Source organism: Candidatus Thiothrix putei (assembly GCA_029972225.1).
GTDB lineage: Bacteria > Pseudomonadota > Gammaproteobacteria > Thiotrichales > Thiotrichaceae > Thiothrix > Thiothrix putei.
On the sequence record CP124756.1, the window covers coordinates 739,963 to 845,000 of the forward strand.

Below are 105,038 nucleotides of genomic sequence, written 5' to 3' on the forward strand. Positions count from 1 at the left end.
CCGGCTCGCCGCTTCCGCCGCCCGCGCCCGCGCTTCATCGGTATCCTTACCCCGCGCTAACGCCACACCCATGCGGCGACGTTCAAACGACACCGGCTTGCCGAACAGGCGGATGTCGCTTTCCGGCACTTGCAGCGCGTGTTCCACGCCTTCAAATGCGATGCCTTCCGCCTCAATGCCGCCGTAAATCACCGCACTTGCGCCCGTAGAATGCAGCGCCGTATTCACCGGCAAGCCCAATATCGCACGGGCATGTAGCTCGAATTCGTTCTGGAATTGTGTTGCCATCGTCACCATGCCGGTGTCGTGTGGGCGTGGGCTGACTTCGGAGAACCACACGTCATCATCCTTGACGAATAATTCCACCCCAAACAAACCGCGTCCGCCCAGATTGTCAGTCACTTTCGCGGCAATGTCTTGCGCTTTGGCAAGGGCGGTAGCGGTCATCGGCTGCGCTTGCCAGCTTTCGACGTAATCGCCTTTGACTTGGCGATGCCCGATGGGGGCGCAGAAATGCGTTTCGATCTCGCCGTTTGCGCCCAAGGCACGCACCGTCAGCAGGGTGATTTCGTAATCGAAATGGATGCATTGTTCCACGATCACCCGCCCGTGATTGACGCGCCCGGCGGAAAGGGCGTATTCCCAAGCGGCTGCCACCTCGTCCGCGCTTTTCAGCATGGATTGGCCTTTGCCGGAAGACGACATCACCGGCTTGACGAAACACGGGTAGCCCACGTCATCCGCCGCCGCCTGCATCTCGGCAAGGCTGGAGGCGAAGTGGTAACGCGAGGTTGGTACGCCGAGTTCTTCCGCAGCCAAACGGCGGATGCCTTCGCGGTTCATGGTCAGTTGCGTGGTGCGGGCGGTGGGGATGACTTCCGCCAGCCCCGCAGCTTCAATAGCAGCCAGTTCGTCGGTGGCAATCGCTTCAATTTCCGGCACAATCAAGTGCGGTTTCTCGGCTTCCACCAAGGCGCGTAAGGCTACCGGGTCTGCCATATTGATGCTGTGGAAACGGTGTGCGACTTGATGCCCCGGTGCGTTTGGGTAACGGTCAACGGCAATCACTTCCACCCCTAGGCGTTGCAGGGCAATGATGACTTCTTTGCCGAGTTCGCCGCTGCCAAGCAGCATGACGCGGGTGGCTGAGGGGGAAAGCGGGGTTCCGATGCGCATGGGGGTCTCCGGGGCAACAAGTGGTGGAAAATTCTGGAGAATAGCACAAGCAGCAGCGGCAGGTTAAAATCGGGCAATTTGATTATTCAATGGATCAGGCGATGACTTTCAAAGTGACGGTGCAACCTTCTGGGCATACTTTTTGGGCAGAGGCGAATGAAACGGTGTTAGAGGCGGGTTTGCGCCAAGGCGTGGCGTTGCCGTATGGCTGTCGGGGCGGGGTATGCGGTTCGTGCGCTGCAACGGTGCTGAGCGGTCAGGTGCATTACCCGTTTGGTGAACCGCAAGGGCTTGCGCCTTATGATGAAGAGCGCGGTAAAGCCTTTTTGTGCATGGCGGGGGCGTTGAGCGATCTGGAAATTGATTCCCCGCGTGTGGGTAGCGAACCGGATATTGAAATCAAAGCCCTGCCGGTACGGGTTGAGAAGATGCGCAAGCTGGCGGCTGATGTGATGGAGTTGACCCTGAAGTTGCCTGCATCGGAACGGTTGCGCTTCCTTGCCGGGCAATACATCGACATTTTGTTGAAAGAGGGCAAACGCCGGGGTTTTTCGTTGGCGAATGCGCCGTTTAATGATCAGTTTTTGGAGTTGCATATCCGTCACGTACCGGGTGGGCAATTTACTGACCATGTGTTCAATGAGATGAAAGAAAAAGCGTTATTGCGGATTGAGGGGCCGTTGGGGAGTTTCTACCTGCGCGAATCGGAACGTCCGTTGATCCTGATGGGCGGCGGCACCGGTTTTGCGCCACTCAAGGGGATGCTGGAGCAGATGATGGCGCAAGGGCTGGATAAGCCGGTGCATTTGTATTGGGGCGTGCGTGCCAAGGCAGATTTGTACATGGATAGCGTGGTGCGCAGTTGGGTGTCGCGTCACCCGCAACTGACTTATGTGCCGGTGCTTTCCGATCCGCAGCCACACGATCAGTGGCAAGGGCGCACGGGGTGGGTGCATGAGGCGGTGGCTGCTGATTTCACGGATTTGTCCACTCATGATGTGTACCTGAGTGGCCCACCGCCGATGGTGAATGCGGCGAAAACTGCGTTTTTGGCGCAAGGCTTGCCAGAGGCGCAGTTGTATTACGATTCCTTTGAGTACAGCCTCGATACCCTCAAAGCCATGCAGGAAAAGCAGCCATGAGTGAACCTGAAGTGGATTTCAACCTCCACCCACAATTAGCCCAAGACACGCACTTCGTCACCGATTTGCCGTTGTGCCGGGTATTGTTGATGGATGAAGCGCGTTACCCGTGGTTTATTCTTGTGCCACGCCGCGCGGGGATTCGTGAAATCCATGAGTTAACGCCAGCAGAACGCCAGCAGTTGTGGGCAGAATCCGATCAGATCAGCAGGGCGCTGATGGCACTGTTCCAGCCTGACAAGCTGAATATTGCGGCATTAGGCAATGTTGTGCCGCAATTACACCTTCATCACATTGCGCGTTTTCAGACGGATGCCGCATGGCCTGCGCCCGTGTGGGGGAAGTTTGTGCCAGAGTCTTACACCGCCGAATTTGCCATTTCACGTTGTGAAACCTTACGCGTAATACTCTAACATCCCTCTTGTCCCCTTCACCCCTTGCGGGGGAAGGGTTAGGGATGGGGGGTACTCTTTACGCCTTACCCTTTGCTTCAATCATGTCGTGGATGATCGGGTTCAGGATCAGCTCCATCGCCAGTACCATCTTGCCACCTGGCACCACGATGCTGTTGCGGCGTGACATGAAGGAGTCATGGATCATGGATAGCAGGAACGGGAAGTCCACGTTGAAGCGTTTCGGGTCAGCGAAACGGATGATCACGAAGCTTTCATCAGCGGTGGGAATATCACGCGCAATGAACGGGTTGGACGTATCCACAGTCGGCACACGCTGGAAGTTGATGTTGGTGCGCGAGAATTGCGGGGTGATGTGGTTAATATAATCCGGCATCCGGCGCATGATGGTGTCAACAGTCGCTTCCGGTGAATAGCCGCGCTCAGCGTGGTCACGGGAAATCTTCTGAATCCACTCCAGGTTCACGCTGGGTACAACCCCGATCCCTAGATCCACGTATTTAGCCACGTCATAGCCACCGTATTTCTTGTCGGGGCTGGTGTCTTGTACCAGACCGTGCAGCCCTTCGTAGAACAGAATGTCGGTATTGGCTTCGGTGTCTTCCCACGGGGTGAATTCACCAGAGCCTGCGGTGCAGGTAATGCCCATGCCAGTCAGGCGCTTCTGGTGATGCGCAGCTTCAGCATCGTTGTGCAGGTAGTAACGCTTTTTACCGCTGCCGGTTTCGCCATAGCTTTTGAACAGGGCTTCTAATGCATGGAAATCGTTAGCTTCAGGGCCAAAATGGCTGAAGTTGGTTTCAACCGCAGAACGCTGTTTAAATTCAGCACGGGTAACACTGTGGAAGCTATCGCCTTCGATGACGGCTGCTGTAATCTTTTCGCGGAAGAAAATGTGCTCAAAAGCACGCTTGACGAAGGTAGTACCTGCACCAGAGGAACCTGTTACAGCGATAACTGGGTGTTTTTGGGACATTAGAGCTTCTCCTCTCAGAACTGTGAATGCGCAATCGACCAACATTCTAACCAAAGAGGCCGTGTGTCTGTATATGCCTTTCGATAGGGATACGCGAAATCGGTCTGTCACATAATCTTAATATTAGCTTAATCAGGTGTTTAGGTGGGTTATCCCCATATCCTGTGGATAAGTATGTGGACTGTTTTGTGGATAGTGTCCGGCAAGGCTTGTTTTATAAAGGTTCTTGCCAGATTGATTAAAAAATAACCTATTATTTTATTTTTTAAAATCAATGTCTTGTGTTTATTGTGAGGCTCTGTTTGATTATTGTTGATAAACGTAGTTATGTGTTTTGCTGCACTTGTACTGTGTGCATAACTCCAGCGCTATCACTAAAAAGCCTTGACACAAGATGTAGTGTTTTGCGGGATTTTGCTGATACAGCAGCATAATGTGTCGGGATCAGCTATCATTACCCGCTTTCCAATCACTTACCCGTTATTTGTTATGAAACAAGCTCAACCCCGTGTCGGTTTCGTTAGTCTCGGTTGCCCCAAGGCATTGGTCGATTCCGAGCGTATCCTTACCCAATTACGTGCTGAGGGTTACGAAATTAGTGGCAGTTACGATGACGCTGACCTAGTGGTGGTGAACACTTGTGGTTTCATTGATTCGGCGGTGGAAGAATCTTTGGAAGCCATTGGGGAGGCATTGGATGAAAACGGCAAAGTGATTGTCACCGGTTGTCTGGGGGCAAATGCAGGCACGGTATTAGACGCTTACCCGAATGTACTTGCCGTTACGGGGCCTCATGCGTATGAGGCTGTTATGCAATCGGTGCATCAGCATTTACCGCCTTTGCATGATCCCTATACGCATTTGATTCCGCCGCAGGGAATTCGCCTCACCCCGCGTCATTATGCTTACCTGAAAATTTCGGAAGGCTGTAATCACCGTTGTTCTTTCTGCATTATTCCTTCGCTACGTGGAGATTTAATCTCGCGCCCGATTGGTGATGTGTTGCAAGAGGCAGAAAACTTGGTGAATGCAGGCGTGAAAGAATTGCTGGTGATTTCGCAAGATACCAGTGCTTACGGTATCGACGTGAAATACCGCACGGGTTTCTGGCAAGGTCGCCCGATTAAAACCCATTCGCAGCAACTGGCTGAGGCGTTGGGGGAAATGGGGGTGTGGGTGCGCTTGCATTATGTCTACCCTTATCCGCACGTGGATAACCTGTTGCCGTTGATGGCAGACGGCAAAATCCTGCCATATCTGGATATTCCTTTCCAACATGCAAGCCCTACGGTATTAAAGGCTATGCGCCGCCCCGCCCATGCCGAAAAAGTATTGGGGCGTTTGGCTAAGTGGCGTGAAACCTGCCCGGATATAGCGGTGCGCAGTACTTTCATTGTCGGTTTTCCCGGTGAAACCGACGATGATTTTGAAATCTTGTTGGACTTTTTGCAGGAAGCGCAACTCGACCGCGTAGGTGCGTTCACGTATTCTCCTGTTCAGGGTGCAGAAGCGAATGCGCTTGACGGTGCTGTGCCTGAAGCGGTTAAAGAGGAACGCCTCGAACGTTTTATGGACGTACAGGCTGACATCAGTGCAGCCAAACTCAGCCGTTTAATCGGTAAAACCATGACCGTGTTAGTGGATGAGGCGGGAGAGGGTCAAAGTATTGCTCGCACTCACCGTGATGCACCTGAAATCGACGGACAAGTGATTATCGAAGGTGTTGAGTTACCGGTCGGGGAGTTTGCTCAAGTGCGTATTACTCATGCAGATGAACATGATCTTTGGGGTGAAATTTAATCCTTCCTTATAAAATAATTTAGCTTGCTCAAGTCGTTTGTTTTATTTATGTTAATCGAGAGATCTTTTTGTGAAGATTTGATTAAAAATAAAATAATTAAATGATGGCAATAAATTAAATAGGTTGTTTGTATCAAATGTTGAGTATGGTTACTGTACTATGTAGCCAACATCCATTAATATAGATTATAGCTATTTAATTATAATGCCTAAGTAAGGGCTAATAAAGATGATAAAATTTTTCAAACAGTTGCCTAGCGCCATCTTGGCGAATTTGCACGATGCTTTGCCTATTCTGCTTATTGTTTTGTTTTATCAGATGACGATTCTTGAGATCCCGCTCCCTGAAATTGTGGGCATGGTGGGATGGATTGTATTCGTCGCTTTTGGTTTAACTATGATTCTGTGAAAGACAAAAAAACCCGCGTTAGCGGGTTTTTTATAGGGCTAGAGACGTAACGCGTTACTGCGCACTGGCAACATTGTTTTGAGCGCCGTAATAGACCCATTCAACAAGATCATCGTGTGCTTCTTTGGCTGTCGCCCGGATACTAGCGTCATTGTGCAAGAGCGCTACCACATAGGTTTGCCCATTGGCTGCGGTTAAATAGCCAGCGAGTGCACGTACATCACGCAACGTGCCGGTTTTAAACTTGCCACGTCCTGCAAGATTTTTCAGGCGACTTTTTACAGTACCATCCACTCCCAAAATCGCCATCGAACGCATCAGTTCGTCACGGTAAGGGCTGTTATACGCATCGACAAGCATTTCACCCATTTCACGGGTTGAAATCCGCTCTACCCGGCTTAGACCGGAACCATTTTCAATTTTGAGGTTGGAGAAGCGTAAGCCCCTGCTTTCCATAAATTGCCCAACAGCACCAGCACCTTTTTGGGTTGTACCGGGTGCGCCGAATTGTTTCGCGCCCATGGATAACAGGACTTGGCGAGCTTTGACGTTGTTGCTGTCTTTGTTGATTTCAACCAATACGTCACGCAACGGTGCTGATTGGTGAGTGCTGGCTAATTGTGCACCAGCCGGAACAGCTTGTACCTGAAGCCCACCGTTGAGGTGCCCGCCCATTTCGCCAACCCATATTTTCCAGAAATCACCGAATAGATTGGCGTTTAGATCATTGCCATTGCGTGGCGCAATCGGGCAAATACGCTGGATTTGTCCTGCTTTATTGCGCATTTCATAGCAACTGCCACGTTCGTTATAGAGCAGGGCTTCGGGTTGGGCGTTGTAACTGGCTCCATCCTTGCCGTCAATTGCTGCTTGGTAGGGGACATTGAAATAGGTTTTATCAACCACAAAGTTACCCGCGATATTACGGATACCCCGCGCACGCAGCCCTTGTAATAATTGACGGAAATCAGCTTCACGGAAATCTGGGTTGCCGTAGCCTTTAATGATGACATCCCCTTGCAAGGTATCGCCAGCGATATTACCGGTGGTGTAAATTTCGGTTGGCCAACGGTAATCAGGCCCCAGTACCCCTAAAGCAGCATAGCTGGTGACCAGTTTCATCGTCGAGGCTGGGTTACGTGGGGTATCGGCATAAGCCACTAGCAAGGGTTGACCGCCATTCACTGGGCGTACATAAGCGCCAAGATTTTGCTCCGACAGGCCACGTAAACGTAGGCTGCTGGCAATGTTGTCAGGTAAACGGTTGAGTTTGCCCGAACCCCGATAAGTCTTATCACCACCAGCGGAACTTAATAGCGTTGGTTGTAACTTGGCAGCAGGCGTTGGGCTTTCTACGTGGTTGGCAGCACGTGTTTGCCATTGTTCCGGCTGTTTTGGTATTGCTGGTTGTACGGAAGACTGTGACGGGGTATCCCCAAACAATTCCGCTTGTGTGAGGGTAGCGCCAGCATTCGCGACAGCCGTACCCGGTTGGACATTTTGTGAACTGCACGCTACCAGCGATACTGAAAGCATCAGTAATGTGCCCAGATGCAAAATTCGCATAGATTCCCCGTTCTTCATGTTTCCGTACCCAATGATTTTAGCGCCCCGTCTGAAAACAGGTGAGATGAAAAATAAATATTGTAAGCCCTGTTGCCCGATAAGTCTTTCATGACTTGCATAAATAGAGACTTAATCAGGCTCAAAAGTTCCCTGTGCGGCTAAACAGCCCCATGAAAAAAGCCTACCTTCTCAATCTAAAGGTAGGCTGGGTTGGTGGTATTTCGCTCTACGAAACAAATTGATCATAAACCGATCAATTCGGCATGGTAGCCTCGTTGCTGCACAGTCTTCAATATGTCATAAGAATAAGCCTGCTCAGGATCATAATCCACCACCATTAAGTGGCGGGTACGTTCATTCATACACGCGGAAAGAATGCCGGGGGAAAAAGATAGGTCATATTCCAGTGTGTGAATTTCGGTATCGGAAAGCTCTTCGTCGATATGCATAACGACGGCTACATCATATTTATTCATAAGTCAGCTCCTGGATATTGTCTTTAGGTTCACCGTCCGAATCGGCGTGAATTGCCGGACAGCTTGCTGGATGCGCTTCTGGGATAGAAACGAAAGGAAAAATCGCTTGTGTAGCATAACCTCCTGCATTAGGTTACATCACTTAACGCTAAGTCAGATTTTAGCGCTTGTCAAAAGCAACTACATTTCATGTATGAATCATCACAAGGTGATGGAGAAACTTGCCGGTGTTGTGCAGGGTTTGAGAATGTCCGGCAGCATGTTATGCTTTCATTCGACTCAACTTTTTAGTCGGAGGAAATTTAAAATAATGAAAATATTAAAACAATCGTTATGGACAGGATGGACGCGCCGTATCGGTGTGAGCATCACTGCCTTAACCCTTGCTGCTACGTTTAGCTTGCCTACCGCAGCCATGGCCAAAGAGAAAAAAGCTGCCAGTAAAGTGAGTGCTCAGCAGAAGTCGAGCAAGAAAGTCAGTCACAACAAGGCAAGTAAAAAGGTTCATAAAACCAAAATACGTGCCAAGCACACCAAAGCAGCAAAAAGTCGTGTGCTTAGTAAACAACGAAGTAAGTCCACGAATGAATCGCAGCAATGGGTGTGGAACCCTTCTCAAGAACCTAAGCAGGCTTATTACACCATACCTGCATCCGTTGCCGGTGTAGCCGGAAGCCCGCCGAGCCAGCCCGCCTTTTTACCCCCCGAAGCCCCTATCCCCGCCAAACCGGTGGCTGAATCAGGCAAAGCCCATCAGGTAGGTACAGCCTCTTTCTACAGTGACAAATTCAATGGTCGTAAGACGGCGAGTGGTGAACGGTTCGACCAGAATGATTTGACCTGTGCGCATGGTAGCCTACCCTTTGGTTGCCGCATCCGTGTGACCAACTTGCGTAATAACAAAGCGGTGGAAGTGAAAGTCAACGACCGGGGCGGCTTTAGTAACCACGGGCGGGTGATTGACTTGTCAAAAGCCGCTGCCAAAGAAATCGGCATGGTTGCTACGGGTACTGCCAAAGTCAAAGTTGAGGTATTGGAATAAAGCATTCCTCCCGTTTACCTGTGCATAACAGCACGGTTGCCGGTGGGTTAACCGTGCTGTTTGTAGTGTTGACGTTGCTTACCGTGTATTACGCAGTACGTCAAAGTGCAGAGCAGCGTTTGCAGCAAGAAACCAGCGCCCTCTCACAGCAATTGGTAGGGCAATTAACGGCTGAATTAGAAAAACACCGCTACTTGCCGGAGCTACTGGCACAATCCACAGAGGCTCGCTCGCTACTCAGCTCTCCCACCCCTGATCCAACCGCCTTAGCAGCATTTAACCAGACGCTGGAAAAAGTGAACCGCATTGCTGGCACTGCTGATATTTACCTGATGAGTATTGACGGTTTGACCATCGCTGCCAGTAATTGGAATACCCGTGCTTCTTTTGTCGGCAAAAATTTCGCGTTTCGGCAGTATTTCCAGCAAGCGATACAAGGACAGTTAGGACGCTATTATGCTTTAGGCACGACATCAAAAAAGCGTGGTTATTACTTTGCCCATGCAGTGCATGATCGTGACGGTAAGGTGATTGGTGTGATGGTGGTGAAAGTCGATATTGATCTGCAAGAAGAACGCTGGAAACAAACAACGGCTGATTTCATGGTGGCGGATCGTGACAGCGTGGTGTTCATGTCCAGCCGTGACGAATGGCGTCTACGTTCTTTACACGTTTTATCCGCAGCCACTCAGGCAGCATTACACAAAAACCAGCGTTACGATCAACAAGCCATTGAACGTTTGCCTAGCAACTGGCGTATTAACCCGGCATTAGAATGGCAACGTGTCAGCACCGCTCAGCAACAGTATTTGGTACATAAACGCCCGATGGATTTCATCGACTGGGATGTGTATATCCTAACGGACTGGAGCAGTGTCACCCGTGCAGTAGTCACCATGGTGCTGATGACAGCGTTTATGTTATTGCTAACGTTGTTGTTATTGTACGTATTGTGGAAAAATCAGCGCCAACGCCGTGAATACGAGCAAAAAGCCCGCGAAGATTTGGAAGCCAAGGTCGCAGAACGCACGCAAGAATTGCACCGTACCCAAGAGGAATTGGTACAGGCGGCAAAAATGGCAGCCTTGGGGCAGCTTTCCGCCGGAATCAACCACGAACTCAACAACCCGCTGACGGCGATTCGTGCTTATGCTGACAATGCCGCGCAATTTCTTGAAATTGGCAAGCCCGATATTGCCCGCAACAACCTGACTGAAATCGTGGGGTTAACTGAGCGCATGGCGACGATTACCCGCCAACTCAAAACGTTTTCACGCAAAAGTGCCGGGCAAATTGAAACCTGTGATTTGCATTGGGCGTTGGATTCAGCGCTAAGTATTGTCCAGCCCAAGCTGACACAAACGCACGTCGTGTTGGAGCAGCAACGGGGCGAACAGACCCGTTATGTACAAGCGGATCTGGTGTGGTTGGAACAGATTCTGGTCAACTTATTGAGCAATGCTGCCGAAGCGGTGCAAGAGCAAAACGAGCAGCGCTTGTGGGTGGTGCTGCAAGCACGTGATGGGCAAGTACAGGTGAGTGTACGTGACAATGGCACGGGGATCAGTGAATCAGCGATGCCCCATGTTTTTGAAGCCTTTTTTACCACTAAAACCATTGGTAAAGGCTTGGGCTTGGGGCTGTCGATTTCCTATCGCCTTGCACGTGAGATGAATGGTGATTTACGTGCCACCAATGCCCCACAAGGTGGCGCAGTATTTACGCTCACATTGCAAGCAGCGACTCACGGAGATTCCCCATGATTGCCCCTAATATCCTGTTGATTGATGATGAAAAGACAGTCCGGGATGCTACCGCGCAATCCCTCCTGTTAGCCGGATACACGGTGGAAACCTTTAGCCGTGCGGCTGATGCCTTGCAAAAACTAACGGCTGAATTCGAGGGCGTGATTATTTCTGACATCCGAATGCCGGAAATGGATGGTTTGGAGTTTCTTCAGCGGGTACTGCGTATTGATCGTGATCTGCCGGTCATTTTGATCAGCGGACATGCGGATGTGGCGACGGCAGTGAGCGCGATCCGCAATGGCGGTTATGACTTGCTGGAAAAACCCTTTTCCAATACACAATTGGTGGAAGTGGTGAAACGCGCCAGCGACAAACGCCGTTTGACCCTAGAAAACCGTGCCTTGAAAGAAGCACTGGCAAACCAAACGCGCCCCGGCCCCCGGATTATTGGGCAAACCCCCGCTATCATGATGTTACGCAAAATGATTACGCGCATTGCCAACGTCAATGCCGATGTGTTGGTGATGGGGGAAACCGGCACGGGCAAGGAGTTGGTCGCCCGTTCTATCCACGAACAAAGCCAGCGACGCGATCATAATTATGTGGCAATTAACTGTGCGGCGATTCCCGCCAGTTTGCTCGATAGTGAGCTATTTGGGCATGAGGCGGGGGCATTTACTGGGGCAAAAGGCAAACGCATTGGCAAGTTTGAACATGCAAACGGTGGCACGCTATTTCTGGATGAAATCGAGGGAATGCCACTGACCACGCAAGCCCCCTTATTGCGGGTACTGCAAGAGCGCAAGATTGAGCGGCTTGGGTCTAATAAGCTGATTCCACTGGATATTCGGGTGATTGCTGCCACTAAAGTCGATTTGAAAGATGCAGCAGAACGGGCTGAGTTTCGACGGGATTTGTACTACCGCTTAAATGTGGTGACGTTGGAAATTCCTCCGTTGCGAGCGCGGCGTGAAGATATACCGTTGCTGTTTCAGCATTTTGTGTTGATTGCGGCAGCCCGTTGCGAAACCGAAGTGCCGCCGCTCAATAGCCAAGCCTTGCACGTGCTGATGGGGCATGACTGGCCGGGCAATATCCGTGAATTACGCAATATTGCCGAGCGTTATGTGTTGCTGGGGGAGGCATACAATTTCGATCTGGCGACCCTGATGAATGCGGGGGATAAATTGGAAGGGTTTGAAACAGTTACCATAAAATCTATCTAAATCTATTCAAACTTTATCATTTTGGTTAGGTTTATAAAAGCGTAGTGCCGTTTATCCGTAAAAGATAGCAGCAAAAGCACGGATGACTAGACAACTATCACACCGTGCTGCATTCTGTTTGCCATGATCATCAGCCACAAAATCCGCCTTGACCCCAACCATAAGCAAGCGACGTACTTGGCGAAAGCCGCTGGTACAGCACGGTTCGCCTACAACTGGGCGTTGGCAGAATGGCAAACCCAATACGCCGCATGGAAAGACGATAACACCCAGCCAAAACCCAACCAAATGGGCTTGCGCCGCCAATTGAACGCCATCAAACGCGAACAATTCCCCTGGATGCTGGAAGTCACCAAAAACGCCCCGCAAATGGCGATTATCCAACTCGGTGCAGCTTTCAAGAACTTCTTTGCGGGGCGAGCCAAGTACCCGCAATTCAAAAAGAAAGGCAAAAGCCGCGACAGTTTCACCCTCACCAACGACCAGTTCAGCCTTGACGGTTGCCGCATCCGCATTCCCAACCTTGGGGTAGTACGGATGCGGGAAACGTTACGCTTTTCCGGCAAAATCCTCTCTGCCACGGTTTCCCGCACCGCTGACCAGTGGTTCGCCAGCATCACCGTGGATACCGACCAACATCATCTCCCGCCTGCCAAAAACCAAGGCACGGTAGGGGTGGATTTGGGCGTATCTGCACTGGCAACCCTATCAACGGGGGAAAAAGTGGTTGGGGCAAAGCCGCATAAAGCCTTGCTTTCCCGCCTAAAACGGCTCTCGCGCAGCCTGTCCCGCAAGGTCAAAGGCAGTGCCAACCGTCACAAGGCGAAGCAGAAGCTGGCAACACTTCACGCACGTATTGCCAACATTCGCCAAGACAGTTTGCACCAACTCACTACGGATTTAACCCGCCGTTTTCACACCATCGGCATTGAAGATTTGAACGTGTCGGGTATGGTGAAAAACCGTCATTTATCCCGTGCCATCAGTGACATGGGATTCTTCGAGTTCCGGCGGCAACTGGAATACAAGGCGGAAATGCGGGGTGCGGTGGTCGTGGTGGCTGATCGGTTTTTTGCCTCCAGCAAAACCTGTTCTGCTGCTGGCTGTGGGCATAAAGTGGAGAAGCTGCCACTGTCGGTACGTGAATGGACTTGCCCCGTTTGCGGTGCAGTCCATGACCGTGACATAAATGCCGCCAAGAATTTAGAAGAATACGCCGTGAGTTACACGGTGTCTGCCTGTGGAGGGGAAGGCTCTGGTCTTGGGCGCAAGCCGAAGACGAAACCAGCCCCCGTGAAGCAGGAATTCAACACCATGACTACTTTTAGTTAGCTATAGGTAGATTTGGGTAGGTTTGAAATAACGGTTGTCATTGACTGAACAAGTGGCATGTTTTGAGAAAACTTTGATTGTGCAGGCGTTAAATCACCACCAAGGCAATACACGAGCGGTGATGGAGGCATTGGATTTGCCCCGTAAAACCTTGACGGACAAAATGAAAAAGTACGGTTTGGACAGGGAGCAGTTTCGCGATTGATGCGGATGAATACGCGCTAAATGCGACGATTCCGCAGTAATTTGCGAAATAGTCTTGACGATTCCGCAAATTACTGCGAAATTGCCGGTATGAAACGATTGCAACAAGCCCTTATCAGCAACGATTTACGCCGTAAAATGGTATTCCTGACTGGCCCGCGTCAAGTGGGGAAGACCAGTATCGCGAAGGCTATTGCGGCAGAAACGTCATCGGCAGTGTACCTCAACTACGACAGTTTTGCCGACCGCGCTATTATCCATGCTCAAGCGTGGCTGCCGTCCACGCATCTGTTGATTCTGGATGAGTTGCACAAAATGGCGGAGTGGAAAAACTACCTTAAGGGTTTGTATGACACCAAGCCGGAACACTTGCAAATTCTGGTGACGGGCAGTGCGCGGCTGGAAACATTTCGTCAAAGTGGAGATTCACTGGCAGGGCGTTTTTTCCGGCATCGCCTCAATCCTTTGTCCTTGGTGGAAATTCCTGATGCGGATGAGGCAGCTCTTGAAAGACTCATGGAGCGGGGTGGTTTTCCTGAGCCTTATCTGGCTGAAGCGCTGGCAGATGCCAACCGTTGGCGTTTGCAATACATTGACGGGCTGATCCGCACCGATATTCTCGATTTTGAAAAAGTACATGATTTCAAAGCGATTCAGCTTACTCTGACCTTATTGCAACAGCGTGTTGGGTCGCCACTTTCCTACACGTCGCTGGCGCAGGATGTTGGTGTATCGCCTAACACGATCAAGCGTTACATCGAAATTTTTGAAGCCCTGTACATCATTTTCAGGGTCACGCCTTGCCACCGCAATATTGCCCGTTCCTTGCAGAAAGACGCGAAAATCTATTTTTATGACACGGGTCTGGTTAAAGGTGACAACGGTATCCGCTTTGAAAATCTGGTGGCGGTCAGCTTATTGAAGCACCTGAATGCGATTGAAGATTACCAGGGCAAACCGACTAGCCTCAGCATGTTTCGCACCAAAGAACAAAAGGAAGTCGATTTTGTGCTGCTGGTCGATGATGAACCGGTGCAAATGGTGGAGGTGAAATTATCCGACCCTGCGGTTAGTCCGAACTTGCGCTATTTCTACGAAAAATACGGCGTTCCGGCGGTGCAGCTTGTGAAAAACCTGCGCCAAGAACGCATGGATAAAGGCATTGAAGTGCGGCGGGCGTTGGATTATTTGAAGCAGTTAGCGCTTTAAACGTATCGCTATCTTGGGTTTCCGCGCCCGTATTGTTAAGCTGGATAAAAGCACCTAACCCAAAGCAGTAGCCAAATGGATCACAAGCAAGAGTTCCGTACAAAGTTAGCCACGTTCGTTGGCAGTATCCAGCAATATGTCAGTACCGATGATGGGCAGTGGACAGTCAAGGGTTTCATCGACGTGTTTCAGAGCGTTTACACAATTTCATCCGATACCAAGATCGTTTCTAAGATATTGGAAATTCACTTGTTTCCGAAAATCCTCCAGTTTGCGCAAGACAACGGCTATCGTGTGGTGTTGGCTGACCATCAGAACTACTACCCAGATATATCTTTTGTCAAAGAAGATGATGAAAGCGTAAAATTTGCCGTTGATTTCAAGACAACCTACCGTAATCCCAGAAAGCCGCACTTGTGCAACGGTTTCACTTTGGGTTCGCACGGGACTTACTTCGAGAATCGCCAAAGCACCAAAAACATCCAGTTTCCCTATGCCACGTATGCGGGGCATTTTTGCCTTGGCATCATTTATGACCGTGCAGAGGGGGCAACGATAGACGAAACCCGTTCCCATCGGCTGGATGAATTGCAGTCCATCGCTTCAGTGATCAAAAATTTCCAGTTTTTCGTGGTGGAAAAATGGCAAATCGCCAGTGACAAGGGCGGCAGCGGCAATACCGCCAACATCGGTAGCATCAACAATATCGACGACATTATTAACGGACGCGGCATGTTTTCCCGCTTGGGAGAAAGTTGGTTCGACGATTATTGGATGAACTATTGCAAAATCATTGTGCAAGACGAGCAAGGTGTTACCAACAAAATTTCGACGCTGAAAGCCTTTGTTGCCTATCGCGGTGGTGATGTTTCATTAGTGGTCGATAAACAGAATAGTGGGGAATGATACCAATGAAAGTCAGCGTTCCCCCGATTAAATCTCAAGGCATCAAAACCAAACTTGTGCCGTGGATCAAAAACATTATTCCCGCTAATTTTGATGGGCGGTGGGTTGAGCCATTCATGGGGACTGGCGTTGTGGCTTTTAACCTTGCCCCGCAACAGGCTTTGCTATGCGATACCAATCCGCATTTGGTTCACTTTTATTCTTGCCTTGCTAAAGGTGTGATTACGCCTGAAAGTGTTCGCGCTTATTTGAATAGGGAAGGGGCTTTGCTACTGGAAAAGGGCGAAGTACATTACTACGAAATCCGTGAGCGATTTAATAAATACCATGCACCCTTGGATTTTTTGTTTCTAAATCGAGCCGGATTTAACGGCATGATTCGTTTCAATCGGAAGGGTGGGTTCAATATTCCGTTTTGTCGTAAACCGCAGCGGTTTGCTCAGGCTTATGTGACCAAAATCGTGAATCAGGTCGATGCCGTCGCTAAAATCCTGCACACCAAACAGTTTGAGTTTAAATGTCAGGATTTCACCAAAACACTCCAAGAAATTTCGGCGGATGACATTGTGTATTGTGATCCGCCGTATATTGACCGCCATGTAGATTATTACAACGGTTGGGATGAGCTTCAGGAGCATCGCCTCCATGCTGCGCTGGAAAAGCTGGAGGGTAAATTCATTCTTTCCACTTGGCATCACAATGATTTTCGGGAGAACACCTACATCAAGTCATTGTGGGACAGGTTTAACGTGCTGACACGGGAGCATTTCTACCATGTCGGCGCGAGTGAAGATAACCGCAATCCGATGGTTGAGGCATTAGTGACAAACTACAATCTGCCAACCGATGATAAAAAGGTAGAGGCATTCCAGCAATTTGCGTTGTTGGGTTAAACTTTAACGCTCTGCAACCACATCTCCAACGCTGCCATGTGCCACAGCTTACTCCCTTGAATCCGCGTCAAATGCGTTTCGGGGGAAACCAGCACTTTGTCGATATAGCTACGCCGATACAAGCCCCGTTCCCGACACGCTTGCGAATCCAGCAAATCGCGCATCATGTCCAGAAACTCACCGCGCACAAATTTAAGCGCAGGCACAGGGAAATACCCCTTGGGGCGGTCGATCACGCTATCCGGCACTAGCCCCCGCGCAATTTGTTTCAGCACGTATTTACCGCCGTCACGCAATTTCAATTCGGTCGGCATTTGCGCTGCCAGTTCCACCAATTCGTGATCGAGGAACGGCACACGCGCTTCCAGCCCCCACGCCATCGTCATATTATCCACGCGCTTGACTGGATCGTCGACGATGAAAGTGGTGGTATCAGCCCGCAATACCGCATCCAGCGTTTCTTCCGCATCGGTTGATTCCAGCAATTCGCGCACCAATTCGCCCGTGTAATCGCGGGTTTGGAACGGGGTTTGCAACATCTCCGCCATTTCGCTGTGGTCGCGGTCGAAATAATACGGCGCGAGGCGTTGCAGCATGTCGGGGTTTTTGTCGGCGTGCGCTTGCGGATACCAGAAATAGCCGCCGAACACTTCATCCGCGCCTTGCCCGGATTGCACCACTTTCACATGCTTGGAGACCTGTTCGGAGAGCAGGTAAAAGCCAATCGCATCTTGCCCAAACATCGGTTCTGCCATGTTTGCCACCGCTTCTGGCAGGCGTGACAGGGTGTGTTCGTTGGGGATGTGGAACTTGTGGTGCGTGGGGCGGAAGCGTTCCACCACTGCGTCGGAGTATTCGTATTCGCTGCCTTTTTCCTCCGGCTGGTCGTCGAAACCGATGGTGAAGGTGCGGATGTCTTGTATGCCAATTTCAGACAGCAAACCGACCAGCAGGCTCGAATCTAGCCCGCCGGAAAGCAGCACGCCCACGGGTACGTCGGCGATATTGTTACGGCGACGCACGGCGGTTTTCAGCGACTCATGCACCGCGTCGATCCACTCCTGTTCGGAACGTGGCTCGCGTGGGCGACGTGCCACCAGATTCCAGTAACGTTTCAGCTCTTGCCGTCCGTCAGCGTGGATGGTGAGGCTGTGTGCGGGTTGTAGTTTGCGGATGCCGTTCAATACGGTGCGTGGCGCAGGCACAACGGCGTGCAGCGAAAACAGGTTGTGGATTGCGAGCGGGTCGAGGCTGGTATCAATCCCCGGTGTGGTCAGCAAGGCTTGGGTATTGGAGGCAAAGCGGAAACTTTTACCGTCAGCGGCGTAGTACAGCGGCTTGATGCCCATGCGGTCACGCGCCACGAACAGCACTTTTCGGCGCATGTCCCAGATGGCGAAGGCGAACATGCCGAGCAAATGCTTGGGCGCGTCTTCGCCCCATTCGGCGTAGGCTTTGAGGATGACTTCGGTATCGCCTTCGGAGAAGAAATGATGCCCGCGAGCCTTCAATTCCGCCCGCAATTCGGGGTGGTTGTAGATCGTGCCGTTGAACACCAGTGCTAAGCCGGATTCGATGTCGACCATCGGCTGGCTGGATTTGTACGACAGGTCGATGATGGCAAGGCGGCGATGCCCAAACATCAAGCCACCGTCGGAAAAGCTGCCCGCGTGGTCGGGGCCGCGCTTTTCCAGCTTCGCCATCATGCTGTTGAGGTATTTCAGTTCGGGGAGTTGCCCGTCGAGGCGTAGTTCACCGCAAATGCCGCACATGGGAGTTCCTTGTTATGTTCTTCAATGGGCATAGTTTGCCACATTGCTTGCTGATGTGTATTTCAACTTGTGTTGCTTGGGTCTATCATTTATATTTTATGTACACAATCACGTACAGGTTCCAGCCATGAATGCCATTTCCTACACCGCTGTGCGAGCGGATCTCGCCAAAACGATGGATCGGGTCTGCGAAGATCATGAACCCATCATCATTACCCGTAACCGCGAGCAAGCCGTGGTGATGATTTCGCTGGAAGATTACAAGGCGATGGAAGAAACTGCCTATTTATTGCGTAGCCCTGCCAATGCCAGCCGCTTGCTGGAATCCATTGCAGAATTGGAACGTGGTCAGGGGCAAGTGCGTGAGTTGATCGAATGCGTATAATCTTTTCATCCAAAGCGTGGGAGGATTACGTGCATTGGCAACAAGCCGACAAGAAAATCCTCAAACGTATCAACGATTTGATCAAAGCGATTTCGCGTGATCCGTTTGACGGTATCGGCAAGCCCGAACCGTTGCGGCACGGGCTTTCTGGCTATTGGTCACGCCGAATCAATGATGAACATCGGCTGATCTACAAAGTAGAAGGCGAGGACTTCCTGATAGCGATGTGTCGGTATCACTACCAATAAGTGCAAATCCTAGTTCGTTAAACGTTTCTGCAATTCTTCCTGCAATTTTTGCATGATCATTTCTTCAACGCTGGGTTGTGGTGGTTGTAACGGCGGGGTATCCGCAGGTGGTGTGGCGGCTTGCCCGTTCACGCCACGAATGTTGAAGGTGTGCGTCAGCGTTTGCCCCGCTTGCACGGTCAGGGATTTGTAGCCTTGAAACCCTTGGTATTCAAAGCTTACGACAAATTCTTGTGCAGGCAAGGTGAGTTCGGTGAGGGAAACGTTATTCGCACGTTCTACCACTGTGCCATCTAAGCGGGCGATGGTGAAATTGACCGGTAACGGGCTGCCATCATCCGCCGCGAGTGCCACGACCCTGAGTTTACCGCTAGGTGTTGCAGGTGGGGCTTGGGTAACAGGTGCGGGTACAGGTTGGCGTGGCGGCTGTGCCACTGGTGCGGGTGCAGCAGCAAGGGCAGGCAATGGAAAAATTTCATTGACCACAGCACCATCAGGCACGCTGATTGTGCGTGACAGGCTGGCGTAACCTTCGGCGCGTACCGTAATTTTGTATTTACCGGGTTTGAGCGTGAAAGCGGCTTTATTGGTGTACATGGCTTTGTCCAGATTCACGCCGTTGGCTTGCTGCACGTAGACATTGGCTTTGATGGGGTTGCCGGTTTCGGTTTGCGCCACAATTTCCAGCGTACCGGTTTTGCCGATGACAGGGGGCGCAGGCGTTGGTGTCGGGGGCGTGGGCAAGCTGGTGGTGACTTCATCAGCGGGTAAGTCGTCATCCGGCGTTGTGGCAACCGGAGCGGGGGTGATGGGTTTGGGTGGTGCGGTGGGAACCGTTTCTGTGGTGTCTTCTTTGTCTTCTGGTTCGCCTACCAGCTCGATGGTGTTGTCTTCCGTTTCCAGAGGTTTGTCATTCAGGGGCTTGGTGAAAATGGATTTGTCGCCAATCGCATCAGGGGAGGGCAGGTTGGCATTGGGCATGACCAGCGGCTGTTCCCAGCCGGAGGCACTGGGCGGGGCTTCTGCCGGATTGGGGGTAAACAGGCTTTTGATGCCAATCAGGGCGAAGATGACCAGCACTGCGCCGATGATCCATTTGGTGATTCCGCTCATGTCGAAGTCTCGTTAAGTCGTGTGATGTGTGGAGAATAGCAGAAAGTTGCGGTTTGCCCATTCCATTGATCGGGCGAAAGGTATTTTACCACCGCTGGGTTTCCGTGTTACACCTGCTTTTTTAAATGACGGATCGGTATTTTGTTACAAGCCAGCCACCTTCATTACGCTTACCCCGAAGCAGGTTGTGAACACACCGTGTTGCGCGATGTCAGCCTGAGCTTGCAAGCGGGCGAACACGTTGCGCTGGTGGGCAGCAGCGGTTCGGGTAAGTCTACGCTGTTGAACCTGTTGGGGGGAATTGATGTTCCCGCCAGCGGGGAAATTCAACTGGCGGGCAAAGTCTTATCACGCTTACGTGAGCCGGAACTGACGCTGTTTCGCCGTCAACACATTGGGTTCATTTACCAGCAATTTAACCTGATTCCCACGTTGACGGTGGCGGAAAATATCTTGTTGCCGTTGATGTTGCTGGGGGTTGAAGCGGCGGATCAGCAACGCCGTTTGCAACAGTGGTTGGAGGCGGTGCAATTGCCGACACGCGGCGCGGCGTTTCCCGATCAATTATCCGGCGGGGAACAGCAGCGCGTGGCGATTGCGCGTGCCTTGATTCATCAACCGGCGTTGGTGCTGGCGGATGAACCCACGGGCAATCTGGATGCGAAAACCGGCGCGTTGGTGCTGGATTTGCTGTTTTCACTGGCAGATGCGGCGCAACAAACCTTGCTGGTGGTGACGCACAGCCGCGCAGTGGCAGAAAGGGCGGGGCGTATTTTGGTCATGGTGGATGGTGGCATTAACGAGGGTATTTATGGCGAAATCACTACAACATTCGATTAATTCACACCGTGCCTTGCTCACGGATTTGTTAGGCAATGCGCTCAATGAATACGCAGGCAGAATCTTGCCGCAAATGGATGAGGTCGAGCGGCTGGATGAATGTATGCGGCGGGTATTCAGCGCACTGGATTATTGCAAATACGTGTACGTGCTGGATGCGAACGGGGTGCAAATCAGCTCCACGGTGAACCGTTACGGCGCTGACCCGGAAGGGCGCGGGCGTGACCGTTCCGAGCGCCCGTACATGAAGCACATGCAGGATGCCAGCATCGACTTTAACCTGTCGGAAGCTTACATCAGCCGCAATAAAAAGCGCCCGTCGATTACGGCGATTCAAAGCATTCGGGATGCCAACGGGCAGCGTGTCGGCTTTTTGGGGGTGGATTACGACTTGCGCGAATTGCCACATTCGGACGTGATTTACGAAGAGCCGAGTCAGTGGCGGCAAATCAAGGGCGACCCGGCAATCCGCAGCGGTTTGTTTGCGCAACAGCGGGTGGAGAGTGTGATGGATCGGCACATTGATGTGGTGCTGTCGGTGCATGAGGCGCTGATTCTTGATCAGGGGGTGCACCATTTTCAAATTCACTTTTCCAGCAGTCGTACCACAATTTGGCATCGGGATGACCCGTATGTGTACCGCATTCTCACCAATGAAGAGCTGATTGACCCGAATATTTGCTTGGCTTACCCGCGTCGCCCGTATTTTGAGCGGGCGATTGTGCCACCTGCGGATGTGGGCAGGGTATTGAAGCAGTTAAAAGCCTTGCGGTTTGCGGATGAAACCATTTATTTGCGTTCGGCGTCGCTGAATATTGTGAATGGCACGGTGGGGCTGAATTTCTCGTGTGACGGGTCGCATTATTTGAGTTATGACGAATTTCTTTCTAAGGGTTTGGATTTTTGGCTCGGGGATGACAGCAGCATTGCCTCGGAAGTGGCGTGTGCGGTGCAAGCACTCGATACGCAACGGTTGGATGCAGAGGTGGATGCGTTGGCAAGCATGGGCTGTATTCAAGTCAATAAGTTGTTGTATGCCCTAGAAAAAGGCGATGTGCCAGAGCGGGTCGCCGCTTTCAATGCTGATGAGCGCGATTACCTTTACCGCGAATTGAAGGCGGTGATGGATGTGTACGAGGGCGGTATATGCGGGTTGTAAGGTGAGCAATACCTTGCTGGTACGTTCCAGTTGGCGCTTTTTCACGCGGCATCCTTGGCAGTTGTGGCTGACGCTGTTGAGCATTGCGCTGGGTACGGCGGTGATTATTGCGGTGGATTTGGCGAATCAGAGCGCGGGGCAATCGTTTCGGGCGTCGGTAAATGCGCTGTCGGGGACGATGACACATGAAATCACTGCTGTGCGAGGCAACGTTCCTGATGAATTTTACCGGCAGTTGCGGGTGGAATGGGGGTATCGGGAATCCGCGCCAGTGGTGGAGGTGGCGATTGAGCAGGAGGGTTTGCAGGCTACTTTGCTGGGGATTGATCCGTTTGCAGCGCCGTTGCAGCAGGCAGCGGGAGTGAATATTGATGCTGATGAAGTGCGGCGTTTGCTGACTGAGCCGGGGGCGCGGGTGCGAGTCAGTGATGAATTGTGGGTGGCGGATATTGCGACGGTGCAAGGGAGAAAATCCCCCCTAACCCCCCTTTTGCAAAGGGGGGAATCAGATGGTGGCGCTGTTTCTTGCCTCCCCCTTTGCAAAAGGGGGACTGAGGGGGATTTTCTTCCTGGCCTTACCAAAATCCAACTCAAGTTAACGGAGGCGCAAGCCGCTGAACTTCAAGCCCGCCTGCCGCCTTCTCTCAAGCTCGAATCGTTCGCATCCCGCCAACAAGTGTTCACCCAGATGACACAAGCGTTTAGCACCAACTTGCTGGCAATGAGTTTGCTGGCGATGCTGGTGGGGGCGTTTCTGGTTTATAACACCATGACGTTTTCGGTGTTGCAGCGGCGGCAGGCGTTTGCGATTGGGCGCATGGTGGGGGTAACGGGTGGGCAGTTGTTCCGCCATTTGTTGCTGGAAGCCTTGGTATTGGGCGTGGTCGGTAGCGTGTTGGGAGTCTTGCTCGGTGTGTTGTTGGGGCAGGGTTTGCTGGTGTTGGTAACGCAAACGATCAGCGATTTGTACGTGAGTGTGCGGGCGACGGATTTGCTGCTGACTCCGGTGGTATTGCTGAAAGGCGTGGGCGTTACCTTGCTGGCGGTATTGGTGGCAACGTTAGCGCCTGCGTGGGAGGCAGCGCAGGTGTCGCCGGTGCAAGTGCAACGGCAATCGACGTTGGAGCAGGGCAATCAGCGCAGAGGTGCGGGCTTGGCGGTGGCTGGTGTGGTGCTGATGTTGGCGAGTGCGGGGTTGATTGGCTATTCCGGTAAGCAGTTGGTAACGGGATTTATCGGGCTGTTTTTGCTGATTGTGGGGTATAGCTTGTGCGTGCCGCTGGTATTGCGCGTGGCGTTGCACGGTTTGCAACGGTTGCGGTTGAGTTTGTTGCCGCGCATGGCGATACGCGGGGTGCAGGCGAGTTTGAGCCGTACCAGTTTGGCGATTATTGCGCTGACCGTGGCGGTGTCGGCAACGGTGGGCGTAAGCATTATGATCGGCTCGTTTCGGGCGAGTGTGGCGGAATGGCTGGAAATGACGCTTGCCAGTGATGTGTATGTGTCGGCAACGTCGCAGGAAGCGTCGCGGGTGGATGGTTCATTGCATCCCGATTGGATGCGGCGGGTGCAAGGGTTGGCTGGTGTTGAGGCGGTAAGTACGGGGCGCACGGCGCGGTTGACGGTGGAGGATTTTCCGCTGCCTGCGTTGGTGTTGCAGCCGAGTGGTCATAGCGGGCGCGGGTTTGCATTTTTGGAAGGGGATGCGGCGGCGATTTGGCAGCGGTTTCTGGCAGGCGAAGGGCTGCTGGTGTCTGAGCCGTTTGCGTATCATCGGGGCAAGCGGCGCGGTGATACGGTGCTAGTGACGACGGAATTGGCGGGTAAGGTTGGCTTGCCGGTGTTGGGGGTGTTTCGCGATTACAGTGCAACGCAGGGCATGGTGGTGTTGCCGCGTGGGTTGTACGAGCGTTATTGGGCGGATCGGGGAATTTCGTCGCTTGGGATACAAGCGGCAGCGGGGGCGGATGTGGCGGCGCTGAAGCGGCAGTTGCAAACCTGGGCGGGGGAATTGCAGCAGGCAGGGCAGCCGTTGGTGGTGCGTTCCAATCAGGATATTCGGGAATTTTCGTTGCAGGTGTTTGACCGGACGTTTGCGATTACCAATGTGTTGCGCTTGCTGGTGATTATTGTGGCATTCGTGGGCGTGTTCAGTGCGTTGATGGCGTTGTTTTTGGAAAAAGGGCGTGAGTTTGCGATTTTGCGGGCGACGGGGTTTACGCCGCAGCAATTACAGCGGCTGGTGTTGGGGCAGGCGGCGTTGATTGGATTGCTGGCGGGGTTGTTGTCGCTGCCCTTGGGGTGGTTGCTGTCGGTGGTGTTGATCGAGATCATTAACCAGCGTTCGTTTGGGTGGACGATGCAAACGCATGTGTTCGCGTTGGTGCCGTTGCAGGCGGTTGCGCTGGCGTTGGTGGCGGCGTTGCTGGCAAGTCTTTATCCGGTGCGGCGCATGGGGCGAGCCTCGGTGCGGGAGGGATTGAATGCGCGGTAATGGGTGGCTGATTGTATTGTTGCTGGTATTGGTGGGGTGTAGCAAAGCGCCAGAGCCGGATGCGTTTGATTTGAATACGGCATTGGGCGGGGTGGCGGATGCGCGGTTTAGCCGTGCGCTTGCGCCTCGCGCTTTTCAGTTTCCGCAAGATCACGCGGCGCATCCCGATTTCCGTAACGAATGGTGGTATGTGACGGGCAATGTGCAAACCGATGACGGGCGGCAGTTTGGCTATCAGGTGACGTGGTTTCGGATTGCATTAACACCGGATAAGCCGGTGAGTGCTTCACTCTGGGCAACGAATCAGGTGTGGATGGCGCATGTGGCGTTGACCGATGTGCAGTCCGGCGAACATTTACATGATCAGCGCTTGGCACGCGGGGCTGCGGGATTGGCGGGGCAATCCGTGCAACCTTTCCGTGTGTGGTTGGAAGATTGGCAGATGGTCGGCGATGGGGCGGGGGAATTTCCGTGGGCGATTGCGGTAAAAGCCAAGGATTTTACCCTGAATTTGCAATTGCGCCCGCAAAAGCCGCCGGTGTTGCAGGGTGATCAGGGGTTGAGCCAGAAAAGCAGTGAGGCGGGCAATGCCTCGTATTATTACTCGCTGACGCGCTTGCAGACGCTGGGGGAAATTTACCGTGATGGGCAGCGTTTCACCGTGACGGGTGAATCCTGGCTGGATCGGGAATGGAGTACCAGTGCGCTGGGGGCGGATCAGGCGGGGTGGGATTGGTTTTCGCTGCAATTGCGCGATGGGCATGAGCTGATGTTTTACCGTTTGCGCAAAAAGTCGGGGGAAACGGATACGCACAGTGCGGGTAAGTGGGTGTTGCCGGAGGGTACGGCGCAAACCTTGCGTCGGGATGATGTGGAGTTGAAGCCGTTGCGTTACTGGCAATCAGCAAGCGGAGCGCGTTATCCGGTGGCGTGGGAGATGTCTTTGCCGAAGCAGCAGCGGCATTGGCGGATTGAGGCGCTGGTGGATGATCAGTTGATGCAGACGGGGATTACGTACTGGGAAGGCGCGGTGCGCGTGGTGGATGTGGCGAGTGGCGAGGTGCTGGGGCGGGGGTATTTGGAGATGTCGGGGTATGATTAATTAGCCTGTAAACCAAAATTAATTACTATTTTTCATTGTTTTTCATAAAAAAATCTCATGATATAAGTCAATAAAATACTCAGAAAAATCAGTATTTGAGTGATCTTTAGGCTATACACTTAAGATGACTAGCCAATCACGATAGCGGGGTGAAAGTGATGAAAAAGAGTGCAATCTTGGCCTGTGCCTGTGCTGCTGTATTCCTTGCCGGTTGTTCTGTGTTTGAACAATCTGCTGAGCCACCTGATAAGGATAAAACGCCTCCTGTGGCAAACACGGGAGCTGGATCTTCTAAACCTGTACCTCCGGCAATCAAACCGGATCCTAAACCCAAGCCTTCGCCCGCAGTACCCGCACCCGGAACCCCGGATGAATATTTCCGCGAATGGATTAAACAGGATGGCAATAAGGCTGTTTTGCAAGCTTGGTTAAACAAGAAACCCAACGCACCTAAAGATATTGATAAGTTTCTGAGCGAAGCCAACTATAAAGACTTGCGTTATGAAGCTTATGCGGACTTGAAATCTTCCAAATAAGCGGGGTGAACCATGGATAAGGCAATTTTTTACAACGCAGTGCGTAATGCACCGTTTGATGGGGTGCTGGCTAAAAGCCAAGTGGAAGGGATGGAGGCGATTCTTGATGAATGGGATAAGCGCAATTTAACCGATGTCCGTTGGTTGGCTTACATCTTAGCGACCACCTACCATGAAACCGCCCGTACCATGCAGCCGATTGAAGAGTATGGCAAAGGGGCTGGGAAGGTATACGGCAATACCCCTTATTATGGGCGTGGCTTCGTGCAGCTCACTTGGGATTACAATTACCGGAAGATGGGCGATCGGCTGAGGGTGGATTTACTGAAGTATCCTGACAAAGCGCTGGATATGGATATTGCTACCCAAATCCTGTTTGAAGGCATGATCCACGGCATGTTTACCGGCGTGGGCTTGGGCAAATATTTCCATGAAGACAGTGACTGGTACAACGCCCGCAAGATCGTTAACGGGCTGGATCGGGCGGAACTGATTGCCCGCTACGGGCGTGCTTTCTTTTTTGCGGTGGATATTGCGCTCAAAGGTGAGCAGACCGGCAAATCCATGCAAGATCAGCTCAGCGATCTGATAAAAGAACCTGTGGAAGGTGAAATCAGGGAAATATACCGCGAATTTGGGTATGGTTCCTTGTTTATGTAAGAGGTAAACAGTAGGCAACAAAGAAGGGGGTAATAAATGGCTGTTTATGGCTTGCTGGTTGGCATTAACCATTATCAGAGTTCACAGGCTAGAACGCTGTATGGCTGTGAAAATGATGTCTACTTGTTTTCCAATACCTTGCAGAAGAAGTTTGGTATCCCCCCGGAAAATATTGACGTGCTGTTGAGTGCGCAGGCAACCCGGCAAAACATTATCGGGCATTTCCAGCAGCATTTGCTGGGGCGTGACTGGCAGGCAGAGGATAGTGCCGTTTTCTACTTTTCCGGTCATGGGGCGCAGACGCTTGCACCGGAGATTTTCTGGGATATGGAACCTGACCATTTGAATGAGTCACTGGTTTGCCATGATAGCCGTACCGCCGGTATTCCCGATTTGCGCGACAAGGAATTGCGTTACCTGATTGCGCAACTGGCAGCAAACCACTGCCAACACATCGTTGTCTTGCTGGATTGTTGTCATGGCGGGCATGGCACGCGGGTATTGGGTGACAAGGAAGAGGAATGGCGGCTTGCCCCGGTTGATACGGCTGAATACCCACTCGATAGTTTCATTTTCTGGCAGCAGGCAGGCAAAACACTGGATCAGGCGCAACTCAAAAGCCTGATCCCGGCATCGGGCAAACACATTTTGCTGTCGGGCTGTCAGGACTTTCAGGTGTCGATTGAGAAAGCACAAGGTTCGGTGTCCTCTGGATTCCAGAAACACGGTCTGTTTACGTTTGCCTTGTGCGAAACCCTGTCTGCTTTGCAATACCCGATCAGTTATCAGGAATTGCGCAACCACATCCATTTGCGCCTGCAAAGCAAAAACTTCAGTCAGGTTCCGCAAATTGAGGCGGTGGCCGGGGCGGATGTCACCCAAGTGGTGTTGGGGGTGGAACGTCTGTCGTTAAGGATTCTGGTTTCACAGGAAGCGGGGGAATGGAAACTGGATGCGGGCATGATGCACGGTTTGCATTCAGGGGATGAGTTGGCGTTGTTTGGCAAAGACGCTGCTATTGGCAAACCGGATACTTGCCTGACGACGGCACGCATCCAGCAGGTTGGCAGTTTCAACAGCACCTTGCTGGTTAACGATGCTGCTGTGTTGAAGGTGGCTGATCAGCCCTATACCGCTATTATTACCCGCCAGCATTTTGCCAAAACAGCCATACGTTTGCAGGGTGATGCCAGCAGTCTTCAGGAGGCACGTGCCATTCTGCAAGCAGGGGAATCCCCGGCTGATCCCGGTTGTTTTCTCAAGGAGGAGGAGCAACTAGGTGAAGCGCATTATATTGTCCATGCGCAGGCGGGCGCGTATTACCTGACCCAAACCAGCGATACCCGCCCGCTGTTTAAAAAGGCGGATGATGCCTTGAAGGTGTTGGAACAGGCAGCGTCGCTGGCGCGTTGGCAGCAAAAACGGGATTTACACAATCCGCAAACCCGGTTGGGTGATCCGGTTGAGATGGTGGTGACTTACGACGCTCAGGAATACATTAATGAGGATGTCACTTTAAAGTACACGTTTAACGGTTCACAATGGGAGCAACCCCGTTTTCATCTGGAACTGCGCCTTAAGCCTAACCAGCCCCCGTTGTATTATGCCTTGCTGTATTTCGATGGCAGCACCGGGGAGGTTTCCAATGTGTTGGCGAGTGGTGGTTGGCTTAGCCATGAAGGTTCCGATCAGGAAAACCAGCTCAAAGCTCAGCCCAAAGTCAAAGCCCGCGAAGGTAAAGTCATCCCCCTCAAAATCAAGGATGAATTGCTGACACAAGGCATTACCCGTATTCAGGATTCCCTTAAACTGATTGTTTGTGAAAGCATTTTTGATTCCAGTCTGTTAAACCAGCCGGGTTTGCAATTGTATGACGGCAAAGCGGCGGGTACACGCTCCTTGATGAACAGTTTGGAACAACTGGCGTTTGACTCCCACTTTCGTTCATTAGGTGACGAGGTTTCCGCAGCACCCACGGATTGGACGAGCAAAGTCATCAATCTGACGGTGATCCGCCCACAGGAAAGCAAGGCTGTCCCGGAACAGGATGCCGAACTGTTGCTGCAAGTTGGCAATCACGCGGTATACATTGAGCCACATCCTGCCTTCCGGGGGATGGTGCGCCTGACAGCGGCACATCAGGAAAATAGCCGGGGCATGGCACAAACCGTCTACGAACCAAGCGTACTCAGCGCTGATGCCAGTGTGTTTACGTTTAGCGATGGGCGCGGCGCGGATTTGGGGCTGGATGCGCTGGATATTTATCTCACCCGTGATGCGGCGGCTGTTTCCCCAGCGAATCCACTCACACTTTCTATTAACCAGCCTCTGGCTGCGGGTGAGCAGATCATCCCCTATGTTTATGACAGTGCAAGCCAGTTCTTTTTGCCACTGGGTTATGCCACAACAGGGGAGGATGGGCGTACTTTTATCCGTATCGAAAGCCTGCCAGAAGCAGCAGCAACCACCCCGGATGATGGCACCAAAAGCCTTGGCAGCGCTCTGAAAGTCTTGTTCCGCAAACTGGTTTACCGTGACTTGTTACGGATTGATGAGGAAATTCACGTGCTGGGGACACCGCGTTTTGCCCCCAATGACCCCGCCAGACTAGAGGGCTATACCCACGATAAACCCACGGTGGTCGCCAAAGCCAAGGATGCCCAACGCATCCTATTGCTGATTCACGGCATTATCGGTCACAGCAGCGCTATGGTGGGTTGCGTCAATCTTGTCCACAGTGCGGGGCAAGCGCCGTTGGGCGCAGCGTATGACCTGATCCTGACCTTTGATTACGAAAACCTCAATACCCGTATTCAAGACGTTGCCAAAGCTTTGAAAGCCCAGTTGGAACAGGCCGGGATTACGCCAGAGGGAGGCAAACGCATCGACATCCTCGCCCATTCGATGGGGGGGCTGGTGGCACGTTGGTTTATCGAACGCGAGGGTGGTGATCAGCTCGTCAATACGCTGGTGATGGTCGGCACGCCCAATGGGGGTTCGCCGCTGGCGTCTTTCAAAGAGCACGGTTATGCCGTCCTTAAAACCTGGGCGTACAGCAATCTGGTCGCTATTTTAAATGGTCTGACCACAGTAGCGGTGGGTGGTGTGGTGGTAGCGGCACTGATGAAATTACTGGATGCCGTCGATAACACCCTTGATCAACTCGCGCCGGATAGTGATTTCATCCATGAACTGGCAAATGCTGCGGAACCCGCCAATGTGCGTTACCGGGTGGTGGCAGGGGATACCAGTGGGCAAATGATTGCCCCCGGCAGGCATATGGCACGGCTTAGCACATTGCTGGCTTACTTGGGGCAGCGTACCAAACTCGCTGCTTACGACTTGCTGACAGAAAAGCTGTTTAAGGAAGCCAATGACATGGCGGTGGGGCATGGCAGCATGGTGCAGTTCAACCCGGTATGGCAGGCGGCAGTCACGGTTGAGCCGGTGCAGTGTGACCACCTGTCCTATTTTGCTGACCCGGCGGCGGTGCAGAAGATTGCCCAGCAATTGCGTGCGTAATGTTTTCAGGAGAATGCGGCATGAACACGACGGTTACGTTTACTGAACTGGAACACCTGATCAACAACCTTGCGGGTACGAACGGTGCGGCGCTGCGGGATTATGTGGAGCTTGACCCAACTTCGCCCGTCATCAAGTTGCGCATCAAGCCGGAAGTGGCGGTGGAGGGTTTGCCACCCGGTTATGACGTTGACCAACGCTTGAATGAAGCCTTGCAGGATTTGCTGCTGGTCAATCCGCAGGGTGATACTGCACAGATTCCAGAGGACGGGGACGATCCTACCAATCTGGTGTTGCTGCCGGGCGATGCGCTGGATACGCCCAAATCACTGGATGCCATTCGGGTGTTGGTGGAGGGGGATTCGTGGTGTCGCTTACCGGAAATTCCGGGCATTTTTCTGCTGCCGCGACTGTTTCCTAAGGCGATTGGCACACAGCTCCAGCACCGCCCCGGTCTGGAGGTGAAGAATATTGCGCATTGGGGGGACACCTTGGGGCAGATTTACCAGCGCAAGGAATACCTGACGGTTATTGACAGCTTTCAGCCGCAGTATTTTTTGCTGAGTGCGGGGGGGAATGATTTGCAGGTCAATTTGCGCAATATTGTCCACCCTTACCACCCCAGTCGGGCGGTCAATGATTACCTGAGCCCGGCGGGGCATAACTTGCTGGTCTGGATTCGGGATACTTATGCCGCGCTGATCCGGGAGGTTTTGGCACGCAAGCCGGATGTGAAAATTCTGGTGTATGGCTACGACTACCCTAAACCCACCGAGGAAAGCCAGTATATCGGGCAGCATTTGACCGCCAAGCATATTCCTGAGGAGAGGATGCGGGGCATTCTTAGCCCGATGATGGATTTGTTGAACCAGCGGATTCAGGAGGCTGCTGTCCAGTTTCCGCAAGTGACATTTATCAATTGCCGTGGTTTGACGCAAGATGGGCACTGGTTTGATGATATGCATCCGAATACGGCGGGGTATACGAGGATTGTGGATGCGTTTGTGGCGGGGATTCGCTAAGCCCTATGAATTTATTAAAAGCAAAAACAAAAATTTTACTATTGGCTGCTAATCCGGCAGATACGACTGTGCTTAAGCTTGGTGAAGAGTTTCGTGATATTAAAGAGAGCTTGCAACTTGGAAACTATCGCCACAACTTTGAGGTGAGACAAGGAGAGGCTGTTCGGCCAAAAGATTTTTTACGTTTAATACTTCACGAAAACCCGCATATCATTCATTTTAGTGGCCACGCTAAAGTGGGGGGTATTCTTTTAGAAAGTGAAGATGGCGTTATGCAGTTGGTATCAGGGGATATTTTAGCTGCTTTATTAAAAGAATCCAAGAACTTACAGTGTGTAATATTGAATGCGTGCTATTCTGTTGATCAAGCTGGAAAGTTGAGGGATGTTGTTCCTTTCGTGATAGGCATGACAGAATCATTAGCTGATGAATCAGCAATACGTTTTTCGTTGGGCTTTTATAGTGCCTTGGCTGAAAATAATAGCATAGAAGCATCATTTGCTTATGGTGTTACTTCAATTAGCTTGGGAGGCAGAAGAGGTATTTTTTCTCGATCATTAGATGTAGAAGAAAAACTTGGTGTTTATCCTAATATAAATAAGCCGATCTTGTTAAAGAATGAAACACTAGAAAAACGCTTTAATGAGCAGTGGTCAGTTTATATTTATCTGATAATAATAATACTTACTCTTTCTTTTGGATATGTTCCGTATTCGTGGAGGGAGAAGGATAAAACCAGTTCGATTGCTCAGGAAGAAGCACAGCTTATTGAGCCTGATTACATATCTATAGAAGGTCGGGTTTACAGTGAAACTGAATTTGAGCAAAAACCCTTGTCTGGTGTGCGTGTGGTTTTTCCTAAACTTCATCAATCAGAAACAACTTTGGCTAACGGTGAGTTTAATATTCACTATGCCAATATTGAAAAGCTTAAAAAAACTGACAGGGTAAGAGTAACTGTTATTCAAGATGGTTATTTACCTTACGACATGCTTTTATCAGTCGGTTTTTATATGGATATAGCCTTAATCCCCGTGGAAGTGAGATAGTGTTATGAGTGGTTTTGTTTTTGTGAAAGTTTATGTCAGAAGCGGCGATGGTTTTAAAAAAAGGAATCTTACTATAGTGGCTACATTTATTGAGTGTAGAATCACAACATCTGTCAAGCAAGAACCCAAGTTAATTGATAACTGTCATTTAGAGGTCGGTGGTTTTGTGCGAGCTGAAAAGCCTAATGGTTTTAAAATTTTAAATGGTGAGACTCAAAAGCTAAAAAAATCGGATGATAATGACGTTTTTTATTTTGAGATCAAATTAGAACGAGAGGCAGAAGTGAGACCTTTTGGTGCACACAGATCCTTACGGCACGTCATACGTAACGTATCATTAAGCGATGATTATGAGGATTTATTAAGGTATCCTAATGGATTTGATGATTTTTATAAAGATATTGCCAGTGAATACCATCTTGATGTACAAGAAGTTGAAAGCCTTTTGAAAAGTCAAGCATCAAGAACTTTGGCGAGACCAAAAGGCGTTTCATATAGGGAAAAAGTTGTTAGTTGTTTGATTTTGAATGAAAAAGATTCTGCTACTGATATTGTTTTGAATAAAAATTATGTAATAAATCAAGAGTTAAAAAAGCGGATAAGAGAACCTAAAAAAATCAGGCTGGAAAAGGAGCTTCAGGGAAATGTTACGCTGTTAAACTTTATTAGAAATTGAACGGTCATACTCCCCCTAAGCAGTGACACACAGCCCCATTCTCAACTATGCTACCCTAGTAGGCCGTCGTACTTCCCGTCCCAGATCACCCTGAAGGATACAACCATGCCGGATTCAACCGACAATCTGCTCAAGCAAATCGCTCTTGGCGAAAATTCCGTGCTTGATGCGTCGGCTGTCCCGCAGGCGACGCTGGATGACCTGAAAGCACCGCTATGGCGACGTTTCCGTTCACTGCTTTCACCCAAGGATGACCGCGAATTCCTCTCCAAACTGAAACTCATCACCTGCGACGAAGATGGCAACTGGTCTCCCACCGTCAGTGGGGTGCTGATGGCGACGGAACGCCCGGCAGATTTCATTACCAATGCCTACATACAGGCCGTGGTGTACCGTGGCACAGAACGCAATGCCGCCTACCAACTGGAGCCAAGGATATTCACGGCCCGCTGGATGAACAAATCCGCGACGCCTGCAAATTCGTCGAGCGCAATACGCGGGTGTCTGCGGTGAAAAACCCCAACCGCATTGAAACGCCGCAATTCTCCCTCAATGCCGTGTTTGAGGCGGTGGTGAACGCGGTTGCCCATCGGGATTATTCCATTTACGGCTCAAAAATCCGCTTGCACCTGTTTGCCGATCGGCTGGAACTGTTTTCACCGGGAGCCATCCCCAACACCATGACGGTGGACAGCCTGCCCGAACGGCAATCAGCGCGGAATGAACTGCTGTGTTCCTTGCTGGCGAAATGTCCGATGAATGTGGACGCGATTGGCTCGCAGCGCAATTTCATCATGGATAAGCGCGGCGAAGGTGTGCCGATTATCCTCTCAGAAAGTGAACAGTTGGCGGGCAAACGTCCGGTTTACCGGCTGATTGATGATGCGGAACTGTTACTGACGATTTTTGCTGCGCCATCGCCGCATGGGGATTAGGCAGCACTGCTTTAATCAACTTCCCCTTACAACACCGCCCTGTTCTTGTCGGTCACAGTGATGTAAAGAGCCTCCATTACCCCAATAAACGAGCTGTCCCGCTCCCAGAATGCCGGGTAATCCCCACCTTTTTTGACCAGGACTGCCGGGGTTGCCGCTTTGCCGCTGGCATTGACCAACGGCAAGGGGGCTGATCCCTGCCAAAACGCTTTCAGGCCAGTGGCTGCCAAGGGTTGCCGGGGTGGGTCAGGATAGCGGTGAGTCTGGTATTCCAGTGCTTGCTTACCCTCGCCGCGCTGTTCCAGCAAGGCTTTGCCCAAGGGGGAGGCCGCCAGCTTTTCCTGTAGCCTGACAGGATCCATCCCACGTAGCTGGAACAGCAGCAGCGGGTCACGGTCAAGCAACGAGGCCAGCTTGTAATAAACACCTGCCACATGCTTGCAGGGCGAGGCGTAATCGGGGCATGAACACTGGCTAATCAGGTCAGTGCTGCGTTGGGGTAACAGGTGCAGGTTTTGTTGGGCAAACACGTTTTCAATCGCCGTGGGCATTTCATTCAGCAGCAACTGTGACAAACACGCCGCATTCTGGCTGATGGCGTCAATCAGCTTGTCCCAGTCTTGGGCGGAAAACGGTTTCAGCTTTACCTCAACCTGATAACGCGGTTCCTTGTAGACCCCAAAATACGGGTTGACGTTGCCGCGCACCGTGGCCTTGGCAACCGCGCCATTGATGGCGAACGTGAGTAGCCGGTTGGGGCCGGAATAAGCCCTGCCGCGCCCCAGCCGCCCGCTGTCCATGCTGATGGCAAGCACGTTGAGGAATTTCTCCCCCCACCAAGTACGGGTGAGTTTAGCCATGTTTAAGCCTCCATAATGGTGCTGCGGTTTAGCTGGATGAGCTGCCGGAAAGCGGCATTGTCCATTTCGGTCAGCCAGTTCTCATCCGTGCCGATAATGCTGTTTGCCAGCGCTTGTTTGTCTTCAAGCATCTTGTCGATGCGTTCTTCCAGTGTGCCCAGTGTCACCATTTTATGGGCAAACACGGTCTTTTGCTGACCGATACGGTAAGCACGGTCAGTGGCTTGGTTTTCAACCGCAGGGTTCCACCAGCGGTCAAAATGGAATACATGGTTTGCCCGTGTCAGGGTGATACCGACACCCCCGGCTTTCAGGGACAGGATGAAGATGCCCGCCGGGGTGTCGGGATCTTGAAAACTCCCGATCATCTGTTCACGGCGTTGGCGGCTGGTGCCACCGTGCAGGTAGTAAACGGGGCAGCTATGTTTCTCACGCAACAGTTTTTCCAGTTGGCTGCCGACTTCAGTAAATTGGGTAAAGAGCAGCAAACTGTCGGCTTCCTCCAGTGCTTCCTCGACCATTTCACTCAGGCGGGCCAGCTTGTGTGAACGGGTTTCAGTGAAGGCACTGCCGTCCTGCAAGAACTGGGCGGGATGGTTACAAATCTGCTTGAGTTTCATCAGCGTTGACAGGATCAAGCCTTTACGCTGGATGCCCTCGGCATCCTCAAGCTGTTGCTGCACATCATCCACCACCGCTTGGTACAGGGAAGCCTGTTCCTTGGTCAGGTTGCAGTAGACCTTTTGTTCAACCTTGTCGGGCAGGTCATCAATAATCGACTTGTCGGTTTTCAGGCGGCGCAAAATGAACGGCTGGATCAGGCGCTGTAATTGGCTGGAACGCTGCGCGTCACCCTCGCGCTGGATCGGGGTTTCATACGCCCGTTTGAACTGGGTGGCGTTGCCCAGGTAGCCGGGGTTGAGGAAGTGGAACAACGACCACATGTCCATCAGGCGGTTTTCTATCGGTGTGCCGGTCATGGCAATGCGGTGCGGGGCATCCAGTGCATAAATGGCCTTGGCTTGGGCGGACTTGGGGTTTTTGATGTTCTGGGCTTCGTCCACCACGATACGCTGCCAGTGTTGTTGTTTGAGCAAGGCGCTGTCCTTGCGGGCGATGGTGAAGGAGGTGATTACCACGTCATGGGCGGCAGCGCCTTCCTTGAAGGGTTTGGGCTTGTCAGCGCGGTCACTGCCATGATGGATCAGGCTGCGCAGTGACGGGGCAAACTTTTCCATTTCCTTTTGCCAGTTGCTTAACACCGAGGTTGGCGCAATCAGCAAGGTAGGCGGCAAGCTTGCCTGCTGTTCGGGGGTTAGCTGGTTGCGTTCGTGCAGCAATAACGCGATGACCTGAATCGTTTTACCCAGACCCATGTCGTCCGCCAAACAAGGGTTAAGCCCCAAGGCTTCCTGCGCTGCCAGCCATGACAAGCCCTGTTTTTGGTAAGCCCTTAACTGGCCTTGCAAACCAGCGGGATTATCCAGCAACTCAATGCCGCGTTGCTGTTGCAGCCGCCCCAGCAGGTCGTCCAGCACCTCATCAAAAGCAAATTCAGTGGTATGGTCATCGGCTTCAGCGATCTGTTTGAGCAAGTCACTGATTGAGGCCGCACTGCCGCCATCCTGTTCCTGTTGTTGCCATAAGGCCAACAGTTGTTCCATCTGGGCGCTATCCAGCTCCATCCATTCACCACGGAACTGCACCAACGGGGTTTTGGCATTCACCAGTGCTTGCCATTCCTGCGCTGTGACAGTTTCACCACCGACGGACAGTTCGTACTGGTATTGCACCAGTGAAGGCAGGGAAAAGTAACCCGTGCCGCTGTCCTTGGCCTGTGAAGGTGCTGACTTGCCGGAAGCCTTGATGCGGATACGCGCCCGTTTGCGGCCTTGCGGTGTCCACCAGCTTGGCAAGGCAATCTTGAACCCGGCAGATTCCAGCACGGCGGCATCGTTTTTCAGGAACTCGTAGGCGGTCTGCAAGTCAAGGCTCAGGCCGGTGGGCTGGGGGGATTCCATGCCTTGCCATAGTAAGGGGCACATCCGTGCGGCGTGTCCCAGGTTGACCAGCAGGTTACGCTCAAACTGTTGCCCAAAATGTTGCTGCCATTGTTTTTGCTTGGCACTGGATAAGGCCCACCACTCGGACAGTTCCATTTTCAGGGAAGGGTCGTGGCTGGACTCGACAAAGAAACCCAGCCACCACGCTGCATTTGCACCGCTGTCGGCTGGATGTAAACGCAAACCCAGCACAAAACCGGCATCCTGTGTTTGCCCCACGATACCGCGTTGCCAGGCGTACCATTGCTGCCATTGTTCAGCCGTCAGGCCACTATCAGCACCCACCATTTTGCGGATGCCGCTGACGGTATAGCCTGCTGCGTCCAGTAACCAGCTATCCCCCAGTTGTTGCAGTACCTGTTTGGTGATGCTGGTGCTTGCCACCAGCTCTTCCAGTTGCTGTTCGGAAAAATGCCGGAGTAATGCCACCGCTTCCCAACCGGACGGTTGGTTGGCGGGTGTTGCCTGTGTGGGGGCTTGGCTACTGACCGTTGTGCAAATACCGGGCATGGCGGCAGCAAACTCCTGTAGGCCACGTTCATACAGGCTGCCTACGGGCGACCACCCGGTATCAATGCTTAAATGCGCCTTTTTGCCCGCAGGTTGGTGGCATTTCATCACCGGCAAGAATTGGTGTTGGCGGATCACGTTGCGCAACTGCTGGGCGTATTGCATCCAGAACAGCAAATCACTGCCCAAGCGAAAACCGGGTTGTTTCGTGCTGGCAATAAACTGTAATTCGCGCAGGAACAGCAACGGTTTGCCGATGGCCTTACCGTTGATAGCCCAGGTCTGCCAGGTGTACTCATCCGGTGGGTATTCACCGGTCAGTTGCGCCATTTCCATGCTGGGCAAGGGCTGCCCTTCATGAGTGGGTAAAGTGGTATGGAACGTGGCGGATTTTGGCTGGAGAGCCAGCAGCGTGGCCTTATTGAGCGACAAAGCCGAGGTCAGGAAATCTCCTAAGGCAGCGTCTTTGGATAGGTGGTTAGGGTGAATGCCTTCCTTGATTTTGCTGCGGGGTTGAGCGGGTGTCTCAACCCAGAAAATGAACTGACCGTGATTGTTGAAATCACTATCGCTGGCGGGAACCCATGTTCCATGACAAACATCCATAAACTACCTTGTTCTCCAGAATTTCATGATGGTTTTCACACACCCAACCTACACTGCCAGCCAAGTTTAGCACAAGGCAGGGGTTTGAAACAGTTGCCATAAAATCTATCTAAATCTATTCAAGCTTTATCATTTTGGTTAGGTTTATAAAAGCGTAGTGCCGTTTATCCGTAAAAGATAGCAGCAAAAGCACGGATGACTAGACAACTATCACACCGTGCTGCATTCTGTTTGCCATGATCATCAGCCACAAAATCCGCCTTGACCCCAACCATAAGCAAGCGACGTACTTGGCGAAAGCCGCTGGTACAGCACGGTTCGCCTACAACTGGGCGTTGGCAGAATGGCAAACCCAATACGCCGCATGGAAAGACGATAACACCCAGCCAAAACCCAACCAAATGGGCTTGCGCCGCCAATTGAACGCCATCAAACGCGAACAATTCCCCTGGATGCTGGAAGTCACCAAAAACGCCCCGCAAATGGCGATTATCCAACTCGGTGCAGCTTTCAAGAACTTCTTTGCGGGGCGAGCCAAGTACCCGCAATTCAAAAAGAAAGGCAAAAGCCGCGACAGTTTCACCCTCACCAATGACCAGTTTGCCATCGACGCTTGCCGCATCCGCATTCCCAACCTTGGGTTAGTGCGGATGCGGGAAACGTTACGCTTTTCCGGTAAAATTCTCTCTGCCACGGTTTCCCGCACCGCTGACCAGTGGTTCGCCAGCATCACCGTGGATACCACCTCAAACCACCTCCCGCCTGCTGAAAACCAAGGCGCAGTGGGGGTAGATTTGGGTGTATCCGCACTGGCAACGCTGTCAACGGGGGAAAAAGTGGTCGGGGCGAAGCCGCATAAAGCCTTGCTTTCCCGCCTAAAACGGCTTTCGCGCAGCCTGTCCCGTAAGGTCAAAGGCAGTGCCAACCGTCACAAGGCGAAGCAGAAGCTGGCAAAACTTCACGCACGTATCGCCAATATCCGCCAAAACAGTTTGCACCAACTCACCACGGATTTGACCCGCCGTTTTCACACCATCGGCATTGAAAACTTGAACGTATCGGGCATGGTGAAAAACCGTCATTTATCCCGTGCCATCAGTGACATGGGATTCTTCGAGTTCCGGCGGCAACTGGAATACAAGGCAGGAATGCGGGGTGCGGTGGTCGTGGTGGCTGATCGGTTTTTTGCTTCGAGCAAGACGTGTTCTGCTTCTGGCTGTGGGCATAAAGTGGAAAAGCTACCGCTGTCGGTGCGTGAATGGACTTGCCCTGACTGTCGTGCAGTTCATGACCGTGACATCAATGCCGCCAAAAATTTGAAAAAATATGCCGTGAGTTACACGGTGTCTGCCTGTGGAGGGGAAGGCTCTGGTCTTGGGCGCAAGCCGAAGACGAAACCAGCCCCCGTGAAGCAGGAATTCAACACCATGACTACTTTTAGTTAGCTATAGGTAGATTTGGGTAGGTTTGAAATAACGGTTAGCTGATGTTTAGGGGCTTTGTTGATTTAAATCCAGTCAAGCGTAAATTATCATGGCTATAATCCACGTATATCTCCAAGTGATGAAGGGCTTGTCATGCAGTCAGCACACCTCCCCATTGTGTTATTGCTGGGTGCAAAAAGTACCCTCAAGCCGCTTGCCTCCATACCCGCCGAACTTAGCACCCTCAAAGCCCTGTTGGAAGCGCGGCAGACGGACATTGCCCCGTTCGCCATCCAGTACGAACCGTATTTCACCCAAGAACAGCTCAAAACCACGCTTGACCAACTTGCCGGGCGGGTTGCCATCCTGCACTTCGCCGGGCATAGCGATGGCGGGGCATTGCTGTCCGACGACAAGGCGGTCTACGCGCAACACCTTGCCACCCATATCAGCACCTGGTCACGCCCACCTGACCTGATTTTCCTCAACGGTTGCCACAATGCCGCACAGGTGGAAGGATTCCATGCGGCGGGTGTGCCGGTGGTGATTGCCACCCACCGCGCCATTGATGACGGACAGGCGGCAGGTTTTGCGCGGGAATTCTACGCGGCACTGCTGGCGGATGGCGGGCAAGTGGCGTTGCAGGCAGCCTTTACACGGGCAGGTTCCAAGGTGCTGCTGTCCGAAGCGCGGCAGGCGCGTTCGCTGGACATCGACGCCTTCAAACAGGACGGTGAACAGGCGTGGGACTGGGGCTTGTTCCCGCGCCAGCCGCAGCAAGCGGAATGGACGTTGCGCCAGTTGCTGACCCAGGAACGCCCGCGTTTCGATGCCAACGGCGTGCTGCTCAACCCCTGCCGGGGGCTGGAAGCGTTCCGCGAGGAAGACCGGGCGTATTTCTTCGGGCGCGAAGCCCTAACCGGCGAACTGTGCGAGAAAATCCCCGCCACCCGCCTGTTTGCGTTGTGGGGGGCAAGCGGTAGCGGCAAATCCTCGCTGGTCAGTGCGGGGGTGATCCCGCGTTTGCGCGAAACCGGCGACTGGCTGATCCTCAAGACCCGCCCCGGCAATGCACCGTTCGGCGAACTCGCCAGCCTGTTTGCCGCCATCCTCCACCCCGACCCGCAACAGGCGGTGGAACGGCTGCAACGGCGCAAGGCACTGGAAAGCGCGTTTCGTGAACAGCAACTCAGCCTGGCAGAATTGCTGCAAGCCGTGTGGGGCAGCAGCGGGCAGGCGCGGGCGCTGCTGTGCATTGACCAGTTTGAGGAACTGTTCACCCATTCCGACCCCGCCACCGTGCGGGCGTATGAAAGCCAGTTGATCCGGCTGGTGGAAGCCGACCTCAAGGGTTGCACCCTGCTGTTGGTGATGCGGGCGGATTTCCTCGCCGCCGCGCTGGCAAACGAAGCCTTCACCCGCCTGCTCAACCAGCACAGCACCGAACTGCTGCCACCGATGGGGTCAGCGGAACTGCGTGCCGCCATCGAACAGCCCGCCCGTAAGCAGCGCGTCAGCGTCGAGCCAGCCCTGACCGAAGCCCTGCTGGATGCGGTCGAAAACCAGCCCGGCAGTTTGCCGCTGCTGCAATACGTCCTCAGCCTGCTGTGGGAACAGCGCGACGGCGACGGCCTGCGGCTCGACACTTACAACCAGTTCGGCGGGCTGGAAAAGGCACTCGAAATCCGCGCCAACAGCATCCTCGCCGGATTCTCTGACCCCGAACAGGAACAAGCCAAGCACATCTTCCTGCGCCTGATCCAGCCCGGCGAAGGCAGCGAAGACACCCGCCGCCGTGCCGACCTGCGCGAATTCGGCGACGACCCCGCCGCCCGCCACATTATCCAGGCACTGGCAGACGCCCGCCTGATCACCACCCAGCAAACCGACGGCAACGAAGCTGCCTTCGCCGAAGTCTCGCACGAAGCCCTGATCCGCCACTGGGGCAAACTGCGCGAGTGGATTGCTGACAACCGCGATGCGCTGCGCACCCAGCACCAGATCAGCAAAGGCGCGAAGGATTGGGAGGATGGTGGGCGTGATGCTGCGTGGTTGCTGACAGGCTCGCGGTTGGCGGTGGCGCAGGAGTGGTTGAAAGGGAATGCAGGGCGGGCGTCAGTGCTGGAGGCGGAATTCATCGAAGCTAGCATCCATGAGCGGGATCGGTTGAAGGAGGAAAAGGAACAACAACGCCAACGCGAACTGGCCTTGCAGGAAGAAAAGCGGGTGTTGGCTGAGCAGAAGGCTGAGGAACAGCGCAAATCATTGAAGAAAACTCGGCGATTGTCGTGGGTGATGGCGATGATTGCGCTGGTGATGGTTGTGGCGGCAGGGTTTGCCTGGCATTTTGCCAATGAATCCCAAATGGCAACACAAAAGGCAGAAGCATCAGCGGAAGAATCCAGACAGCGCGAATTAGAGGCCAACTACAACTTGAGCAAGGTGTTTGAGGAAAAGGCATTGTCACTCATCCCGGACAAGGTGATCAGCGGTGAAGAACTTGCCCATCCACTGCAAATACGTACTGCTTGGTTGTATGGGCTGGATGCTGCCGCACAGAAAGTGCCGGAGGGCAAGGAGGCAGTATTGCCAACCACTTTGGGGCGATTGAGTGCCATCCGCGAACAGGATTTGTCAAGCGAACGCAAACAAATTCGTGAGTCCACTATCGGCAGCATTCGTGCAGTAGCATATAGCCCAGATGGTGAGGTTATCGCTATCGGTTCGGATGACAACATAGTGCGGTTGTGGGATGCGAAGACAGGTGAGATGCTAGATAGACTGATTGGTCACGGTGCGGGTATATTTGCATTAGTGTTTAGTCCAGATGGCAAAGTAATCGCTACCGGTTCAGGTGATAATACAGTGAAGCTGTGGGATGTATACAGCGGTAATCTCCTGAAAACGCTACAAGCTCATACCAACTGGGTACGTTCAGTCGCATATAGCCCGGATGGCAAGGTAATTGCCTCCAGTTCTGATGACAACACCGTTCGACTATGGAACACGCACAACTTTACACTCCTGAAAACCTTACAAGGTCATACAGAATCTGTTTGGTCGGTTGTGTTCAGCCCCGATGGTAAAGTAATCGCCACAGGTTCGACTGATAACACGGTTTGTCTGTGGGATGTGGACACGGGCAAAATTCTGAAAAACCTGCAAGCTCATACCAACCGGGTACGTTCAGTTATGTATAGCCCAGATGGCAAAGTAATCGCCACAGGTTCAGATGACAACATGGTGCGACTATGGAACGCACATAACTTCACACTCCTGAAAACCCTACTTGGTCATACAGAATCTGTTTGGTCGGTTGTGTTTAGCCCAGATGGGAAAATCATTGCGACGAGTTCGTATGACAACACCGTGAGACTGTGGGATATACACAGTGGTAAATGTATCCAAATCCTGCAAGGTCATACTTCCCTCATTTGGTCAGTAGCATTTAGCCCAGATGGCAAGACAATTGCTACTGGTTCGGATGACGGAACAGTACGGCTGTGGGATATGTATCACGATGTAAACCGGTCAATCCTGCAAGGTCATACCGATTCTGTCAATACAGTAACCTACAGCTCAGATGGAAAGCTGATTGCAACAGGATCAATGGATAATACCGTGAAGCTGTGGGATACACGTAACGGTGCACTCCTGAAAACGTTGCAAGGTCATATCGTTTCGGGCTGGGATGCGACTTTCGTATCAGTAGCGTTCAGCCCAGATAGCAAGGTAGTCGCTGCGGGTCCGTCCGATAACACTGTGCGGCTGTGGGATGTACGCAGCGGTGAACTCTTGCAAACTTTGCAGGGTCATACCGGGTGGGTGAGTTCTGTAGCATTCAGCCCAGATGGTAACGTGATTGCTACTGGCTCGGTTGACAATACGGTACGACTATGGGATGTGAACAAAGGTATTTCCTTACAAACTCTACAAGGTCATACCAGTGCTGTTCGGTCGGTAGATTACAGCCCTGACGGCAAGATGATTGCTACTGGCTCAGATGACAACACTGTGCGACTGTGGGATACACAAAGCAGCGCTCTCCTTAAAACTCTGCAAGGACATACCAACCCAATTTATGCAGTGAAGCACAGCCCAGACGGCAAGGTAATTGCCACTGGCTCCGGCAATTTGATACGGCTGTGGGATGTAAATAGCGGTACACTCCTGCAAACCTTGCAAGGTCATACCAGTTGGGTCAGCTCAGTGGCATTTAGTTGCAATGGTAAGATAATTGCCACCGGTTCGGATGACAATACAATACGATTGTGGGACACACAAAGCGGCATATCTCTGAAAACCCTACAAGGTCATGTTGAAGGGGTACTTGCACTGACGTTCAGCCCAGACAACAAGGTAATAGCTACTGGTTCGGAAGATAGAACAGTACGGCTATGGGACGTAAGTAGTCCAGTTTTTCGCCTAATTTATGATTTTGAACCAGCAGAGGTATCTGCTGCCTTGCGGTTCATTTGGGAAATGGATAGGGATGAATGGCAGATTCGCCAGAAACCACATTTCTCATCCTTTAAAACCCGTCGTTTCCATCCACTGCTGGATGTGCCGAGTCCTGACGAAACCAAACTGGCTCAGGTTGTCCGTTTCCTCGAAGCCGAATGCGCCTACAAAGACCCCAAGCAAAAGGCGGACTGTGAGGCGAAAAAGTCATGAATCGCCTGATACGCAGCACCCCACACCGAACAACCCTCGGAGCCTCCCCTATGCCCGGAATCACGTGCCCGAATCAAGCAGCATCTGCCAAAGTCACGAATGCCTGTGTGACAGAGAGTAAACGTGTTGTCCGTGGTGGCCTGTGGAGCGATAGCGCCCAGAATGTACGCACAGTCTATCGTTCGAGTGAAGAGCAGGATAAAAGTGGTAGCCACATTGGTTTCCGGCTTGCTCTGGATTTCTAAGCCATCACCGATCAGTAAAAATCTTCATAATTCATCCCCCGAACACAGGCTTATTGCACCACACGCCCCAAATGCCCTATCTTACGCCCTGACCATAAATCCTAACGACTAGAGGAGTAACGACCCATGGCTCATACCCTGCCAGAACTGCCTTTCGCGAAAGACGCACTTGCCCCACACATGTCAGCCGAAACGCTGGAATTCCACCACGACAAGCACCACAACGCTTACGTGACTAACCTGAACAACCTGATTCCCGGTACTCAGTTTGAAAGCATGAGTCTGGAAGACATCGTGAAATCCGCACCGGCTGGCGGCGTTTACAACAATGCAGCGCAAGTGTGGAACCACACCTTCTTCTGGAACTGCCTGAAGCCAAATGGCGGCGGCGCACCGACTGGCGCATTGGCTGCTGCCATTGATGCGAAATGGGGTTCTTTTGACGCATTCAAAACCGCCTTCACCGCTTCTGCTGTGGGCAATTTCGGTTCTGCGTGGACTTGGTTGGTCAAGAAAGCTGACGGTTCAGTAGATATCGTGAACATGGGTGCGGCTGGCACGCCGTTGACTACTGGCGATACAGCCCTGCTGTGCGTGGACGTGTGGGAACATGCGTACTACATCGACTATCGCAACCTGCGTCCTAAATTCGTTGAGACCTTCCTGAACTCGCTGGCGAACTGGGAGTTTGCTGAGAAGAATTTCGCAGCGTAAGCCTTAGCGTTTTACCTGAATGCAAAAAGCCGAGCCAGTCTCGGCTTTTTGCGTTGGAGAAGCCAACCGCTACGTAGAAATACGTAGCCATGCGCGTAATTTCCCGAATTCCTCGCGCCGCGTCATTTCGTCATACTCTGAGGGTCAAGTACAAAACAAGAGATTAGCAATGGTGACATCAGGCGACAGCCGTGGTTTAACCCCCAGAAAAACCAAGCTTTCAGTGCGCATGAAAGTTTTATTGCTGGCCATAGTCCCCTTGCTATTGCTGGCAACCGTGATTCTCCTCGCCAGCCAACAACTGGAACGTGATGCCATCGCGCAACGGCAATCCGTGGAACAGAGCTTGCTGACGAGCAAGGAAAAAGAATTGACGTTTTTGCTGGACTTAGCCTTTGCCGCCATAGAACCCATTATGCAGGATGCCCGGTTAAGCGAAACCGAGAAGCAAACAGCGGTGAAACGTTTATTCAATGAGAAACTGTTTTTTGGGGAAGATGGTTATTTTTACGTGTATGACCTCCAAGGGGTGAATCTCGTTCACCCTGTTAAGCCCGATTTTGTTGGGAAAAACAAGCTCGATTTGCCTGTCGTACCAGCGTTATTGCAGCAAGCACAGCGGCAAGACGGCGTGGTGGCGTACCGCTGGGAACGCCCGTCGACCGGGCTTTATGAACAAAAAATCGGCTATGCCCGTGTTCTTGAACCTTGGCAGTGGGTTGTCGGAACCGGGTTGTATGACGTGGGGGCGGAAGTCGAAACCCATCTCCAGCAGGTCAGTACCCGCATTGATAACACCTTTCGCTACATGTTGCTGTTGTTGGTGGGGGCGATAGTCAGCCTCGTGTTGTTGGTGTTTTGGGTGAATTGGCATGAAAATCGGCTGGCTGATGATCACTTACGGCAACTGGTACACCATTTCGTGCGGCTCCAGATTGAGGAACGGCGTGGGTTTGCGCGTGAATTGCACGATGGCATTAATCAGCTCTTGGTGGCGGTGCGGTTTCGTATTGAGCTGGCACAACGCCAACTAGTTAAAGGGGATGCCAGTTACCGCGATAGTTTGGCAGTTGCTTTGGAAACGTTGGATACCACGATTAAGGAAGTCCGGCAGGTGTCGCACAGTTTGCGCCCCGCCTTGCTGGATGAAATGGGTCTGGAAGTGGCTTTGGAGAGTTTGACCAAGCAATTTCAGGAACGTACCGGTATCCGGGTTATCCGTTATTGGCAAATTATACCGCATGAGTTGAGTGAAGAAGTGGCAATTATGGTGTATCGCGTGGTGCAAGAAGCCTTTTCCAATATTGAGCGCCATGCCCAAGCCACTCAGGTGCACCTTGAAGTTCGGCAAGCGCCGGAACAGTTGTTGCTGACCTTGCGGGATGATGGCAAAGGTTTTGACCCCGAACATTTACAGGCGGGGCGCGGTTTGGGATTGTTGCACATGCGTGAGCGGGTGGAATTATTGGGTGGGCAGTTTCAATTGCACAGTTCACCACAGCAAGGCACACGCATTACTGCGCAATTACCGTTACTATTTATGGATGGGAGGAAGTGATGGAAAATACGGGTTTACGTTTATTGATTGTGGACGACCATCCCATTGTTCGTGATGGTTTTGCGGCAGTATTACGGGATGCAGGAATGCAGATTGTGGGGATGGCGGGGAATGGGCGAGACGCTTTGGCACTGGCTGCGGAGTTACTTCCTGATGTGATTTTAATGGATATTCACATGCCGGTAATGGATGGGTTAAGGGCAACGCAAGCGTTAGCCCAGCAATTGCCGCAAATCAAAGTGCTGATGTTAACGCTGGAAGATTCCCCTGAATACGCAGCTAAAGCGATGCAGGCAGGGGCAAAGGGGTATATGGCAAAGAACAATTGTGATACGGATCGATTGTTACACGCCATTGATACTGTGCAGCGTGGTATGTTCGTCTCGCCGTATCCGCCAACAACGGTATCATCAAGCAGCCCCCTGACATCCCGCGAAACGGAAGTGTTGATATTGGTGGCAAAGGGCAAGCAAAGTGGTGAAATTGCCCGAATACTGAAGATCGAAACCCGCACGGTGGAAACCCATCGCCAAAACATTCGCGATAAATTAGGGCTACGCTCGGTGGCTGAACTCACACGCTATGCGCTGGATCATGGTTTAATTTAATACTTGGCAAGGTGAATAAAATTTACTGCTTATGCGCTACACTCTGATGCGAGGTAAAATTTCGGCATATTAGCGGGAGTATCGTATGTTGAGTGTCAAAGCGCTTGCTTGGGGGTTGCTAGGTTTGTTGCTCGTGGGTTCTGTAGCCGCAGAATCTGAACCGGTTCCGGTGGTGTTTGGTTACGCGACCGATGCTTCGCCGATCAGTTATGGAAAAATGGATCGTAATGGCGCGACTGCTGATGGTTTCTGCGGTAGTTTATTGGCCTTTTTAAAAAGTAGTGGTCACGACATTCCTGTTGAAAACCAATACCAAATTTCTAATGCTGCACAACGGTTTGAAAACTTTCATAAATATTTAGGCAGTAATCGTATTGGAATTCAATGTGGCTCTGATTCATTAACTCAGGAACGTATTACTACACAAGCAGGGTTGAAGGGGGAGTTTTCTGTGCCTTTTTTTGTGGCACGCGCCCGCCTATTAATTCGGCGCAATAAGATTCAAATACTCTATACTAACCCCAATAGTTTAAAGATAGGCATACAAAAAGGCTCTGATAAATCACCGATTTCTACTATGGTCGCTGTTAATGCATTTTTTCCTACCGCTCAGCCACCAACGGAGTTTGTTGAGCGTACTGATGCGATTGCTAATTTGTTATCAGACGATGAGAACAGTATTGATGCTTATATTGGTGATGATATTGTTTTGTTAGATATTTTTAATACAGAAATAGCCCAAGCAAAGAAACAGGATTCGTATAGTATAGAATCTCCTATGCAAGGCTATTCCCGCGAGGAGTTCGCAGTTGTTATTTATAATGCTCCGCGTGAAAAAGATGGATCGTCAGCGTTAAAAAAGAAAATTGATAAATGGATTCAGGCTGAAAGTGGCGGTAGACAGGCAATTATTGACGCATTGGGTAAAAAAGGCATCCCGCGTCACATGTTGGCATTAAAAGACAATATGTCGATTGCTGAAGCCTTACCCTATAAAGCCGCAGAATATGGTGTTAATAGTCATACTGTCAGTGCTTTATTGGGACTGTTGGCTGAGGCAGATGAAACTCGTTTCAAAGAAAGTTTAGCTTTAATGGAAAAGAGCTTAACGGCTTCAGATGTTGATGATGGATTTTGGAAGTCATTACTGCTCGCTGAATCATTATCATGGCAGCGTTTATTATTTTGGGGGTTGGTGCTATGCAGTATGGTGCTCATGGTCGGTATACTCATGTGGTTCTACTTTATGAGGCAGCGCGTAGTGGCATTGCCACAAACCTTGTTACCTGAACAGCCTGCTCCAGACGTAACCTATCCTGACCCCGATCCCGATATGATGGCAAAGCTTAAAAAGGTTAAGAGGGAATTGCATGATAAAATTAAGCAGGATCTAGTGGGTACAAGAATGTTTGCTGAGTTGGCGTTGAAGAATGTGCATACCAGTTCGGCAAAAAGTGAAGAGTATTTGCAAAAAGTTATGGCGACTATCAATACGAGTATTGCAGACATGCGTGATATTTCTCATGTTATTGATGCCTGTATTGAGAATAAGGAAGAGAATGCTCATCCGTATGACTTGCTAGAGTTTCTGGATAATGTCGAAGTAAGATTTGAAGCCAAAGGGATCAAAATTATTCGTGATATTGAGTTGGATTTTTTTGCATTACCCACAACAGTTGCTGAAATGTTTTTTCTTATTGTTAGGGAAACAATAGAAAATGTTGAAAACCATGCTCATGGTGTGTCGCGGGTATTGATTCGCTTGCAACAGAAAGACGGTATGTTTGATTTAACTATCCAGGATGATGGACAAGGTTTTGATGATGAAACTTTTAAGCGTTCTGAAGGGATTGGTATTAAAAATATGCGCGAACGTGTTGCCAGTCAAGGCGGAACATTTGAGATTAATGGGAAAATGGGCGTGACGATTCGCGTTAGAATTCCAGAAAAATAACACTAGCTACTACCTAACGATCAAGCCCAGCTTATGCTGGGTTTTTTGTGTCGATAATTTAGTGGCACTACGTAGTTTTACTTAGTGCCTCAGTATTTATTAGCAGCATTGTCGTATTTTTGCTTAGTTATCTTAGGTAATCATACACGGCAAAATGCGTAATAGCGTCAATTTTTGTCTTGGCTTACTTCATTCAACATAAAGGCATTCTGGCAACGGGCTAGAACGAATTAAGAATGCGATGAATGCAGGGAGTGACATAAGATGAAAATGATGCGAGTTTTGTTGACCAGCTTGTTATTACCGTTGATGTACGTTAATGGTTTTGCTACGGAATTAGAGACACGCAGTGTAAACCGTTATGAAGGTGCTGCTTCGCCTGTTTCCTGCAAACCTTCAGATGCATCTGTTGACGCGGCGCATAACCCGAAGGATTGTGCTACGCCTGAAATGCCAGAGCGCAACTCACCGGCGGCTCCCGATAAGCTTGGCGATGCTGAACCCATGCTCTACGGTATGGTTTCTACCGTTCGGGTCTTGCCTTGAGCAGTGCGCATGTAGGTGATGTTATTTTGCATACATGCGCTACACTCTTTTGAAACCCCTTTGCCACAACACAACCTAGAGAAGGAGCACATTTACGATAAGTCTGAATCATTTATCTGTTTAGTGAGAGGTGCGGCGTCATGGAATATAACGATACAATTATTTTGTCTCAGAAAGGTTTTCATATTGATAAACACCTGATGTTGCCGATTGGCATTCGTTCGGGGTATCGTTTTTGGGGCGTATACGAACACGCCAATAAATCCAATCTAATCTTGTCCTCCTTGCCCCATGCAGCGTGGGGAGGGTTGCTTAGATTACGTATACGCCTAAAATACGCTGATATTAGATCAATTGTGCAGGAAGTTTCGGAAATATTTAAGACTGTTTTTTGTGAAGAAAATGCAGAGGATTGTGATAGTTTTATTAATCATATTAAGTACTTAGGCATAAGTTACTCGGAACTTTGCAATCGTAACCGATTGATTTGTAAGGGGTGGTTTTTCCGAAAAACTTTTGCATAAGTACTTACAAAGTTTTTGTTTCACTGCGCAGAAGTTTTAAAAGTGAACGTTGGAAGTTTATTGAAGATACATTGGCTGAATACGGTCTTGTAGCCATTTCTACGGATGACAGCGCTGAATCCAGTATTACGGAGCGAGTTATTGAAGACATGAAAAAATCGGCTGCGTGTATTCAAATTTATTCGATCGGGCGGGATTCAGTCAACAAGATGACTGAGAATGATCGGTATTTTTCCACAGACTTGTTGAATGCGGAGTGGTTGCTGTTTGAAGCAGGCATTACTCGCGGTTTGGATCTTAAACCGTTAATTAGAATGGTTGATACCACGCATGTGTCCAAATACAATTGGGAGAAGTGTTTGCGTATCCAACGCGATGCTTTTTTGCAAACCTTTCAAACTTATTCCGTTTCTACCGAAGGCGATCACTTTTGCAATGTGTTTAGAAAAGTTGTTGCCGAAATAGCGGGGAAAGTTCATAAAAATCAATAGCTTTTGTTTTTTAATGATGCCGGGGTAACTGCCTCGACTTTTTTTATCCCCATCAAAAAATCTTGTGAGTCCATCCCAAGGAATGCGCGTAACATGCTTGCGGCAGTTGAGGTTTTAACCCCTTTTTACCTCACAGGACGTATACCCTATGCATAACGACGACAACACTTTGAAAGCGTATGAGCAGCAGTTGTTTCAGCGTTTTTGCCAGAAAGAGCGCCAAGCGGACGCAGAGATGCAGCGCACCTTCGGGCAACGCTTATGGCGCTATATTCGCCGCAGCTTGATTTTTAATGACATTGAGGCGGCGGAGAATTGCCTGCAAGATACTTGGTTAATCTTAATTGATGAATATTGTGGAAAAGCCTTGCCGGATTCCGGCTTGTGGTCAGTGTTGCATACAGTGGCATTGCGACAGGCGCGGGATACGGTTCGCCAGCAGAATAGCCAAAAGCGTAAGCCAAGCGGTGGCTTTGTGAGTTTTGCGGCTGATCCAGATGAGACGCATGACAACGCAATTTGGTCAGCACACCCTGATGTGGATTTGTTGTATCAACAAAGCACACCGGAAGCTGAGTATTTAGGTGCGGAAGAGGATTTAAAAAAACAAGAGCGCTTGACGTTATTTAAACAAGCCGTGGCGCAATTGTCTGAGAAACAGCAGCTTGCGTTACACTTAAAATATACAAAAGAGTTATCGGTCAAAGAAATTGCCGCGCTTACCGGGGAAAAGTATGAAACAGTGCGTAACCATTTACGGTTGGCAAAAGAACACTTGAAAGCGCGTTTAGGTTAAACCCTCACGGGGAAGGTAAGGAGCAAATAAAATGCAGCATGAATCCGATGGTAGAGATGAGGACGATGATGACACTGATCCAGTCATGGAGCGTGAATTAAAGGCACTTTACCAAGCCGCATTATTGGATGAGGATTTTCAGCAACAAGTGCATGACAATGTGCAGGCGTTAAGCGATGCAGAGCGCCAAAAACTGAGTAAACAGCCCTCCATACAGCCCTTTTTGCATGATGAGTTGATGCCAGCACCTTTACAAGCGCGGTTACGGGCGCTGCAAGCAGAGAAAAAAAAACCCTGGTGGAAAACCTTATGGTCGCCAGAGGGGTGGGTATTATTACCATTGCCGGGTCCGGCGTTTAGTTTGCCTGCGGTATTGGTCATTGGCGGGTTATTAGGGGTGTTGCTGACCCCAACGTTGTTGACACCGCAGGTGACACCGGAGGAATGGCAGTTGCGCAGCACGACGGCGGCAGATGATGCAACGGGTGCTTGTGAATTCAGTGAGGCGCTACGGGGTGATCCTGACACGTGGTGGGCAGCAATCCAACAGTGTGAGCAGCAGGCGCAGCAGCAAGTGCAGCGCGAAACCATGGCGTTGCAGCAACGTTACCCCAATTTTCAGCCATCCAATCCATAAAGTTGAAATGCGCCCCAGTAAAATGGGTGGGCGTGCTCAGCATTTTTTTGCAAGGTGTGTTGCATTGCGTGCTGTAACGCGCTTGCCCAGTGGGTGGACGTGGTTGGTAATGCGGTGAACAGTGCTTGCATCAAGGTTTGGGTGGTGGGGGAGTCAATGTCCCAAGCGGTGGCGAGCACTTGCCGCGAACCGGCACTGAAAAAAGCTTTGACCAGTGATGACATGCCTTGTGTGGTGTCACTGATACTGCCGGTGCTGCACGCAGACAACAGCACTATATCGGCATCAAGTGTTAACGCCATAATTTCACTGGCGGTGACACGCCCGTCTTCATCCTTGGTTTTTCCCAGTTCCAGAAAGGCTTCGGTATTGTCCTGTGTGTTGTGGGGGGCTGCATGGGTGGCAAAACTGATGATTTGAAAGGTGGTTTCTGGCTTTTGGGGATCGATTAACTGTTTCAACGCTTGTTCTGTGGCGTCTTTAGCGGTTAATACGCGGCAATCGGTGTTGGCATGGTGCGCTGTACACAGCAGTTGATGCTGATGTTCCAGCTCTGCTTTCGCCCCTGATAACGCTCTCCCCAGTGGTGCGCCGATGCCTAGAAAACGTTTGCGCGGATCCGGTGAGGGTGGTGAGGGTAATTCACGCAAGCTCTTGAGGGCATTGACAGCGGGCAGGTAGTTGAAGGTGTATTGCTGCATGAGCCAGGCGGCTTGCTGATAATCGCGTGAGGTCGGGGCTTGGGTCACCAGCAGATGCAAGGGCAGGTGTTGTAATTCGTCGTCTGTTACCACAATCAGGTGCTGGATTTCCTGCAAATCGTCGACGACTGGGGCAAATAACGTTTGGTACAAACGGTGTGCGGTTTGCAAATCAAAATCGGGTAGCGTTGACGTTTGCGGGGTCATGGCTTGCCGCAGGCGCATGATGTCTTGCTGAAAATCAGGCGTTAACGTTAAGGCGTGTAATTTGGCAGGGCGCTGGTGGGCGGCAACGAAGACATAAGCGAGTTGTTCCTTCGTCTGCGGGTCACGCTCAAACACCCACGCCAGCAACGCCTCGCCTTTACGTAGGTTACTCAGGGTGTTATCAGGGTTTAAAGCCAGTGGTTTGGCTTGCGCCAGTTGGCGGTAAGCTGGCAAGGTTTTTTGCAGTTGCTGCTCAGCTTCATTGAGTGCTTGCTGTAAACGTTGTGACTCGGCTGCCTGATGCGTGCTTGCTTGGTATTGCGCATTGTCTTCCAGCATTTTGTAGGTTTTCCATAAGTCACTGATGCTTTGCCGATGTTCGGGGTTTTGGATGCTTAAGCGCATCAGGGCTTGTTGTAAGCCTTGCAGCCGTTCCAGGCCGTGCAATTGCTGGATAGCCCAAAATGCAGCCGGTAAGGTGCTTGAGGTGAGTCTGCTGGTTGCTGGGTGACTGCTAAAACGCAGTTGCAAACGGGCAAAACGTTGGCGGTCTTGCAAATCGTCTTGGGCGGCAATCAGTGTGCCGTGGTTGAGCTTGGTGGTGTTGGTGTTGAGGTAAAACTGTGCGGCGTGCTCAATAGCCGTGTGTGCTTGGGCGTAGCGTTGTTGTTGCAGGTGGGTTTCTGCCAGACCAAGTTGGATGCGGGCAATGGCTTTGTCACGGTGCAGTGTGGGCGGGAACGTTTGATAACGCTGTAAACTGTCTTGGTAAGCCGGTTCCGCCTGTGAATAGTGGTGTTGTTTGCGGTGATTCTCAGCCTGTTTGTAGCGGTTGAGGGTGTAGGCTTCGGTGTTTTGTTGCTTGGTGCTCGCCAGTAGGTTTGCTACTTGTGTTAAGTGAGCGGCTTCCTGCTGATAGTCTTCCTGTAAGCGGTAGGTATTGGCGAGATTGCTGTGTGTGATGGCGGTTTCAGCAGGGGGTTGTTGGTGTTTTAGAGCGCTTTGATAGTGGTGTTGGGCGGTGTTGATGTGGGCGGCACGCTGTAAGGGGGTATTGAGCGCTGCATAGTAATGCGCATCAGCTAGGAGCATGAGCGCTTCTGCATGGCGAGCCTCGCCACGTAGTGTTGTTTCAATCTCGGTTAGGGCGCTGATGAGGTTGTCCCACGCTTTTGGCGTTGCCCAAGGTTTTTGCCAGTCCAGTTCCAAACGTAAGCGGTTAAGTTTAGCAATGGCAATAGTCGGGTCGTGTGGGGCTAAGTGTTGTTGGGCGCTTGCCAGACTGCGGTCAAAGGCTTGTTTGGCTCGGTCGTAATCGAGTAAGCATTGGTCGTAATAGCGTCCGAGTGCCGATTGGTGGTTCATATCGTCTGGTTGAGCGGGTGGCGGCGGCGGTTGACTGCAATCCAAATCACTGGCGTATGACACGCTATTTGTGCTGACAATACTCAACAGTAAGCTGATGATGAATGGCATCCAAGCACGGGCTATTGGCAACATCACGACATCTCAGGGTGGCTAGGGTGACAGCAAATTATCACAATTAACCCTATTTTTAATAGAACGCGTATGAATATATGAGTGAATGAGTAAATTAATGGAGGCAATACGTCTTAATCTTAGTTGATGCCATAGGAATAAGGAGTTCTTTATGAAAAAACTAGACCCTATCGAATATTTATTAAGTGGGATATTGTTACTATTTGTTTTGTTGTAACTACTCAGTCTATCCAAAAACCGCTCTGAGAGACTCAAACGGATTTCGCCCCTGAATCTTGTCGGTTTCCCACACGGAACGGATAACACAAAAAGCCTCCGCACCGCCCATTGCGCGGAATCCACCCGCCACCTTGAGTTTAACTTTGACGGGTCGAACGGCTCGTTCAGCCAGATTGTTGTCAAACGGTACATCAAACCGCTGAATGAACTGCAACACCGAATCCTTGAAGTCACGTAGACGGCATAACAAGTTTCTGGCGGGGTCTTGTTTGGCTTTGCCTTGTTTAGGGTTGATTTTAGGTTGTTCAGGGAAAATCAACAGTCCGTGATTCACCCATTGGTCATAACGTTGCTTGAGTTCAGTCATTTGCTCCAGCGACAATGCCGTTTGTTGCGCGTCTTTTGCTTCAGCCACTGCGGTCTTAGCATCAATCAAGACCTGTTTGAGTTGTGCAGGCCATTGATGTTTGAGGGTTTCATCAAAGTAGTTCAACTCCCGCAGCAGATGCGCCCCACAAAGGCTGTGTACCACCTGATCAAAGCGGAAATACGGTTTCCAATGGTCATGAACCGCAACGCCTTGGAATACCGGCAGGATTCCCGCCGCTGTCATGGCCTCGTATCCGCGCCGTGCATGGGCAGTGTAGTAAACGGCTTCGGGTGTTGCGGCTACATGCAACCATTGGGTTTTGCCTTGCGCCCGCATTCCGCTTTCATCAAAGTGAGCCACGTCGCTGCTACTAATGGTGTTCTGAATAGCTGTATAAGTGGCCGTCAGGTTTTCACTCGCCTGACCGATCCAGTGCTGCACACTGCCATCGGAAGGCTTAACACCGTATTGGTCGAATACAATCTCGCTTGCCCGTGACAGCGAAATGAAATGACCTTGTACCAAACCCACCGTATAGGCCTTTAAACGTGCGCCGTAACTGATGTAAGGGGCGAGTGTTGCCGGGAATTCGCCTTTATGAACCTTGCCACAACCACACGTGCAAATCAGTTGGCGGTGTTCCGTGACCACGATTTGGGGTTCGGGAATGTCCCACTGTTGCCGACATTCACCTGTCTCAATCAGGGCTTCGGTTAGCGGCAAACCACAGTCGCAATGCCCGGCAACACCGTAATATTCCACGTGATCGGGTGATGGGTGCATCACGAGGCTATGCCCTTTATGACCTGGCTGGCCACCTTTTGGGCGTTGTCCAAGCTGACGCGGCTGTGCGGGTTGGCGTTTCAGTCCATCCGATGACGGGGGCTTGTGTGAATTTTTACTGTTTTTGTTGAGCTGTGCTTCCAGCTCATTCACGCGGGCGGTCAACTGATCAATACGGTCAAACAGCGTCAACACTAACTCCACCAATTCGGCGTGGCTTAACTGCTGGAGACTTTCTCGTGTTGGGCGGGGTAGCTGGTTCATATCGATAGTGTAGCTGATTTTTTAGGAGACTGAGTAGTTACAAAATAATTATTAAAATTTCCCCCCTTGTTGTGATACATGACGTATTTCCTGGCAGTTACTTCATTAACTGGCGAGGAAGTGTCATGAAATACCCCGTTTTATTTTCTATCAGCACCTTATTACTGATTGGCAGTTTGAGTGTTTTGCCGATCTATGCCGCTGACATCACCCAAGTCGATGGTTTGGAACAGGCCGATTTGCCCTCGAATGAGGCCGCTGCGGCATGGGAGGTTCCGGCTACCTTGCGTTTAGACCCCACTGATTTTCCAAAACGTGCAGGGCGCGGGGCGCTCGTGCCACAAGACATTGTGTTGCCACCACTGAGCGCAGCGGAGTTACAACAATGGCAACAAACTGCGGATGAACCGCAGCAACGCCGCACGCGGATTGGGATGAGTCGTGCCGTTCCCAATACGCTAGGTGAGCCGGATACCTGGCAGTGGTTAGCGGTTGAGGGTGGGCAGGTTGCACATTTGGGGTGGCGTTCCCCGGATGCTAAACGGATTCGTGGGCAGTTTGTATTGGGAAACTTGCCTGCGGGGGTGGAGTTGCGGTTTTACGCACCACACGACCCGCAGCAGGTGTATGCCTATACCCATGACACGCTAAAACCGCAAATCATTCAGCAGGCGGGGGAGGCAACGTTCTGGTCGCCATCGTTAGCAGGCGATACCTTACGTGTGGAAGTCTTTGTGCCGGAGGGCATTGCACCGGATGCCTTGGCGTTGCGGGTTGTCAAGCTGTCCCACTCGGTATTAGACCCACTGACAGGGGCGGTACAACGGGGTACGTTAGAAGACAATGCGGTGGCTTGTTTTGTGGATATGGCGTGTGCCACACCCGAATGGCAGTTGCGGGGGAGTTCTACCGCGCTTTTCTTGGTTGTGAACGAAGACATCGAGTACTTTTGTACCGGCGAGTTACTCAACAATACCCGTGCGGATGGCAAGCCGTATTTTTTGACCGCAAACCATTGTGTGGATAGCGCCGCCGTTGCCACTACCTTGAATTCCTTTTGGTTTTATGAGAACTCGAGCTGTGGGGGCAGTGATGCTCGGGATAAGGTGCTGCGGGCTGATGGCGGTGCAACGCTGTTGGTGACGGACAAAACCTTGGATACCACGCTGTTAAGTCTCAATAAAATTCCAGCGCAAGGGGTGTTGTTTGCGGGGTGGTCTAATCGCGCGTTGCCGTCGGGTCAGGCCATTGCGGGGATTCATCATGCCCTGACACTGCCTAAGCAATTTGCACTGGGTACGTTTGTGGATTACGGCACGTTCGCGGCGAGTGGGTTAGTGCGTGATCCCCAAGGTGAGTTTGCGGTGGTGCGTTGGCTCAATGGTACGACGGATAAAGGGGCAAGTGGTTCTGGGCTGTGGTTTGAGGAGCAAGGAAAGTATTACGTGAATGGTGTGTTGTCACGCGGCACAAGTTCGAGTTCTTGCGAGCGCCCTGATGGGATTGCCCTATACGGGCGGTTTGATCAGGCGTATCCGTTATTGAAACCATGGCTAAGCCCATAAAAATAATCCCATATCAATGTTTATTTGATGTTAACCCCATACAAATGAAAACGACGTATTGCTTCAGTGTATTTTGTAATAATTGGGAGATGCGAGATGAAAATGAAACAGTGGACAACCGTGTTATTGGTGAGCAGTGCCTTGGCGGCTTGTGGCGGCGGCAGTAGTGTTGGTAGCACCGCCGCGCCCAGTAATTCGATGGGGCCGTTAAGCTTGTTGGAAGCGAAAGGGGATGGTGGCGGTGGCTATAATAATTATGTGTCTGCATCAGGCGCTACGCAGATGGCACAGCTTACTGCGATTAATCATACAGCCTTTGTCGAATTGTTGCTGTTTTCCATTTTTGAGTCTGACGATAAAGGGGATGGTTATGTGTTTCGTTCGGATACCGACTTAACTGCGCCAGAAAAACCAACCACTAGTTTAATGCCTGATGCGGTGAAAGATGAAATTGTGCAGTTGATGGAGCAATACGTAGCACAGCAACGCACGCAGGCTCGCCCTGTGAATTCTGGAACTATTGCTTGTCCTTATGGTGGTTACTTCGTGGTTTCAGGTGATTTGAATGACAGTACCAATACCGGTACGCTCAATGTCAATTATACAAATTGTGAGACATATCTCTATCTGAAAAATGGGTTGAGCACATTAACGTTGAATAAATTAGAACCAACCAATAATGTCTTTCTGGATTATGCGATTGCTTACAAAGATCTAAGCGTGGATACCGCATGGAATGCGTTTGTTTATACGGGTTCTCAGTTTGTGGTAAAAACCATGACGAATAATCGGGTGACTAAAATCGTTACCTCCTCTAATTTGCAGCGTAAAGACCAAAAAGCGGGGGATGCCGTCAGTATTGATTTGACCGTTAATAGCAGAGATCAGACGGCTCAGGCGATTACGGGCAAATTATGCCACGGTGTTTATGGTTGCGTTGATGTTTCGACCCGCATTGGTTTTAGTAACCGTTTGCAACAGGGTGAAATTAATTTAGTGGGTGCAGGGGGGAGCACTATTCAGCTTTATTATTCAGGCGGAAAATTGCATACCCGACTGGATGGTAATGGTACAGGTAATTACGGAGCGCCTTATTTAGTGACGTTGTGACACCCATAAAAATAAAGTGTGTCTAACCACTCTATGTGCATAAGATTACATAGAGTGGTTGTCTCCATGTAATATCGACGTTTCACCAACGTTTTGTATTTCTAGGAATAGCCCCATGATCAGCGCAGAAAAAAAGCCAGCACAATGGGAATTCTGGGTAGACCGTGGCGGTACATTCACCGACATCGTAGCCCGCACCCCTGACGGTCAATTCAAAACCCATAAAATCCTCTCGGAAAACCCCGGGCGTTACCGCGATGCAGCGGTGCAAGGTATCCGCGAACTGTTGGGCTTGCAACGCGGCGAACCCTTGCCCCCGCATACCATCAAAGCGGTGAAAATGGGGACAACCGTTGCCACCAATGCCTTGCTGGAACGCAAGGGCGAACCCACGCTGCTGCTGATTACCCAAGATTTTGCTGATTTGTTGCGCATTGGCTACCAGAACCGCCCGCGCATTTTCGACCTGCACATTGTGTTACCCGAATTGCTTTATCGCACGGTTGCGGAAGTGCCGGAGCGTTTATCCGCCACGGGGGAAACCCTGCTACCCTTAGATGAAACCGCCACGCTGCACGCCTTGCAACAGGCTTATGACGCAGGTTTGCGGGCGGTGGCGATTGCGCTGATGCACGGCTACCAATTTCCACAGCACGAACAGCGTGTCGCAGCGTTGGCACAACAGGTGGGTTTCACGCAAATTTCGGTCAGCCACCGCGTTAGCCCCTTGATCAAGCTGGTGGCGCGTGCTGATACCACGGTGGTTGATGCTTATTTGTCGCCGATTCTGCGCCGTTACGTCGAACAGGTGCGCGAAGAATTGGGGGAAGCGCAAGCTGCCACCAGATTAATGTTCATGCAATCCAACGGTGGTTTGACGGATGCGGCTTTGTTTCAGGGCAAGGATGCCATCCTGTCGGGGCCTGCGGGCGGTGTGGTGGGGATGGTGCGTACTGCGCAGGCGGCCGGTTTCGACAAGCTGATTGGCTTTGATATGGGCGGCACGTCGACCGATGTGTGCCATTTCGCAGGGACGTTCGAGCGTGCATTGGAAACCGAAGTCGCGGGCGTGCGGATGCGCGTGCCGATGATGAGCATTCACACCGTGGCGGCGGGAGGCGGTTCTATCCTCGCGTTTGAGAACGGGCGTTTCCGCGTGGGGCCGGAAAGTGCGGGGGCGAATCCGGGGCCTGCCTGTTACCGGCGAGGTGGCCCGTTGACCGTGACCGACTGCAATGTGTTACTGGGCAAGATTCAGCCGGAACATTTCCCGCAAGTCTTCGGTGTGAACGCGGATCAGCCGCTGGATGTGATCATTGTGCGTGAAAAGTTTGTGCAACTGGCACAACAGATTGCCACAGAAACCGGCGATTCGCTGCGTACCCCCGAAGCCTTGGCGGAAGGTTTCCTGCGCATTGCGGTGGAAAACATGGCGAATGCCATCAAGAAAATTTCGGTGCAACGCGGTTACGACGTGACCCAATACACCCTCAATTGCTTCGGCGGTGCGGGTGGGCAGCACGCCTGCTTGGTGGCAGATGCCTTGGGAATGCAGCGGATTTTTATCCACCCGTTTGCCGGGGTGCTGTCAGCGTTCGGGATGGGGTTGGCGGATATTCGGGCTTTGCGTGAACGGCAATTCGGCAAGCCACTCACGGCAACAGGCGAAGCACACGCCGTGTTAGCTGAACTGGAAGCCGACACCCTGCACGAGGTACAACAGCAGGGAATTGCCCGCGAGCAGATCCGGCTGGAACGCTGGGCGCATATCCGTTATCAGGGTTCGGATCAAACCTTCCCCGTCGCGTTTGATGCGCCGCAACAGATGACAACAGCCTTTGAAGCCGCCCATCAGGTACGTTACGGTTTTGTGCCGGAAGGGGGCGTATTGGTAATGGAATGGCTGGCGTCGGAAGCAATCGGGGAAACCCATGCCTATGTAAGCTCTTATCCCCCTCCTTTGCAAAAGGAGGGGTTAGGGGAGGATTTTCTTCTGGGCCCCGCCATTATCCATGACCCCAACAGCACCATCGTGGTGGAAGCCGGTTGGCAAGCGCAAACCGATGCTTTTGGCAATCGCCTGCTTACCCGCATTGCCCCGCTTCAGCGCCAAGAGGCAGTGGGAACCCGTGCTGATCCCGTCATGCTGGAAGTGTTCAATAACCTGTTCATGTCGATTGCCGAACAAATGGGCGCAACACTGGCGAATACCGCGCATTCGGTCAATATCAAGGAACGGCTGGACTTTTCTTGCGCCATTTTCGCCCCCGATGGTGGGCTGGTGGCGAATGCGCCGCATGTACCGGTGCATCTGGGGTCGATGGGGGAAAGTGTGCGTACCATTCTGCGCCTCAATGCCGGGGCAATGGCAGCGGGTGATGTGTTCATGATCAATAACCCCTACAACGGTGGCACTCACTTGCCGGATGTGACGGTCATTACCCCGGTATTCGATGATGCTGACAAACTGATTTTCCTGGTGGCATCACGCGGGCATCATGCCGATATTGGTGGCAAAACCCCCGGTTCAACCCCGCCGGATAGCCGCCACATCAGCGAAGAAGGCATCGTGATCGACAATTTCAAGCTGGTGGAGCGCGGTATATTCCGTGAGCAAGCCACCCGCGAATTGCTGCTGTCGCCGCCGTACCCGTGCCGTAATATTGAACAGAATCTGGCAGATTTAGCCGCGCAAATTGCCGCCAATGCCACAGGCGTCAAGGAATTACGCCACATGGTCGGGCAATTCGGCTTGGAGGTAGTGCAGGCGTATATGGCACACGTCCAAGACAATGCGGAGGAAAGTGTGCGTCGGGTGATTGAGGTGTTGACGGATGCAGCTTATGTCCACCGCCTGGATAATGGTGCGGAAATTCAGGTGGCTATCCGTGTCGATGCTACTCAACGCAGTGTCACGGTCGATTTCAGCGGTACATCTGCGCAGGATGCAGGCAATTACAATGCGCCCTTGGCGGTGTGCCGTTCTGTGGTGCTATACGTCTTCCGCACGTTGGTGGGGGCGGATATTCCGCTGAATGAAGGGTGCATGAAACCCATTCACCTGATTGTGCCGGAAGCTTCCATGCTCAACCCGCGTTACCCCGCAGCGGTGATTGCAGGCAATACCGAAGTCAGTCAAGCGGTTGCTGAAGCTTTGTACGGGGCGCTTGGGGTCTTGGCAGGTTCGCAAGGCACAATGAACAATGTCGTCTACGGCAACGAACGTTACCAAAATTACGAAACCATTTGCGGCGGGGCGGGTGCGGGTTATGTGCACGGTAAAGGCTTTGAGGGGGCGAGTGCGGTGCAAACCCACATGACCAATACCCGCATGACTGACCCGGAAGTGCTGGAAACCCGTTTTCCGGTAAGGGTGGAACGGTTCAGCATTCGCCTAGGCTCCGGTGGGCAGGGGCGTTGGCGCGGCGGTGAAGGGGTGGAGCGTCACCTGCGGTTTTTGGAGGCAATGACCGCGACGGTGATTTCCTCCAGCCGGATTCATGCGCCGCGTGGGCTAAACGGTGGGCAGCCGGGGCAGTGTGGGCGTAATGCGGTTATCCGTGCGGATGGCACAGTACAAGCATTGCGCGGCAATGATGCTTGCGAGATGCAGGCGGGTGATGTGTTGGTGATGCAAACACCGGGTGGCGGTGGAGCCTTTATGCATAAAGAGTAACCCCATTTTTAGGGGCGTAACGTATGTGTGGATAGCGTAGACGTTGATCAAGGAGTGTGTCACATGAGTCAAGAACCGAATAAAACGGTTGCCATGAAAAAACCACTGGATACCGGATTTCTCAAGAAAAATAATCCGAGTCCAGAACCCCCCACACCACAAACAGCAGCCCCTGCCACCGCGATTTATACCGGCAGTAACCCCACTGCGGAGGCGGCAGGTACAACTGAAAAACATTTCATGCATGACCCCGTGGTCGGCTGGGTCGTGGTGATCGACGGGCCGGGGCAGGGGATTTCCTTGCCACTGGGCAACGGCAATAACAGTTTAGGGCGCGGCAGCAACCAGCGGGTGGCGCTGGACTTTGGGGATGCCAATTTGTCCCGTGATAGCCACGCCACCATTACTTATGATCCGCGTGGGCGCAAGTTCTACCTGCATAGCGGGGGCAACAGCACCAATCTGACGTATCTGGAAGGCGCAGGCACGACGATTCCGGTGTTAGCACCGGTTGTGTTGGAAAATGGGCAACACCTGCGTTTAGGCAATACCACCCTTAAGTTCGTTGCTTTGTGTGGGGATGGGTTCGGTTGGGATGCGGCTGATGCTGGGGCGTAACGGTGATTTTGACATCGGTTATGCCACGGATGTCGGCAGCCGGGGCAATCAGGAAGATAACCTCGGTTTCCGCCAATACGAGGACGGTTCTGTCCTTGCGGTCTTGGCGGATGGCATGGGCGGTCATACCGGCGGGGAGGTAGCCAGTGAGATGGCGATACAGTGGTTTGGGGAATATTTTCCGCAAACTCACGGCAGTATCCGGGCGCGTTTGGAGCAAACCTTGCGCCAGACCCAACAGCGGCTGTGTTTGTATGCACAGGAGCATCCCGAATTGCAGGACATGGGTTCTACCTTGGTGGCGGTGTTTGTGCAAGGGCAAGACCTGTATTGGCTCAGTGTGGGGGATTCCCTGTTGTATCGGGCAGATGACACCGGGATTGTCAAACTCAATGCCACCCACACGGTGGCGGAGCGTTTCCGGCGCTTATGGGAAAGCGGCAAAATTTCCCGTGCGGAACTGGACAATGTACAGGAACCCCACGCCTTAACCAGTGCGCTGGGGCCGGATAAGTTACAGGAAATCGACTGTCAGCAGGCGACCTTGCCAACGGATGCGGTGCTGGTACTTGCCAGCGATGGTTTGTTGAGCCTCAATCCGGTTGACATCAATACTTTGCTGGATAAGCAAGCGTCTGCCCAGATATTGGCAGAGCGTTTGTTAATGGCAACCTTAGCCAAACGTCAGCAGGGGCAGGACAATATCAGCTTGATTGTGCTCAAACATCCGGTGCTTCCCGTTACCCAGCATCGCCGCCGTTGGCCGCTGATATTGGGAGCAACGCTGTTGTTAGGTGCGGCGACGGGGATGTTCTACCAATGGCATCAGGCCGAACAGCGGATTGCGCAAGAACGTCAGGAACGCCAAGAGGCTGAACAGCGTGCTGATAAGCAGCGTCAGGCATTAGCGGAAGAAAAACGCCAGCGTATGCAGGCTGAGCAGGAAGCCGCAGCCTCCAGAACGCTGGCGGAAAAGGCAGCCAGGCGTGCTGATGAAGCCGAGCAGCAACGTAAAGCCGCTAAAAAACGTGCGGAAAAAGCGGAGCATGATAAAAAACGCGCAGAAGCGGCTGCCAACGCCCAGGCAGTCCCTGTAGCCCCAGCGGTTCCAGCCGCCCCCGTAAAAAATCCGCCACCACCGAGTGCGCCAGCACCCGTGCCTACCCCTAAACCGCGACCACCGCCTGCTGAACCTGTGCAGGAGTTGGATAAGCGCGATATTTTTCCAGATGCATCTTGACCGGGAGTGTTAATAACCATGTTAAATCACCTTTTGAAATACATCCTATTGCTGCCTTTCCTTGTGGTGTTGGCAGTGCCATGGGTAGAGACGGCGGAAGGCGCGGGACGCCCTGATGCGGTGCAACAAGCTCGCAATAGCGTTGTAAAAATCCATGTGGAAACCGTTGATAAAAAGAATCGCATTTCTTTTGGGCATGGTAGCGGTTTTGTGATTGCCCCGAATAAGGTGATTACCAATGCACACGTTGCCAACCCAGAACTGTTTTTCCCTGAGGTGAAAAGCTCCAGTGTGTTGATTATTGACGGTGGGGTTTCCGGGGGGAAACTTAAAAAAATCAATGATGTTGAAATTTTAGCAGACCGCGACCTCGCCATTCTGACAGTGGATTCGCTCAGTGATCGCCCTGCATTACCGTTAGCAGAACCGGTGGATGGGGAGGTTATTTATTCCATGGGCTTTCCCGGTGTGGGGGAGATTTGGGATGTGAATAAAATCTTGGAGGAAGAAGCCGCAGGCAAGATGACGAAGGAAAAGTTGGAAGCTGTCGAGAAGCAAATGAGTGATCCTTCTGTAAAGAATGGGAGCATCAGTCGGATGGTGGAAGATCCTGATTGGAGCGTAAAACTGGGTTTGCCCAGTTCGATTACGCCGGTCAGTGTTGTTCAGCACAGTGCGGACATAGAAAAAGGCAACAGTGGTGGGCCGGTGGTTAATAGCTGCGGTGCGGTGGTGGGGATCAATTCTCAAGCGAAAGAAACCAACTATGCTGCGGTTAATGTGACAGAGTTAATGGCATTTTTAAAAACTAAGAATGTCGCTTTCCAGACACAAGGCGCTTGTGATGAGCAAACCGGTGTTGCCACCCCGACGGAAGCAGAAGGGAAACAGGCGGATGCTTCAGAGGGGATACCGATGTGGTGGTTAGTCGGTGGTGGTTTGGTGTTGGCTGCACTGGTGGGTTTTGGCATCTTACTGTTTAGCCAGCCGCGTTCTGCTTCATCGCGTTCAGCGCATAAGGCGCCGCCGCCCAATCCGTCGGTTAACAATAAACTGATCAGCAGCACCGCACCCGTCGAGAGTGGTTACTGTTTGCAGGGCTTGCAAGGCTTGGGGCATTTGCGTTTTCCCCTGACAGGAACGCATGTGCAGTTGGGGTATGACGAGGAGCTTAATGATTGCGCCATCCCTGAACGCACGGTATCCCGCCAGCACGCCAGCTTGCACCACAAGGATGGTCAGTGGCAGCTTATCCCGCTGCGTACCCTCAACCCCACGACCCTTAATAGCGAAGTACTGGAACCTAACGACATCCGCATTCTAACGGAAGGCGATGTGTTGACGTTAGGCGAAGCCAGCTTTGTGTTCAGTAAAGGCTAAGGAGCACGCCATGCCACACCAAGAACACCGTCAAGCCCTGCCAGCCGGGACACAGCTTCGGGAATACGACATCCTGCGCACCTTGGGCAGCGGTGGTTTCGGTGTGGCGTATTTGGCGTATGACCGGGAATTAGCCCACCATGTGGTGTTAAAAGAATACCTGCCCGGTGCATTTGCTACCCGCCTTGCCGGTAACACCGTGGTACCGACCTCCCCCAAAGACGAAGGGAATTTTCAGTGGGGGTTGGAACGTTTCCTGAGTGAAGCGCGGGCATTGGCAGCGTTTCGTGCGCATCCGCATATTGTGTCGGTGTTGCATTCGTTCCGGGCGAACAATACGGCTTACATGGTGATGGAATACGCGGGTGAATTCAGCCTGCAACAGTTTCTTGACGGGCAGGGCGTCATGACACAGGAGCAGTTGCTGGATTTGGTATTGCCGCTGTTGGATGCACTGGAAACCATCCATGCCGCCGGGTTGATCCACCGGGATATTAAGCCGGATAACATTTTGATCAATGACAATGCCGAACCTGTGCTGATCGACTTCGGGGCGGCGCGTCAGGCGGTCGGGGAACGCAGCATGAGCCTGAGCATTATTTTGACGCCTGGTTATGCCCCGTTTGAGCAATACCACCATGCGACGGAACAAGGCCCATGGACAGATATTTACGCATTGGCAGCGGTGATGTTTCGTTGTGTGACGGGTAAAAACCCGCCTGATGCTCCGGCACGGATGGAAACCGAAACCCCACTGGAACTGGAACCGGGGGAGGGGTATTCCCCGCATCTGCTGGCAGCAATCGCTTGGGGCTTGCAAATCCGTGCGGCTGAGCGCCCGCAAACGGTTGCCGAATGGCGGGAGGCGTTGCTGAATGAGCCAGTGGTGGTGGATGCAGCCACGACAACAGGGGGTGGCAAAATGCGCGGTGGGTTACTGGCGGGTAAGCGTCGGGTTGCTACCTCCCTGTTGGGTGGGGTTTTGCTGTTGGGGCTGACCTTGTTGGGCATTGCAGCGCTGTCCTCTGATCAAGCGAGTCAATCGAGTGAGCTTGCGGTTAAACCGGCGAGTGTTCCGAGCGTGCCAACGCCGGTGGCTGCACTGGCAGCGCCTGTACCCGTTCCTGAGGCCGATGCTTCGACGCCAAGCGCTCCAGAAGAAGCAAAAACCGATGTGGAATCACCTCCGGCAACCCCGCCTGAGCCTGCCAAACCGGCAACTGATGGCAAGAAAGACAAGGATACTGATAAAAGCAAGGGCAAAGATAAAAGCAAAACGGGTTCAGGTAAGACACAACCCAGTGGCAAATCACCTAAAACGCCAAAGACACCCTCGACAACAAAAACAGTGCCGATTTATGTCATGCCCTCGCAACCCCGCAACACGTCTAAACCTTCTGGGAAGTCTACTGACTCGCGAGATTGTTTAGTCAACCCAAATTGCCACCCATGAGGAATCTCTCAATTACTACCTGTCTTTTCCTATAGGCATTTTTGGGGCAGCGCCTTATAAATACTCGTGGATGTTCATCATTCCAAGGATATACAGCAGTTCATTTGTTGTGATGTTACCGAATTCTTGGCGAATATTGACCAATACCTTTTCCGCGTACCGTGGTGTAATGCCCCACGTATGCGGAATGCTTTTCATGGGTTTGAACGTCAGCACGTGTCGCAGTACCATTTTTTGCGTATCATTCAGGCCGTCCAACAAGGGGGCAATAAAGAATCGCAAAGACTCTTTTGAATGAAATACCCCGTGGTGATAGTCGCCGGAAAGCGCAAATAATTGAGTAAGGTGCATTTTTTTCAATTTCTGAAAGTGGTTGGCACTGATATTTTTGCTGATGACGGAAATGCCAGCGATGGCAAACGTGCCGCGCTGTGCAGGGATTGAAAGACCATACTGGATACCGAAGCTGTTGCGTGCTTCTTCGGTTACTGCCCGTTCCTCACGACTTACCCGACCCGCGTTAATTTCCCCCCACCAATCAATCGGTTTGCGCCAGTCTTGCAATGCCAGACGCAACACAAAATCACGGTTGCCGTAGTTGTTCTTAATATAGTGGGCAACAAACGGGGCAAAGCTTGCGGAATAGTGCAGCACGGGTTGCGCATCCTTACTCAAGTACATCGGCTTGGGGTAGAAAGAGTACAACACCCCGTCAAAACCCAAGTCAGTAACGGCGTCGGTCAGTGTTGTGAAAGCTTCCCCAAACGGGTGGTTTGGCGTCGAGGGTTGGGAAGTGTCAATCATGGGGTTCTATTAATCAGGCTGGAGTTTTAAGGCTTCCCGAATACTGGCTGCCACCGTATCCGGTGTCATCTCATGCGGCAAAATCGTGACAAACTGCCCGTCTTTGCTAATCAGGTAGGTGTTGGAGGTATGGTCGATCATATACCCCATCGCTGAAGTGCTGGTGACTTTTGAGAAGAATGCGCCGTATTGCTGTGCCGCTTGTTGCACTTCCTCTGCTGTACCCGTTACACCCTTGATATTGGGGTGGAAATGTTGGGCATACGTGTTCAGGCGTTCGCCATTATCGCGTTCGGGGTCGACGCTGACAAAGAGCGGTTGCACTTGCGCCAGTTCTTCAGCGCTGAGTTTTTTAAGACCTGCACTGATAATCGCCAAGGTGGTGGGGCAAATATCCGGGCAGGAGGCGTAGCCGAAATACAGCACCACGACTTTGCCGCTGAAATCGCTGAGTTTGGTCGGTTTTCCTGCTTGCGTGAGGGTGAAATCACCGCCGAATTTGCCTGCTACCACCGGAACACGGGTACTGCCACTCGGTGTTGCAGTGGGGGGGACGTTGGTGGACAGTAAGTATTGCGCGGCAACAATACCGACGACGAAGGCGAGGGCGGCAACGAGCAGGGGTATCTTTTTCAAGCGGTTATCTCCGAACTTAGCGTCGTTTGAGCATAGCATTGTGTGGGGTGCTTAAGCTCGTATTTTTAATGACTTACAGTTTGTCAGGGATTTACATGGCCTGGGGTAAATTGATCTATAGGTGCGAAGGAGGCGTGTATTACCCCTATCCAGAGGAGGAAGTGTTATGGCATCCCTAATAAGTGACCCCGTAGTGACCGATGAACCCATTCCCGCCGTGCGGCGCTTAGACAGCAGTGCGCCGCTGCGTTGGCTTAGCAAGGGCTGGGATGATTTGAAAGTCAGACCCGTTGCCAGCATTACTTACGGCTTAGTATTTGTTATTGCAGGGATTTTAATGATCGGGTTCGGCCCTGCTAACCCGTTGTTTGCCTTGCTGTTGATTTCCAGCTTTATGTTGATTGGCCCGCTGGCGGCGGTGGGCTTGTATGACATGAGTCAGCGGATTGAGGAAGGGCATACGCCTTCGTTGTTACATGCGTTGTCGAATGCGCGGGTGAGTACTGGCAAGTTGATTACTTTTGGCTTGATTTTGGGTGCGGTGATGCTCGCTTGGCTAGTAGTGACCATAGGGGTTATTAACCTGTTTTTCGGGGATAGCCCGTTGGTGACGGGGAGTTTGGCGACGTTGCTGAATGGGCGTGAGTCTTTGCCGTTTTTTGCGGTCTTTATGTTGGGCGGTTTGATCATGGGGCTGTTGGCATCGGCGGTGGCGATAGTGTCGATTCCGTTGGCAAGTCATCGGGTGGCAGATACGCTGACGGCTGGGGTGATTTTGTTGGTGGTGCTGGTGGTGTGGGCGCGGTTGATTGCGATGCTGTTTGGCTTGGTTTTCGATAACACCGGCTTGGTGAGCGGTGGTTGGGAAACCTTGGTGGGGGATGCGAATTTCTTGCCATTCATTGCTACGTTTGTGGTGTGTGGCGCGGTGTTGGCGGTGGTGGCGTTTGGGATTAGTGTGGTGACAGTGCCCTTGTTGGCGCATCGGCAGGTGGGGGTGATGACGGCGATGGTTACCAGCATTCGGGCGGTTTACAAAAATCCGGTGGTGATGATGCGTTGGGCGGCAACCATTGCTGTAGTGATTCTGGTGGGCATGGCTACGTTTTTCATTGGCTTGGCGGTAACATTGCCGTTGATCGGTCACGCCAGTTGGCACGCTTACCGTGAGACGGTGGGTCAATAATAGTAAGCAAAGGAAACGCATGGCAGTTACGTCGTTTATGTTACCTGACCCGCAGGGTCACGCCCGTGCTTTGGCGGCTAATTGGCTGAAATTGGGGATTTTTGCGTTGCTGGCAGCGGGGATTTTTTCCCTGCTGTTGGTGATGTCACGCACGCCTGCGGTGCAGGAGGTGATTCCTTGGTTGGATTTTTTTCACACGGCGTTGGTGGTGCATGTGGTGCTGTCGGTGTTGGTGTGGTTTTTGGCGTTTGCGGGGGGGTTGTGGACGGCGAATAGTGCGATTGCGTCGCCTTGGTGGGATAAGACGATTCTGGCGGTGACGGCGTTGGGAACCGTGTTGATTGTGGCATCGCCTTTTACTGGAGATGGCAATCCGTTATTGAACAATTACGTACCTGTCCTGCAACAACCGGTGTTTCTGGTGGGCTTAAGCCTGTTTGGGGTTGGGTTTACTTGGTTGATTATCCGTTCCTTGATGGTGGCGGGGCATCAGGGTGTGGCGGGCTTGGGTATTTACCTGAGCATTCTAGTGTCGGCGATGTCGGTGCTGGCGGTGTTGTTTACCGGGGTAAATTTGCCTGCCGACGCAACGGGGCAGGGGTTTTTTGAAGTGTTGTTCTGGGGTGGTGGGCATACGTTGCAATTCACCCATTCATTATTGCTGATGGTGGCGTGGCTGTGGTTGGCGCAAGCTACTGGCATGACTGTGCGTATTGCGCCGCGTTTGGCACGGTGGTTATTGGTGTTGATGTTGCTGCCTGTATTGGCAGTGCCGTTCATTTACTTACAGCATGAGGTGATGTTGGCGGAACATCGGGCGGCGTTTACTCACTTGATGAAGTACGGCGGGTTGACTTCGTTGCCATTGGGTTTGGTGGTGGTGTGGTCAGTGTTGCGGGCAAGTCGGGTGGTGGATACGGGTTTGCGTCCGCAGCGGAATGCGTTGTATGCCTCCATTGTGTTGTTTGCAGCAGGTGGGATTATCGGTTTTCTGATTCACGGGGTGAATGTGGTGATTCCGGCGCATTACCACGGTTCGATTGTGGGGGTGACGCTGGCGTTTATGGGGCTGACGTATTATTTGCTGCCACGTTTGGGTTTTCGCGCTGCTACTTCAAAGTGGGCGGCGTGGCAGCCGTATATTTATGGTGGTGGGCAGTTGATGCACATTCTGGGGTTGGCGTGGTCGGGTGGTTACGGGGTGCAGCGCAAGACGGCTGGGGCGGCGCAAGGTTTGGAAAACCTGCCCCAAATCCTCGGCATGGGGATGATGGGGCTAGGTGGTTTGATTGCCATTATTGGCGGGGGGATTTTCGTGGTGGTGGTGTTGCGGGCGATGTATGCCAAGCCTTACAGCCACCCTGCCACATAATGATCTACTAGCAGTGCAATAAACAGAGCACTCAGGTAGAAAATCGAATAGCCGAAGGTTTTCATTGCGTGCTGATCACCTTCGGTACGGTACAACACAATAGCGTGATACAGGAAACCTACCCCCAAGCCGCTCGCAGCCACCAAGTAAATCACCCCACTCATGTGTGTCAAAAACGGCATTAACGTCACCGCAATCAGCATCAGCGTATACAGCACAATATTGAGTTTGGTGAAGGCTACCCCGTGAGTCACCGGCAACATCGGCACACCCGCTTTACGGTAATCTTCACGGCGTTTAATCGCCAGCGGCCAGAAATGCGGTGGCGTCCAAATGAAAATAATCAGAAACAGCAGCAGCGCATCGGTATGCAACTCCCCGGTCACGGCTGTCCAGCCTAACACAGGTGGAGCGGCCCCGGCAGCGCCACCCAGCACGATATTGTGTGGGGTAGAGCGTTTCAAATACATGGTATAAATCACTGCATAACCCACCATCGACGCCAGTGTCAACAGGGCAGTCAGCCAATTGACCATCACACCCAAGATCACCATCGACAGAACGCCCAGACCCACCGCAAACACCAAGGCTTGCGCCGTGCTGAGTTGGTGTTGGGGCAGGGGGCGGTGTTCGGTGCGCTTCATCACCGCATCAATTTTCTGGTCAACGATATGATTAATCGCCGCCCCGCAGGAAGCTCCCAAGCCAATCCCCAACAACCCCCAAAACAAGGTGTTGAGCGGTATCGCATCAGGGCTTGCCAGCAGCATTCCCACCAACGCGGTGAACACAATCAGGCTCACGACTTTGAGTTTGCATAAGCACAGATAGGCTTTCCAGTTGATTCCTGCCTCAAGGGCGGCGACATTGATCATCGGGGGTACTCCGTTTTATTCTTCAGCAATCAAATCACGGTAAGCGTGCCAGCTTGCATGACCGGCAATCGGCAAGGTAATCGCCAATGCGACGAAAAAGAAAATAAATCCTAAGAAAATTAATGTCGCCAAAATAAATGCCCAGCTCAGCATCACACCGGGGTTAGCCATCACCGCTTTCACACTGGTAATCATCGCGGTAATGACATCAACGCGCTTGTCAGTAATCAAGGGTACGGAAATCACGCTGATCGAAAAGGCTACCACTGCAACAACTGCACCGCTTAACGCCCATACAAATAAGAATGGCACAAACTGCTCGTGTCCGATTAAAGTATCCAGCCAGTTGTCGGTAATGGTCACATTATTGAAGAACATCGCAACCGTAACCGATGAAATCACCGCCCAGATCCCCATCAACACGCCTAACACCATCGCAAAGCTGGCTAAGCTCACCCCGTTAAAGCGTAAACCGTCGATACCTTGGCTGAAATGCGGTTTGTTACCCTGTTCCAAGGTGCGGCTCATGCAATAAAAGCCGACGGCGACAATCGGCCCTAAAATCAGAAAGCCGGTGGCAAGTGAGGTGACGAAAATGGGGTTTGCCCACGACAACCACGCGAGGATTAGCCCCAACACCACATAAATCATGCCGTAAGTAATGCTGGCAGCGGGCGAGGCTTTGAAATCTTTGATACCGGCGTTGAGCCAGCGCATAGAGGCTTCGGAATCGACTTTCCGCACGGTTAGGCGCGGGGCTTCAGTGATCACGGTGTGGTCGGTACTGCTAATCGTGGCCATAACACTTTCTCCTCTTCACTTTATTAAAATTCAGCCTTGTGGCTCTTGCTCAACCCACCTGCGACACTTTGAGCAGGCGGCGTAAATCTTTGATAATCAACTCGCCGTTGAAATCGGGTGGATACGACATCATCACATTCCCCAGCGGGTCGATGATGTAAAGACCGTCTTGCGCCACCGGGTTAGGGTTCTGCAAGACCGACTGCAAGTGTTGGATGGTATCTGCTGCACCTACAGCAATACGCATTCCCGCGTGTTCGGCTAAGCGCGGTTGCAAGGTGGCTAACTGGCTGGTTTCAGTCAATACCAGCAGACGCTCGACGCGGCGGCGTTCATTACCCATCGCTTGCCGCACTTGGCGCAGGAAATACAGGTTCTTCTGACAATGTTCGCTGCACGCTGAATCTGCCACTGTCACCAATACCCAACTGCCACGCAAATCCACTGTATTGAACGTAGCACCGTTCAGGCTTTCTAGCGGTAATTCACCCACTGCCCGCACGGGGGATATTAACGTGCCGTAATTGGTGGTGGGGGGAAGGGGCAACATATCCCTGTTTTGGTAGTATAACCAACCACCTAGGTAAGGGAATGCACACACCGCCACCAATATCCATAAGGTGCGATTGCTGCGTTTGGGGGAAGAAACGGCGGCATCAGTGGCTGAAGTCATAGGGTTTCCTTGGAAGTAACGCTAGGGTATTTACGGAGGTTCAGCGACACATAAGCACTCAATACAATCAGCCCGAATGCGCCCCACTGAATGCTATAGCCGATGTGCATCCCCGCCGTATTGCTGTAAGCAGGCCAGTCCCGGCGTAAACCATCAGCGCTTTCCGAGGTTTGCAGCAACACATACGGTGCAAGCGAATGCCCCAGTTTGTGTGCGAAATGCGCCATATCCAGATACAACCAGCGTTGGTTGCCTTCGGTGTCGGCTGCCATCTCGCCAAACAGAAATACGGGTTTGGAGCGGGGTGATTCCAGTGTCCCCGTCAGGGTTATGCCATCTGTTGGGGTTGGAATGTTGGGCAATACTTGACGATTAGCGCCTACGGCAATCCAGCCCCGGTTTACCAGTAGATGCTGCCCGTTTGCCATGCGTAATGGGGTAATCACATGGTAGCCCGCTTTGCCCTGATGCACGCTATTGTCCAGCAAGACCGTATTAGCGGCTTCCCAGTAACCACTGACAGTGGCGGGGCGAAAGCGTTGTGCAGGCCAGTCCACACGCGTCTCATTCAGATTGAGCGGCGCTTGGGCAGTTTGTTGCATGACCGCTTGCGCCATCTGGGTTTTGTAGGCGGCGCGTTGGTATTGCCACACCGCTAATGCCGTGAAAATGCCCACCATCACCACCGTCAATAGCGTGGTAAAAACGCTAGGTTGAAAGCGGTAACGTGCTGTTATACTGGTATTTTCACCCTGCTGTAACAATCCGAGGTTCCTCATGTGGTTTAAAGTACTGATTATCATCAATCTGGCTCTGATCCTGATCAGCTTGATCTCTGGCGTGTTTTTCCTCGCCAAGGATGATGGCAAATCCAATCGGGTAGTCACATCGCTGACAACGCGGGTAGCGCTTTCGGTTTTCCTCTTGTGTTTGTTAATGGTCGGTTACTTTACCGGTCAAATTGTGCCGCATGGTGTTGTGCCGTGAAGAAGAAACCCCCTCTAACTCCCCCTTATCAGGGGGAGAACTGGAGAGGCGTACCTTCTTGTTCCTCCCCTGATAAGGGGAGGTTAGGAGGGGTTTCTTCTCTCCCTACAACCAATACACGAAAATAAACAGCGCAATCCACACCACGTCGACGAAGTGCCAATACCACGCGACCGCTTCAAACGCGAAGTGATTGTGTTCGGTGAAATGGTGTCTGGCACTGCGTACCGCAATCACAATCAGCATAATTGTACCGATGGTGACATGCAGGCCGTGAAAGCCCGTCAGCATGTAAAACGTTGAACCATACACCCCCGCATTCAGCGTCAAATCCATCGCATGATGCGCGTGCCAGTATTCATAGCCTTGTACGAAAAAGAAGATCGTTCCCAGCGTAATGGTCATGATCAAACCGCGCACCAGTTGTTTATTGTTATTCTTTTTCAAGCCCCAATGTGCCCACGTCAGGGTTACACCACTGGACAGCAAAATAATGGTATTAAGAAATGGCAAACCCCACGGCCCCATCGCTTCTTTTGCTGCCACGTATTTGGTGCCGTCCGCATCCGGCAGGTTGAGCAGCGGCCAATTGTATTGGAAGCCTTCCCACAAGATATTGGATGTACCTAATTGTCCGTCCCCGCCCAGATACGGCAGGGTGATATTGCGCAAGTAGTATAAACAGCCGAAAAACGTGACAAAGAACGCTGCTTCCGAGGTAATGAACCAAAACATCCCTTGGCGGAACGAACGGCTCACTTGCCCGTTGTATTTGCCGGTCAGGTTTTCGTCAATGACCGAACCGAACCAGCCATGCATCAAGTGCGCAATCACCGCAAAGCCCGTCACCATGATCAAACTGCCTGCCAAGCCCATTTTATTGATGCTTAGCACCAAGCCGAAAAACAGCATGAAGATGCCAAACACTGCAATAATCGGCCAGCGGCTGGGTTCGGGGATGTAATACGCTTCCTTGTCCGTGTGTGTATCTGCATGTGTGCTCATGGTGATTCCTTATGGCTCGTGTTCAATGCCGCGTGTTGTTCCGGTGTTAAGGCGTTGGTGCGGTCGGTATTCATGAAGGTGTAAGACAGCGTGACCGTGGCGTACTGCTTATCCACTTTCGGGTCGATGGTGAAATACACGGGCATTTCCTTGGCTTCACCGGGCTGCAACACTTGCTGGGTGAAACAGAAACACTCGATTTTCTTGAGGTGTTCCGTTACTTGCCAAGGGGTAATGCCTGGAATGGCTTGCCCGGTAATCGGTTTGTCCGAGTTGTTTTTGGCGTAATAACTGACCGCCACCCGTTCGCCGGGATGCACTTGGACTTGCTTCACCAGCGGGCGAAATTCCCACGGTAAGCCAGTGTTGATGGTGGCATCAAATTGCACGGTAATCAGGCGGCTGGTATCGACGTGGGTAATGGCGGACGTATCCGTCATGCGCCCACCCGGTGTACCCGCCACGCCATTGATGCCACCGATGTCACAGGCCAGTTGGTATAACGGCACCATTGCGAATCCAAACGCAAACATACCGCCCACCACCAAGAACAAGCGGCGCGTGACACGCCGGTTCTTGCTGGCTAAAGTGTCGCTGGGTGGGTTGGCTGGCGTACTCATTTACCCGCCCCCGCCAGTATGTCTGGCAGGAAAAAGAACGGGTACGCCATCGCCGCCAAGGCAATCAAGCCGAGGATAATGGCGACGCGTTGATTAGCTTTACGTTGCTTGTCGTCCATCATTTCACCACTGGCGCTTCAGTAAAACTGTGGAACGGCGGAGGAGACGATAGCGTCCATTCCAGCCCCGGCGTGCCGATTTGCGAACCTTCCCACGGTTTGTCCGGTGCTTTTGCGCCCCCTTTGATGGTCTTGAAGATGATGTACAGGAACAGCAAATGCGACAAACCAAACGCAAACCCGCCAATACTCGAAATCACGTTGAACTCGGTGTACTGGATGCTGTAATCCACAATGCGGCGTGGCATTCCCGCTAATCCAGAGAAATGCTGCGGGAAGAAGGTGATGTTGAACGAAATGGTTGTCCACCAGAAGAAAATCTGCCCAAGCCGCTCGTCATACATATGCCCTGTCCATTTCGGCAACCAGAAGAACACGCCTGCATACAAGCCAAACACCGCCCCCGGAATCAGCGCGTAGTGGAAGTGCGCGACCACGAACATGGTGTCGTGGTATTGCATATCCGCTGGCACGACCGCCAACATAACGCCCGTTACCCCCGCAAACGAGAACATCAGGATAATCGCAATCCCAAACAACATCGGCGTTTCAAACGTCATCGAACCGCGCCACATGGTGAAAATGAAGTTCAGCAACATTAGCCCGACCGGGATCGAAATCAAAATCGTGCCAATCATGAAGTAATTGGTTGCCGCCAACGACATGCCGATGGTGTACTGATGATGCGCCCAAACAACCATGCCCAGTGCTGCCAAGATGCCCATGCCATACACCAAGGATTTGTAACCAAACAACGGCTTACGCGCAAATGTCGGAATCACCAAACCCAATACGCCGATAGACGGCAACAACAATACATACACTTCAGGATGCCCAAAGAACCAGAACAAATGTTGGAACAGAATCGGGTCGCCACCACCCGCTGCATCAAAGAACGACGTGCCAAAGTGCCGGTCAAACAGCAACATGGTCACACCACCCGCCAATACCGGCATCACTGCAATCAGCAACAGCCCGGTAAACAACCATGCCCACACAAACAGCGGCATTTTCATCATGGTCATGGTCGGCGCACGCATATTCAAAATCGTGGTAACGATATTGATGGAGGCTAGAATTGATGACACGCCAAGGGTATGAATCGCAAAAATGGTGAAGTCCATCCCAATCCCGGTCTGGATTGACAAGGGTGGCAATAACGTCCACCCCGTATTCACCGGTGTACCGCTGCCCGGAAAGATATACGGCGCAAGAATCGACAGGATCAGCATAATAGCGGCTGCCGGTAATAACCAGAAACTCAGGTTATTCAAACGCGGCAAGGCCATATCCGGTGCGCCGATCATCATCGGAATCATCCAGTTCGCCATGCCCGCCGCCGCAGGCATCACCATCCCGAAGATCATTACCAAAGCATGGTCAGTCACCATATTGTTGTAAAAGTCCGGGCTAGCCAGTTGCACCCCCGGCATAAACAATTCCGCGCGGATATACATCGCCATTGCCCCGCCGAAAAACAGCATGAACAAGGCAAAAAATAAGTACATCGTGCCGATGTCTTTGTGGTTGGTGCTGTAAACCCAGCGCTGCCAACCCTTCGGTGGCCCGTGGTGATCATGATGACTGTCGTGCGCTGCTGCTCCACTCATGGATAACTCCTCCTCAGAAATTAACGTGCGGCTTTTACGTCTTTGGGTTGTACGATGCCAGCGGCATTGCCCCATGAATTGCGTTCGTAACTGATTACAGCCGCAATATCCAAATCATTCAGTTGTGGCCCCCATGCAGCCATCGCTGTGCCTGCTTTGCCTTTCACAACAATATTGATGTGGTCGGTAGCGACGGCATTGGTGGCAATCTTGCTGCCAGCCAGTGCGGGGAATACACCGGGTAAACCTAAGCCGGTAGCTTGGTGGCAAGCTAGGCAGTTTTTGGTGTAGACCTCTTGCCCTTTCGCCATCAATTCATCCTTGCTCCACTCTTTGTCAGAGCTGGCTTCGGCGGAGGCTTGGGCTTGTTGGGCTTTCTTACTGGTTTTCCACTGTTCGTATTTTTCGGGGCTGACGGCTGTGACCACCGCAGGCATGAAGGCGTGGCCTGTGCCGCAGTTTTCGTAGCATTGCCCGCGATACGTGCCTTCTTTGGTGATGTGCGTCCAGGTTTCGTTGATGTAGCCGGGGATATTGATTTTCTTGGGAACGATTTCGGCAATGCCCCAGTTATGCAGCACGTCGGTGGAGGTCAGCAGGAAACGTACCCGTCGATCGGTGGGCAATACCAGCGGTTCATCCACATCACGCAGGTAGAGTGGGTCGGTGGGTTCGAGTTTTTTGAGGTTGCTGACGATTTTGATGTCGTCGTCCATGTATTCATACGTCCACTTCCACTGCGAACCGATGACTTTCACGGTGACATCGGCTTTATCGTGCGATTCCACCGAGCTAAGCGTGGAAGAGGCGGAACTGGCAATGCTTAAGTCGATGCCTAATACGATGACGGGGACGAGTGCCCACGCCCAACGCCCAAACCAACTGTTGTGAAATTCCTGATCAGCAACCGCGCCTTTCGACTGACGGTGGTAGATGAGTGAGTAAATGATCAAACCCGTGACAATGGTAAGCGACCATTTCAGCACGTCTAGCCCTCGCGATTTCCACGTCCTAAACTGGTTTCCAACCTGAACAACCGAAGGAAACCTCAATGAAACGCCCTCACCGCCGCGCCAGCGAATGGCAAACCCTCATTAGCCAATGGCAAGCCAGCGGCTTATCCGCCCCGGCATTTTGTGAACAGCACAGTATCGGTTACGCCAGTTTTTGCCAATGGCGGCAGCGTCTACGCTCCGCAGATGGCGTGGAGGAACCAGCCGTTCCCGCCAATACCTTCATCGACTTGGGAGCATTATCGGCGGGTCATGCCGCGCTGGGGCAAGGCTGGCACATTGTGCTGAGTTTGGGGAATGGTGTTGAACTACGCCTGAGCCAACGCTGATGTTTGCCCCCGCAGCCACCGCCCGCATCTGGCTATGCACCCAAGCCACCGACATGCGCAAAAGCTTTACGGGGCTGACCGCTTTGGTGAAAAACCAGTTAGGGCAAAATCCCCTGAGTGGGCATTATTTCGTGTTTGTGAACCTACGTAAAACCCAGATGAAGATCCTCTATTTTGAACCCAGCGGCTATTGCTTATGGAGCCAACGCCTGGAGCAGGGCCAATACCGGGTGCAGCCGACAACCAGCGGGCAGCGCGAACTGACCCGGACGGATTTGCAGTTGATTTTGGCGGGCATTGAGGTGCAAAAATCCAGACAATTCAAGCGTTACCAGTATCCTGTGCAGCCACATTCTGGTACAATAAGCCCATGATTTTAAAGCCATCCACCCCGTCTGACACCAGCGTTCCCATGCCGCCGATTGTGGCGGAAATGCTGGCGTTGCGTGAGGAAAATGCTGCCCTGAAACAGGATATAGCTGAATTGAAACGCCAATTGGCGTGGTTCAGGCAACATGTCTTTGGCAGCAAATCGGAAAAGCGTCCGGTTGAGATACCGGTGGCGCAGTTGCCGTTGTTTGCCCCCGCCGCCGCCCCGGTTGCCGCACCCGAGGGTGAAAGCATTACCGTCACCTACCAACGCGGTAAAGCCCCCAAGCTGCGCCCGGATGACTGCGTGAATGACAGCGGGTTACGCTTTACCGCCGATGTCCCGGTCAAGGTGATTCACCTCACCCCGCCGGAACTTCAGGGGGAAGAGGCTGACCAGTATGAGGTGATCGGCACCCAGGTGACCCATCGGGTGGCGCAACGCCCTGCCAGCTACCTCATCCTGCAATACGAGCGCCCGGTCATCAAACGTAAGGGCAGTGCTTCGGCTTCGCTCAGCAACCCACCACTTCCCAGCCCTGCACCCGCCAACGTGCTGGAACGTAGTGTCACCGATGTCAGCTTTTTGGTGGGGATGTTGGTGGACAAGTTCCAGTACCACCTGCCGTTGTACCGCCAGCACCAACGCCTGACCCAAGCGGGGATCACCCTCAGCCGCACGACGCTGACCAATGCGGTGAAACGTGCCATCGACCTGCTCAAACCCATTGCCGAAGCGCAACTCGCCAGTGTACTGCAAAGCAAGCTGCTGGCGATGGACGAAACCCCCATCAAAGCCAGCCCCGCAGGCAACGGCAAGATGAAGCAAGGCTACTTCTGGCCGCTGTACGGGGATCAGGACGAAATCGTCTTCACCTTCTCCGCCAGCCGTGGGCGGCAACACATTGAAAAGACTCTTCGCCAACAGTTCAGCGGCACACTGCTCAGCGACGGTTACCGTGCTTATGCCAGTTACGTCAACGCCAATGACAAGATTACCCATGCCCAATGCTGGGTACACAGCCGTCGCACCTTCATTGCCGCCGAAACCGCTGAACCACAAGCAGTACGCCAAGCCCTTGACACTATCGCGGCACTCTATCAGCACGAAGCCCAGATTAACGAGAAAAAACTCGACGGGGAAGCCAAACGTACCTACCGCCTCACCCACAGCAAGCCGTTGGTCGACCAGTTCTTTGAATGGTGCCAAACCCAATTACAACGTACCGATTTAATCCCCTCCAACCCGCTGACCAAAGCCCTTGGTTATGTCATCCGCCGCGAACACGAACTGCGCGTGTTTCTGGAAGATCCCGACGTGCCAATGGATACCAACCACATCGAACGCGCCCTGCGGCCCATCCCCATGGGCAGGAAAAACTGGTTGTTCTGCTGGACAGAACTCGGCGCGGAACACGTGGGCATCATCCAAAGCCTGATCACCACCTGCCGCCTGCATGACATTAACCCGTATGTCTATCTGATGGATGTTCTGTTGCGCGTTAGTGAGCATCCCGCTTCTCAGGTGCAAGACCTTACGCCAAGATGTTGGAAACAACGGTTTGCGGATAAGCCATTGCGCTCGGATTTGTTTGCGGATATCAACGACGGGCTAGAATGACCGTTTACGTGCCGACGATGGTGGTCAGCATGTGCAGATCGAAGATTTCTTGGGTCAGTGTCGAGGCGGGTGGGTTTAGGTTGTATTCGTAGTCGGCATGAGCCATGCCGCCGAATAACCAAGCGCTACCAGTCACGAACAGGGCGGACAAGCGTCTCTTTCTTCTATGCAGCATGTTTCCTCCTAACATGTTACGGGGTGTTCAGTCAGTTTTTCTGCAACTTTCTATCGCCGTTGTTATGGTTTTTGCGAGCATTTTGCGGTCGGCATTGGTTAAGCAAGCGCCTATCTCAATGCTTTCCCCGTGGGAGCGTAACAAGAGCTTGCTGGGATACCAGTCGCGCGGGTCTAGCTGGAGGGCAATTTTCACCCAGTAAGGCTGGAAACGGTATTCACGCAAAGTCTTTACCCCGTTCCGGGTAATAATCAGGATGCCGTCAGGGGCTATCTGGATAGTCTCGGAATATCGCGAGGCACGTTCAAACAGATACAGGCTGACACCTAGCACCACTATTTCGAGGAGGGCGAACGGCAGTACGAGCCATGCACCCAATAAAATGAAACGCGCCGCGACGAGCAGGGTAAGGACAGCAACAGCCGCGAATAACACCATCATCCCCTCGCGGGATAATGAACGGTTGGGGCGTACCTCAAAAGTACGGCAGCCAGCGGTTAGGTTGCTTGTTGTCGTTACCAAAACATTCACCCGTCTTGGTTAAGCAATGGAAGTGTGTGATTTCACACAGGATGAAAATAATATATCCTAGTTTTTGATATTTATCATTGAAAATTGTAAGTCATTCAATATGTTAGTAATTGGTAATAAGCTGAAATACGCAGTGGTTCTCTGGGGGGCGCTGTTGATGGGATGTGTAGAAAAAACGGTGACACCGTTGACGTTGCCGCTGTTGAGTGGGGAAAAAGCCCATATCCCTGACTTGCACGGTAAGCTGACTTGGGTGAGCGTGTGGTCGACCAGTTGCGCCATTTGCGTGAAGGAGTTGCCCGCGTTGGATGCTTTGCAGCGTGAATATGTGGAGCGGGTGCAAGTGGTGGCAGTGGCATTGCCAACAGATCCGCCGAATACCGTTTTGGATGTGCAAACCCAACTGCACTTGAGTTTGCCCGTGGCATTGGATTTGGATGGGCAAGCGGCGCGGCAATTTGCCCCTGATTTGGTCGTACCCAGCCATCATTTGTTAGATGCTAATGGAAACATTCTACAGCAAGCGAAGGGAAAGCTAACGTTGGCAGAAATGCGTACTATGCTTGAAAAACCTATTTCCCCCTCATTCATTCAGCGGTAGTCACTTATGCAAAAAACCTATTCGATCTTACTGTCGTTGACGTTAGGGCTGGCGTTGCTGGTGATTGTGCTGGGCGCTTATACACGCTTGTCAGATGCGGGCTTGGGTTGCCCCGATTGGCCGGGCTGTTACGGGCATGTGGGCGTGCCGGAGCAGGTGGATGCTAATCAGTTTGAACGTCCGCTGGAGCACGCGAAGGCGTGGAAAGAGATGGTTCACCGTTACGCAGCGGGGCTATTGGGCGTGTTGATCTTGGCGCTGTTTGTATTGCGTGTAAGGTTTCGCCGTTATTTTGAGGCGAGTATCTGGATTCCGACGTTGTTATTGGCGACCGTTATGTTTCAGGCCGCATTGGGAATGTGGACGGTGACGCATTTGCTGAGTCCGCCGGTGGTGACAGCGCATTTGTTAGGTGGCTTTACCACCCTGGCGTTGGTTTGGTGGTTGTGGTTGCAACGGCATGTGCCGCGTTTTTCAACGCTGTATGGCAGCATCGGGGCAGTACGTGGCTGGGCGCTGGGGGCGTTACTGCTGTTGATTGCGCAAATTATCTTGGGCGGCTGGACGAGTACGCATTATGCGGCGGTGGCGTGTGGGGTGGATTTCCCCTTGTGTCAGGGGCAATGGTGGCCTGCGAGTGATTTCCGCACGGCATTCAGCTTTGAATGGCAGGCAGGGGTGAATTATGAGTTTGGAACGCTGGAGAACCCGGCACGCACCGCGATTCATTTGACGCACCGTTTGGGCGCATTGCTGGTATTTCTGTATCTGGGGGGCTTGGCGTGGTGGTTAATACGGCGACGCTCGGTGTCATGTGGGATTGTGCCGTATGCATTACTGGTGTTGTTAATCGTGCAGGTGAGCCTTGGGATTAGCAATGTGGTGTTTGCGCTGCCGCTGGTGGTAGCGACTTTGCATACCTTGGGGGCGGCGCTGTTGTTACTGGCGGTAGTGGCGCTTTGGCAGCAGAAGAAGGGGAAGGTTTTAAATACTTGATTGGCAATCAATTCAGCAATTTGCCAGAGGAAATTCTAGGGGTAATCAATGACTGTATTGATAAGTGCAGCCGTGATTTTGACGTTAAGGCGGTGTATTTGGCAATGAATGCTTTTTCAGCCAATCCGCAGCTTTGGTGGTTTCAGCCGTTTGCTTATGATGAAAACGGGGTCGATATGGATGACCCCGACTGGTTGGGGCATTACCGTTGTGATGATTCGTTGCGGATATTAACGGGCTAAGAGGCTGTACAGGCGCATTTTAAAATCTACCATGCTGACAAGCTATACAAAGACCACAGTCTGGATGACCAATATGTGATTGCCCAATACCTTGTCATCAGCAAGTTCGTTGAGTTGGTCGCAGAGGCTATGAAGACTGGTTCGCTCACCAAAGAGGTTTTGGTTACGGTTGGTGCGCACGGTTACGATCTTTGGGCTGACTTTTTTCCCAATGGACAAGATTAGTTGACGTTAGGCATTTAACCCCTTTTTTCTTCCAGAACGTATAGCAATGTATAGCGATGCTGTGGCGGGGCTGAGTGTCTTTTCCCGTTAGCCGATGTCATCATCTAGCACACGGTTTGAATTAACTGTTATGCTTTCTCAGGTACTCTATCATGAATATAAGTTTTATTTGTCCAACTTGTGGTCACGCTGCTGCAAACGAATTTCGCCAGCTAGAGGATTTTGTTATTTCGGCTTACGATGACGTGATTGAGTGGAGCGAACAGGAGAATACGATTCCACCGCTGAATGAAAAAAAGTTCTGGTCAATATCAAAACGATCTCCAAAGGTTGGCGAAAACAGAGCAGTGCATGTCTCTTATGTATTCTGCGAAGATTTGAATTCTGAATTTTGGACACTATACAAACCTGTTCTATCTAGTTTAGATGGTTGGGATGAGCATCCTGAAGAAATTAATCTATCAGCTTTTGTTAAATGCAAGGTAGTTAAAGTCCTCACACAGGAAGAGAACCATGCTTGGATCGTGGTTGAAGTAATCGATTGCATTAAATTAAATCAGGCAACTGAACGAATCCCTGTTACTCAAGAAACATATTCTATAGTTCATAACACATTTGAGTTTGAGCACTTTGAACATCAAAAGATTGATAATTGGCACCATTTTTCAGGAGGTGCACAAGGTGATTTAGGTAATTGGATGTTAATCAAGGAGTACGATCATGACTTGAGGTTAATCGCATATGGAGAGTGGGGTATTCATTACCAAAGTGCATACTTAGGGAACATTTCACTTAACCCATGAAGACGAACAAACGCATCAAACCCTCTATGGTACTGGCATTGTTCACTGGCGATTCAGGAAAAGGCACGGGGAGAAAACCACCCGGATGTCGCCATAAGCCTGAACAACCTTGCGAATCTGTATCATGAGCAAGGCCAGTACGCACTGGCAGAACCACTGTTAAAACGTTCGCTGGCGATTCGGGAAAAGGAACTGGGGGAAAACCACCCGGATGTCGCCAAAAGCTTGAACAACTTGGCGGGATTATATCAAGACCAAGGTCAGTACGCGCAGGCGGAGCCGCTGTACCAATGTGCGTTGGCAATTTGGGAAAAGGCACTGGGGGCATATCATCCTAATGTCGTATTGAGCCTTGAAAACTTGGTGGGACTCTACCAACAGACTAATGTCGTATTGAGCCTTGAAAACTTGGTAGGACTCTACCAACAGACTGACTGCGCAGCCTTGGCCGGGCCGTTGGAAAAACGTGCTGCGGCTATCCGCGCTATCAAACGCTGAAATGTAGAGTCTGTCAAACAAACTGTGTAAGCAAATGTTGAATCACTGTGGGAGTAGATTGCTATGGAGTGGTGGCCATTCGTGCTGATTTTTGTTTATTTGTTCATGATAGCAGCGATAGAGGACGCCAGAGGCTGCTTGCCAGCGCTACTGACCGTCAGTGGGGTGATATGGCTACTAATAAGCATATCGAATTACCTGTCTCATTATATATCAGCGGTTCACGTATTTGGTTTCATCGTTTTATGGTTTCCGGCCTTAATGGCCTATTCCTATTGGAATTATCACCGTTGTCCAGCCTGCCGCACCCGCAATGTTTTCCATCCCACAGGAACACTTAGTGAGGATGGTTTACAAGAGGAATGCCGTTGTGACAGGTGTTCGCATACAGGCTGGCAAGCAGTAAGCCAATCAAGTGGCGATGGCGGCGGCGGTGATGGTGGCTTCGGAGGTGGTGACGGTGGTTGCGGTGGCGCTGGCGGCTGCGGTGGTGGTGGTGGCGGTTGAGTACGGCTGCTTCCAGAATATATAACCGTGTATAGCGATGCCACTCGCTGGCAATTCATGGTGAGATTACCTTGCGGATAGGGAGTGAAGGACTACTATTCAGGTGAGTGCATTTAACCCCTTTTTTCTTCCAGAACGTATAACCGTGTATAGCGCTGCCGTCACGGGGCTGAGTGTCTTTTCCCGTTGGCATATGGCATCTGGCACATGGTTTGAATTAACTGTCAGGTATAGCAAATGAATACGAACAAACGCATCAATCCCTCTATAGCACTGGCATTGCTGTTGTTGCTGGGAACATCCCCGGTTTTTGCAGCAGCCGATACCCATGCAGAATGGGAGCAGCTTAATAAGCAAAGCGTAGAACTGCTTAATACGGGTCATTCAGAGCCTTGAGAATCTGGCGGCACTCTACAAAAAAACCGACCGGGCAGCCCTAGCCGCACCACTGGAAAAACGCGCCGCTACCATCCGCTCCATCAAACGCTAATGGTCATTCAATTTAACTGCATCCCGCTTAACACGGCGTAAGCGCGAGACTTTTATCAAAAGGAGAGTGTCAATGAAACAAGTTATGCTGATCATGGGATTGGGGCTGGTGTTGGTGTCTTGTGCATCCATACAACCAGAGGAATGTAAAACCGCCGATTGGGAACAATTGGGTTATGCCGACGCCATGGCTGGACGTGACAGCCTGTTAGCGTCTTACGGTCAAGATTGTGGCAAAGTGGGCATCACCCCCAACAAGGGGCTGTATCTGCGGGGTTATGACCGGGGGGAGAAAGCTTTCTGTACCTACGACAATGGCAAGGCAGTTGGAAGACGAGGCCCTTTCCTCGGCAAGCTATGTGACAAGCCAAGTTTGGCGGAACCTTTCAACAAAGGTTACAGGGAAGGGTTGATCTTTTATGATCAGCAACAGCGCATCCGACGCCAAAGTGATGAGATTTACAAGAATCTCAAAGAACAGGAGCGTAAAAACCAGGAAAGTGGCAAGCAAGCTGCTTCAGATGCAGAGAAAGCTCGCCTTGCTGCCGAGGCACGGTTAAAACTTGGTATCAAAGCAGGGGATATGAACAGCCGTATTACCGAGGCGCTTAAAACACAGACGCAAAACTGAGGCGTTCCAGCCCGCTAATTGTCGAAATGCGTTGAATGGATTTTCAACAGGTACATTTAGCCCTTGACAACGCACTAATTTAGTGATTGACAAGTAGAAACGCTTTCCCTATAGTCTTTCGCTTTCTCGCAAAGGCAGCCTGTCTGGGCTGCCTTTCGCATTTATGGCTATTGTGGCGGATTTTTTGGAGGTTTTGCCGTGACCAATGCAGTAATGCCGACGTATGCACGTTTGCCCGTCACTTTCGCGAAAGGCGAAGGTGCTTTCCTGTGGGATACCGCAGGCAAACAATACTTGGATGCCCTCAGCGGCATTTCCGTGTGTAACGTAGGTCATGCGCGACGCGAAGTGGCGGATGCGATTTGTGCGCAAGCCCATGAATTGCTGCATACCTCGAATCTCTACCAAATTGAACACCAGCAAGCGTTGGCAGAAAAGCTGTGTGCGTTGTCGGGTTTCGATAACGTTTTCTTCGGAAATTCCGGCGCGGAAGCAAACGAAGCGGCGATTAAAATTGCGCGTTTGTACGGTCACAATAAAGGTGTGGCAGTCCCCACCATTATTGTGATGAGCAATGCGTTTCACGGGCGCACCATGGCAACCGTTACCGCGACCGGCAACCCGAAGGCACAAGCAGGCTTTGCCCCATTGGTGGATGGTTTCGTGCGGGTTGAATACGGCGATGCCGATGCTGTCGCAGCGTTGGCAAGCAACCCGAATATCGTGGCGGTATTGGTGGAGCCGGTGCAAGGCGAAGGCGGAATTCGGATTCCGGCGAATGATTACTTGCCACGTTTACGTGCTATCTGTGATGCAAACGATTGGTTGCTGATGGTGGATGAAATTCAGGCGGGAATGGCGCGTACTGGCACGTGGTTTGCTTTTCAACACAGTAAGATTCAACCCGATGTCATGACGCTGGCAAAAGCACTTGGCAACGGTGTGCCGATTGGTGCGTGTTTAGCCGCTGGCAAGGCAGTCAATGTGTTTGGCCCCGGCAATCATGGCTCAACGTTTGGTGGTAATCCGCTGGCGTGCCGTGCGGCGCGTGCCGTGATTGAGGTAATGGAACACGATAATCTGACCGCACGGGCGGCAGAATTAGGTGAATATTTTCTGTCACAATTCCGTGAAAAACTCACGGGTGTGACAGGGGTGCGCGATATTCGTGGCAAAGGCTTGATGATTGGGGTGGAACTGGAGCGTGATTGCGGTGAATTGGTGAAACAGGCTCTGGAGAGAGGTCTGCTGATCAATGTTACCGCTGGGAATGTTATCCGCTTATTGCCGCCATTAATCATCACCAATGAACAGGCGGATCAAATAATAACTATGGTCAGTGAATTGGTGCAGGCATTTTTGCACCCCGCTGCTGGAGAGAGAGACTCATGAAACATAAACCTGTCAGACATTTTCTGACCTTATCCGATTTCACTCCGGTGGAATTACACGCACTGATTGGGCGAGCCATTCAACTTAAAGCCATGTGGAAACGTGGCGAGGCGCATGAGCCGCTGCATCTGCGCACCTTGGCGATGATTTTCGAGAAATCGTCCACCCGTACCCGCGTATCGTTTGAAGCGGGCATGACGCAATTGGGTGGGCATTCCATGTTTTTGTCACCGAATGATACCCAATTGGGGCGCGGTGAGCCGATTGAAGACGCGGCGCGGGTGATTTCGCGCATGGTGGATGTGGTGATGATCCGTACCTTTGAACAGGAAAAAGTCGAGCGTTTTGCCGAATATTCCCGCGTTCCGGTGATCAATGCCTTGACCGATAAACACCACCCGTGTCAGTTGTTGGCGGATATGATGACGTGGATGGAACAGCGCGGTTTGCCCAATGGCAAAACCGTGGCGTGGATTGGTGATGGCAATAATATGTGTCATTCGTGGATGGAGGCTGCCAAGCTGTTTGGTTTCCACCTGAATGTGGCGTGCCCTGAAGGTTATGACCCGGATGCGGATGTGGTCGCAGCAACGGCAGGTTCCGTGACGTTTTTCCGTGAACCCAATGAAGCGGCGAAAGGCGCGGAAGTGGTTGTTACCGATACGTGGGCAAGCATGGGGCAGGAAGCGGAAAAGAAAATCCGTGAAAAAGCGTTTGCTGGCTACCAAGTCACCACTGAGATGATGCAACTGGCAACGCCGGATGCGATTTTCATGCACTGTCTGCCTGCCTATCGTGGGCTGGAAGTGGCGGCGGATGTCATGGATGGCGCACAAAGCGTGGTCTGGGATGAGGCCGAAAATCGCTTGCACGCGCAAAAAGCGTTGCTGGAAGTGCTGGTGTGCGGTTTCCCCTATGGTCTTGAACTGTGATTTTTAGGATGAAAGGATTAGCATGATGCAGAGTCGCAGCGCCTCTTTCTTTAATCCTGCTAATCTTTTAATCGAGTAAATCCTAGTTCAGATGAAAATTATCTCCGCTAACACCAACGGCATCCGTTCTGCTGCGAAAAAAGGCTTCTTCGAGTGGATGAAGCAGCAGCAGGCGGATGTGGTGTGCATCCAAGAAACCAAGGCGCAAATCCACCAGTTGGAAGAGGATCGCGCCTTGTTTTTCCCCGAAGGCTATCACTGCTACTACCATGATGCCGAAAAAAAGGGCTATAGTGGCGTGGCAATCTATGCCCGTACTGAGCCGGATGCGGTGATTAGGGGAATGGGATGCGCTGAATTTGATGCGGAAGGGCGTTATATTGAAGCGCGTTTCGGCAATCTGAGCGTGATTTCCTTGTATTTGCCGTCAGGTTCGTCGGGGGAAGAGCGTCAGCAGGCGAAGTACCGTTGCATGGATTACTTGCTGCCGCACTTGGTGCAAATGAAAGCCGACGGGCGTGATGTGGTGATTTGTGGCGATTGGAACATTGCGCACCAAAACATCGACATTAAAAACTGGAAAGGCAACCTGAAAAACTCCGGTTTCTTACCAGACGAACGGGCTTGGTTGGATAAGCTGTTCAATGAATTGGATTTTGTGGATGGTTTCCGCGAAGTGAATCAGGAAGCCGAGCAGTATACCTGGTGGTCGAACCGTGGGCAGGCGTGGGCTAAAAACGTTGGCTGGCGGATTGATTACCAGATTCTTACGCCATCACTGAAGGGTAAAGTGAGCGCAGCGGCGATTTACAAGGACGAACGCTTCTCCGATCATGCTCCCCTGAGTTTGGATTATGCTTATGAAATTCCTTGTCGCACTGTTCTTGGTGCTGAGTCTCGCACAGGCTAACGCAGCCGATACCCCACATCGCCCTAAAATTGGTCTGGTACTCGGTGGCGGTGGTGCTGCCGGTGTCGCCCACGTTGGGGTGCTCAAAGTTCTCGAAGCCAATAATATTCCCATCGACGTGATTGCAGGCAATAGCATGGGCGCAATTGTCGGCAGTTTATACGCCTCAGGCATGAGTGCCGCCCAGATCGAAACGGTGGTGAATGAATTGGATTGGCTCAGCTTGTTTCGCGATGATGCTTCCCACCAAAACAAGTCTTACCAACAAAAGCAGCAAAGCGCGGACTTTTTCAGTGCGTTCAGCGTGGGCGTGTCCAAGGAAGGGGTGAAATTACCCAGCGGTTTGATTGACGGGCAACGGCTGATGTTTGAATTGCGGCGCTTGCTGAAGCCGGTGGAGCGGGTGAGTGATTTTGACCGTTTGCCGATTCCGTTCCGGGCGGTGGCAACCGATATTCGTACCGGTGAAACGGTGGTGTTGAAACAGGGCAATCTGGCAACGGCAGTGCGGGCGAGTATGTCGATTCCGGGGCTGTTTGCACCCGTGACCATCGACAACCGTTTGCTGGTGGACGGCTTGGTGTCGAATAATTTACCCGTGGATATTGCCAAGCAAATGGGGGCGGATATTGTGATTGTGTCCAGCATTCCCTCAGAAACCAACCGCAAGCTGGATTCTGCGCTGGCTATTAGCTTGCAGTCGATGGATTTGTTGATGCGCAAAAGTAGCGCCAGCCAACTCAAGCTGATTCGTAAGGGTGTTGATATTCTAATTGAACCGCCGGTAGGGGGGATTGGCAATCTGGCCTTTGATCGGGTGAAAGAAACCATTCCGCTGGGGGTGCGGGGGGCGCAAGCGCAATTACCTGCCTTGCAGCAATTGGCAGCACTTGCGGGGGCAGCGCCTCGGCGGGCAGTGGCACAACAAAACAACCAAGACACGCCGATTCGGGTGGCAGCCGTTCAGCTTGAAAATGAGTCATCGTTGAGCGATAAGCTGGTGCGACAACAACTGGGTATCCAGTCCGGTGAGGTGTTGGACGATCAGCGCTTGCAAGCAGGGCTGGAGCGCGTATACGGCTTGGGGTATTTCAGTTTGGTGGACTATAACCTGACGCAACGCTCGGATGGTGATTACGACCTGAAGGTCATGGCGCGTAAGGCGGATCAAGGTGAGCAACGGGTCAGCACGGGGTTTGCGTTGAGTGATAATTTCAACGGTGATACCGGGTATCAGGCTGGGGTGAAATACGTGCGCCAAGGGCTTACCGCGCAAGGCACCGAATTGCGGCTGCAAGGCGTGATCGGTGAACGGATGCTGGCTTCTGCCGAATTGCACCACCCGCTGCAAGATCATAATGCCACGTTCGTTGCCCCACGTGCTTGGTATCAAGAACGGGATGCCAGTATTTTGGATGGGGCGCAACAAGTGGCAACATTACGCGCGTCTGAAGCAGGCGTTCAGGTGGATGTCGGGCGGGCGTTGAACAATAGTGCGGAAGCGCGTGCCGGAATATTCTTGCAGCGTATTGAACCGGAAGTGAAAACCGGCACATTAACCTTGCCGGGTGATTCTTTGACCGAGGCGGGGCTGAAATTGCAATATCGGGCGGATACGCTGGATTCGGTGAATTTCCCGACGAAAGGCGGGCGCATGAGTGCAACGTATACACACGGTATCAAAGCCTTGGGCAGTGACACGGATGTGTCGCGTATTGAGTTGGAGCGTGAACAGGTGTGGAGCAAAGACAAGCATCGCGTGATTGCCAGTGGGCGGCTGGAGGCGAATGCCAATAACGAGGAAGGCTTGTTGTATAGCACGGGCGAGGCGTTGCAAACCGGGCGCTTGGCGTTTACGGATAATGACCAGTTGATTGGTAATTATACGCTGGATGGTTCACTGACGTACATGAGCGGGCTGGCGGAAGTGCCGCAGATTGCCAAAGTGCACGTGGGTGCATCCGTGGGAGCGCGGCAAGCTTGGCAGGAGGCGGAGGATGTGGCCTTGGGCGATTTGCGCGGTACGGGGTCGGTCTTTTTGGGCGGGGAAACACCGGTCGGGCCTGCATTTATTGGGGTGCGCAAAACTCAGGGCTTGGATCAGGAGGCGTATTTTAATTTTGGGCGGGATTTTTAGTGGGTGATACCGAGCTGAATGCTATACTCATTCTACCTAAGTAAAACAAGGGGATACCATGCAAGCCATTCATCCAGAACCTGTAAAAACACCTACCCATTTACCCTTTTTGCAGGCTATTTGCTGGCAGCAGGCGGATGTGAGTCAGTTGACGGCTGATGAAATGCTGGATTTATATGAGCGTGGTTGGATGTATCGCGGAGTATTGGCTGATGTAGAGGGGGAGGAGCGGGCATTCCTCAAAACACTGGCTGAGTCTAAACACTCTTGGTTGAGCAATGATGTTTGATCTTGAGCATCATCAGAAAATCCTAACCATTCTTAACGCACTGGATGCTGATTTTTGTCGCGATGTCTCCGCCTATTTTGGCGGCGGGACGTTGTTGGCTTTGCAGTATGGGGAATACCGCTGGAGCAAAGATATTGATTTTATTTGTCCGTTAGGTGCTGGTTATCGAAAGTTGCGTACCGATATGGCGGAGAAAGGGTATGCGGCGTTATTCAAAGATCAGTCAGGTATTGGTTTGCCAAGAGAATTCAAGGCCGATCAATACGGTGTCCGTTTTGCGGTGGTGGTTGGGGATACGCTCATCAAGTTTGAAATGGTGGCAGAAGCACGCATTGCACTGGATGCGCCGGTTTATCCCGAATGGTGTGCGCTCCCTTGTTTGGGTTTTGCGGACAGTTGCAGTGAGAAACTCTTGTCGAATGCAGATCGTTGGGCAGATGCCGGTGTTAGGTCGCGTGATCTGATTGACCTTGCGGTACTGCGCTTGCAGGCGGAAATCCCGGCATTGGCGATTGATAAAGCTGAAAATGCTTATCCAGTGAAATTACCTTTATTCAAAGCGCTTACCCGTTTTCAGTCAAATCCTGACTACCGCAGGCAATGTTTTACAGCATTGCAAGTGAAAAGTTCGGCGCAAATCATGGACGGTATTGACTTGCTGGCAGCAGATTATGCACTTCCACCCAGTGTGCGTACACTGAGCGAAAGTATTGCATAAAGGCTCGTTATTTCTTCACGCCTTCAATCGACAAGATCATTTCGACTTCTTTAGACGCTGGTCCCAAATCTTTTTCGATGCCGAAGTCGCCAAGGGCAAACTTGGTGCTGCCTTCAAAGCCACGGCGTGAACCACCCCACGGGTCAGGGCCAGCACCGATTTCTTTTACGTCAATCGTGATTGGTTTGGTAACGCCGTGCAGGGTCAGGTTGCCTTCCAGTTTGCCGCCGCTGTATTTGGTGCTGACGAATTTCGCTTCAGGAAATTTGGTAACGTCCAGAAAATCTTCACCGCTCAAGTGCTTGTCGCGTTCGGCGTGGTTGCTGTTGACGCTGGTGGTGTCAATGGTGACTTCCACTTTAGCTGCGTCGGGTGTTTTCTCGTCGTAGCTGAAGTTGCCGCTGAATTTGTCGAAACGCCCGTACAACCAGCTATAGCCGAGATGCTTGATGCGGAATTGGATGAAGGCGTGCATCCCTTCGGTGTCAATGGTGTAGTCTTCCGCGTGTGCGGCATTGCCTGCCAGTAAACCCAGCGTTAGCAGTGAGGTGGCGATGATTTTTTTCATGAATGTCTCCTTGTTAGCCCTTGCCCAACATACGGGTGAGGGTGTTGTCTTTCCAGTAAAAGTGGTGGATGAAAGCAGCCAGCGCATGGATGCTGACCAGTAAAATAAACAGTGTTCCGGCAATGGCGTGAATATCGCCAGCGAGTTCTCCGCGTGCTTTGTTCGCCGTTAACAGGGCGGGTAGCTCGAACAGGTCGAAGACATTGATACCATGCCCTTTCGCTGTCGAAATCAAATAGCCACTGATCAGCATGACGATCAGCAAGCCGTATAAACCTAAGTGACCGAGTTTGCCTACCAGATGGGTAATGGCGGGGGCGCTACTAATGTTGGGTAAGGGGCGCGGTTGGGAATACAGCCACGCCACGCGCACCAGCAATAAGCCACCCATGATTACCCCAACGGCTTTATGCAGGCTTGGTAAGGTGTGATACAAGGTGTCGTAATATTCCAAATCGACCATGTAAGTGCCGACGGCATACATACCGATCAGTGCGACAGCCATTAGCCAATGCAGCAGGATCGAAACCCAGCCATACGTTTGCGTCGAATTGCGCATTTGCATTTTGTATTTCCTTACGGCAAATCAAACAGCAAAAATTCTGCCGTCGAATCGGTGGTAAATTCCAATGCTGTTTCGTTTTTTATCGCCATTGCGTCACCCGCCTGTAACGCCGTGCCATTCAGTTGGAGCTGTCCGCGTGCTACGTGCACATAAACCGCTCGGCTCTCCGGTTTTTCATAGCTGACGGTTTGCCCCGCTTCCAGAATGCTGGCGTATAAACAGGTGTCGGTATTCATGTTCAGTGAGCCATCGCGCCCATCGGGTGATACCAACAGTTGCAACTGATTGCGCCGTTGTGCCAGCGGGAAATGTTCTTGCGCGTAACTGGGTTGGATGCCAGTGAATGTCGGCAGCAGCCAAATTTGCAGCAAGTGCACGGTTTCCGTGTCCGAATGATTAAATTCCGAATGCAAAATCCCGCGCCCGGCACTCATGCGCTGTACATCGCCGGGGCGAATCGTGCTGCCATTGCCGAGGCTATCCTTGTGCGACAACGCGCCTTTCATCACATAAGTGACGATTTCCATATCACGATGCCCGTGCATCGGGAAGCCACCTTTCGCCGCTACCCAATCCTCATTGATCACCCGCAGGGATGAAAAAGACATCCGTTCGGCATCGTAATAATCGCCAAACGAAAAGCTGTGGCGGCTATCCAGCCAGTCGTTGGTGAATGCCCCGCGTGAATCTGCACGAATAAGTTCCATAACCTGCTCCTTGAAACTGTCTTTACCTGAGTAAAAGAATAAGGTTTAATGGATTTTTGATAAAGACACAAAAAATACATTAACTCTCAATGGGAAGTTAACAATGAGTCGCTTGGATTACATGGCTAATTTTGTTGCCGTCGTCGATAAGGGAAGCATCACTGCTGCCGCTGATCAACTGGAACTCACGGTTGCCGCCGTCAGCAAACGCTTGAAAATGTTGGAAACCGAGCTGGGTGTGCGTTTGCTGACCCGGAATACCCGCCAACTGTCCTTGACCGAAGCCGGGCATTATTACTACCAACATTGCCGCGAAATTCAGGAGGAAGTGAATCGCGTTGATCAACATTTGCTGGCGATGCAGGGCAAACTCAGTGGCGAGTTACGCATCAATATGCCGATGACTTATGGCAAAGTGCGCCTCACGAAATTGCTGATCCGCTTTTTGCAGCAACACCCCGATATTCACTTGACCGCGCATTTGGATGATGCTTACACCGATGCGGCGAGTGGTGATTACGATGTAGTCATCCGTATCGGCGTGTTGGATGATTCGCGTCTGGTGGCTCGCAAGCTGGAAAATGCTTACTTGCTGCCCGTCGCCGCGCCAGCCTATTTGCAAACCCACGGCACACCGCAAACGCCCGCCGAGTTAGCCCAACACCAATGCCTACATTACACCAACGTCAGCCACCGCGAAGGTTGGACGCTTTATGATCAAGCCGGACACGCCAGCAATGTGCAAATACGCGGGCAATTGTGCGCCAATAACGGTGAAGTGCTGAAACAAGCCGCGATTGCAGGCATGGGCGTGGCGCTGCTGCCGGATTTTGAATTGCAGGAAGCCTTGGCAAAAGGCGAGTTGGTGCGGATTTTACCAGAGTATTCCGCGCAAACCGTCTCGGTCTACGCGGTCTATCCCAGTCGGCAGTTTTTGCCCGAAAAGACACGGGCATTAGTCGATTTTTTGATTAGCGCTCTGCAAATTGCTTAAGCAGTACGGCGTTTCTGCCAAACCACGTAAGTGACTAATACCAATGCAACAAAGCCCAGCGTTGCCAGTGTCAAGGTGGACAGGTTTTCTTTAATCAACGCCTGATTATCGCCAATGAAATAACCGAGAAATGCTAAAATCATGACCCATAAGCCAGCACCCAATCCGGTGTAAAACGCAAACAATGGGATATTCATGCGAGCCAGTCCAGCAGGCAATGAAATGTATTGACGTATTGCTGGAATTAACCGCCCGGTGAAGGTTGAGACATGCCCGTGTTTTGCAAAGAATGTTTCCATGCGCTGTAAGTGCTCCTCTTTGAACATCACGTATTTGCCGTAACGTACCAAAAACGGGCGTCCAAAGTGGAAGGCTAACCAGTAGTTAAACAATGCACCGGCTAAGCTGCCGCCTAAACCGGCTGCAATCGCCAGCCACAAATTCATTTTGCCTTGATGTGCGAGATAGCCAGCAGGAATCATCGCCACTTCACTGGGGAAGGGGAAAAAGGTTGATTCTAAAAACATCATCACAAAAATGCCGGTATAACCCCAGCCGTGTACTGCATTGACTATCCAGTCAATAATTTCATGCAACATGTAAAACCCTTGCGTTATAAATGGTCAGAGGCGTAATCCGCCAAGCGTGAACGTTCGCCGCGTTGCAGCGTGACGTGTCCGCCGTGTTCCCAGCCCTTGAAACGATCCACCACATACGTCAAACCAGAAGAAGTTTCGGTCAAATACGGTGTATCAATCTGCGCAATATTCCCCAAGCACACGACTTTTGTTCCCGGCCCGGCGCGGGTAATCAGGGTTTTCATCTGTTTAGGGGTGAGATTTTGCGCTTCGTCGATAATGATATACCGATTCAGGAAGGTTCGACCACGCATAAAATTTAGCGATTTTATCTTGATTTTACTCATGAGGAATTCATCGGTGGCGCTGCGACCCCATTTGCTGCCGCCGGTGGGCTGGGTAAGGACTTCGAGGTTATCCATGAGCGCACCCATCCACGGTGCCATTTTTTCCTCTTCCGTACCGGGCAAAAAGCCGATGTCTTCGCCGACTGGCACGGTGACGCGCGTCATAATGATTTCTTTGTAGAGTTGCTCATCCAGCAATTGTGCCAAGCCAGCGGCGAGTGTCAGCAAGGTTTTGCCCGTCCCCGCTGCGCCTAACATGGTGACGAAATCAATATCGGGATCCATCAATAAATTCAGCGCGAAATTTTGTTCGCGGTTGCGGGCAGTAATGCCCCAGACGGCGTGACGTGGCTCGGTGAAATCGCGGATGGTTTCAATAATGACGTGATCAAACGTTTTTTTACGCACAATCGCTTGAAACGGCTGATCGCCCGGTAAGGCTAAGAAATGCCCTGGCAGCCATTCTTGCGTCAATGGGCCGAACAGTTTGTAGAAGGTATGCCCATGCTCTTTCCAGGATTCCATTTCCTTATTGTGAGCTTCCCAAAAATCGGCTGGCAATTCGTGGAAACCCGTGGGCAACAAGTCGGCATCATCCAACACTTGGTCGTTGAAATAATCCTCGGCTTTCAAGCCCACAATTGTGGCTTTAATGCGCAGATTAATGTCTTTGGAGACCAAAATCACATCACGTTCGGGGTATTTGTCCCGCAAGCTCAGCGCAACGGTGAGGATGGTATTGTCGGGTGAGTCCCCTGGCAAACCCGTTGGGGCAGGATAGTCGAGTGCTTCGGTTTGAAACAGCAGTTTGCCGCTGGGCGCTTTGCCATTACCGAACATCGGGTTACTAGAGAGCGGCACGCCTGAGTGAATGGCATCGGCACCGGCGGCGGAAATCAGATCATCCATAAAGCGGCTGACTTGCCGCACATTACGTGCCACTTCCGACACGCCTTTTTTGCTGTGATCCAGCTCTTCCAGCACCACCATGGGCAGGAAAATATCGTGTTCTTGGAAGCGGAAGAGGGCGGTGGGGTCGTGCATCAGCACGTTAGTGTCGAGGACAAATAAGCGGTTTACGTGGGTATGGGGGGCGTGTGCTGGACTCATGATACTCCTTAAGGTCATAGGGTAAGCATTATTTTAGGTGTTTACGCCAGCGCTTGCACCGCTGCCAATACTGCCGCAACGTGTGTTTTCACCGACACTTTGCGCCATTCGTGCCGCAACACACCCTGCTTATCTATCAGAAACGTGCTGCGTTCAATACCGAGTACCTGTTTGCCATACATATTTTTCAATTTGATGACATCAAACAGTTTGCAGGCGATTTCATCCACATCCGCCAGCAGTTCAAAGGGAAAAGCCTGTTTCGCTTTGAAGTTTTCGTGTGACTTTAGGCTATCCCGCGAAATACCAAAGACCACCGTGTCTACGGCTTGAAATTGCGCATACGCATCGCGGAAATCCTGCCCTTCGGTGGTGCAGCCTGGCGTGCTGTCCTTAGGGTAAAAATAGAGGACAACGTTGGCTTTTTCCTGAAAATCGGATAGGCGGAAGGTCAAGCCAGATGTGGCAGCGAGGGTAAAGTCAGGTACAGGTGTACCGAGGGTTGGGGTCGTCATGGCGTTCTCCTTTCGTGTAATGCTTGTGTTTCATTACCCGCCTCAGTAGTATGCTGTCAAACTATTTTTTGGAGATTTGCATGTTTCGCGGCAGTATGGTGGCACTCATAACCCCGATGAAAGCCAATGGGGACGTGGATGAGGCGGCGTTGGAAGCGCTGGTGGCGTTCCATTTGGAAAACGGCACCGACGCTATTGTGGCAGTCGGCACAACCGGCGAATCGGCAACCTTGAATTACAAGGAACACCGGCATGTCATGAAACGTGTGATTGATTTGGTGGCGGGTAAAATTCCGGTGATCGCAGGTACTGGCTCGAATAGCACCGCCGAAGCGATCGAAATGACCGAAATCGCCATGCAAGACGGCGCGGATGCTTGCTTGCTGGTGACGCCTTACTACAATAAGCCAACGCAAGAAGGTTTGTATCAGCATTACAAGCTGATTGCTGAGCGCGTGGCAATCCCACAGATTCTTTACAATGTGCCGGGGCGGACGGCGTGTGATATGTTGCCTGAAACGGTTGAGCGTTTGGCTGCGATCCCCAATATCGTCGGTATTAAAGAAGCGACCGGCAATCTGGAACGCGCCGCCGACATTTTACAGCGTTGTGGCGACCGTATGGATTTGTACAGTGGCGATGACGCAACGGCCATGGAATTGATTCTGATGGGCGGTAAAGGAGATATTTCCGTCACTGCCAACGTTGCACCTAAAGCGATGCATGAAATGTGTGTCGCTGCTTTGGCGGGCGATCGGGCAACGGCGAGCCGTATCAATGCTACACTTGCAGCATTGCACACCGATTTGTTCCTTGAACCTAACCCGATGCCGGTAAAATGGGCATTGGCGAAAATGGGTTTTGGGGATGAACGCGGCATACGTTTACCGCTTGTCCCTTGTTCTGAGGCTATTAAGCCCCAAGTGCTGGCAGCCATGCGTCAAGCCGGTATTGAGTGTTAGTTTTCTAAACGGAATAGACAATGAGTTCCATGAATATGCTTCCCCTGTCACGTTCAGTGGTGGTTATCGGTTCAGCACTGATACTGTCCGCTTGCTCCGGCTTGAATGTTGATTCAGTCAGTGATCGTGTCGATTATAAAAACAACAAAAGTATCAACTCGCTGGAAGTGCCCCCAGACCTGAATGCACCAGATTATGATCCGACTTATGCCACCATTCCGGGTGGTTCTGTCAGTGCGGCTGCTTTAGCGCGTGGCGAAGCGCAAAGTGGCAATGCAGTTGTGTTGCCGACTAATGCTGCTATTCAGCTTATGCGTGAGGGCAATGTGCGTTGGTTGCAAGTGAACGCTCCGGCGGAAGCAGTGTGGCCGAAATTGCACGAATTTTGGCGTGCGATGGGCGTAGGCGTCAAACGTGATGAGCCGCGTGTGGGCATCATGGAAACTGACTGGGCAGAAAACAAGGCGGAAATCCCGTTGGATTTTATCCGCAAAACCATTGGTAAAGCATTTGAGGGCATGTATGACGCGGGTAGTCGTGATCGCTTTAAAATTCGTTTAGAACGTCCTGCTGAACAAGCAACCAATGTCTATCTTAGCCATGAACGTGCTGAGGAGTCTGTCAGTGGTACTGGGGTAAAATGGCAATACGCGCCTGCAAGACCTGAGTTAGAGGCAGAAATGCTCAATCGCTTGATGGTTTTCTTGCAAGGTGGTGATGCCACAGCTACTGCGCAGCCTGTTGCTGAATCTACGTTGACAGCAGTGCAGGTCGCGATGACACAATTGGAGGGTGGGCAACCCGGCTTGGTTGTCGGTAGTGCCGCGAATGATGTTTGGATTCGTACTGGTGTCATGCTGGGGCGAATTGGTATGAGCATCGAGGGGCAGCAGCGAGCTAATGGCGTTTACCTTGCCACTTACGATGGTGATAACAAAGACAGCAAGCAAGGTTTCTTTAGTCGTTTGCTCAAATCCGATAAAGACATGTTGAAAGTTGGCGGCAAATATCAGGTGCAAATCTCTGATGCTGGCAACCGTAGTCTGATTACGGTTGGTGACGCTGACGGCAGCCCATTGAAACCAGCAGTGGCCACTGAATTGCTGGAACGCCTCAAGTCTGAATTTGAGCGCTAATGCTGCGGTTTGCTTCCCTCGGTAGTGGCAGCAAAGGCAACGGTACACTCATCGAGTCCGGCAAAACCCGTATTTTGCTGGACTGTGGTTTTACCTTGGGTGAAACCGAGCGGCGTTTACACCGTCTTGGTTGTCCGCCACAGTCTCTAACGGCAATTCTCATTACTCACGAACATGGTGATCATGCAGCAGGCGTGGGGCGACTTTCCCGGCGTTACAATATTCCTGTGTGGCTCACGGTGGGTACTTATCATGCTATGCGTGATACCAACTTCGCCAACACGCATTACATTAATGTTCATCAAGCACTGGAAATCCAGGACTTGCAAGTTATTCCCTTTCCCGTTCCTCATGATGCGCGAGAACCCTGCCAATTTGTATTTGGTAACGGTTGTCATAAGTTAGGCATTCTGACAGATGTCGGTAGTCACACGCCGTTAATACTGCAAATGCTACAGCGTTTGGATGCGCTTATGTTGGAATGCAATTATGACGCAATGATGCTGGCAAATGGTGCTTATCCGGCCTCGCTGAAAGCACGGGTAGCGGGGCGTTACGGGCATTTAGATAATAATCAGTCTACCTACTTACTGGAGCAGCTTGATCTTAGCCAGTTACAACATTTGATCGGAATGCATTTGAGCGAGAATAACAACTTGCCGGACTATGCCTATCAAGCATTGTGTACAGGCGTTGGTTGTGAGCAAGGCTGGATTCAGCTTGCAAATCAAACGGATGGGCTTAGGTGGTGTGAGATTCACTAAAAACTTTCAAAAAAGTTTCACAAAAGTGCTTGACGGTCATTTGCTGGTCTGTATAATGCGCGTCTCACTCAGGGCGGAAACGCACTGAAACGAAAGCAGAATCAACGACTTAGGTGGTTATTCAGATTTCAGGATCGAAAAAAGATTTTTGAAAAAGTGCTTGACACGAATCTCAAAAGCCTTTAAGATTCGCCCCTCGCTGCTTAGAGAGCAGTGCGCAGATTAACAAAAGAAGCCAGAAAACTTGTGTGGGGGCTTGTGATTGTGTCGAGAGGCACAGAAGCAAGCAACCATTGAGTTCACGTTAATGTAATTTATACGTAATTTCGATGGATTTGCTCTTCAATTTCAAAAGATGAAGATTGAACTGAAGAGTTTGATCCTGGCTCAGATTGAACGCTGGCGGTATGCTTAAGACATGCAAGTCGAACGGAATCTTCGGATTCAGTGGCGGACGGGTGAGTAACACGTGGGAATCTACTGAGTAGTGGGGGACAGCCCGGCGAAAGCCGGATTAATACCGCATACGCCCTACGGGGGAAAGGCGCAAGCCGCTATTTAATGAGCCCGCGTAAGATTAGCTAGTTGGTAAGGTAAAGGCTTACCAAGGCGACGATCTTTAGCTGGTCTGAGAGGATGGCCAGCCACATCGGGACTGAGACACGGCCCGGACTCCTACGGGAGGCAGCAGTCGGGAATATTGGACAATGGGCGCAAGCCTGATCCAGCAATACCGCGTGTGTGAAGAAGGCCTGCGGGTTGTAAAGCACTTTCAGTTGGGAAGATAATGACGTTACCAACAGAAGAAGCACCGGCTAACTCCGTGCCAGCAGCCGCGGTAATACGGAGGGTGCAAGCGTTAATCGGAATTACTGGGCGTAAAGCGTGCGTAGGCGGTTACTTAAGTCAGATGTGAAATCCCCGGGCTCAACCTGGGAACTGCATCTGATACTGGGTGACTAGAGTGTGGGAGAGGAGAGTGGAATTTCCGGTGTAGCGGTGAAATGCATAGAGATCGGAAGGAACATCAGTGGCGAAGGCGACTCTCTGGACCAACACTGACGCTGAGGCACGAAAGCGTGGGTAGCAAACAGGATTAGATACCCTGGTAGTCCACGCCGTAAACGATGTCAACTAGCCGTCAGGCCCGCTTTAGGGTTTGGTGGTGGAGCTAACGTATTAAGTTGACCGCCTGGGGAGTACGCTCGCAAGAGTAAAACTCAAAGGAATTGACGGGGGCCCGCACAAGCGGTGGAGCATGTGGTTTAATTCGATGCAACGCGAAGAACCTTACCTGGTCTTGACATGCAGTGAACTTTGCAGAAATGTATTGGTGCCTTCGGGAACACTGACACAGGTGCTGCACGGCTGTCGTCAGCTCGTGTCGTGAGATGTTGGGTTAAGTCCCGCAACGAGCGCAACCCCTATCCCTAGTTGCCAGCACGTAATGGTGGGAACTCTAAGGAGACTGCCGGTGACAAACCGGAGGAAGGTGGGGATGACGTCAAGTCATCATGGCCCTTATGACCAGGGCTACACACGTGCTACAATGGGTGGTACAGAGGGAAGCAATACCGCGAGGTGGAGCAAATCCCAGAAAGCCATCCGTAGTCCGGATCGGAGTCTGCAACTCGACTCCGTGAAGTCGGAATCGCTAGTAATCGCGAATCAGCATGTCGCGGTGAATACGTTCCCGGGCCTTGTACACACCGCCCGTCACACCATGGGAGTTTGTTGCACCAGAAGCAGGTAGTCTAACCGCAAGGAGGGCGCTTGCCACGGTGTGGCCGATGACTGGGGTGAAGTCGTAACAAGGTAGCCGTAGGGGAACCTGCGGCTGGATCACCTCCTTTACGAGAAACGCCGCTCACACGAACACAAGTTCCCACACAAGTCGTCTGGCAGACCGCATTTATTGCAAGTGCTCTAGTACCGAACACGGGTCTATAGCTCAGTTGGTTAGAGCGCACCCCTGATAAGGGTGAGGCCGGTGGTTCGAGTCCACCTAGACCCACCACTCTTGCATCGCAAAGGTTATCGGGGCCATAGCTCAGCTGGGAGAGCGCCTGCCTTGCACGCAGGAGGTCGTCGGTTCGATCCCGTCTGGCTCCACCACTTTCTGATTCATCCCGAATCGAAAGGCATTGCAATAAATGTCAACACCACGGTAACTTCAGAAGTCACCGCAAAGCAGCCCTTTGGGCTGCTTTGCACTGGCTTTTGTCAGTTCAACCTAAGTATCTAGGTCGTTCTTTAACAAAATGGAAAAATATCAAGGCGAAATGTATAACTGAGAAGATTATATATCTCAAGATTGATCGTTACGAGATTATAGACACGCTGTAACCCAAGTTTACCGCACAAAAGGTAGTAGACTGTTTCGGGTTATAGGATCAAGTGACTAAGCGTACACGGTGGATGCCTTGGCAGTCAGAGGCGATGAAGGACGTTATAGCATGCGATAAGCTACGGTTAGCCTGCAAATTGGCATTGACCCGTAGATTTCCGAATGGGGAAACCCACCACTTTTGTGGTATCCCGCAAGGGAGGCGAACGCAGGGAACTGAAACATCTAAGTACCTGTAGGAAAAGAAATCAACCGAGATTCCCCCAGTAGCGGCGAGCGAACGGGGACCAGCCGAATCTCTTTAATGTAGTGGAATGGTATGGAAAGGCCAGCGATACCGGGTGATAGCCCCGTACACGAAACGTTATAGAGGACATATTAAGTAGGGCGGGACACGTGAAATCCTGTCTGAAGATGGGGGGACCATCCTCCAAGGCTAAATACTACTGACTGACCGATAGTGAACCAGTACCGTGAGGGAAAGGCGAAAAGAACCCTGGTGAAGGGAGTGAAATAGAACCTGAAACCGTGTACGTACAAGCAGTGGGAGCCCTACGGGGTGACTGCGTACCTTTTGTATAATGGGTCAGCGACTTACTTTCAGTGGCAAGCTTAACCGATAGGGGAGGCGTAGCGAAAGCGAGTCTGAACAGGGCGTTCAGTCGCTGGGAGTAGACCCGAAACCGAGCGATCTATCCATGGCCAGGTTGAAGGTGCCGTAACAGGTACTGGAGGACCGAACCCACTCCCGTTGAAAAGGTAGGGGATGAGCTGTGGATAGGAGTGAAAGGCTAATCAAGCTCGGAGATAGCTGGTTCTCCTCGAAAGCTATTTAGGTAGCGCCTCGTGTATCACTCCTAGGGGTAGAGCACTGTTATGGCTAGGGGGCCCTGACCGGCTTACCAACCCATTGCAAACTCCGAATACTAGGAAGTGCGAGCACGGGAGACAGACAGCGGGTGCTAACGTCCGTTGTCAAAAGGGAAACAACCCAGACCGCCAGCTAAGGTCCCCAAATGGTG

Annotated in this window: 96 protein-coding genes, 2 tRNA genes, 2 rRNA genes and 1 pseudogene (2 of these 101 only partly in view); 71 read left to right on the forward strand and 30 right to left on the reverse strand. The window is 51.8% G+C overall.

The window, feature by feature from the left end:
• A protein-coding gene (purT, locus tag QJT81_03880) for a formate-dependent phosphoribosylglycinamide formyltransferase (protein ID WGZ95140.1) crosses the window boundary here: on the reverse strand, positions 1 to 1,176 show its 5' portion. Its footprint begins 21 nt before the window's first position; 1,176 of the gene's 1,197 nt are visible here — the first part of the coding sequence; its start codon is at positions 1,174 to 1,176; the stop codon falls past the left edge of the window.
• Positions 1,177 to 1,265: 89 nt separating this feature from the next.
• Between purT and QJT81_03885 the strand changes: the two genes are divergently transcribed.
• Complete coding sequence (locus QJT81_03885) at positions 1,266 to 2,318, forward strand: CDP-6-deoxy-delta-3,4-glucoseen reductase (protein ID WGZ95141.1); 1,053 nt, start codon at positions 1,266 to 1,268, stop codon at positions 2,316 to 2,318.
• A complete protein-coding gene (locus QJT81_03890; GenBank protein WGZ95142.1) occupies positions 2,315 to 2,731 on the forward strand; it encodes an HIT domain-containing protein in 417 nt (138 codons plus the stop codon). The genes QJT81_03885 and QJT81_03890 overlap by 4 nt, the downstream gene beginning before the upstream one ends.
• Positions 2,732 to 2,789: 58 nt before the next feature.
• Here the strand turns inward: QJT81_03890 and QJT81_03895 are convergent, their stop codons facing one another.
• Positions 2,790 to 3,707, reverse strand: a complete 918-nt coding sequence (locus QJT81_03895) for a phosphoribulokinase (GenBank protein ID WGZ95143.1) — start codon at positions 3,705 to 3,707, stop codon at positions 2,790 to 2,792.
• Positions 3,708 to 4,196: 489 nt separating this feature from the next.
• Here QJT81_03895 and rimO point away from each other — a divergent pair, with 489 nt between their 5' ends.
• Positions 4,197 to 5,507, forward strand: coding sequence for a 30S ribosomal protein S12 methylthiotransferase RimO (gene rimO, locus QJT81_03900; protein ID WGZ95144.1), 1,311 nt, complete (start codon positions 4,197 to 4,199; stop codon positions 5,505 to 5,507).
• Between the two features lie 463 nt (positions 5,508 to 5,970).
• Here the strand turns inward: rimO and QJT81_03905 are convergent, their stop codons facing one another.
• Together QJT81_03905 and QJT81_03910 are read right to left on the reverse strand one after the other, a co-directional pair.
• Positions 5,971 to 7,482 (reverse strand): D-alanyl-D-alanine carboxypeptidase, encoded by a 1,512-nt coding sequence (locus QJT81_03905; GenBank protein WGZ95145.1) that lies wholly within the window; start codon positions 7,480 to 7,482, stop codon positions 5,971 to 5,973.
• A gap of 242 nt (positions 7,483 to 7,724) precedes the next feature.
• A complete protein-coding gene (locus QJT81_03910) occupies positions 7,725 to 7,958 on the reverse strand; it encodes a heavy-metal-associated domain-containing protein (protein ID WGZ95146.1) in 234 nt (77 codons plus the stop codon).
• A gap of 310 nt (positions 7,959 to 8,268) precedes the next feature.
• On the opposite strand from QJT81_03910, the gene QJT81_03915 reads away from it, so the two are divergent.
• The 8 genes from QJT81_03915 to QJT81_03950 all read left to right on the forward strand — a co-directional run bounded on the left by QJT81_03915 (position 8,269) and on the right by QJT81_03950 (position 16,518).
• Complete coding sequence (locus tag QJT81_03915; GenBank protein ID WGZ95147.1) at positions 8,269 to 9,000, forward strand: septal ring lytic transglycosylase RlpA family protein; 732 nt, start codon at positions 8,269 to 8,271, stop codon at positions 8,998 to 9,000.
• A 20-nt stretch (positions 9,001 to 9,020) separates the two neighbouring features.
• Entirely contained in the window at positions 9,021 to 10,763 is a 1,743-nt protein-coding gene (locus QJT81_03920) for an ATP-binding protein (protein WGZ95148.1), read from the forward strand.
• On the forward strand, positions 10,760 to 11,974 hold the full coding sequence (locus QJT81_03925) for a sigma-54 dependent transcriptional regulator (protein WGZ95149.1): 1,215 nt from the start codon (positions 10,760 to 10,762) through the stop codon (positions 11,972 to 11,974). Before QJT81_03920 ends, QJT81_03925 begins: the two co-directional genes overlap by 4 nt.
• 123 nt (positions 11,975 to 12,097) lie before the next feature.
• Positions 12,098 to 13,306, forward strand: coding sequence for an RNA-guided endonuclease TnpB family protein (locus QJT81_03930; GenBank protein ID WGZ95150.1), 1,209 nt, complete (start codon positions 12,098 to 12,100; stop codon positions 13,304 to 13,306).
• Positions 13,307 to 13,358: 52 nt separating this feature from the next.
• Positions 13,359 to 13,511, forward strand: coding sequence for a helix-turn-helix domain-containing protein (locus QJT81_03935; protein ID WGZ95151.1), 153 nt, complete (start codon positions 13,359 to 13,361; stop codon positions 13,509 to 13,511).
• 89 nt (positions 13,512 to 13,600) lie between these two features.
• Positions 13,601 to 14,719, forward strand: a complete 1,119-nt coding sequence (locus QJT81_03940; GenBank protein ID WGZ95152.1) for an ATP-binding protein — start codon at positions 13,601 to 13,603, stop codon at positions 14,717 to 14,719.
• A 75-nt stretch (positions 14,720 to 14,794) separates the two neighbouring features.
• A complete protein-coding gene (locus QJT81_03945) occupies positions 14,795 to 15,625 on the forward strand; it encodes an EcoRV family type II restriction endonuclease (protein ID WGZ95153.1) in 831 nt (276 codons plus the stop codon).
• A 5-nt stretch (positions 15,626 to 15,630) separates the two neighbouring features.
• A complete protein-coding gene (locus tag QJT81_03950) occupies positions 15,631 to 16,518 on the forward strand; it encodes a Dam family site-specific DNA-(adenine-N6)-methyltransferase (protein ID WGZ95154.1) in 888 nt (295 codons plus the stop codon).
• Here the strand turns inward: QJT81_03950 and QJT81_03955 are convergent.
• Positions 16,515 to 18,290, reverse strand: coding sequence for an N-acetylglutaminylglutamine amidotransferase (locus tag QJT81_03955; GenBank protein ID WGZ95155.1), 1,776 nt, complete (start codon positions 18,288 to 18,290; stop codon positions 16,515 to 16,517). The genes QJT81_03950 and QJT81_03955 overlap by 4 nt on opposite strands.
• Positions 18,291 to 18,417: 127 nt before the next feature.
• Here QJT81_03955 and QJT81_03960 point away from each other — a divergent pair, with 127 nt between their 5' ends.
• A complete protein-coding gene (locus tag QJT81_03960) occupies positions 18,418 to 18,675 on the forward strand; it encodes a type II toxin-antitoxin system prevent-host-death family antitoxin (protein ID WGZ95156.1) in 258 nt (85 codons plus the stop codon).
• The gene (locus tag QJT81_03965; protein WGZ95157.1) at positions 18,666 to 18,923 is read left to right on the forward strand and encodes a Txe/YoeB family addiction module toxin; all 258 of its coding nucleotides are present in this window, start codon (positions 18,666 to 18,668) and stop codon (positions 18,921 to 18,923) included. The genes QJT81_03960 and QJT81_03965 overlap by 10 nt, the downstream gene beginning before the upstream one ends.
• Before the next feature lie 9 nt (positions 18,924 to 18,932).
• Here the strand turns inward: QJT81_03965 and QJT81_03970 are convergent, their stop codons facing one another.
• Complete coding sequence (locus QJT81_03970) at positions 18,933 to 20,036, reverse strand: PEGA domain-containing protein (protein ID WGZ95158.1); 1,104 nt, start codon at positions 20,034 to 20,036, stop codon at positions 18,933 to 18,935.
• A gap of 141 nt (positions 20,037 to 20,177) precedes the next feature.
• On the opposite strand from QJT81_03970, the gene QJT81_03975 reads away from it, so the two are divergent.
• The 12 genes from QJT81_03975 (at position 20,178) to QJT81_04030 (ending at position 34,031) form a co-directional block, all read left to right on the forward strand.
• Positions 20,178 to 20,876, forward strand: coding sequence for an ABC transporter ATP-binding protein (locus QJT81_03975; GenBank protein WGZ95159.1), 699 nt, complete (start codon positions 20,178 to 20,180; stop codon positions 20,874 to 20,876).
• Positions 20,848 to 22,035 carry a hypothetical protein gene (locus tag QJT81_03980; protein WGZ95160.1) on the forward strand — a complete coding sequence of 396 codons (1,188 nt, stop codon included), beginning with the start codon at positions 20,848 to 20,850 and terminating at the stop codon, positions 22,033 to 22,035. Before QJT81_03975 ends, QJT81_03980 begins: the two co-directional genes overlap by 29 nt.
• Before the next feature lies 1 nt (position 22,036).
• Positions 22,037 to 24,529, forward strand: a complete 2,493-nt coding sequence (locus QJT81_03985) for an FtsX-like permease family protein (protein ID WGZ95161.1) — start codon at positions 22,037 to 22,039, stop codon at positions 24,527 to 24,529.
• Positions 24,519 to 25,631, forward strand: a complete 1,113-nt coding sequence (locus tag QJT81_03990; GenBank protein WGZ95162.1) for a lipocalin-like domain-containing protein — start codon at positions 24,519 to 24,521, stop codon at positions 25,629 to 25,631. Before QJT81_03985 ends, QJT81_03990 begins: the two co-directional genes overlap by 11 nt.
• Before the next feature lie 149 nt (positions 25,632 to 25,780).
• Complete coding sequence (locus tag QJT81_03995; protein ID WGZ95163.1) at positions 25,781 to 26,167, forward strand: hypothetical protein; 387 nt, start codon at positions 25,781 to 25,783, stop codon at positions 26,165 to 26,167.
• Positions 26,168 to 26,179: 12 nt separating this feature from the next.
• Positions 26,180 to 26,827, forward strand: a complete 648-nt coding sequence (locus QJT81_04000) for a hypothetical protein (GenBank protein WGZ95164.1) — start codon at positions 26,180 to 26,182, stop codon at positions 26,825 to 26,827.
• A gap of 36 nt (positions 26,828 to 26,863) precedes the next feature.
• Positions 26,864 to 30,349, forward strand: a complete 3,486-nt coding sequence (locus tag QJT81_04005; protein WGZ95165.1) for a caspase family protein — start codon at positions 26,864 to 26,866, stop codon at positions 30,347 to 30,349.
• A 20-nt stretch (positions 30,350 to 30,369) separates the two neighbouring features.
• A complete protein-coding gene (locus tag QJT81_04010; protein ID WGZ95166.1) occupies positions 30,370 to 31,371 on the forward strand; it encodes an SGNH/GDSL hydrolase family protein in 1,002 nt (333 codons plus the stop codon).
• A gap of 5 nt (positions 31,372 to 31,376) precedes the next feature.
• Complete coding sequence (locus QJT81_04015; GenBank protein ID WGZ95167.1) at positions 31,377 to 32,420, forward strand: CHAT domain-containing protein; 1,044 nt, start codon at positions 31,377 to 31,379, stop codon at positions 32,418 to 32,420.
• A gap of 4 nt (positions 32,421 to 32,424) precedes the next feature.
• Positions 32,425 to 33,096 (forward strand): hypothetical protein, encoded by a 672-nt coding sequence (locus QJT81_04020; GenBank protein WGZ95168.1) that lies wholly within the window; start codon positions 32,425 to 32,427, stop codon positions 33,094 to 33,096.
• Positions 33,097 to 33,201: 105 nt separating this feature from the next.
• The gene (locus QJT81_04025) at positions 33,202 to 33,609 is read left to right on the forward strand and encodes a hypothetical protein (protein WGZ95169.1); all 408 of its coding nucleotides are present in this window, start codon (positions 33,202 to 33,204) and stop codon (positions 33,607 to 33,609) included.
• Complete coding sequence (locus tag QJT81_04030; GenBank protein ID WGZ95170.1) at positions 33,606 to 34,031, forward strand: ATP-binding protein; 426 nt, start codon at positions 33,606 to 33,608, stop codon at positions 34,029 to 34,031. The genes QJT81_04025 and QJT81_04030 overlap by 4 nt, the downstream gene beginning before the upstream one ends.
• A 26-nt stretch (positions 34,032 to 34,057) precedes the next feature.
• Here QJT81_04030 and QJT81_04035 read toward each other — a convergent pair whose 3' ends face one another.
• Both QJT81_04035 and QJT81_04040 read right to left on the reverse strand, forming a co-directional pair.
• On the reverse strand, positions 34,058 to 34,891 hold the full coding sequence (locus QJT81_04035) for an SWIM zinc finger family protein (GenBank protein WGZ95171.1): 834 nt from the start codon (positions 34,889 to 34,891) through the stop codon (positions 34,058 to 34,060).
• A 2-nt stretch (positions 34,892 to 34,893) separates the two neighbouring features.
• Positions 34,894 to 38,070, reverse strand: coding sequence for a DEAD/DEAH box helicase (locus tag QJT81_04040; protein ID WGZ95172.1), 3,177 nt, complete (start codon positions 38,068 to 38,070; stop codon positions 34,894 to 34,896).
• Between the two features lie 236 nt (positions 38,071 to 38,306).
• On the opposite strand from QJT81_04040, the gene QJT81_04045 reads away from it, so the two are divergent.
• The 12 genes from QJT81_04045 to QJT81_04100 all read left to right on the forward strand — a co-directional run bounded on the left by QJT81_04045 (position 38,307) and on the right by QJT81_04100 (position 52,241).
• Complete coding sequence (locus QJT81_04045; GenBank protein ID WGZ95173.1) at positions 38,307 to 39,515, forward strand: RNA-guided endonuclease TnpB family protein; 1,209 nt, start codon at positions 38,307 to 38,309, stop codon at positions 39,513 to 39,515.
• Positions 39,516 to 39,647: 132 nt separating this feature from the next.
• A complete protein-coding gene (locus QJT81_04050) occupies positions 39,648 to 44,168 on the forward strand; it encodes a CHAT domain-containing protein (protein WGZ95174.1) in 4,521 nt (1,506 codons plus the stop codon).
• Between the two features lie 50 nt (positions 44,169 to 44,218).
• Positions 44,219 to 44,413 (forward strand): SUMF1/EgtB/PvdO family nonheme iron enzyme, encoded by a 195-nt coding sequence (locus tag QJT81_04055; protein ID WGZ95175.1) that lies wholly within the window; start codon positions 44,219 to 44,221, stop codon positions 44,411 to 44,413.
• Positions 44,414 to 44,539: 126 nt separating this feature from the next.
• On the forward strand, positions 44,540 to 45,127 hold the full coding sequence (locus QJT81_04060; protein WGZ95176.1) for a Fe-Mn family superoxide dismutase: 588 nt from the start codon (positions 44,540 to 44,542) through the stop codon (positions 45,125 to 45,127).
• A gap of 169 nt (positions 45,128 to 45,296) precedes the next feature.
• Positions 45,297 to 46,685: a cache domain-containing protein gene (locus tag QJT81_04065; GenBank protein WGZ95177.1), complete on the forward strand. Its 1,389-nt coding sequence runs from the start codon at positions 45,297 to 45,299 to the stop codon at positions 46,683 to 46,685.
• Entirely contained in the window at positions 46,685 to 47,293 is a 609-nt protein-coding gene (locus QJT81_04070) for a response regulator transcription factor (protein WGZ95178.1), read from the forward strand. Before QJT81_04065 ends, QJT81_04070 begins: the two co-directional genes overlap by 1 nt.
• Before the next feature lie 85 nt (positions 47,294 to 47,378).
• Positions 47,379 to 49,247, forward strand: coding sequence for a histidine kinase (locus tag QJT81_04075; GenBank protein WGZ95179.1), 1,869 nt, complete (start codon positions 47,379 to 47,381; stop codon positions 49,245 to 49,247).
• A gap of 264 nt (positions 49,248 to 49,511) precedes the next feature.
• Complete coding sequence (locus QJT81_04080; protein ID WGZ95180.1) at positions 49,512 to 49,793, forward strand: hypothetical protein; 282 nt, start codon at positions 49,512 to 49,514, stop codon at positions 49,791 to 49,793.
• A 140-nt stretch (positions 49,794 to 49,933) separates the two neighbouring features.
• Positions 49,934 to 50,317 (forward strand): hypothetical protein, encoded by a 384-nt coding sequence (locus tag QJT81_04085; GenBank protein ID WGZ95181.1) that lies wholly within the window; start codon positions 49,934 to 49,936, stop codon positions 50,315 to 50,317.
• A gap of 71 nt (positions 50,318 to 50,388) precedes the next feature.
• Positions 50,389 to 50,808 (forward strand): hypothetical protein, encoded by a 420-nt coding sequence (locus QJT81_04090; protein ID WGZ95182.1) that lies wholly within the window; start codon positions 50,389 to 50,391, stop codon positions 50,806 to 50,808.
• Positions 50,809 to 50,956: 148 nt separating this feature from the next.
• Positions 50,957 to 51,604 carry a sigma-70 family RNA polymerase sigma factor gene (locus QJT81_04095; protein WGZ95183.1) on the forward strand — a complete coding sequence of 216 codons (648 nt, stop codon included), beginning with the start codon at positions 50,957 to 50,959 and terminating at the stop codon, positions 51,602 to 51,604.
• A 31-nt stretch (positions 51,605 to 51,635) separates the two neighbouring features.
• A complete protein-coding gene (locus QJT81_04100) occupies positions 51,636 to 52,241 on the forward strand; it encodes a hypothetical protein (GenBank protein ID WGZ95184.1) in 606 nt (201 codons plus the stop codon).
• Here the strand turns inward: QJT81_04100 and QJT81_04105 are convergent.
• Entirely contained in the window at positions 52,223 to 54,649 is a 2,427-nt protein-coding gene (locus tag QJT81_04105) for a CHAT domain-containing protein (GenBank protein WGZ95185.1), read from the reverse strand. The genes QJT81_04100 and QJT81_04105 overlap by 19 nt on opposite strands.
• 226 nt (positions 54,650 to 54,875) lie before the next feature.
• Positions 54,876 to 56,285, reverse strand: coding sequence for an IS66 family transposase (locus QJT81_04110; GenBank protein ID WGZ95186.1), 1,410 nt, complete (start codon positions 56,283 to 56,285; stop codon positions 54,876 to 54,878).
• Between the two features lie 125 nt (positions 56,286 to 56,410).
• Here QJT81_04110 and QJT81_04115 point away from each other — a divergent pair, with 125 nt between their 5' ends.
• The 7 genes from QJT81_04115 (at position 56,411) to QJT81_04145 (ending at position 67,327) form a co-directional block, all read left to right on the forward strand.
• Positions 56,411 to 57,850 (forward strand): hypothetical protein, encoded by a 1,440-nt coding sequence (locus tag QJT81_04115; protein ID WGZ95187.1) that lies wholly within the window; start codon positions 56,411 to 56,413, stop codon positions 57,848 to 57,850.
• A 96-nt stretch (positions 57,851 to 57,946) separates the two neighbouring features.
• Positions 57,947 to 58,960, forward strand: a complete 1,014-nt coding sequence (locus QJT81_04120) for a hypothetical protein (GenBank protein WGZ95188.1) — start codon at positions 57,947 to 57,949, stop codon at positions 58,958 to 58,960.
• A gap of 115 nt (positions 58,961 to 59,075) precedes the next feature.
• Positions 59,076 to 62,636: a hydantoinase B/oxoprolinase family protein gene (locus QJT81_04125; protein WGZ95189.1), complete on the forward strand. Its 3,561-nt coding sequence runs from the start codon at positions 59,076 to 59,078 to the stop codon at positions 62,634 to 62,636.
• 63 nt (positions 62,637 to 62,699) lie between these two features.
• Positions 62,700 to 63,254, forward strand: coding sequence for an FHA domain-containing protein (locus tag QJT81_04130; protein WGZ95190.1), 555 nt, complete (start codon positions 62,700 to 62,702; stop codon positions 63,252 to 63,254).
• Complete coding sequence (locus QJT81_04135) at positions 63,232 to 64,494, forward strand: protein phosphatase 2C domain-containing protein (GenBank protein ID WGZ95191.1); 1,263 nt, start codon at positions 63,232 to 63,234, stop codon at positions 64,492 to 64,494. Before QJT81_04130 ends, QJT81_04135 begins: the two co-directional genes overlap by 23 nt.
• 18 nt (positions 64,495 to 64,512) lie before the next feature.
• A complete protein-coding gene (locus tag QJT81_04140) occupies positions 64,513 to 65,874 on the forward strand; it encodes a trypsin-like peptidase domain-containing protein (GenBank protein WGZ95192.1) in 1,362 nt (453 codons plus the stop codon).
• Between the two features lie 10 nt (positions 65,875 to 65,884).
• Positions 65,885 to 67,327 (forward strand): protein kinase, encoded by a 1,443-nt coding sequence (locus QJT81_04145; protein ID WGZ95193.1) that lies wholly within the window; start codon positions 65,885 to 65,887, stop codon positions 67,325 to 67,327.
• Positions 67,328 to 67,381: 54 nt separating this feature from the next.
• Here the strand turns inward: QJT81_04145 and QJT81_04150 are convergent, their stop codons facing one another.
• Positions 67,382 to 68,131, reverse strand: coding sequence for an autoinducer binding domain-containing protein (locus QJT81_04150; protein WGZ95194.1), 750 nt, complete (start codon positions 68,129 to 68,131; stop codon positions 67,382 to 67,384).
• A 9-nt stretch (positions 68,132 to 68,140) separates the two neighbouring features.
• Positions 68,141 to 68,767, reverse strand: a complete 627-nt coding sequence (locus QJT81_04155; protein ID WGZ95195.1) for an SCO family protein — start codon at positions 68,765 to 68,767, stop codon at positions 68,141 to 68,143.
• 166 nt (positions 68,768 to 68,933) lie between these two features.
• Here QJT81_04155 and QJT81_04160 point away from each other — a divergent pair, with 166 nt between their 5' ends.
• Together QJT81_04160 and QJT81_04165 are read left to right on the forward strand one after the other, a co-directional pair.
• A complete protein-coding gene (locus QJT81_04160; GenBank protein WGZ95196.1) occupies positions 68,934 to 69,953 on the forward strand; it encodes a DUF2189 domain-containing protein in 1,020 nt (339 codons plus the stop codon).
• A 19-nt stretch (positions 69,954 to 69,972) separates the two neighbouring features.
• Entirely contained in the window at positions 69,973 to 71,325 is a 1,353-nt protein-coding gene (locus QJT81_04165) for a cbb3-type cytochrome c oxidase subunit I (protein WGZ95197.1), read from the forward strand.
• Here QJT81_04165 and cyoE read toward each other — a convergent pair.
• The 4 genes from cyoE to QJT81_04185 are packed head-to-tail and all read right to left on the reverse strand — an operon-like array spanning position 71,304 to position 74,438.
• Positions 71,304 to 72,200 (reverse strand): heme o synthase, encoded by an 897-nt coding sequence (gene cyoE, locus QJT81_04170; GenBank protein WGZ95198.1) that lies wholly within the window; start codon positions 72,198 to 72,200, stop codon positions 71,304 to 71,306. The two genes, QJT81_04165 and cyoE, sit on opposite strands and share 22 nt — an antisense overlap.
• Positions 72,201 to 72,215: 15 nt before the next feature.
• Positions 72,216 to 73,001 carry a DUF2189 domain-containing protein gene (locus QJT81_04175; GenBank protein ID WGZ95199.1) on the reverse strand — a complete coding sequence of 262 codons (786 nt, stop codon included), beginning with the start codon at positions 72,999 to 73,001 and terminating at the stop codon, positions 72,216 to 72,218.
• Between the two features lie 49 nt (positions 73,002 to 73,050).
• A complete protein-coding gene (locus QJT81_04180; protein ID WGZ95200.1) occupies positions 73,051 to 73,674 on the reverse strand; it encodes a hypothetical protein in 624 nt (207 codons plus the stop codon).
• Positions 73,671 to 74,438, reverse strand: a complete 768-nt coding sequence (locus QJT81_04185) for an SURF1 family protein (protein WGZ95201.1) — start codon at positions 74,436 to 74,438, stop codon at positions 73,671 to 73,673. Before QJT81_04185 ends, QJT81_04180 begins: the two co-directional genes overlap by 4 nt.
• A gap of 13 nt (positions 74,439 to 74,451) precedes the next feature.
• On the opposite strand from QJT81_04185, the gene QJT81_04190 reads away from it, so the two are divergent.
• A complete protein-coding gene (locus QJT81_04190) occupies positions 74,452 to 74,661 on the forward strand; it encodes a twin transmembrane helix small protein (protein ID WGZ95202.1) in 210 nt (69 codons plus the stop codon).
• Positions 74,662 to 74,766: 105 nt separating this feature from the next.
• Here the strand turns inward: QJT81_04190 and QJT81_04195 are convergent, their stop codons facing one another.
• The 5 genes from QJT81_04195 to QJT81_04215 are packed head-to-tail and all read right to left on the reverse strand — an operon-like array spanning position 74,767 to position 79,001.
• The gene (locus QJT81_04195) at positions 74,767 to 75,666 is read right to left on the reverse strand and encodes a cytochrome c oxidase subunit 3 (GenBank protein ID WGZ95203.1); all 900 of its coding nucleotides are present in this window, start codon (positions 75,664 to 75,666) and stop codon (positions 74,767 to 74,769) included.
• Positions 75,663 to 76,286: a cytochrome c oxidase assembly protein gene (locus tag QJT81_04200; protein WGZ95204.1), complete on the reverse strand. Its 624-nt coding sequence runs from the start codon at positions 76,284 to 76,286 to the stop codon at positions 75,663 to 75,665. The genes QJT81_04195 and QJT81_04200 overlap by 4 nt, the downstream gene beginning before the upstream one ends.
• Positions 76,283 to 76,405 (reverse strand): hypothetical protein, encoded by a 123-nt coding sequence (locus QJT81_04205; GenBank protein WGZ95205.1) that lies wholly within the window; start codon positions 76,403 to 76,405, stop codon positions 76,283 to 76,285. Before QJT81_04205 ends, QJT81_04200 begins: the two co-directional genes overlap by 4 nt.
• Positions 76,405 to 78,015, reverse strand: coding sequence for a cbb3-type cytochrome c oxidase subunit I (locus QJT81_04210; protein WGZ95206.1), 1,611 nt, complete (start codon positions 78,013 to 78,015; stop codon positions 76,405 to 76,407). The genes QJT81_04205 and QJT81_04210 overlap by 1 nt, the downstream gene beginning before the upstream one ends.
• Positions 78,016 to 78,035: 20 nt before the next feature.
• Entirely contained in the window at positions 78,036 to 79,001 is a 966-nt protein-coding gene (locus tag QJT81_04215; GenBank protein ID WGZ95207.1) for a c-type cytochrome, read from the reverse strand.
• A gap of 65 nt (positions 79,002 to 79,066) precedes the next feature.
• On the opposite strand from QJT81_04215, the gene QJT81_04220 reads away from it, so the two are divergent.
• From QJT81_04220 to QJT81_04230, 3 genes and pseudogenes are all read left to right on the forward strand, one after another.
• The gene (locus tag QJT81_04220; protein WGZ95208.1) at positions 79,067 to 79,357 is read left to right on the forward strand and encodes an IS66 family insertion sequence element accessory protein TnpB; all 291 of its coding nucleotides are present in this window, start codon (positions 79,067 to 79,069) and stop codon (positions 79,355 to 79,357) included.
• Entirely contained in the window at positions 79,357 to 79,731 is a 375-nt protein-coding gene (tnpB, locus tag QJT81_04225) for an IS66 family insertion sequence element accessory protein TnpB (protein ID WGZ95209.1), read from the forward strand. Before QJT81_04220 ends, tnpB begins: the two co-directional genes overlap by 1 nt.
• A 77-nt stretch (positions 79,732 to 79,808) precedes the next feature.
• A pseudogene (locus QJT81_04230) lies at positions 79,809 to 81,347 on the forward strand (IS66 family transposase).
• Between the two features lie 4 nt (positions 81,348 to 81,351).
• On the opposite strand, the gene QJT81_04235 reads toward QJT81_04230, so the two are convergent.
• Positions 81,352 to 81,498 carry a hypothetical protein gene (locus tag QJT81_04235; GenBank protein WGZ95210.1) on the reverse strand — a complete coding sequence of 49 codons (147 nt, stop codon included), beginning with the start codon at positions 81,496 to 81,498 and terminating at the stop codon, positions 81,352 to 81,354.
• 51 nt (positions 81,499 to 81,549) lie between these two features.
• The gene (locus QJT81_04240; protein WGZ95211.1) at positions 81,550 to 82,044 is read right to left on the reverse strand and encodes a DUF2244 domain-containing protein; all 495 of its coding nucleotides are present in this window, start codon (positions 82,042 to 82,044) and stop codon (positions 81,550 to 81,552) included.
• 109 nt (positions 82,045 to 82,153) lie between these two features.
• On the opposite strand from QJT81_04240, the gene QJT81_04245 reads away from it, so the two are divergent.
• The 5 genes from QJT81_04245 (at position 82,154) to QJT81_04265 (ending at position 85,418) form a co-directional block, all read left to right on the forward strand.
• Complete coding sequence (locus QJT81_04245) at positions 82,154 to 82,654, forward strand: TlpA disulfide reductase family protein (protein ID WGZ95212.1); 501 nt, start codon at positions 82,154 to 82,156, stop codon at positions 82,652 to 82,654.
• A 6-nt stretch (positions 82,655 to 82,660) separates the two neighbouring features.
• Positions 82,661 to 83,650, forward strand: a complete 990-nt coding sequence (locus QJT81_04250; protein WGZ95213.1) for a COX15/CtaA family protein — start codon at positions 82,661 to 82,663, stop codon at positions 83,648 to 83,650.
• Positions 83,614 to 83,892 carry a hypothetical protein gene (locus QJT81_04255; GenBank protein WGZ95214.1) on the forward strand — a complete coding sequence of 93 codons (279 nt, stop codon included), beginning with the start codon at positions 83,614 to 83,616 and terminating at the stop codon, positions 83,890 to 83,892. The genes QJT81_04250 and QJT81_04255 overlap by 37 nt, the downstream gene beginning before the upstream one ends.
• A gap of 377 nt (positions 83,893 to 84,269) precedes the next feature.
• Positions 84,270 to 84,920, forward strand: a complete 651-nt coding sequence (locus QJT81_04260) for a hypothetical protein (protein WGZ95215.1) — start codon at positions 84,270 to 84,272, stop codon at positions 84,918 to 84,920.
• Between the two features lie 144 nt (positions 84,921 to 85,064).
• On the forward strand, positions 85,065 to 85,418 hold the full coding sequence (locus QJT81_04265) for a tetratricopeptide repeat protein (protein WGZ96446.1): 354 nt from the start codon (positions 85,065 to 85,067) through the stop codon (positions 85,416 to 85,418).
• 411 nt (positions 85,419 to 85,829) lie between these two features.
• On the opposite strand, the gene QJT81_04270 is transcribed toward QJT81_04265, so the two are convergent.
• A complete protein-coding gene (locus tag QJT81_04270) occupies positions 85,830 to 85,979 on the reverse strand; it encodes a hypothetical protein (GenBank protein WGZ95216.1) in 150 nt (49 codons plus the stop codon).
• Between the two features lie 183 nt (positions 85,980 to 86,162).
• Here QJT81_04270 and QJT81_04275 point away from each other — a divergent pair, with 183 nt between their 5' ends.
• From QJT81_04275 to QJT81_04310, 8 genes are all read left to right on the forward strand, one after another.
• The gene (locus tag QJT81_04275) at positions 86,163 to 86,321 is read left to right on the forward strand and encodes a hypothetical protein (protein ID WGZ95217.1); all 159 of its coding nucleotides are present in this window, start codon (positions 86,163 to 86,165) and stop codon (positions 86,319 to 86,321) included.
• 166 nt (positions 86,322 to 86,487) lie between these two features.
• Positions 86,488 to 87,045 (forward strand): DUF2799 domain-containing protein, encoded by a 558-nt coding sequence (locus QJT81_04280; GenBank protein WGZ95218.1) that lies wholly within the window; start codon positions 86,488 to 86,490, stop codon positions 87,043 to 87,045.
• A 198-nt stretch (positions 87,046 to 87,243) separates the two neighbouring features.
• On the forward strand, positions 87,244 to 88,437 hold the full coding sequence (locus tag QJT81_04285; protein ID WGZ95219.1) for an aspartate aminotransferase family protein: 1,194 nt from the start codon (positions 87,244 to 87,246) through the stop codon (positions 88,435 to 88,437).
• Entirely contained in the window at positions 88,434 to 89,369 is a 936-nt protein-coding gene (gene argF, locus QJT81_04290; protein ID WGZ95220.1) for an ornithine carbamoyltransferase, read from the forward strand. Before QJT81_04285 ends, argF begins: the two co-directional genes overlap by 4 nt.
• Before the next feature lie 91 nt (positions 89,370 to 89,460).
• Positions 89,461 to 90,279: an exodeoxyribonuclease III gene (locus tag QJT81_04295; protein WGZ95221.1), complete on the forward strand. Its 819-nt coding sequence runs from the start codon at positions 89,461 to 89,463 to the stop codon at positions 90,277 to 90,279.
• On the forward strand, positions 90,230 to 92,416 hold the full coding sequence (locus tag QJT81_04300) for a patatin-like phospholipase family protein (GenBank protein WGZ95222.1): 2,187 nt from the start codon (positions 90,230 to 90,232) through the stop codon (positions 92,414 to 92,416). The genes QJT81_04295 and QJT81_04300 overlap by 50 nt, the downstream gene beginning before the upstream one ends.
• 58 nt (positions 92,417 to 92,474) lie before the next feature.
• Positions 92,475 to 92,705, forward strand: a complete 231-nt coding sequence (locus tag QJT81_04305) for a hypothetical protein (protein ID WGZ95223.1) — start codon at positions 92,475 to 92,477, stop codon at positions 92,703 to 92,705.
• Positions 92,695 to 93,423, forward strand: coding sequence for a nucleotidyl transferase AbiEii/AbiGii toxin family protein (locus QJT81_04310; protein WGZ95224.1), 729 nt, complete (start codon positions 92,695 to 92,697; stop codon positions 93,421 to 93,423). The genes QJT81_04305 and QJT81_04310 overlap by 11 nt, the downstream gene beginning before the upstream one ends.
• Before the next feature lie 7 nt (positions 93,424 to 93,430).
• On the opposite strand, the gene QJT81_04315 is transcribed toward QJT81_04310, so the two are convergent.
• Genes QJT81_04315 through QJT81_04325 form a run of 3 tightly spaced genes read right to left on the reverse strand, consistent with a single transcriptional unit; the run spans position 93,431 to position 95,263 of the window.
• Entirely contained in the window at positions 93,431 to 93,991 is a 561-nt protein-coding gene (locus tag QJT81_04315; GenBank protein WGZ95225.1) for a YceI family protein, read from the reverse strand.
• Positions 93,992 to 94,004: 13 nt separating this feature from the next.
• Positions 94,005 to 94,556, reverse strand: a complete 552-nt coding sequence (locus QJT81_04320; GenBank protein ID WGZ95226.1) for a cytochrome b — start codon at positions 94,554 to 94,556, stop codon at positions 94,005 to 94,007.
• A gap of 11 nt (positions 94,557 to 94,567) precedes the next feature.
• Positions 94,568 to 95,263, reverse strand: a complete 696-nt coding sequence (locus tag QJT81_04325) for a pirin family protein (GenBank protein ID WGZ95227.1) — start codon at positions 95,261 to 95,263, stop codon at positions 94,568 to 94,570.
• 103 nt (positions 95,264 to 95,366) lie between these two features.
• Between QJT81_04325 and QJT81_04330 the strand changes: the two genes are divergently transcribed.
• On the forward strand, positions 95,367 to 96,257 hold the full coding sequence (locus tag QJT81_04330) for a LysR family transcriptional regulator (protein WGZ95228.1): 891 nt from the start codon (positions 95,367 to 95,369) through the stop codon (positions 96,255 to 96,257).
• On the opposite strand, the gene QJT81_04335 is transcribed toward QJT81_04330, so the two are convergent.
• Genes QJT81_04335 through QJT81_04345 form a run of 3 tightly spaced genes read right to left on the reverse strand, consistent with a single transcriptional unit; the run spans position 96,254 to position 98,807 of the window.
• Complete coding sequence (locus QJT81_04335; GenBank protein ID WGZ95229.1) at positions 96,254 to 96,856, reverse strand: DedA family protein; 603 nt, start codon at positions 96,854 to 96,856, stop codon at positions 96,254 to 96,256. The two genes, QJT81_04330 and QJT81_04335, sit on opposite strands and share 4 nt — an antisense overlap.
• Positions 96,857 to 96,870: 14 nt before the next feature.
• Positions 96,871 to 98,292 (reverse strand): PhoH family protein, encoded by a 1,422-nt coding sequence (locus QJT81_04340; protein WGZ95230.1) that lies wholly within the window; start codon positions 98,290 to 98,292, stop codon positions 96,871 to 96,873.
• Positions 98,293 to 98,333: 41 nt separating this feature from the next.
• Positions 98,334 to 98,807: a peroxiredoxin gene (locus QJT81_04345; protein ID WGZ95231.1), complete on the reverse strand. Its 474-nt coding sequence runs from the start codon at positions 98,805 to 98,807 to the stop codon at positions 98,334 to 98,336.
• Between the two features lie 80 nt (positions 98,808 to 98,887).
• On the opposite strand from QJT81_04345, the gene dapA reads away from it, so the two are divergent.
• The 7 genes from dapA to QJT81_04380 all read left to right on the forward strand — a co-directional run.
• Complete coding sequence (dapA, locus tag QJT81_04350; GenBank protein WGZ95232.1) at positions 98,888 to 99,769, forward strand: 4-hydroxy-tetrahydrodipicolinate synthase; 882 nt, start codon at positions 98,888 to 98,890, stop codon at positions 99,767 to 99,769.
• A gap of 20 nt (positions 99,770 to 99,789) precedes the next feature.
• Complete coding sequence (gene bamC / locus QJT81_04355) at positions 99,790 to 100,905, forward strand: outer membrane protein assembly factor BamC (GenBank protein ID WGZ95233.1); 1,116 nt, start codon at positions 99,790 to 99,792, stop codon at positions 100,903 to 100,905.
• Positions 100,905 to 101,669: an MBL fold metallo-hydrolase gene (locus QJT81_04360; protein WGZ95234.1), complete on the forward strand. Its 765-nt coding sequence runs from the start codon at positions 100,905 to 100,907 to the stop codon at positions 101,667 to 101,669. Before bamC ends, QJT81_04360 begins: the two co-directional genes overlap by 1 nt.
• 364 nt (positions 101,670 to 102,033) lie before the next feature.
• A 16S ribosomal RNA gene (locus QJT81_04365) occupies positions 102,034 to 103,522 on the forward strand.
• 87 nt (positions 103,523 to 103,609) lie between these two features.
• Positions 103,610 to 103,686: transfer RNA gene (locus QJT81_04370), tRNA-Ile, on the forward strand.
• 22 nt (positions 103,687 to 103,708) lie between these two features.
• A tRNA-Ala gene (locus QJT81_04375) sits at positions 103,709 to 103,784 on the forward strand.
• A gap of 276 nt (positions 103,785 to 104,060) precedes the next feature.
• Positions 104,061 to 105,038: ribosomal RNA gene (locus QJT81_04380) — 23S ribosomal RNA — on the forward strand (it continues 1,853 nt past the right edge of the window).
• The 16S and 23S rRNA genes sit together here with 2 tRNA genes alongside, the layout of an rRNA operon.

Coding starts and splice junctions, on each gene's coding strand:
- QJT81_03885 (WGZ95141.1), top strand. CDS start 1,266: ATGGATCAGGCGATGACTTTCAAAGTGACGGTGCAACCTTCTGGGCAT.
- QJT81_03890 (WGZ95142.1), top strand. CDS start 2,315: ATGAGTGAACCTGAAGTGGATTTCAACCTCCACCCACAATTAGCCCAA.
- QJT81_03895 (WGZ95143.1), bottom strand. CDS start 3,707: ATGTCCCAAAAACACCCAGTTATCGCTGTAACAGGTTCCTCTGGTGCA.
- rimO (WGZ95144.1), top strand. CDS start 4,197: ATGAAACAAGCTCAACCCCGTGTCGGTTTCGTTAGTCTCGGTTGCCCC.
- QJT81_03905 (WGZ95145.1), bottom strand. CDS start 7,482: ATGCGAATTTTGCATCTGGGCACATTACTGATGCTTTCAGTATCGCTG.
- QJT81_03910 (WGZ95146.1), bottom strand. CDS start 7,958: ATGAATAAATATGATGTAGCCGTCGTTATGCATATCGACGAAGAGCTT.
- QJT81_03915 (WGZ95147.1), top strand. CDS start 8,269: ATGAAAATATTAAAACAATCGTTATGGACAGGATGGACGCGCCGTATC.
- QJT81_03925 (WGZ95149.1), top strand. CDS start 10,760: ATGATTGCCCCTAATATCCTGTTGATTGATGATGAAAAGACAGTCCGG.
- QJT81_03930 (WGZ95150.1), top strand. CDS start 12,098: ATGATCATCAGCCACAAAATCCGCCTTGACCCCAACCATAAGCAAGCG.
- QJT81_03940 (WGZ95152.1), top strand. CDS start 13,601: ATGAAACGATTGCAACAAGCCCTTATCAGCAACGATTTACGCCGTAAA.
- QJT81_03945 (WGZ95153.1), top strand. CDS start 14,795: ATGGATCACAAGCAAGAGTTCCGTACAAAGTTAGCCACGTTCGTTGGC.
- QJT81_03950 (WGZ95154.1), top strand. CDS start 15,631: ATGAAAGTCAGCGTTCCCCCGATTAAATCTCAAGGCATCAAAACCAAA.
- QJT81_03955 (WGZ95155.1), bottom strand. CDS start 18,290: ATGTGCGGCATTTGCGGTGAACTACGCCTCGACGGGCAACTCCCCGAA.
- QJT81_03960 (WGZ95156.1), top strand. CDS start 18,418: ATGAATGCCATTTCCTACACCGCTGTGCGAGCGGATCTCGCCAAAACG.
- QJT81_03965 (WGZ95157.1), top strand. CDS start 18,666: ATGCGTATAATCTTTTCATCCAAAGCGTGGGAGGATTACGTGCATTGG.
- QJT81_03970 (WGZ95158.1), bottom strand. CDS start 20,036: ATGAGCGGAATCACCAAATGGATCATCGGCGCAGTGCTGGTCATCTTC.
- QJT81_03980 (WGZ95160.1), top strand. CDS start 20,848: ATGGCGAAATCACTACAACATTCGATTAATTCACACCGTGCCTTGCTC.
- QJT81_03990 (WGZ95162.1), top strand. CDS start 24,519: ATGCGCGGTAATGGGTGGCTGATTGTATTGTTGCTGGTATTGGTGGGG.
- QJT81_04000 (WGZ95164.1), top strand. CDS start 26,180: ATGGATAAGGCAATTTTTTACAACGCAGTGCGTAATGCACCGTTTGAT.
- QJT81_04005 (WGZ95165.1), top strand. CDS start 26,864: ATGGCTGTTTATGGCTTGCTGGTTGGCATTAACCATTATCAGAGTTCA.
- QJT81_04010 (WGZ95166.1), top strand. CDS start 30,370: ATGAACACGACGGTTACGTTTACTGAACTGGAACACCTGATCAACAAC.
- QJT81_04015 (WGZ95167.1), top strand. CDS start 31,377: ATGAATTTATTAAAAGCAAAAACAAAAATTTTACTATTGGCTGCTAAT.
- QJT81_04020 (WGZ95168.1), top strand. CDS start 32,425: ATGAGTGGTTTTGTTTTTGTGAAAGTTTATGTCAGAAGCGGCGATGGT.
- QJT81_04025 (WGZ95169.1), top strand. CDS start 33,202: ATGCCGGATTCAACCGACAATCTGCTCAAGCAAATCGCTCTTGGCGAA.
- QJT81_04035 (WGZ95171.1), bottom strand. CDS start 34,891: ATGGCTAAACTCACCCGTACTTGGTGGGGGGAGAAATTCCTCAACGTG.
- QJT81_04040 (WGZ95172.1), bottom strand. CDS start 38,070: ATGGATGTTTGTCATGGAACATGGGTTCCCGCCAGCGATAGTGATTTC.
- QJT81_04045 (WGZ95173.1), top strand. CDS start 38,307: ATGATCATCAGCCACAAAATCCGCCTTGACCCCAACCATAAGCAAGCG.
- QJT81_04050 (WGZ95174.1), top strand. CDS start 39,648: ATGCAGTCAGCACACCTCCCCATTGTGTTATTGCTGGGTGCAAAAAGT.
- QJT81_04055 (WGZ95175.1), top strand. CDS start 44,219: ATGCCCGGAATCACGTGCCCGAATCAAGCAGCATCTGCCAAAGTCACG.
- QJT81_04060 (WGZ95176.1), top strand. CDS start 44,540: ATGGCTCATACCCTGCCAGAACTGCCTTTCGCGAAAGACGCACTTGCC.
- QJT81_04065 (WGZ95177.1), top strand. CDS start 45,297: ATGGTGACATCAGGCGACAGCCGTGGTTTAACCCCCAGAAAAACCAAG.
- QJT81_04070 (WGZ95178.1), top strand. CDS start 46,685: ATGGAAAATACGGGTTTACGTTTATTGATTGTGGACGACCATCCCATT.
- QJT81_04075 (WGZ95179.1), top strand. CDS start 47,379: ATGTTGAGTGTCAAAGCGCTTGCTTGGGGGTTGCTAGGTTTGTTGCTC.
- QJT81_04080 (WGZ95180.1), top strand. CDS start 49,512: ATGAAAATGATGCGAGTTTTGTTGACCAGCTTGTTATTACCGTTGATG.
- QJT81_04085 (WGZ95181.1), top strand. CDS start 49,934: ATGGAATATAACGATACAATTATTTTGTCTCAGAAAGGTTTTCATATT.
- QJT81_04095 (WGZ95183.1), top strand. CDS start 50,957: ATGCATAACGACGACAACACTTTGAAAGCGTATGAGCAGCAGTTGTTT.
- QJT81_04100 (WGZ95184.1), top strand. CDS start 51,636: ATGCAGCATGAATCCGATGGTAGAGATGAGGACGATGATGACACTGAT.
- QJT81_04105 (WGZ95185.1), bottom strand. CDS start 54,649: ATGTTGCCAATAGCCCGTGCTTGGATGCCATTCATCATCAGCTTACTG.
- QJT81_04110 (WGZ95186.1), bottom strand. CDS start 56,285: ATGAACCAGCTACCCCGCCCAACACGAGAAAGTCTCCAGCAGTTAAGC.
- QJT81_04115 (WGZ95187.1), top strand. CDS start 56,411: ATGAAATACCCCGTTTTATTTTCTATCAGCACCTTATTACTGATTGGC.
- QJT81_04120 (WGZ95188.1), top strand. CDS start 57,947: ATGAAAATGAAACAGTGGACAACCGTGTTATTGGTGAGCAGTGCCTTG.
- QJT81_04125 (WGZ95189.1), top strand. CDS start 59,076: ATGATCAGCGCAGAAAAAAAGCCAGCACAATGGGAATTCTGGGTAGAC.
- QJT81_04130 (WGZ95190.1), top strand. CDS start 62,700: ATGAGTCAAGAACCGAATAAAACGGTTGCCATGAAAAAACCACTGGAT.
- QJT81_04135 (WGZ95191.1), top strand. CDS start 63,232: ATGCGGCTGATGCTGGGGCGTAACGGTGATTTTGACATCGGTTATGCC.
- QJT81_04140 (WGZ95192.1), top strand. CDS start 64,513: ATGTTAAATCACCTTTTGAAATACATCCTATTGCTGCCTTTCCTTGTG.
- QJT81_04145 (WGZ95193.1), top strand. CDS start 65,885: ATGCCACACCAAGAACACCGTCAAGCCCTGCCAGCCGGGACACAGCTT.
- QJT81_04150 (WGZ95194.1), bottom strand. CDS start 68,131: ATGATTGACACTTCCCAACCCTCGACGCCAAACCACCCGTTTGGGGAA.
- QJT81_04160 (WGZ95196.1), top strand. CDS start 68,934: ATGGCATCCCTAATAAGTGACCCCGTAGTGACCGATGAACCCATTCCC.
- QJT81_04165 (WGZ95197.1), top strand. CDS start 69,973: ATGGCAGTTACGTCGTTTATGTTACCTGACCCGCAGGGTCACGCCCGT.
- cyoE (WGZ95198.1), bottom strand. CDS start 72,200: ATGATCAATGTCGCCGCCCTTGAGGCAGGAATCAACTGGAAAGCCTAT.
- QJT81_04175 (WGZ95199.1), bottom strand. CDS start 73,001: ATGGCCACGATTAGCAGTACCGACCACACCGTGATCACTGAAGCCCCG.
- QJT81_04180 (WGZ95200.1), bottom strand. CDS start 73,674: ATGACTTCAGCCACTGATGCCGCCGTTTCTTCCCCCAAACGCAGCAAT.
- QJT81_04190 (WGZ95202.1), top strand. CDS start 74,452: ATGTGGTTTAAAGTACTGATTATCATCAATCTGGCTCTGATCCTGATC.
- QJT81_04195 (WGZ95203.1), bottom strand. CDS start 75,666: ATGAGCACACATGCAGATACACACACGGACAAGGAAGCGTATTACATC.
- QJT81_04200 (WGZ95204.1), bottom strand. CDS start 76,286: ATGAGTACGCCAGCCAACCCACCCAGCGACACTTTAGCCAGCAAGAAC.
- QJT81_04205 (WGZ95205.1), bottom strand. CDS start 76,405: ATGGACGACAAGCAACGTAAAGCTAATCAACGCGTCGCCATTATCCTC.
- QJT81_04210 (WGZ95206.1), bottom strand. CDS start 78,015: ATGAGTGGAGCAGCAGCGCACGACAGTCATCATGATCACCACGGGCCA.
- QJT81_04220 (WGZ95208.1), top strand. CDS start 79,067: ATGAAACGCCCTCACCGCCGCGCCAGCGAATGGCAAACCCTCATTAGC.
- tnpB (WGZ95209.1), top strand. CDS start 79,357: ATGTTTGCCCCCGCAGCCACCGCCCGCATCTGGCTATGCACCCAAGCC.
- QJT81_04245 (WGZ95212.1), top strand. CDS start 82,154: ATGTTAGTAATTGGTAATAAGCTGAAATACGCAGTGGTTCTCTGGGGG.
- QJT81_04250 (WGZ95213.1), top strand. CDS start 82,661: ATGCAAAAAACCTATTCGATCTTACTGTCGTTGACGTTAGGGCTGGCG.
- QJT81_04260 (WGZ95215.1), top strand. CDS start 84,270: ATGAATATAAGTTTTATTTGTCCAACTTGTGGTCACGCTGCTGCAAAC.
- QJT81_04275 (WGZ95217.1), top strand. CDS start 86,163: ATGAATACGAACAAACGCATCAATCCCTCTATAGCACTGGCATTGCTG.
- QJT81_04280 (WGZ95218.1), top strand. CDS start 86,488: ATGAAACAAGTTATGCTGATCATGGGATTGGGGCTGGTGTTGGTGTCT.
- argF (WGZ95220.1), top strand. CDS start 88,434: ATGAAACATAAACCTGTCAGACATTTTCTGACCTTATCCGATTTCACT.
- QJT81_04295 (WGZ95221.1), top strand. CDS start 89,461: ATGAAAATTATCTCCGCTAACACCAACGGCATCCGTTCTGCTGCGAAA.
- QJT81_04300 (WGZ95222.1), top strand. CDS start 90,230: ATGAAATTCCTTGTCGCACTGTTCTTGGTGCTGAGTCTCGCACAGGCT.
- QJT81_04305 (WGZ95223.1), top strand. CDS start 92,475: ATGCAAGCCATTCATCCAGAACCTGTAAAAACACCTACCCATTTACCC.
- QJT81_04310 (WGZ95224.1), top strand. CDS start 92,695: ATGATGTTTGATCTTGAGCATCATCAGAAAATCCTAACCATTCTTAAC.
- QJT81_04315 (WGZ95225.1), bottom strand. CDS start 93,991: ATGAAAAAAATCATCGCCACCTCACTGCTAACGCTGGGTTTACTGGCA.
- QJT81_04320 (WGZ95226.1), bottom strand. CDS start 94,556: ATGCAAATGCGCAATTCGACGCAAACGTATGGCTGGGTTTCGATCCTG.
- QJT81_04325 (WGZ95227.1), bottom strand. CDS start 95,263: ATGGAACTTATTCGTGCAGATTCACGCGGGGCATTCACCAACGACTGG.
- QJT81_04330 (WGZ95228.1), top strand. CDS start 95,367: ATGAGTCGCTTGGATTACATGGCTAATTTTGTTGCCGTCGTCGATAAG.
- QJT81_04335 (WGZ95229.1), bottom strand. CDS start 96,856: ATGTTGCATGAAATTATTGACTGGATAGTCAATGCAGTACACGGCTGG.
- QJT81_04340 (WGZ95230.1), bottom strand. CDS start 98,292: ATGAGTCCAGCACACGCCCCCCATACCCACGTAAACCGCTTATTTGTC.
- QJT81_04345 (WGZ95231.1), bottom strand. CDS start 98,807: ATGACGACCCCAACCCTCGGTACACCTGTACCTGACTTTACCCTCGCT.
- dapA (WGZ95232.1), top strand. CDS start 98,888: ATGTTTCGCGGCAGTATGGTGGCACTCATAACCCCGATGAAAGCCAAT.
- bamC (WGZ95233.1), top strand. CDS start 99,790: ATGAGTTCCATGAATATGCTTCCCCTGTCACGTTCAGTGGTGGTTATC.
- QJT81_04360 (WGZ95234.1), top strand. CDS start 100,905: ATGCTGCGGTTTGCTTCCCTCGGTAGTGGCAGCAAAGGCAACGGTACA.